Annotated in this window: 102 protein-coding genes and 2 tRNA genes (1 of these 104 running past the window's edge); 67 read left to right on the top strand and 37 right to left on the bottom strand. The window is 72.5% G+C overall.

The window, feature by feature from the left end; genetic code table 11:
* The 5 genes from ACZ7DE_RS01600 to ACZ7DE_RS01580 form a co-directional block, all read left to right on the top strand.
* Window positions 1-1504, top strand: the 3' portion of a protein-coding gene (locus tag ACZ7DE_RS01600) for a hypothetical protein (protein WP_470756755.1). 941 nt of this gene lie to the left of the window's left edge; 1504 of the gene's 2445 nt are visible here — the last part of the coding sequence; its start codon lies beyond the left edge, outside the window; its stop codon occupies window positions 1502-1504.
* A gap of 91 nt (window positions 1505-1595) precedes the next feature.
* A complete protein-coding gene (locus ACZ7DE_RS01595) occupies window positions 1596-2510 on the top strand; it encodes an ABC transporter ATP-binding protein (RefSeq protein WP_470756753.1) in 915 nt (304 codons plus the stop codon).
* Window positions 2507-3247: an ABC transporter permease gene (locus tag ACZ7DE_RS01590; protein ID WP_470756751.1), complete on the top strand. Its 741-nt coding sequence runs from the start codon at window positions 2507-2509 to the stop codon at window positions 3245-3247. Before ACZ7DE_RS01595 ends, ACZ7DE_RS01590 begins: the two co-directional genes overlap by 4 nt.
* A gap of 5 nt (window positions 3248-3252) precedes the next feature.
* Window positions 3253-4452, top strand: a complete 1200-nt coding sequence (locus ACZ7DE_RS01585; RefSeq protein ID WP_470757919.1) for a sensor histidine kinase — start codon at window positions 3253-3255, stop codon at window positions 4450-4452.
* Window positions 4449-5066 (top strand): response regulator, encoded by a 618-nt coding sequence (locus tag ACZ7DE_RS01580; protein WP_470756749.1) that lies wholly within the window; start codon window positions 4449-4451, stop codon window positions 5064-5066. Before ACZ7DE_RS01585 ends, ACZ7DE_RS01580 begins: the two co-directional genes overlap by 4 nt.
* Window positions 5067-5163: 97 nt before the next feature.
* Here the strand turns inward: ACZ7DE_RS01580 and ACZ7DE_RS01575 are convergent, their stop codons facing one another.
* On the bottom strand, window positions 5164-6018 hold the full coding sequence (locus ACZ7DE_RS01575) for a transglutaminase family protein (protein WP_470756747.1): 855 nt from the start codon (window positions 6016-6018) through the stop codon (window positions 5164-5166).
* Window positions 6015-7070: a GNAT family N-acetyltransferase gene (locus tag ACZ7DE_RS01570; protein WP_470756745.1), complete on the bottom strand. Its 1056-nt coding sequence runs from the start codon at window positions 7068-7070 to the stop codon at window positions 6015-6017. The genes ACZ7DE_RS01575 and ACZ7DE_RS01570 overlap by 4 nt, the downstream gene beginning before the upstream one ends.
* Before the next feature lie 140 nt (window positions 7071-7210).
* Between ACZ7DE_RS01570 and fdxA the strand changes: the two genes are divergently transcribed.
* Window positions 7211-7534, top strand: a complete 324-nt coding sequence (gene fdxA / locus ACZ7DE_RS01565; protein ID WP_470756743.1) for a ferredoxin — start codon at window positions 7211-7213, stop codon at window positions 7532-7534.
* Window positions 7535-7646: 112 nt separating this feature from the next.
* Window positions 7647-8741 (top strand): bifunctional succinyldiaminopimelate transaminase/glutamate-prephenate aminotransferase, encoded by a 1095-nt coding sequence (locus tag ACZ7DE_RS01560; RefSeq protein ID WP_470756741.1) that lies wholly within the window; start codon window positions 7647-7649, stop codon window positions 8739-8741.
* An 88-nt stretch (window positions 8742-8829) separates the two neighbouring features.
* On the opposite strand, the gene ACZ7DE_RS01555 is transcribed toward ACZ7DE_RS01560, so the two are convergent.
* Window positions 8830-9279 carry an ATP-binding protein gene (locus ACZ7DE_RS01555; RefSeq protein WP_470756739.1) on the bottom strand — a complete coding sequence of 150 codons (450 nt, stop codon included), beginning with the start codon at window positions 9277-9279 and terminating at the stop codon, window positions 8830-8832.
* A 355-nt stretch (window positions 9280-9634) separates the two neighbouring features.
* Entirely contained in the window at window positions 9635-10648 is a 1014-nt protein-coding gene (locus ACZ7DE_RS01550; RefSeq protein WP_470756737.1) for a heavy metal transporter, read from the bottom strand.
* A gap of 95 nt (window positions 10649-10743) precedes the next feature.
* Between ACZ7DE_RS01550 and dapE the strand changes: the two genes are divergently transcribed.
* Window positions 10744-11823: a succinyl-diaminopimelate desuccinylase gene (dapE, locus tag ACZ7DE_RS01545; RefSeq protein ID WP_470756734.1), complete on the top strand. Its 1080-nt coding sequence runs from the start codon at window positions 10744-10746 to the stop codon at window positions 11821-11823.
* 109 nt (window positions 11824-11932) lie between these two features.
* Window positions 11933-12691, top strand: coding sequence for an LOG family protein (locus tag ACZ7DE_RS01540; RefSeq protein ID WP_470756732.1), 759 nt, complete (start codon window positions 11933-11935; stop codon window positions 12689-12691).
* 144 nt (window positions 12692-12835) lie between these two features.
* Here the strand turns inward: ACZ7DE_RS01540 and folP are convergent, their stop codons facing one another.
* The gene (folP, locus tag ACZ7DE_RS01535; protein ID WP_470756730.1) at window positions 12836-13696 is read right to left on the bottom strand and encodes a dihydropteroate synthase; all 861 of its coding nucleotides are present in this window, start codon (window positions 13694-13696) and stop codon (window positions 12836-12838) included.
* 130 nt (window positions 13697-13826) lie between these two features.
* Between folP and ACZ7DE_RS01530 the strand changes: the two genes are divergently transcribed.
* Both ACZ7DE_RS01530 and ACZ7DE_RS01525 read left to right on the top strand, forming a co-directional pair.
* On the top strand, window positions 13827-14180 hold the full coding sequence (locus tag ACZ7DE_RS01530) for a DivIVA domain-containing protein (protein ID WP_470757917.1): 354 nt from the start codon (window positions 13827-13829) through the stop codon (window positions 14178-14180).
* Window positions 14177-14791, top strand: a complete 615-nt coding sequence (locus tag ACZ7DE_RS01525; protein ID WP_470756728.1) for a DNA-3-methyladenine glycosylase I — start codon at window positions 14177-14179, stop codon at window positions 14789-14791. The genes ACZ7DE_RS01530 and ACZ7DE_RS01525 overlap by 4 nt, the downstream gene beginning before the upstream one ends.
* Window positions 14792-14856: 65 nt before the next feature.
* On the opposite strand, the gene chcB is transcribed toward ACZ7DE_RS01525, so the two are convergent.
* Window positions 14857-15648, bottom strand: a complete 792-nt coding sequence (gene chcB / locus ACZ7DE_RS01520) for a 2-cyclohexenylcarbonyl CoA isomerase (RefSeq protein WP_470756726.1) — start codon at window positions 15646-15648, stop codon at window positions 14857-14859.
* A 376-nt stretch (window positions 15649-16024) separates the two neighbouring features.
* Between chcB and ACZ7DE_RS01515 the strand changes: the two genes are divergently transcribed.
* The gene (locus tag ACZ7DE_RS01515; RefSeq protein ID WP_003966491.1) at window positions 16025-16192 is read left to right on the top strand and encodes a DUF3117 domain-containing protein; all 168 of its coding nucleotides are present in this window, start codon (window positions 16025-16027) and stop codon (window positions 16190-16192) included.
* Window positions 16193-16357: 165 nt separating this feature from the next.
* Here ACZ7DE_RS01515 and ACZ7DE_RS01510 read toward each other — a convergent pair whose 3' ends face one another.
* Window positions 16358-17056, bottom strand: a complete 699-nt coding sequence (locus ACZ7DE_RS01510) for an O-methyltransferase (protein WP_079141667.1) — start codon at window positions 17054-17056, stop codon at window positions 16358-16360.
* Between the two features lie 235 nt (window positions 17057-17291).
* Between ACZ7DE_RS01510 and sigE the strand changes: the two genes are divergently transcribed.
* From sigE to ACZ7DE_RS01485, 5 genes are all read left to right on the top strand, one after another.
* On the top strand, window positions 17292-18005 hold the full coding sequence (gene sigE / locus ACZ7DE_RS01505) for an RNA polymerase sigma factor SigE (RefSeq protein WP_470757914.1): 714 nt from the start codon (window positions 17292-17294) through the stop codon (window positions 18003-18005).
* Entirely contained in the window at window positions 18002-18991 is a 990-nt protein-coding gene (locus ACZ7DE_RS01500; protein WP_470756724.1) for an anti-sigma factor family protein, read from the top strand. The genes sigE and ACZ7DE_RS01500 overlap by 4 nt, the downstream gene beginning before the upstream one ends.
* 774 nt (window positions 18992-19765) lie before the next feature.
* Window positions 19766-21490 (top strand): S1C family serine protease, encoded by a 1725-nt coding sequence (locus ACZ7DE_RS01495; RefSeq protein WP_470757912.1) that lies wholly within the window; start codon window positions 19766-19768, stop codon window positions 21488-21490.
* Window positions 21491-21792: 302 nt separating this feature from the next.
* A complete protein-coding gene (locus ACZ7DE_RS01490) occupies window positions 21793-22239 on the top strand; it encodes a sec-independent translocase (RefSeq protein WP_470756722.1) in 447 nt (148 codons plus the stop codon).
* A 170-nt stretch (window positions 22240-22409) separates the two neighbouring features.
* Window positions 22410-23069, top strand: a complete 660-nt coding sequence (locus ACZ7DE_RS01485; RefSeq protein WP_470756720.1) for a hypothetical protein — start codon at window positions 22410-22412, stop codon at window positions 23067-23069.
* Window positions 23070-23197: 128 nt separating this feature from the next.
* Here ACZ7DE_RS01485 and ACZ7DE_RS01480 read toward each other — a convergent pair whose 3' ends face one another.
* From ACZ7DE_RS01480 to ACZ7DE_RS01470, 3 genes are read right to left on the bottom strand one after another with little or no spacing between them, the layout of a single operon-like run.
* Complete coding sequence (locus tag ACZ7DE_RS01480) at window positions 23198-24331, bottom strand: Mrp/NBP35 family ATP-binding protein (protein ID WP_470756718.1); 1134 nt, start codon at window positions 24329-24331, stop codon at window positions 23198-23200.
* 43 nt (window positions 24332-24374) lie between these two features.
* Entirely contained in the window at window positions 24375-24992 is a 618-nt protein-coding gene (locus ACZ7DE_RS01475) for a DUF1003 domain-containing protein (RefSeq protein WP_470756716.1), read from the bottom strand.
* A complete protein-coding gene (locus tag ACZ7DE_RS01470) occupies window positions 24982-26316 on the bottom strand; it encodes a magnesium transporter MgtE N-terminal domain-containing protein (RefSeq protein WP_470756714.1) in 1335 nt (444 codons plus the stop codon). Before ACZ7DE_RS01470 ends, ACZ7DE_RS01475 begins: the two co-directional genes overlap by 11 nt.
* 211 nt (window positions 26317-26527) lie before the next feature.
* On the opposite strand from ACZ7DE_RS01470, the gene ACZ7DE_RS01465 reads away from it, so the two are divergent.
* Entirely contained in the window at window positions 26528-27277 is a 750-nt protein-coding gene (locus ACZ7DE_RS01465) for a hypothetical protein (protein ID WP_470756712.1), read from the top strand.
* A 42-nt stretch (window positions 27278-27319) separates the two neighbouring features.
* Here ACZ7DE_RS01465 and ACZ7DE_RS01460 read toward each other — a convergent pair whose 3' ends face one another.
* Entirely contained in the window at window positions 27320-27850 is a 531-nt protein-coding gene (locus ACZ7DE_RS01460; RefSeq protein ID WP_470756710.1) for a hypothetical protein, read from the bottom strand.
* Window positions 27851-27874: 24 nt separating this feature from the next.
* Complete coding sequence (locus ACZ7DE_RS01455; RefSeq protein WP_470756708.1) at window positions 27875-29005, bottom strand: magnesium and cobalt transport protein CorA; 1131 nt, start codon at window positions 29003-29005, stop codon at window positions 27875-27877.
* A gap of 480 nt (window positions 29006-29485) precedes the next feature.
* Here ACZ7DE_RS01455 and ACZ7DE_RS01450 point away from each other — a divergent pair, with 480 nt between their 5' ends.
* Window positions 29486-30070: a suppressor of fused domain protein gene (locus tag ACZ7DE_RS01450; protein ID WP_470756706.1), complete on the top strand. Its 585-nt coding sequence runs from the start codon at window positions 29486-29488 to the stop codon at window positions 30068-30070.
* A gap of 66 nt (window positions 30071-30136) precedes the next feature.
* Here the strand turns inward: ACZ7DE_RS01450 and ACZ7DE_RS01445 are convergent, their stop codons facing one another.
* The gene (locus ACZ7DE_RS01445; protein ID WP_470756704.1) at window positions 30137-31360 is read right to left on the bottom strand and encodes an MFS transporter; all 1224 of its coding nucleotides are present in this window, start codon (window positions 31358-31360) and stop codon (window positions 30137-30139) included.
* Window positions 31361-31520: 160 nt separating this feature from the next.
* Here ACZ7DE_RS01445 and ACZ7DE_RS01440 point away from each other — a divergent pair, with 160 nt between their 5' ends.
* The 3 genes from ACZ7DE_RS01440 to ACZ7DE_RS01430 all read left to right on the top strand — a co-directional run bounded on the left by ACZ7DE_RS01440 (window position 31521) and on the right by ACZ7DE_RS01430 (window position 33906).
* Window positions 31521-32162, top strand: coding sequence for a DUF6758 family protein (locus ACZ7DE_RS01440; RefSeq protein WP_470756702.1), 642 nt, complete (start codon window positions 31521-31523; stop codon window positions 32160-32162).
* Between the two features lie 230 nt (window positions 32163-32392).
* Window positions 32393-33250, top strand: a complete 858-nt coding sequence (locus tag ACZ7DE_RS01435) for a PHP domain-containing protein (protein ID WP_470756700.1) — start codon at window positions 32393-32395, stop codon at window positions 33248-33250.
* Window positions 33251-33300: 50 nt separating this feature from the next.
* Window positions 33301-33906 carry a MarC family protein gene (locus tag ACZ7DE_RS01430; protein ID WP_470756698.1) on the top strand — a complete coding sequence of 202 codons (606 nt, stop codon included), beginning with the start codon at window positions 33301-33303 and terminating at the stop codon, window positions 33904-33906.
* Window positions 33907-33978: 72 nt separating this feature from the next.
* On the opposite strand, the gene ACZ7DE_RS01425 is transcribed toward ACZ7DE_RS01430, so the two are convergent.
* Complete coding sequence (locus ACZ7DE_RS01425) at window positions 33979-34131, bottom strand: hypothetical protein (protein ID WP_007384531.1); 153 nt, start codon at window positions 34129-34131, stop codon at window positions 33979-33981.
* A gap of 203 nt (window positions 34132-34334) precedes the next feature.
* On the opposite strand from ACZ7DE_RS01425, the gene ACZ7DE_RS01420 reads away from it, so the two are divergent.
* Window positions 34335-35228, top strand: coding sequence for an NYN domain-containing protein (locus ACZ7DE_RS01420; protein ID WP_470756695.1), 894 nt, complete (start codon window positions 34335-34337; stop codon window positions 35226-35228).
* A gap of 144 nt (window positions 35229-35372) precedes the next feature.
* On the opposite strand, the gene ACZ7DE_RS01415 is transcribed toward ACZ7DE_RS01420, so the two are convergent.
* The gene (locus tag ACZ7DE_RS01415) at window positions 35373-36242 is read right to left on the bottom strand and encodes an alpha/beta fold hydrolase (protein ID WP_470756693.1); all 870 of its coding nucleotides are present in this window, start codon (window positions 36240-36242) and stop codon (window positions 35373-35375) included.
* A gap of 124 nt (window positions 36243-36366) precedes the next feature.
* Window positions 36367-39102 carry a DEAD/DEAH box helicase gene (locus tag ACZ7DE_RS01410; RefSeq protein ID WP_470756691.1) on the bottom strand — a complete coding sequence of 912 codons (2736 nt, stop codon included), beginning with the start codon at window positions 39100-39102 and terminating at the stop codon, window positions 36367-36369.
* A gap of 511 nt (window positions 39103-39613) precedes the next feature.
* Between ACZ7DE_RS01410 and ACZ7DE_RS01405 the strand changes: the two genes are divergently transcribed.
* Entirely contained in the window at window positions 39614-40357 is a 744-nt protein-coding gene (locus ACZ7DE_RS01405) for a ferritin-like fold-containing protein (RefSeq protein WP_470756689.1), read from the top strand.
* A 108-nt stretch (window positions 40358-40465) separates the two neighbouring features.
* Here ACZ7DE_RS01405 and ACZ7DE_RS01400 read toward each other — a convergent pair whose 3' ends face one another.
* The 4 genes from ACZ7DE_RS01400 to ACZ7DE_RS01385 form a co-directional block, all read right to left on the bottom strand.
* The gene (locus tag ACZ7DE_RS01400; RefSeq protein WP_470756687.1) at window positions 40466-40735 is read right to left on the bottom strand and encodes a hypothetical protein; all 270 of its coding nucleotides are present in this window, start codon (window positions 40733-40735) and stop codon (window positions 40466-40468) included.
* 213 nt (window positions 40736-40948) lie between these two features.
* Complete coding sequence (locus ACZ7DE_RS01395) at window positions 40949-41176, bottom strand: DUF3107 domain-containing protein (RefSeq protein ID WP_067248221.1); 228 nt, start codon at window positions 41174-41176, stop codon at window positions 40949-40951.
* A 147-nt stretch (window positions 41177-41323) separates the two neighbouring features.
* Entirely contained in the window at window positions 41324-41965 is a 642-nt protein-coding gene (locus ACZ7DE_RS01390) for a TetR/AcrR family transcriptional regulator (protein ID WP_069771643.1), read from the bottom strand.
* Window positions 41966-42146: 181 nt separating this feature from the next.
* Complete coding sequence (locus ACZ7DE_RS01385; protein ID WP_470756684.1) at window positions 42147-42365, bottom strand: hypothetical protein; 219 nt, start codon at window positions 42363-42365, stop codon at window positions 42147-42149.
* 229 nt (window positions 42366-42594) lie between these two features.
* On the opposite strand from ACZ7DE_RS01385, the gene ACZ7DE_RS01380 reads away from it, so the two are divergent.
* The 12 genes from ACZ7DE_RS01380 to moeZ all read left to right on the top strand — a co-directional run bounded on the left by ACZ7DE_RS01380 (window position 42595) and on the right by moeZ (window position 57496).
* Window positions 42595-43566, top strand: a complete 972-nt coding sequence (locus ACZ7DE_RS01380) for an alpha/beta fold hydrolase (RefSeq protein WP_470756682.1) — start codon at window positions 42595-42597, stop codon at window positions 43564-43566.
* Window positions 43567-43864: 298 nt separating this feature from the next.
* Entirely contained in the window at window positions 43865-44932 is a 1068-nt protein-coding gene (locus ACZ7DE_RS01375; RefSeq protein ID WP_470756680.1) for a DUF3152 domain-containing protein, read from the top strand.
* A 57-nt stretch (window positions 44933-44989) separates the two neighbouring features.
* Window positions 44990-45082: an Ms4533A family Cys-rich leader peptide gene (locus ACZ7DE_RS01370; protein WP_470756678.1), complete on the top strand. Its 93-nt coding sequence runs from the start codon at window positions 44990-44992 to the stop codon at window positions 45080-45082.
* A 147-nt stretch (window positions 45083-45229) separates the two neighbouring features.
* On the top strand, window positions 45230-46948 hold the full coding sequence (locus ACZ7DE_RS01365) for an ABC transporter substrate-binding protein (protein ID WP_470756676.1): 1719 nt from the start codon (window positions 45230-45232) through the stop codon (window positions 46946-46948).
* Window positions 46949-47006: 58 nt separating this feature from the next.
* The gene (locus ACZ7DE_RS01360; protein ID WP_470757910.1) at window positions 47007-48002 is read left to right on the top strand and encodes an ABC transporter permease; all 996 of its coding nucleotides are present in this window, start codon (window positions 47007-47009) and stop codon (window positions 48000-48002) included.
* Window positions 47999-49006: an ABC transporter permease gene (locus ACZ7DE_RS01355; protein ID WP_470756674.1), complete on the top strand. Its 1008-nt coding sequence runs from the start codon at window positions 47999-48001 to the stop codon at window positions 49004-49006. The genes ACZ7DE_RS01360 and ACZ7DE_RS01355 overlap by 4 nt, the downstream gene beginning before the upstream one ends.
* Window positions 49003-50781: a dipeptide ABC transporter ATP-binding protein gene (locus ACZ7DE_RS01350; protein ID WP_470756672.1), complete on the top strand. Its 1779-nt coding sequence runs from the start codon at window positions 49003-49005 to the stop codon at window positions 50779-50781. The genes ACZ7DE_RS01355 and ACZ7DE_RS01350 overlap by 4 nt, the downstream gene beginning before the upstream one ends.
* A gap of 342 nt (window positions 50782-51123) precedes the next feature.
* On the top strand, window positions 51124-53067 hold the full coding sequence (locus ACZ7DE_RS01345; protein ID WP_470757908.1) for a DUF3492 domain-containing protein: 1944 nt from the start codon (window positions 51124-51126) through the stop codon (window positions 53065-53067).
* Window positions 53064-54260 carry a hypothetical protein gene (locus ACZ7DE_RS01340; protein WP_470756670.1) on the top strand — a complete coding sequence of 399 codons (1197 nt, stop codon included), beginning with the start codon at window positions 53064-53066 and terminating at the stop codon, window positions 54258-54260. Before ACZ7DE_RS01345 ends, ACZ7DE_RS01340 begins: the two co-directional genes overlap by 4 nt.
* Before the next feature lie 285 nt (window positions 54261-54545).
* On the top strand, window positions 54546-55508 hold the full coding sequence (locus ACZ7DE_RS01335; RefSeq protein ID WP_470756668.1) for an NAD-dependent epimerase/dehydratase family protein: 963 nt from the start codon (window positions 54546-54548) through the stop codon (window positions 55506-55508).
* Window positions 55496-56254, top strand: coding sequence for a spherulation-specific family 4 protein (locus ACZ7DE_RS01330; protein ID WP_470756666.1), 759 nt, complete (start codon window positions 55496-55498; stop codon window positions 56252-56254). Before ACZ7DE_RS01335 ends, ACZ7DE_RS01330 begins: the two co-directional genes overlap by 13 nt.
* Before the next feature lie 63 nt (window positions 56255-56317).
* Window positions 56318-57496 (top strand): adenylyltransferase/sulfurtransferase MoeZ, encoded by a 1179-nt coding sequence (gene moeZ / locus ACZ7DE_RS01325; RefSeq protein WP_470756664.1) that lies wholly within the window; start codon window positions 56318-56320, stop codon window positions 57494-57496.
* A gap of 86 nt (window positions 57497-57582) precedes the next feature.
* On the opposite strand, the gene ACZ7DE_RS01320 is transcribed toward moeZ, so the two are convergent.
* From ACZ7DE_RS01320 to ACZ7DE_RS01310, 3 genes are all read right to left on the bottom strand, one after another.
* Window positions 57583-59142, bottom strand: a complete 1560-nt coding sequence (locus ACZ7DE_RS01320; protein ID WP_470756661.1) for an alpha/beta hydrolase — start codon at window positions 59140-59142, stop codon at window positions 57583-57585.
* A 137-nt stretch (window positions 59143-59279) separates the two neighbouring features.
* Window positions 59280-60824 carry an alpha/beta hydrolase gene (locus ACZ7DE_RS01315; protein ID WP_470756660.1) on the bottom strand — a complete coding sequence of 515 codons (1545 nt, stop codon included), beginning with the start codon at window positions 60822-60824 and terminating at the stop codon, window positions 59280-59282.
* A gap of 77 nt (window positions 60825-60901) precedes the next feature.
* On the bottom strand, window positions 60902-63589 hold the full coding sequence (locus ACZ7DE_RS01310; RefSeq protein ID WP_470756658.1) for a lysylphosphatidylglycerol synthase transmembrane domain-containing protein: 2688 nt from the start codon (window positions 63587-63589) through the stop codon (window positions 60902-60904).
* 186 nt (window positions 63590-63775) lie between these two features.
* Between ACZ7DE_RS01310 and ACZ7DE_RS01305 the strand changes: the two genes are divergently transcribed.
* The 5 genes from ACZ7DE_RS01305 to nudC all read left to right on the top strand — a co-directional run bounded on the left by ACZ7DE_RS01305 (window position 63776) and on the right by nudC (window position 74370).
* Window positions 63776-64204, top strand: a complete 429-nt coding sequence (locus ACZ7DE_RS01305; RefSeq protein WP_470756656.1) for an MGMT family protein — start codon at window positions 63776-63778, stop codon at window positions 64202-64204.
* Between the two features lie 374 nt (window positions 64205-64578).
* On the top strand, window positions 64579-68058 hold the full coding sequence (locus tag ACZ7DE_RS01300) for an ATP-dependent helicase (protein ID WP_470756654.1): 3480 nt from the start codon (window positions 64579-64581) through the stop codon (window positions 68056-68058).
* Between the two features lie 231 nt (window positions 68059-68289).
* Entirely contained in the window at window positions 68290-71847 is a 3558-nt protein-coding gene (locus ACZ7DE_RS01295) for a UvrD-helicase domain-containing protein (RefSeq protein WP_470756652.1), read from the top strand.
* Window positions 71848-71857: 10 nt separating this feature from the next.
* Window positions 71858-73270: a dipeptidase gene (locus ACZ7DE_RS01290; protein ID WP_470756650.1), complete on the top strand. Its 1413-nt coding sequence runs from the start codon at window positions 71858-71860 to the stop codon at window positions 73268-73270.
* A 155-nt stretch (window positions 73271-73425) separates the two neighbouring features.
* A complete protein-coding gene (gene nudC, locus ACZ7DE_RS01285; RefSeq protein WP_470756648.1) occupies window positions 73426-74370 on the top strand; it encodes an NAD(+) diphosphatase in 945 nt (314 codons plus the stop codon).
* Between the two features lie 71 nt (window positions 74371-74441).
* Here nudC and ACZ7DE_RS01280 read toward each other — a convergent pair whose 3' ends face one another.
* Together ACZ7DE_RS01280 and ACZ7DE_RS01275 are read right to left on the bottom strand one after the other, a co-directional pair.
* Window positions 74442-75254, bottom strand: coding sequence for a phosphotransferase (locus ACZ7DE_RS01280; RefSeq protein ID WP_470756646.1), 813 nt, complete (start codon window positions 75252-75254; stop codon window positions 74442-74444).
* Window positions 75255-75351: 97 nt separating this feature from the next.
* The gene (locus tag ACZ7DE_RS01275) at window positions 75352-75609 is read right to left on the bottom strand and encodes a mycoredoxin (RefSeq protein WP_470756644.1); all 258 of its coding nucleotides are present in this window, start codon (window positions 75607-75609) and stop codon (window positions 75352-75354) included.
* Between the two features lie 193 nt (window positions 75610-75802).
* Between ACZ7DE_RS01275 and ACZ7DE_RS01270 the strand changes: the two genes are divergently transcribed.
* The 5 genes from ACZ7DE_RS01270 (at window position 75803) to ACZ7DE_RS01250 (ending at window position 79733) form a co-directional block, all read left to right on the top strand.
* Complete coding sequence (locus ACZ7DE_RS01270) at window positions 75803-78007, top strand: ATP-dependent DNA helicase UvrD2 (protein WP_470756643.1); 2205 nt, start codon at window positions 75803-75805, stop codon at window positions 78005-78007.
* Window positions 78008-78194: 187 nt separating this feature from the next.
* Window positions 78195-78512, top strand: coding sequence for a hypothetical protein (locus ACZ7DE_RS01265; protein ID WP_470756640.1), 318 nt, complete (start codon window positions 78195-78197; stop codon window positions 78510-78512).
* 179 nt (window positions 78513-78691) lie between these two features.
* Complete coding sequence (locus ACZ7DE_RS01260; RefSeq protein ID WP_470756638.1) at window positions 78692-79060, top strand: WhiB family transcriptional regulator; 369 nt, start codon at window positions 78692-78694, stop codon at window positions 79058-79060.
* Entirely contained in the window at window positions 79057-79380 is a 324-nt protein-coding gene (locus ACZ7DE_RS01255) for a hypothetical protein (protein WP_470756636.1), read from the top strand. Before ACZ7DE_RS01260 ends, ACZ7DE_RS01255 begins: the two co-directional genes overlap by 4 nt.
* Before the next feature lie 140 nt (window positions 79381-79520).
* A complete protein-coding gene (locus tag ACZ7DE_RS01250; protein WP_470756634.1) occupies window positions 79521-79733 on the top strand; it encodes a hypothetical protein in 213 nt (70 codons plus the stop codon).
* Between the two features lie 110 nt (window positions 79734-79843).
* Here the strand turns inward: ACZ7DE_RS01250 and ACZ7DE_RS01245 are convergent, their stop codons facing one another.
* Both ACZ7DE_RS01245 and ACZ7DE_RS01240 read right to left on the bottom strand, forming a co-directional pair.
* A complete protein-coding gene (locus ACZ7DE_RS01245; protein ID WP_470756632.1) occupies window positions 79844-81208 on the bottom strand; it encodes an ABC1 kinase family protein in 1365 nt (454 codons plus the stop codon).
* A complete protein-coding gene (locus tag ACZ7DE_RS01240) occupies window positions 81201-82415 on the bottom strand; it encodes a TOMM precursor leader peptide-binding protein (RefSeq protein ID WP_470756630.1) in 1215 nt (404 codons plus the stop codon). The genes ACZ7DE_RS01245 and ACZ7DE_RS01240 overlap by 8 nt, the downstream gene beginning before the upstream one ends.
* A 241-nt stretch (window positions 82416-82656) precedes the next feature.
* Between ACZ7DE_RS01240 and ACZ7DE_RS01235 the strand changes: the two genes are divergently transcribed.
* From ACZ7DE_RS01235 to ACZ7DE_RS01220, 4 genes are all read left to right on the top strand, one after another.
* On the top strand, window positions 82657-83253 hold the full coding sequence (locus tag ACZ7DE_RS01235) for a M48 metallopeptidase family protein (protein WP_470756628.1): 597 nt from the start codon (window positions 82657-82659) through the stop codon (window positions 83251-83253).
* 144 nt (window positions 83254-83397) lie between these two features.
* Entirely contained in the window at window positions 83398-85062 is a 1665-nt protein-coding gene (locus tag ACZ7DE_RS01230; RefSeq protein ID WP_470756626.1) for a TerD family protein, read from the top strand.
* Between the two features lie 11 nt (window positions 85063-85073).
* Window positions 85074-85754, top strand: coding sequence for an AIM24 family protein (locus tag ACZ7DE_RS01225; RefSeq protein WP_079659796.1), 681 nt, complete (start codon window positions 85074-85076; stop codon window positions 85752-85754).
* Between the two features lie 17 nt (window positions 85755-85771).
* On the top strand, window positions 85772-86527 hold the full coding sequence (locus ACZ7DE_RS01220) for an AIM24 family protein (protein ID WP_470756624.1): 756 nt from the start codon (window positions 85772-85774) through the stop codon (window positions 86525-86527).
* A gap of 61 nt (window positions 86528-86588) precedes the next feature.
* Here the strand turns inward: ACZ7DE_RS01220 and ACZ7DE_RS01215 are convergent, their stop codons facing one another.
* Window positions 86589-87104, bottom strand: a complete 516-nt coding sequence (locus tag ACZ7DE_RS01215; RefSeq protein ID WP_470756622.1) for an NUDIX hydrolase — start codon at window positions 87102-87104, stop codon at window positions 86589-86591.
* The gene (locus ACZ7DE_RS01210) at window positions 87101-88594 is read right to left on the bottom strand and encodes a zinc-dependent metalloprotease (RefSeq protein ID WP_470756620.1); all 1494 of its coding nucleotides are present in this window, start codon (window positions 88592-88594) and stop codon (window positions 87101-87103) included. Before ACZ7DE_RS01210 ends, ACZ7DE_RS01215 begins: the two co-directional genes overlap by 4 nt.
* Before the next feature lie 192 nt (window positions 88595-88786).
* On the opposite strand from ACZ7DE_RS01210, the gene ACZ7DE_RS01205 reads away from it, so the two are divergent.
* The 4 genes from ACZ7DE_RS01205 to ACZ7DE_RS01190 all read left to right on the top strand — a co-directional run bounded on the left by ACZ7DE_RS01205 (window position 88787) and on the right by ACZ7DE_RS01190 (window position 92198).
* Window positions 88787-89896 (top strand): SDR family oxidoreductase, encoded by a 1110-nt coding sequence (locus ACZ7DE_RS01205; RefSeq protein ID WP_470756618.1) that lies wholly within the window; start codon window positions 88787-88789, stop codon window positions 89894-89896.
* Window positions 89897-90254: 358 nt separating this feature from the next.
* On the top strand, window positions 90255-90713 hold the full coding sequence (locus ACZ7DE_RS01200; RefSeq protein WP_470756616.1) for a molybdenum cofactor biosynthesis protein MoaE: 459 nt from the start codon (window positions 90255-90257) through the stop codon (window positions 90711-90713).
* A gap of 174 nt (window positions 90714-90887) precedes the next feature.
* Window positions 90888-91052, top strand: a complete 165-nt coding sequence (locus ACZ7DE_RS01195) for a hypothetical protein (protein WP_470756614.1) — start codon at window positions 90888-90890, stop codon at window positions 91050-91052.
* 54 nt (window positions 91053-91106) lie between these two features.
* Window positions 91107-92198 (top strand): YlbL family protein, encoded by a 1092-nt coding sequence (locus tag ACZ7DE_RS01190; protein WP_470756612.1) that lies wholly within the window; start codon window positions 91107-91109, stop codon window positions 92196-92198.
* 33 nt (window positions 92199-92231) lie between these two features.
* Here the strand turns inward: ACZ7DE_RS01190 and ACZ7DE_RS01185 are convergent, their stop codons facing one another.
* A complete protein-coding gene (locus ACZ7DE_RS01185; RefSeq protein WP_470756610.1) occupies window positions 92232-92774 on the bottom strand; it encodes a PPA1309 family protein in 543 nt (180 codons plus the stop codon).
* A 164-nt stretch (window positions 92775-92938) separates the two neighbouring features.
* Between ACZ7DE_RS01185 and ACZ7DE_RS01180 the strand changes: the two genes are divergently transcribed.
* From ACZ7DE_RS01180 to ACZ7DE_RS01165, 4 genes are all read left to right on the top strand, one after another.
* Window positions 92939-95920, top strand: a complete 2982-nt coding sequence (locus tag ACZ7DE_RS01180; RefSeq protein ID WP_470757906.1) for a UPF0182 family membrane protein — start codon at window positions 92939-92941, stop codon at window positions 95918-95920.
* Window positions 95921-95960: 40 nt separating this feature from the next.
* A tRNA-Met gene (locus ACZ7DE_RS01175) sits at window positions 95961-96034 on the top strand.
* Between the two features lie 207 nt (window positions 96035-96241).
* The gene (locus ACZ7DE_RS01170) at window positions 96242-98122 is read left to right on the top strand and encodes a tetratricopeptide repeat protein (protein WP_470756608.1); all 1881 of its coding nucleotides are present in this window, start codon (window positions 96242-96244) and stop codon (window positions 98120-98122) included.
* A 349-nt stretch (window positions 98123-98471) separates the two neighbouring features.
* Window positions 98472-98545 (top strand) — tRNA-Met (locus ACZ7DE_RS01165).
* Window positions 98546-98701: 156 nt separating this feature from the next.
* Here the strand turns inward: ACZ7DE_RS01165 and ACZ7DE_RS01160 are convergent.
* The 3 genes from ACZ7DE_RS01160 to hisN all read right to left on the bottom strand — a co-directional run bounded on the left by ACZ7DE_RS01160 (window position 98702) and on the right by hisN (window position 100721).
* Window positions 98702-99118: a Fur family transcriptional regulator gene (locus tag ACZ7DE_RS01160; protein WP_470756606.1), complete on the bottom strand. Its 417-nt coding sequence runs from the start codon at window positions 99116-99118 to the stop codon at window positions 98702-98704.
* Between the two features lie 223 nt (window positions 99119-99341).
* Window positions 99342-99734 (bottom strand): CBS domain-containing protein, encoded by a 393-nt coding sequence (locus ACZ7DE_RS01155; protein ID WP_470756604.1) that lies wholly within the window; start codon window positions 99732-99734, stop codon window positions 99342-99344.
* Between the two features lie 189 nt (window positions 99735-99923).
* Window positions 99924-100721, bottom strand: a complete 798-nt coding sequence (hisN, locus tag ACZ7DE_RS01150; protein WP_470756602.1) for a histidinol-phosphatase — start codon at window positions 100719-100721, stop codon at window positions 99924-99926.
* A gap of 186 nt (window positions 100722-100907) precedes the next feature.
* On the opposite strand from hisN, the gene ACZ7DE_RS01145 reads away from it, so the two are divergent.
* A complete protein-coding gene (locus tag ACZ7DE_RS01145) occupies window positions 100908-101519 on the top strand; it encodes a TetR/AcrR family transcriptional regulator (RefSeq protein WP_470756600.1) in 612 nt (203 codons plus the stop codon).
* A gap of 122 nt (window positions 101520-101641) precedes the next feature.
* On the opposite strand, the gene ACZ7DE_RS01140 is transcribed toward ACZ7DE_RS01145, so the two are convergent.
* From ACZ7DE_RS01140 to ACZ7DE_RS01125, 4 genes are all read right to left on the bottom strand, one after another.
* Window positions 101642-101965, bottom strand: coding sequence for a DMT family transporter (locus tag ACZ7DE_RS01140; RefSeq protein WP_470756598.1), 324 nt, complete (start codon window positions 101963-101965; stop codon window positions 101642-101644).
* A gap of 108 nt (window positions 101966-102073) precedes the next feature.
* Window positions 102074-103084: a ribosome small subunit-dependent GTPase A gene (rsgA, locus tag ACZ7DE_RS01135; RefSeq protein ID WP_470756596.1), complete on the bottom strand. Its 1011-nt coding sequence runs from the start codon at window positions 103082-103084 to the stop codon at window positions 102074-102076.
* A gap of 11 nt (window positions 103085-103095) precedes the next feature.
* Complete coding sequence (gene aroA / locus ACZ7DE_RS01130) at window positions 103096-104436, bottom strand: 3-phosphoshikimate 1-carboxyvinyltransferase (protein WP_470756594.1); 1341 nt, start codon at window positions 104434-104436, stop codon at window positions 103096-103098.
* Between the two features lie 128 nt (window positions 104437-104564).
* Window positions 104565-105287 carry a M50 family metallopeptidase gene (locus ACZ7DE_RS01125; RefSeq protein WP_470756592.1) on the bottom strand — a complete coding sequence of 241 codons (723 nt, stop codon included), beginning with the start codon at window positions 105285-105287 and terminating at the stop codon, window positions 104565-104567.
* 318 nt (window positions 105288-105605) lie between these two features.
* On the opposite strand from ACZ7DE_RS01125, the gene ACZ7DE_RS01120 reads away from it, so the two are divergent.
* The 8 genes from ACZ7DE_RS01120 (at window position 105606) to def (ending at window position 112965) form a co-directional block, all read left to right on the top strand.
* Window positions 105606-106421, top strand: coding sequence for an SOS response-associated peptidase (locus tag ACZ7DE_RS01120; RefSeq protein WP_470756590.1), 816 nt, complete (start codon window positions 105606-105608; stop codon window positions 106419-106421).
* A gap of 1 nt (window position 106422) precedes the next feature.
* Window positions 106423-107079: an alpha/beta hydrolase family protein gene (locus ACZ7DE_RS01115; protein WP_470756588.1), complete on the top strand. Its 657-nt coding sequence runs from the start codon at window positions 106423-106425 to the stop codon at window positions 107077-107079.
* Window positions 107080-107390: 311 nt separating this feature from the next.
* A complete protein-coding gene (gene sigR / locus ACZ7DE_RS01110; RefSeq protein ID WP_470756586.1) occupies window positions 107391-108086 on the top strand; it encodes an RNA polymerase sigma factor SigR in 696 nt (231 codons plus the stop codon).
* A complete protein-coding gene (gene rsrA, locus ACZ7DE_RS01105) occupies window positions 108083-108385 on the top strand; it encodes a mycothiol system anti-sigma-R factor (RefSeq protein WP_470756584.1) in 303 nt (100 codons plus the stop codon). The genes sigR and rsrA overlap by 4 nt, the downstream gene beginning before the upstream one ends.
* A gap of 108 nt (window positions 108386-108493) precedes the next feature.
* Window positions 108494-109825, top strand: a complete 1332-nt coding sequence (locus ACZ7DE_RS01100) for an HD-GYP domain-containing protein (RefSeq protein ID WP_470756582.1) — start codon at window positions 108494-108496, stop codon at window positions 109823-109825.
* A complete protein-coding gene (locus ACZ7DE_RS01095) occupies window positions 109822-111096 on the top strand; it encodes an HD-GYP domain-containing protein (protein WP_470756579.1) in 1275 nt (424 codons plus the stop codon). The genes ACZ7DE_RS01100 and ACZ7DE_RS01095 overlap by 4 nt, the downstream gene beginning before the upstream one ends.
* Before the next feature lie 105 nt (window positions 111097-111201).
* Window positions 111202-112182 (top strand): tetratricopeptide repeat protein, encoded by a 981-nt coding sequence (locus ACZ7DE_RS01090; protein WP_470756577.1) that lies wholly within the window; start codon window positions 111202-111204, stop codon window positions 112180-112182.
* 132 nt (window positions 112183-112314) lie between these two features.
* A complete protein-coding gene (gene def, locus ACZ7DE_RS01085; RefSeq protein WP_470756575.1) occupies window positions 112315-112965 on the top strand; it encodes a peptide deformylase in 651 nt (216 codons plus the stop codon).
* The last annotated feature ends 131 nt before the right edge of the window (window positions 112966-113096 follow it).

Below are 113096 nucleotides of genomic sequence, written 5' to 3'. Positions count from 1 at the left end.
GGCCGGCCCGGGCGGCCCCGGAGGTCCCGGCGGCTCCTACGACTTCAACGGCCCCGAGGGCCCCGGCGGCCCCGGCGGCCGAGGCGGCCCGCAGGGCGGCCCCACGGGCCCGACGGGCGGTCCCGTCACCGGCGACGGCCCGATGGTGCCCCCGGTGAACGGCGGCGGCCCCGGCGGGCCCCGCCACGGCGGTCAGGGCGCCCCCGGAGCTCCGGCAGGTCCCGGCGGCCCGCGTTCCGCCGCACCCGGCGTCGGCGCCGGCGCCGGAGCCGGCCGGCTCCCGGGCGGCGGCCTCAGCGACGACACCGCGATCCTCACCCCGCAGAAGCCCGCCCCCGGACCGGGCGCGGGCGGCTACGGCGGCCGTCCCGTCGACAACGTCTCCGGGCACACCGTCACCAGCGGCATCCCCGTCGTGCCGGCCGGCGGCCAGGGCGCACCTGGCGCCCCCTTCACCGGCGGCGCGCCCGCCGAGGGCCCGCTGCCGCACACCCCGCCCAAGGGGCCGGAGCAGGGCGCGCAGAGCACGTCCGCGGGCGGCTCCAAGAAGAAGAAAAAGAAGAAGGGCCGCAGCAAGCTCCCGCTGCTGGGCGGCGTGGTGGTCGTCGCGGGCGTCGGCCTCTACGGCGCCGGCCTGCTGATGAACCACTCCGACGTGCCCAAGGGCACCACCGTCCTCGGCGTCGACATCGGCGGCGGCACCCGCGACGACGCCGTCAAGAAGCTCGACGACGCCTTCGAGAAGCGGGCGGCCGAGCCGCTGAAGCTGTCCGTCGACGGCGGCACCGTCACCCTCAAGCCGGACCAGGCGGGCCTGCAGTTCGACATGCAGGCCACGGTCGACGACGCCGCCGAGAGCGACTACAACCCCGTCTCCGTGATCGGCTCGCTGTTCGGGCAGCACCGCGAGGTCGAGCCCGAGATGCCGGTCGACGAGGAGAAGCTCCAGGCCGCTCTGCAGAGCGCGGCGGGCGGTGCCGGCTCGGCCACCGACGGCACCATCAAGTTCGAGTCCGGCAAGGCCGTCGCCGTCTACGGCAAGGCCGGCAAGGGCATCGACGCGGCGAAGGCCCAGGACGCCGTCGTGGCGGCCTACCGCGCCCAGGTGGAGACCGGCACGGCCGACGGCGTGAAGGTCCCGACGACCCAGAAGCAGCCGACGATCTCCGACGCCGAGGTCGACCGGATGATGAAGGAGTTCGCCGAACCGGCGATGTCCGGCAAGGTCACCGTCATGACCGACGCCGCGCACACCGTCTCCTTCAGCCCGAAGAACTCCCTGTGGAAGTTCCTCCAGGTCAAGGCGGTCAACGGCAAGCTCGTCGAGAGCTACGACCAGGCCGCGCTGACGGAGCTCTACGGAGGCACCTTCAACGGTGTGCTGATCACCCGCGGCACCGGCCAGAAGACGGCCGTCACCGTCCAGGACGTCATCGGCGCGCTGCGTCCCGCCCTGAAGAGCGAGACGAACCGGACCGCGGTCATCGACACCGACCCGAGCTGACCCGCCCGCGGTGCCGCATGACATCTGTCATGCGGCACCGCGGACGTCCGACACTGCCGCCCCAGGGGCCGTCGCGGCGACGATTGCCCCCATGACGACGCAGACAGCACCGGTGGTCGGATTCGACCAGGTGAGCAAGAGCTTCGGGGACGTACGGGCCGTGGACGGCCTGACGCTCTCGCTGCGCCCGGGGGAGACCGTGGCGCTGCTGGGGCCCAACGGGGCGGGCAAGTCCACCACCCTCGACCTGCTCCTCGGCCTCAAGCAGCCCGACAGCGGCACGGTCCGCGTCCTCGGCACAGGCCCGCGCGAGGCGATCGTCGCCGGCCGGGTGGGCGCGATGCTGCAGAGCGGCGGCCTGATGGACGAGGTCACCGTCGCCGAACTCGTCGGCCTCGCCTGCGCCCTGCACCCTGAGCCGTACCGCGCCTCCGACGTGCTGGCCCGCGCGGGCATCACGCAGATCGCCTCCCGCAAGGTGAACAAGCTCTCCGGCGGGCAGGCCCAGCGCGTCCGCTTCGCCCTCGCCACCGCGGGCGACAGCGACCTGATCGTCCTCGACGAGCCCACCACCGGCATGGACGTCACCACCCGCCAGGCCTTCTGGGCCACCATGCGCGAGCAGGCGGACCAGGGCCGCACCGTGCTCTTCGCCACGCACTACCTCGAGGAGGCCGACGCCATGGCCGACCGGGTGCTGGTGCTGCACCGGGGCCGGCTGCTGGCCGACGGCACGGCGGCCGAGATCAAGGCGAAGGCGGGGGCCCGCCGGGTCTCCTTCGACCTGGAGGGCCGGATCGACGAAGAGGCGCTGCGCGGGCTGCCCTTCCTGACGGCCGTCGACGTCTCCGGGCAGACCGTCCGCATCCAGTCCGCCGACGCCGACGCCACCGTCCACGCCCTGTACGGGCTCGGCGTCCACCCCCGCAACCTCGAAGTCGCCGGGCTCGGTCTGGAGCAGGCCTTCGTCGCCATCACCGCCGCCGAGGAGGCGAAGACCAAGTGAACAGCCTGATCAAGCTGGAGCTCACCCGCGCCCTGCGCAACCGCAAGTTCCTGTTCTTCTCGGTGATCTACCCGTCCGTGCTGTTCCTGCTGATCGCGGGCAGCTCCGACGCCACCGAGAAGGTCGGCGGCACCGGCCTCACCCTGCCGACCTACATGATGGTCTCGATGGCCTCCTTCGGCGCCCTCACGGCCGTCCTGATGGGCAACAGCGAACGCATCGCCAAGGAGCGCGAGAGCGGCTGGGTACGGCAGCTGCGGCTGACCGCGCTCCCGGGCCGCGGGTACGTGCTCGCCAAGACCGCCGGCGCGGCCGTGGTCAGCCTTCCGTCCGTCGTCGTGGTCTTCGCCGTCGCCGCGGCCGTGAAGGACGTACGGCTGGAGGCCTGGCAGTGGCTCGCGCTCACCGGGTCCATCTGGGCCGGCAGCCTGGTCTTCGCCGCGCTCGGCGTCGCGATCGGCTACCTCGCGAGCGGGGACGCGGTCCGCCCGATCACGATGATCACCTACTTCGGCCTGTCGATCCTCGGCGGCCTGTGGATGCCGACCACGACGTTCCCGCAGTGGCTGCAGGACATCGCCAGGTGGGTGCCCACCCACGCGTACGCTTCCCTGGGCCAGGCCATCGAACAGAGCCGGGCACCGCACACCGAGGACGTCGTCGTCCTGGCCGTCTTCTTCGCCCTGTTCACGGGCGGCGCGGCCTGGCTGTACCGGAAGGACACCCTGAAGGCGTGAGCGCCATGACGGACGAGTCACAGACCCACGCGGCCGGGCGGGAACCGCGGTTCCTGCCGGGACGGCCGGCCCGCAACCGGCGCGAGCTGTGGCGCCGCAAGCTGCTGTGGATCGGCGTGTGGCTGGTGTTCCTCAGCTCGCCGGTCCACGACCTCGTCTCCGGCGGCCACACCACGGGCGGCACGGCGGCCGGCTGGCTGGGCCTGGCGGTGTTCGTCGCGCTCTACCTCGCGCTCCTGTTCCGGAACATGGGGGACAGGCCCTACCCCCTGAAGGTCGTCGGCGCCCTCATCGGGGCCATGGCGGTCCTGGCCACCGTCCTGAGCCTCACCCTCGGCTCCGCCTGGCTCGGCCTGTACTGCTATGTCTCCGTGGCCTGCGGGAGCGTGCTCGCACCGCGGGCGGCCTTCTGGACGATCCCGGCCACGGGCGCGGTGCTGCTCCTCGTCGGCCTGCGCACCGACGAGGAGGAGGCGCTCAACCTCCTTGTGCTGGTCGTGCTGATCGGCTTCGCGATGACGGGCGTGAGCCAACTGGTCCGCACGACGATCGAGTTGCGCAAGGCGCGGGCGACGGTCGCCCAACTGGCCGCCAACGAGGAGCGGTTGCGGCTGGCCAGGGACCTGCACGACCTTCTCGGCCACTCCCTGTCCCTGATCACGCTCAAGAGCGAGCTGGCCGGGCGGATGCTTCCCGACCACCCCGACAACGCCGCCCGGCAGATCGCCGACATCGAACAGGTCAGCCGTCAGGCCCTGGTGGACGTCCGCGAGGCCGTCACCGGCTACCGGCGTCCACGGCTGGCGGCCGAACTGGCCGGGGCGGAAGTCGCGTTGACGGCGGCCGCGATCACCGCCGCCGTCCCCGCCGAGCCGGACCTGGAAGGCGTTCCCGAGGAGAGCGAGTCCGCCCTCGCCTGGACCCTGCGCGAGGCGATCACCAACGTCGTACGGCACAGCGGCGCCACCCGCTGCACGGTGGACCTCGTGCGACGCCAGACCCTCGACGGCCCGGTCCTCGAACTCTGCGTCGAGGACGACGGCTCCGGCGGCTCGGGCAAGGGCCCCGGCAACGGTCTCAGCGGCCTGAGCGAGCGGCTGCAGAAGGCGGGCGGCGCGCTGGACGCGGGCCGCGTGAAGCAGGGTTTCCGGCTGACGGCCCGGGTCCCGGCCGGCACGGCGCCGGACATAGGATCCCGCTCATGACTGGTGGCGTGATCAAGGTCCTGCTGGCCGAGGACCAGTCGATGGTCCGGGAGGCCCTGGCGGCCCTGCTCGGCCTGGAGGACGACATCGAGGTGGTCGTCCAGGTGGCGCGCGGCGACGAGGTCCTCGCGGCCGCCCGCGCCCACGACGTCGACGTGGCCCTCCTCGACATCGAGATGCCGGGCGCGACGGGCATCGAGGCCGCCGCCCAACTCCACCGCGAGCTGCCGCGGTTGAAGCTGGTCGTCCTCACCACCTTCGGCCGCCCCGGCTATCTGCGCAGCGCGATGGAGGCGGGCGCCGACGCGTTCCTGGTCAAGGACGCCCCTGCCGCCCAGCTGGCCCAGGCGGTCCGCAAGGTCCTGGCGGGCGAGCGGGTCATCGACCCCACGCTCGCGGCGGCGGCCCTGGCGGGGGGCGCCAACCCCCTGACCGACCGCGAGCGGGAGGTCCTGCGAGCGGCGGCCGACGGCTCGACGAACGCGGAACTGGCCGCCGCCCTGCACCTGTCCCAGGGCACGGTCCGCAACTACCTGTCGACCGCGATCCAGAAGCTGGCGGTGCGCAACAGGGCGGAGGCGGTGCGGATCGCGAGGGAGAAGGGCTGGCTGTGACGGCCGCGTCGCGGGGCCGGGCGGCGAGCGCGACGAGCGGCGCCGCCCGTGGGCTTCCGCGGGCCGGCGAGGGCCGGACGTCCGCGGCCCCCGGACGTCAGTTCAGGAGCGCCCGCGCGGCGAACGCCTCCTTCCGCACCCGCTCCGCCGCCACCTCGTCCACGACCTCCACCAGCCCCGCGTACTCCTCCAGCTCGGCGGCCCCGCCGACGAAGTCGCCCCGCTGAACCAGCAGCTGCCCCTTCTCGTACCGCAGCCGCGCCGGATGCGAGGGCACGGCCAGCGCCAGCTCCACGGCCCACAGGGCGACGTCCGACCGCTCCGGCCGGGCCGCCGCCCACGACCGGATGTTGTTCAGGATCCGCATCACGACGTCCAGCGGCTCGGCCGGCGCCAGCATCGACGGTTCCAGCCGCGCCCCCGTCGCCCCGGTGACCAGCCGCTCCGCGTCGCCGCCGGTCAGCACCCGTCCGCCGTCGAAGGGATCGACGAGCACCTGCCGCTCGACGTCCGCGGGCGGGCCGAACCCGACCACGAAGTGACCCGGCAGCGCGACCCCGTACACCGGCGCCCCGGCCCGCCGCGCCACCTCCACCCACACCACCGACAGCAGGATCGGCAGCCCCCGCCGCCGCGCCAGCACCTGATGCAGCAGCGACGACTCCAGCCGGTCGTAGTCCGCGGCCGAACCGGCGAAGCCGTACCGCTCGCCGAGCAGCTCCCGCAGCGCCTCGGCCCAGGCCCGCGGGCCTCCGGGACGGAACGGCAGCTCCCCGGCCAGCCGGTCCAGCTCGATCTGGGCGGCGTCCAGGCCGGCCTCGTCCAGCTGGGGGTCCGCCGCCGCGCCGACGAGCAGACACAGCAGCGCCAGGTCGGGCCGCTCGGCGCGCGTCTCCTCGGCGAACCGCCGCCGCACCTCGCCGCCGTCGAGGCCGCTCCCCGTCCCGCTCACGACAGCTCCGGCGAGGACTCCCGCGACGGCTCCCGGTAGTGGTGGTACGCGTGGTGCGCGGCGAAGCCCAGGCCGGCGTACAGCGTGCGCGCCGCCGCGTTGTCCTCCTCCACCTGCAGCCAGGCCGCCGAGGCCCCCTCCGCCAGCGCCTGCCGGGCCAGCGCGGCCATCACGCTCGTCGCGAGGCCCCTGCGACGCTGGGCCGGGTCCACCTCGACGGCGGCGAACCCTGCCCACCGTCCGTCCACGACACACCGCCCGATGGCGACCGGAGTCCCGCCCCGCGGTCCGGGCACGGACGCGAACCACACCGACGGCGTCCCTCCGCTCCCGGCTTCGCCCGAGCGGGGGGACCCCCCGCCCAGCACCTTCAGGGCCACCTCGCCCAGCCCCTTGCGCCGGTACCGGGCCAGCCAGGCCTCGTCGGCCTCCCGGGCCAGCACCACGCCCTCGGACTCCGCCCGGTCGGCGACCGGCGCCAGTGCTCCGACCCACAGCTCGGCCGTCACCTCGCGCACCCACCCGCGCCGCTCCAGCTGCGCGCTCAGCAGCTCCTCGGTGCCCTCGGCGCCCGTCGCCGTCTGCACGTAGGCGGGCAGCCCGCGCTCGCCGTACCAGTCCCGGACCACGTCCAGGGCCGCGTCCAGCGGGATGCCGGGGTCGCCGAGCGGCAGCACCGAGTTGGCACGCCGCGTGAATCCGGCGGCGGCCCGCAGCTCCCAGTCGCCGAGCCGCTCGCTCTCCACGGGACGCCAGGCCCGCGCGGCCACCCGGGCGAGCTCCTCGTAGGAGGCGGCCGGACCCCGCCGGCGGGCCGGCGCGGCCGGCACGACCTTCCCGGCGACCAGCGAGGACTCGTCAACGCGGACGCTCTCCCCGCTCTTGCGTGTGATCACGAGCACACCTTCGTCCCATGATGTGAGAACACCCACCGTGTCGGTGAATTTCCCCCCGGTGGCTCCAGCATCCCTCGAGCACCTTACGGAGACGCGTTTGCCCACGTCAGCAGCGGTGATGCGGACCTCGAGGCGTCCGGCGGCCGAGATTTCCACAGGTCAGTTCACCCCTCCTGTTCGGATCATGCCCAAGAACGGAGATACTAGGGGCGGGCATCGACGACGCCGCGCTCCCGCGCGCCAGGCGGCGGAGCCTGAGGAGGCCCGCCAGCGCCCTATCGAGGAGGAACGACAGCGTGACCTACGTCATCGCGCAGCCTTGTGTCGACGTGAAGGACAAGGCGTGCATCGAAGAGTGCCCGGTCGACTGTATCTACGAGGGCCAGCGGTCCTTGTACATCCACCCGGACGAATGCGTCGACTGCGGTGCCTGTGAGCCGGTCTGCCCGGTCGAAGCGATCTTCTACGAGGACGACACTCCGGAGGAGTGGAAGGACTACTACAAGGCGAACGTCGAGTTCTTCGACGACCTCGGCTCGCCCGGCGGCGCCAGCAAGCTGGGTCTGATCGAGCGCGACCATCCCTTCATCGCCGCGCTCCCGCCGCAGGCGGCCGAGTAACACGCAGCAGCGGCAGCACTCCGTGCCGCCTCGGTCCCGTACGGCCTGATCCCGCCCGATCGCCGTACGGGGCCGAGGCGTTTGCCGTACGTACGAAAGTGAGCCAGTCACCGTGTCCTCCGTAGTCTCCGACCGCCTTCCCACCTTTCCCTGGGACAAGCTGGAGCCGTACAAGAAGACGGCCGCAGCGCACCCGGACGGCATCGTCGACCTCTCCGTCGGCACTCCGGTCGACCCGGTGCCCGACCTGATCCAGAAGGCGCTGATCGACGCGGCGGACTCGCCGGGCTACCCGACGGTCTGGGGCACCCCGGCCCTGCGGGACGCGATCACCGGCTGGCTGGAGCGACGGCTGGGCGCCCGCGAGGTCACCCACCGCCATGTCCTGCCGATCGTCGGCTCCAAGGAACTGGTGGCCTGGCTGCCGACCCAGCTGGGCCTCGGCCCCGGCGACAAGGTGGCCCACCCGCGGCTGGCCTACCCGACCTACGAGGTGGGCGCGCGGCTGGCCCGCGCACGGTACGAGGTCTACGACGACCCCACGACCCTGGACCCCACGGACCTCAAGCTCCTCTGGCTGAACTCGCCGTCCAACCCGACGGGCCGGGTCCTGTCGAAGGCCGAGCTGACCCGGATCGTCGCCTGGGCCAGGCAGCACGGGGTGCTGGTCTTCTCCGACGAGTGCTACCTGGAACTGGGCTGGGAGGCCGACCCGGTCTCGGTCCTGCACCCGGACGTCAACGGCGGCTCGTACGAGGGCATCGTCGCCGTCCACTCCCTCTCCAAGCGCTCGAACCTGGCCGGCTACCGCGCGGCCTTCCTGGCGGGCGACCCGGCCGTCCTGGGCCCCCTCCTGGAGATCCGCAAGCACGGCGGCATGATGACGGCCGCGCCCACCCAGGCGGCGGTCGTGGCGGCCCTCGGCGACGACGTCCACGTCCGTGAGCAGCGCGAACGCTACGCGGCCCGGCGCACCCTGCTGCGCGAGGCGCTCCTGTCCCACGGCTTCCGCATCGAGCACAGCGAGGCCAGCCTCTACCTCTGGGCCACCCGGGACGAGTCCTGCTGGACCACCGTCGCCCACCTGGCCGACCGGGGCATCCTGGTGGCCCCCGGCGACTTCTACGGCGAGGCGGGCGAGAAGTTCGTACGCGTGGCCCTCACGGCGACGGACGAACGGGTCAGGGCGGCCGTGGCGCGCCTGTGACCCCGGCGCGACGACGGCGAGCACGCGCAGGGACGGGGCCCGGAAAACACCCGGACCCCGTCCCCGGCTCACCGGCTCGAACCGGGCGCTAGCCGAGCGGCAGGCTCTTCACCGGCAGGGTCTGCGCGCCGGGCAGCCCGCCCTTGGCGAGGGAGTCGGTCGGCAGCCCGCCCTTCGTGGCGGTCGACGCGGTGTCCCCGAGGAGGTCCCCGGCGGAGCCCGCCGCCTCGCCGGCCGCCTTCTGCGCCGCCGGCGCGGCCTTCTTGACGGCCTTGCCGCCGGACTTGGCCGCGGTCGGCAGGGCCTGCTCGACGGTCTTGCCGCCGGTCTCACCCGCGAGCCCGGTGACGTTCTGCGCCGCGCCGTCGACCGTGTTGCCGACGCTCGCCCCGTCCAGGGCGGTCAGCCCGCCGAGGTTCGGAGCGGCGGGAAGGCTGGGGGCCGCACTGGCGGAGCCGGCCGCACCGACCCCGGCGGCCGCTCCTGCAGCGACGAGCAGCGCGGCACGGGCGATCCGGCGGGTCAGGGGGAGGGACATGGTGCTCCTTCGACGGGAGAGAACAAGGACTGTCCGTGACTCAGGACTGTCTGCGACTCACTGACTGATCGCCGACCGAACTGATCACCGACTGACTGTCTGTCCGGGCCCGGACGCAGTGACTACCGCTCGAAGCCCGCGAAGGTTGCGCACGCCCGACGTAAAGAGTTGGCAATGCGTCGCATTATCGGCTGCGGATAAATGCGGGCATAGACCACCCGATGTGAAAGTCCGCCAAACCCGTGCAGCCCTTTGTCCTCAAGGGTTTCGCGGCCCACGAGGGTGACGGCGCGAAAACCTGACCACCCGGCCGTCCGCGCGTCCCGCACGTGACCCGGCCGGGTGAAGACCCGTACTACTGCTCGGTGACGATCCGCACGCTGTCGGCGCCCCCGCCGGCCGTGCCCCCGGCGGCCTCCGCGCTGGTCGAACCGGTCGCCCGCCACCTGCTGTCGGTGTTCCCGGCGACCCACTCCCGGCCCGCGTACGAGACGCGCTCGATGCGCAGCGCGGAGGCGTTGGCCACCGCCCAGTGCGCCAGCTGCCAGCCCCGCTCGCCGACGCTGCGCCCGCCGGTCGTGGCGCCCTCGGCCACGGGCAGCGTCACGGTCCGCCCCGAGCTCTCGGCGAGAGGGGCCTCGGCGACGGGCGACGCCGTCCTCCCGGCGCCGGTCCCGGCCTTCGCGTCGGAGTCGGCCACTGCGCCCGCCTGCCGCGGGGTGCCGCGCCCGAAGTCCCGGGCCAGCGCGGCTCGCACCGCCGAGGGGCCGGTGGCCGCCGTGGACTGCGAGCGGCCGGCGCAGGTCAGCGTGGCCGGCGAGGTCCCGGTCAGCGCGGCGGCCAGCAGCGTGGCGTCCGACTCGTGCTTGGCGTACGCCTCCGGATACCCGCTGCGCTGCACGCGCTGCGCGGCGACGGTGAGCGGGAGCTCGGTGTAGTCACGGACCTTGGCGAGGTGCGCGTAGAAGACGTTCGCCGCGTACGCGGGGTCCGTGACCTGCTGCTCGGTGCCCCAGCCCTGCGAGGGCCGCTGCTGGAACAGGCCGAGCGAATCCCGGTCGCCGTGGGCGAGATTGCGCAGCCCGGACTCCTGGATGGCGGTCGCGAGGGCGATGGCGACGGCCCGCTCGGGCATGGCCCGGTCGGTGCCGACGGCGGCGATCGTGGCCGCGTTCACCGCCTGCTCCGGCGTGAACTCGTACGTCGCCCCGTCCGCACCGCCGGAAACGACTCTGCAACCGGGGTCCCCCGCCCCGCCGGAGACGTACTGGACCACGGCGTAACCCGCGACGGCGGACAGGACCACGCAGGCCGCCCCGAAACGGAGGAGGCGGCCGCGGCGCTTGGGAGAAGGGGACGGCTCTGGCACGCGTACAAGGTACTGGAGAGTAGCGAGAAGGAGGAGGTGCATGTGCAGAGGCGGTGAAGAGCAGGGCCGCTGCCAGGCGCGTTAGGGTCGACGCCATGGCCGACACCCCGCTTGACCTCACCCTGGACGCCGCGGCGCTCACCGCGTGGCTCGTCGACTTCCCCTCGGAGAGCGGCACCGAGAAGCCGCTCGCGGACGCGATCGAGACCGCCCTGCGCGCGCTGCCCCACCTGACGGTGGACCGCTACGGGAACAACGTGATCGCCCGCACGAACCTGGGCCGCGCGGAGCGGGTCGTCCTGGCCGGTCACATCGACACCGTCCCGATCGCCGGCAACGTCCCGTCCAGGCTGGACGAGGACGGGGTGCTGTGGGGCTGCGGCACCTGCGACATGAAGTCCGGGGTGGCGGTCCAGCTGCGCATCGCGGCGACGGTCCCGGCGCCCAACCGCGATCTCACCTTCGTCTTCTACGACAACGAGGAGGTCGCCGCCGACCTCAACGGCCTCAAGCACGTCGCCGAGGCCCGTCCGCAGTGGCTGGCGGGTGATTTCGCGGTCCTCCTCGAACCCTCCGACGGCCAGGTCGAGGGCGGCTGCCAGGGCACCCTCCGGGTCCTGCTGAGGACGAAGGGCGAGCGGGCCCACTCGGCGCGCGGCTGGATGGGCTCCAACGCGATCCACGCGGCCGCCCCGATCCTGGCCCGGCTGGCCTCCTACGAGCCCCGTCACCCGGTCATCGACGGCCTGGAGTACCGCGAGGGCCTCAACGCGGTCGGCATCACGGGCGGCGTGGCCGGCAACGTCATCCCCGACGAGTGCGTCGTCACCGTCAACTTCCGCTACGCGCCGGACCGCAGCGAGGAGGAGGCCGTCGCCCACGTGCGCGAGGTCTTCGCCGACTGCGGGGTGGCGGAGTTCGTGGTCGACGACCACAGCCCGGCCGCCCTGCCCGGCCTCTCCCACCCGGCCGCGGCCGCCTTCATCGAGGCGGTCGGCGGGACCCCGCTGCCCAAGTACGGCTGGACGGACGTCAGCCGCTTCTCCTCGCTGGGCGTGCCCGCGGTCAACTACGGCCCCGGCAACCCGCACTTGGCGCACAAGCGGGACGAGCGCGTGGAGACGGCCAGGATCCTGGCGGGCGAGGAGCGGCTGCGGGCCTGGCTCACCGCCTGAGCGGCGGCCGTGACGACGGCGCTTCGCGGCGGACACGCCGACGTCCCCCGCGCGTAACCCGCGTGGATCTACGCTGAGGCGGAACCACTTGCAAGCGGAGGGAGCTCACATGGCTACAGGGAACCCCGAGGGCAAGAAGCAGCCACCGGAGGAACAGCGCCTGGGACCGGTCCTCCGACGGCGGGACCAGGTGCAGGCGAGCACGACGGACCAGCGCCTGCTGGACGAACGGGCCCCCTCCGACTGGGTCCACACCGATCCCTGGCGCGTCCTGCGCATCCAGTCGGAGTTCATCGAGGGCTTCGGCACCCTCGCCGAACTCCCCCCGGCGATCAGCGTGTTCGGCTCGGCCCGGACACCGGTGGACTCGCCCGAGTACGCGGCGGGCGTACGGCTGGGCAGCGCCCTCGTCGAGGCCGGCTGGGCCGTGATCACGGGCGGCGGACCGGGCGCGATGGAGGCGGCCAACAAGGGCGCGAGCGAGGCCGGCGGCACGTCCGTCGGCCTCGGCATCGAGCTGCCCTTCGAGCAGGGACTCAACCCCTACGTCGACATCGGCCTCAACTTCCGCTACTTCTTCGTCCGCAAGATGATGTTCGTGAAGTACGCGCAGGGCTTCGTGGTCCTGCCCGGCGGTCTGGGCACCCTGGACGAGCTCTTCGAGGCGCTCACCCTCGTCCAGACCCAGAAGGTCACCCGCTTCCCGATCGTCCTCTTCGGCACGGAGTACTGGGGCGGCCTGATCGACTGGCTCAGGAACACCCTGATCGCCCAGGGCAAGGCCGCCGAGAAGGACCTCCTCCTGTTCCACGTGACGGACGACGTGGACGAGGCGGTGGCCCTGGTCTCGAAGGAGGCGGCCCGCTGAGGCGTCCCGGCCCGCAGACGTGTTCCGGCCCGGCCGGCGTCTGAGGACGAGGGCCCTTCCGGGGCCGAAGCCGGAGCCCGGGGGCCGCGGCCCCCGGAACGGGAACGGGAAGGGAACGAGAAGGGGCGGCGGGGGCGAGGAGGACTAGGCCAGCCCCCGCCGTGCCACCGCCGGCGCCCGGTGGCCCGCGATGGCGGCGACCATGTCCAGCACCTGCCGCGTCTCCGCCACCTCGTGCACCCGGTACACCTGCGCCCCGAGCCACGCCGACACGGCCGTCGTCGCCAGCGTCCCCACGACCCGCTCCTTCACCGGCCGGTCCAGCGTCTCCCCGACGAAGTCCTTGTTGGACAGGGACACCAGCACCGGCCAGCCCGTCTCCATCATCTCCCCGAGCCGCCTGGTCGCCTCCAGGCTGTGCCGGGTGTTCTTGCCGAAGTCGTGCCCCGGATCGATCATGATCGACTCCCGTGGCACCCCCAGCTCCACGGCCCGCTCCGCAAGTCCCACGGTCACCCGCAGGATGTCGGCCATGACGTCGTCGTACGTCACCCGGTGCGGACGCGTCCGCGGCTCCGCGCCGCCCGCGTGCGTGCACACCAGACCGGCCCCGTACCGCGCCGCCACCTCCGCCAGCCTCGGGTCCACCCCGCCCCACGCGTCGTTCAGCAGGTCGGCGCCGGCCTCGCAGACCGCCTCCCCGACCTCGGCCCGCCAGGTGTCCACGCTGATGACCACGTCCGGGAAGCGCCGGCGCACCTCGGCCACGAAGCCGACGGTCCGGCGGGCCTCCTCCCGTGCGGTGACCTCTTCGCCGGGACCGGCCTTGACCCCGCCGACGTCGATGATCGCCGCCCCCTCCGTCACCGCCTGCTCCACGCGCGCGAGGGCCGGCTCGTCCCGGAAGGTGGCGCCCTGGTCGTAGAAGGAGTCCGGGGTCCGGTTCACGATCGCCATGATCACCGGCTCGTGCGCGCCGAATTCACGCCTGCCCAGTCTGAGCATCCCCTGTGACCTCTCCTAGTACGTCCTGCACAACCACCGCCTGCGACCCTAACCGTCGGACCCGCATGGCACGATCGGACCCACACACATCCACTCCGAGCACACCGAGCGTGGGGACCCACCGATGGTTATGTTCTTGTTCCTGGTCATCGCGCTCGCCGTCGTGGTCGCCGCGGTGACACTCGCCGTGGTGGGCGGCGGCGAGGGCACCGGTCCACTGCCGGAGGCCGCCCCCGAGCGGCTGCACGACCCGCTGCCCCCGGACCGCCCGGTCGACCGCTCCGACGTCGACCGCCTCCGCTTCCCGCTGGCCGCCCGCGGCTACCGCATGGCGGACGTCGACGACGCCCTGAACCGCGTCGCCGCCGAGCTCGCCGAGCGCGACGCCCGCATCGCCGACCTGGAGTCCGCCCTGGCCGGCGCGCAGGCCCCGGCCGCGCCCCACGTGTCGATGGAGAAGCAGGCCCCGGAGGACGAGCGGTGAGCGACGGAACCGCCCGGACCGGCGCGGACGGCGCGCCGCGCTGCCCCTGGGCCCTGTCCACGCCGGACTACGTGACGTACCACGACGAGGAGTGGGGCCGCCCGGTCCACGGCGACGACGCGCTGTTCGAGCGCCTCAGCCTGGAGGCCTTCCAGTCCGGCCTGTCCTGGATCACGATCCTGCGCCGCCGCCCCGGCTTCCGCACCGCCTTCGCCGACTTCAAGATCGCCTCGGTCGCCGTCTTCACCGACGAGGACCGCGAACGCCTCCTCGCCGACCCGGGCATCATCCGCAACCGCGCCAAGATCGACGCGACGCTCGCCAACGCGCGCGTGCTGGCCGGCTGGGCGCCGGGCGACCTGGACGAACTGATCTGGTCCCACGCCCCCGACCCGGCGGGCCGCCCGGTCCCGAAGACGCTGGCGGACGTCCCGGCGGTCACGGACGAGTCGACGGCCCTGTCGAAGGCGCTGAAGAAGCGGGGCCTGCGGTTCGTGGGGCCGACGACGGCGTACGCGCTGATGCAGGCCTGCGGCCTGGTGAACGACCACCTGGAGACGTGCGTGAGCCGTCCCGGCCCGTCGGGCGGAACCCTCTCCGGGGGAGCCTGAGGACCGGACCCGGTCAGGGTCCGAAACGGGGGCCGGGGCAGCGGCCCCCATGCCTCAGCCGGTGCTCACCTGCCGAGATACTTCGGCTTCTCCTTGTTCACGAACGCCCGGACCGCGATCGCGTGGTCCTCGGAGGCCCCGGCCCGGGTCTGCAGCTCGTCCTCCTTCTCCAGGGTCTGCGCCAGCGTGTGGGAGAACCCGTACGCCATCGCCTCCTTGAGCGCCGCGTAGGCGACGGTCGGGCCCTCGGCCAGCGCCCGGGCCACGGTCTCGGCCTCCGCGCGCAGCGCGTCCGCCGGCACGATCCGGTTGGCGATGCCCAGCTCGTACGCCTCCTGGGCCTTGATGCTGCGCGGGAAGAGCAGCAGGTCGGCCGCGCGGCCCGGACCGATCACCCGGGGCAGGGTCCACGAGACGCCGGAGTCGGCGGTGAGCGCGACGCCCGCGAACGAGGTGTTGAAGGACGCGGTGTCGGCCACGACGCGGTAGTCCGCGGCCAGCGCGAAACCGAACCCGGCGCCCGCGGCGACCCCGTTCACGGCGGCGACCACCGGCTTCGGCGCCTCCGTCAGCGCCCGCACGATCGGGTTGTAGTGCTCCTTGACCGTGCTCATGACCTGCTTCGAGCCCTCGGCCAGCAGCCCGATGTGCTCCTTGAGATCCTGGCCCACGCAGAACGCCCGCTCGCCGGCGGCGGTCAGCAGCACGGCCCGTACGGCGTCGTCGGCCGCCGCGGACTCGACCGCCTCCCGGAGGACTTCCTTGGTCGCGATGTTCAGCGCGTTCATCGCCTCGGGACGGTTGAGCGTGATCGTCGCGAGCCCGTCACTCACCTCGTAGAGCACGGTGTCGACCATGGCGTTTCCCCTCCGTGTCGCGGCTGGACGCACTACTGGCCAGTACGTCCGTGTACGAGGACAGCATGGCGGAGATCGCCGTACGGGGCCCGGACCCGACGTGTGACCTGCGTCAAAGAATTCGGGACGGATTCCGGCGGCCAAAGGTGCGTGTGGCCGCGCAGTATCGCAGCCACATCGCCGAATTGAGTGGTTTTGCTCGCGCGCGTTGCCCAAGCGATGCCGACTGATGTTGGTCATCGGGTCCTGAGATGCGGGATAATGGCCTGGAAGCAATGTGTTCGATGCCGGTGCCGCGCGTCCCACGCTGGACCGCGGCTGCCCTCCACGGGCCGTCGGCTATGGCGATGAGCTGGTTTCAGGAAGGGGAACGAGCATGGCGGCCATGAAGCCGCGAACGGGTGATGGCCCGCTCGAGGTGACCAAGGAGGGGCGGGGCATCGTCATGCGCGTTCCGCTCGAAGGCGGCGGGCGGCTCGTCGTCGAGCTGACCCCTGACGAGGCCGACGCGCTCGGCGACGCCCTGAAGAAGGTCGTCGGCTGACGCGCAAGCGACCCTGCACTTACGACCGCTCCGGCGTCCCTCTGGGCGCCGGAGCGGTCGTTTTCCCGGGCCTTTCGAGGTTTGCCGTGGTCGGCGGGCCCGAAAGGCCCAACGGGGGTGTTCCGGCGTTTTCGGCGTCTTCGGCGTCTTCGCGGGCCCTACGGCTCAGCGCTTGACCGCGCACAGCAGGCCGTCGCCCACCGGCAGCAGCGACGTCACCAGCTCCTGGCTCTCGCGCACCGCCCGCAACAGCTCCCGGATCCTTATGACCTCCGTGGGCTGCGGACCCGAGTCGACCGTGCGGCCGTTGGCGAACACGCCCTCGAAGACGACCAGCCCGCCCGGACGCAGCAGGCGCAACGATTCAGCGAGGTACTCCAGCAACTCCAGCCGGTCGCCGTCGCAGAAGACCAGGTCATAGCCGGAGTCGGCGAGGCGGGGCAGGACGTCCAGCGCGCGGCCCGGGATGAACCGGGCCCGGTTGCTGGCGAAGCCGCAGGCACGGAAGGCCTGCCGGGCGAACTGCTGGTGCTCCGGCTCGGGGTCCACGGTGGTCAGGACGCCGTCCGGGCGCATCCCGTGCAGCAGGTGGATCCCGGAGACGCCGGTGCCCGTGCCGATCTCCGCGACCGCCTTCGCGTCCACGGTCGCGGCCAGCATCCGCAGCGCGGCGCCCGTGCTGGGCGACACCGAGCGCAGCCCTGCCTCGCGGGCCCGGTCACGGGCCCAGCGCAGCGCTTCGTCCTCGGCGGCATAGGCGTCGGCGAACGCCCAGCTTGCCTGCCGGTTGCCGGTAATGACCCTCTCCTGTCCCCGTGGTTGCCTGGGCGTGACTGTATCCGTTGCCGCCGGGAACCCGCAGATGGGACCGGGCGTTTGAAGGGGTGTGAACGAGGACGGGGGGACACAGTTGGATCACGATGCGGGACGGGGCGCCGAGCAAGTGCTGACGCAGCCGCATGAGCCGTGTCAGCCCAGATCAATTTCTCGTAAAACCGCTTATCCGGAGCTAACGGGCGAGGTGGCTATGGTAGGGGCTCCACTGGACACCACCAATGCCGACAGGGGAGGTGCGGCCGCGGCTGTGGATCGGGGAGGAGTGCTGCGGCGCTTTCTCGGGTCGGCAGGCAGGCCGAAATCCGTGAACGACACCGCTGCTGACCCCAGCCACTCCGCCGGCACCGCCGTCGGCCCAGCCCAGACCGCGACCTTCACCACCGACGCGGACGGGCAGGCGTGGACTCCGCCCACGTGGGAGGAGATCGTCAGCATGCACAGCGGCCGGGTCTACCGGCTCGCCTACCGTCTGACCGGCAACCAGCACGACGCCGAGGATCTCACCCAGGAGGTCTTCGTCCGCGTCTTCCGCTCCCTGTCGACGTACACGCCCGGCACCTTCGAGGGCTGGCTGCACCGCATCACCACCAACCTCTTCCTGGACATGGTCCGCCGCAAGCAGCGCATCCGCTTCGACGCGCTGGGCGACGACGCGGCCGAGCGGCTGCCCAGCAAGGAGCCCACCCCGCAGCAGGCGTTCAACGACGCCCACTTCGACGCGGACGTTCAGCAGGCCCTCGACACCCTCGCCCCCGAGTTCCGCGCCGCGGTCGTCCTGTGCGACATCGAAGGCCTCTCCTACGAGGAGATCGCCGCGACCCTGGGCGTCAAGCTGGGCACGGTCCGCTCGCGCATCCACCGCGGCCGTTCGCAGCTGCGCAAGGCCCTCGCGCACCGCGCGCCCGAGGCCCGCGCGGGGCGCCGCTCCTTCGTGCCCCGGGTGCCCGCTCTGGGAGGAGGGGGCGCGACCGCGTGACTGGATCCCGACACGACGCAACCGAGAGGCTCCTCGCGGAGCAGCATCTCGGAGACCGGCTCTCGGCCCTGGTGGACGGCGAGCTCGGTCACGACACCCGCGAGCGCGTGCTGGCGCACGTGGCGACCTGCGCGAAGTGCAAGTCCGAGGTCGACGCGCAGCGCCGGCTGAAGAACGTCTTCGCCGAGGTGGCCCCGCCCGCGCCCTCCGAAAGCTTCCTGGCCCGCCTTCAGGGGCTTCCCGCGGGAGGTGACTCCGACGGCGGCACGCCGCTGGGCGGGGGAGGCTTCGGCGGCGGAGTCTTCGGAGTGAGAGACGCAAGACGGGACGAGCCCTTCGAGTTCGGTTACGTGCCCGCCCGCGACCACGGCTCCGTGCTTTCACCGGCATCGGACCGGGGCTTCCGCATCCACCCCGTCGGCCGCGCCGGCGACCGGCACGACGTCGAGCGCTCGCGCGGCATGCGGTTCGCGTTCGTCGCCGCGGGCGCGGTGTCGCTGGCCGCGATCGCCCTGGGCGGCATGACCACCGTCGCCCCGGTCGACACGACCGCGGACAACCGTGGCGGCTCGGGCTCCGGAAGCAATGTGACGCCGGCCCGCACCCCGGGCACGGGCTCCGCGGCGACCCCGGAGAACCAGCGCCGCCGTGCCGCCGGCCCCCTGCTCTCCCAGGGCGGCCAGCTCGGCGACACCTCGACGGCACCGGCCGAGGTGTCGGCGCCGCTGCTGCCCGGCGTGCCCTCCCCGCCCGCCGGGGAACAGGCCGAGCAGGCACTGCACCGGCTGACCACGCCCGTGGTGGCCGGCGCCGCCGCGATGTCCCCGCTGATACGTCCGCTCGGCACGCACTCGCCGGTCTCCCTCACCGCGTGGACCGCCGGCGCGCCGGAACTCTCCGGTCCCGGTCTGCTCGCCGCACCCGACTCCCTCTCCTCCGCTCCCAGCTCCTCTCCTTCCCCGGCCTCCGCGCGCAACACCCGCTGAAAACGGGCCCGACGCCACTTCGCCGCGAACCTGGTTGAATCCTGGGTGGACCGCGTCCGGCCAGGCAGCCGGGCGCGAAGGCGAAGCGGCCGGGCCGGGGCCGGGGGCGCTCCGACCGTTCGGCGTCGCGGTCGGCTCGAGTGTGGGGAGAGCATGGACGAGGGGAAGCCCGCGAAGGCGAAGTGGTGGGGCCGGCCTCGACCGCAGCCGACCTCGGCGAGAAACGGCCCGGCGGACCCGGCCGGCGACGAGGCAGGGGCTGCGAGCCCGGCCGAGAGCCCGGCCGATGGCTTGTCCCAGAGCCCGGTCGAGAGCTCGTCCGAGAGTCCGGCCGGTGGCTCGTCCGCTAGCTCGTCCAAGGGTCCGGTCGAGAGCCTGTCCGACGGCGACTTCGAACTGGCCCGGCCGAACCGGACACCGGCTGCCGGTGACACCGCCGGGGAGCAGTTCGCGACGCCGGGAACGGACACCGCCGCTTCCGACGCCGAGGCCGCTTCCGACGACGCTTCCGACGCCGCTGCTCCCGTCGTCGCCGACAGCGGCGCGGAGTGCAGGGCAGAGGACAGCGCGGGAAGCGGCACAGGACACGGCGGCGACGGCGACTACGAACTGAGCCGCCCGACACCTCCCCCCGCCCCGGTCCCTGCCTTGGCGGCCCAGGGCGATCCGGGTGGCCCAAGCGACCCGAGCGACCCGAGCGGGCCGGGCGGCACGACGGGAGTGGACGGTGTGGAGGACGCGGAGGGCATGGGGCACTCGGCGGGCGGGGTCGCGATGGGCCTGGGCCCGGGGGACTCCGGCGGCGCCTCCGTCGGGGTGGGGCCGGTTGTTGCGGGGCGGGGTGGACCGTTGCACGATCCCGACCCCTACAGCACCCCGCCGTACGGGCAACCGGGACCCTGGGCGCCCGCGCCGCCTGTGCAGCACCCGGCGGTCGCCCCCGCACACGGCACCGTGACCGGCCCGCCCGTCATCCCGGACGCGCCCGGCGCGGCGCTCCCGCCGACGCCCGCCCCTGGCGTCCCCGGTGTGTCTGGGGCACCTGCGGCCCCGGGCGTCCCCGGTGTGTCTGAGGCGCCTCCGGCCCCGGGCGTCCCCGGTGTCTCTGGCGTGTCCGCGGCGCCCCCGGTCGACGTTGCCTTCCCCGCTGTCGTGCAGTCCGTGGTTGCGGGAGGGGAGCCCGGGCCCGCCCCTCTCTCCGCTCCCGCTCCCGCATCCGCCGCCGTTCCTGCCACACCCGCCCCCGCACCCGCACCCGGGCCTTCCTCCGCTTCCTCCGGTGGGCCATGGCAGCGCTACGACCCCTGGGCCGCGGCCCCACTCGGGGGAGCCGGCGGTGGGCCGTTGCAGCAGACCGGGGCCGGGGCCGTCAGCGAGACGCAGCGGCGGCGCCAGGTGCGCCGGAAGCTGGTCGGCGGTGCGCTGGCCGTCGCCCTGGTCTCCGGCGGGCTGGGCGGAGCCGTGGGCACCTATCTGGAGCGCAACGGCGGGCTCCACCCCGTACAGCTGCCGCAGGCCTCCGCCGAGGCCACCGGGCGGGACGCGGACAGCGTGGCCGGGATCGCCGCGCGCGCCCTGCCCAGCGTCGTCACACTGCATGTCAGCGGCCGCGACGAGGCCGGCACCGGGACCGGCTTCGTGCTCGACTCCCTCGGTCACATCCTCACCAACAACCACGTCGTCGAGCCCGCCGGGAGCGACGGCGGGATAACCGTCGTCTTCAACGGGGGCCAGACCGCCGAGGCCGAGGTCGTCGGCCGGGACAGCGGCTACGACCTCGCCGTGGTGCGGGTGACGGGGGTGAAGGGCCTCAAGCCCCTCTCCCTCGGCAACTCCGACAACGTCAGGGTCGGCGACCCCGTCGTCGCCATCGGCGCCCCCTTCGACCTGGAGGGCACGGTCACCTCCGGCATCATCAGCGCCAGGGAGCGGCCCGTCGTCGCCGGCGGCGGGAGCGGGGACGGGAGCGACGTCTCGTACGTCGACGCCCTGCAGACCGACGCGCCGATCAATCCCGGCAACTCCGGCGGCCCGCTCCTCGACGCGCGGGGCCGCGTCGTCGGCATCAACTCCGCCATCCGTTCCGCCACCGACGGCGCCGACTCCGGCGACGCCCAGGCGGGTTCGATCGGCCTCGGTTTCGCCATCCCGATCAACCAGGGCAAGCGGGTGGCCGAGGAGCTGATCAACACCGGCAAGGCGACGCACCCGGTCATAGGCGTCACCCTCGACATGGACTACGCGGGCGACGGTGCGCGCGTCGGCGCGGCGGGCGCCGACGGGAACGCCCCGGTCACCGCGGGCGGCCCCGGCGACCGGGCCGGCATCCGGGCGGGCGACGTCATCACGGAGGTCGACGGGCGGCCCGTCCACTCCGGCGAGGAGCTGATCGTCAAGACGCGTGCGCACCGACCCGGTGACCGTCTGGAGCTGACCATCGAGCGCGACGGCCGGGAGCGCACGCTCACGCTGGTCCTGGGCTCGTCCGACGGCGGGTGAGCCGACGGTCTCCGACGTGCCGTGCGCGCCGGTTCGCGCACGGCCCGACGCCGGGTCCGCGCACGGCCGCTCCCGGGCGCGCTCCGGCGACTGACGGAAACGTCACAGGTCGGACCGCGAAAGGCGTGCGACAAGGCAAACAACGCGGAAAACCGGCCGTGTACACCCACTCGGAGGCTCCGGGACAGTACCGGTCGGACAGGTGCGACAGGTACCGTGGACCCGGCCCGGACCACGGAAGACCCGAACTTGACCACTGAGGGCCGAGGGCCGAGGACCGCGGACATCGCAAGGAGCTTCAGGTGTTCAATGACATAGGACCGCTCGAGCTGGTGACGCTTGTTGTCCTGGCCGTGCTCGTCTTCGGTCCGGACAAGCTCCCGAAGGTCATTCAGGACGTGATGCGCACCGTCCGGAAGATCCGCGAGTTCTCGGAGAGCGCCAAGGCGGACATCCGCAGCGAACTGGGCCCGGAGTTCAAGGACTTCGAGTTCGAGGACCTCAACCCCAAGACGTTCATCCGCAAGCAGCTGGACAACGACGAGCTGGGGCTGAAGGAGATCCGCAACGGCTTCGACCTGAAGAAGGAGATGGCCGAGGTCACGGACGCGGTCCACAGCCGCGACACGGACACCCCCTCCCCCTCGGGTGCGTCGGGTGCGTCGGGCGGCGCGCGCATCGACATGACCAAGAAGCCCGAGGAGCCGGGCAAGGACGACCGTCCGCCCTTCGACGCGGACGCCACCTGAGTCACCCGCGTGCCCTCGGTGTGAGGGGGCGCACGCCCCACGCGCCGGGTGGATTCCCGGCAGCCCGGAGCGGGGTGGCTATGCTGCCTGGTTGTTGTGCGGAGCGGACGAGTACGCCCGAAGGGGGGCGGGCCGGTCGTTCCGTCGAGAACGAGGAGGCGTCCGGGCACATGGAGACGACGAGTCGGGCAGTCGCGCAGACGCCGGCCGCGGAAGGCGGACAGCAGGTCCCCTCCGCGCGGCGTACGGTCGACGGCTACCTGGAGGCACCCTTCCCCTGGTACGGCCTCGACGAGGCCTTCACGGGGCCGCGCTGGCTGATGCAGGTGGGCACGGCGGCCGACGGGGCCGTGGAGCACGGTTCCATCGGACACGGGGACGAGCCCTCCGTCCGGCACGAGACGGCCGGCGAGGACCGCGGGAGGTTCGCGGTCGTCGTGACCGTCGCCGCGAACCCCGTACGGCGCAGCGCGGACGGCACGGGCCTGCTGGAGGCCACCTCGGTGTCCTCGGCGGCCTGGCTCGCGGGCGTGGGGCTGCTGTCCTTCACCTGGCCGGGCCAGATGGACCACAGCCTGCGCGACGACTGGCTGGACCAGCAGACCGAGACGGCGTGGGTCCTCGCCGACGACCTGGCCGGCGCGGACTGGTCGACGCTGTCCCTCCCGGTGGACGGCGTCCCGACGCCCTTCCACTACCGCGAGTCCGAGTTCGGCTGGGTGCTGGCCGGTTCCACCGAGGCGGGCGTGCACCTGGGGGCGTACGGGCGCGGCATGAGCGCGTACGGGCTCGGCTTCTCGGTGATCAAGGACATCGCCGAGTACGCCTAGACACGCCGAGTACGCCCGGACACGCGAGTACGCCCGGACACGACTGGGCCTGGATCCGACGAGCAGGCCCCGACACGACGAAGGGTGCCCCCCGGCGGGTGGGCACCCTCCCTCATGGTGGTGGCGCGCTAGAACTTGTTGCGCGGGGTGATCCCCAGCGACAGGCCCGACAGACCGCGCTGCCGGCCGCCCAGCTTGCCCGCGATCGCGCGCAGGGCGGACCCGGCGGGCGACTCGGGGTCGGTCAGCACGACCGGCTTGCCCTCGTCGCCGCCCTCGCGCAGCCGGACGTCGATCGGGATGGAGCCCAGGACCGGGACGTTCGCGCCGGTGGTGCGGGTCAGACCCTCGGCCACCGTCTGTCCGCCGCCGGTGCCGAAGACGTCGACCATCTCCCCGCAGTGCGGGCAGGGCAGGCCGGACATGTTCTCGACCACGCCGACGATCTTCTGGTGGGTCTGCACGGCGATGGAGCCCGCCCGCTCGGCCACCTCGGCGGCCGCCTGCTGCGGGGTCGTCACGACCAGGATCTCGGCGTTCGGGACCAACTGGGCGACGGAGATCGCGATGTCGCCGGTGCCCGGCGGGAGGTCGAGCAGCAGCACGTCCAGGTCGCCCCAGTAGACGTCCGCCAGGAACTGCTGCAGCGCGCGGTGGAGCATCGGGCCGCGCCAGACGACCGGGGCGTTGCCCGGGGTGAACATGCCGATGGAGATGACCTTCACGCCGTTCGCGGACGGCGGCATGATCATGTTCTCGACCTGGGTCGGACGGCCGTCCGCGCCCAGCATGCGCGGCACGCTGTGACCGTAGATGTCGGCGTCGACCACGCCCACCTTCAGACCGTCGGCCGCCATCGCCGCCGCCAGGTTCACCGTCACCGACGACTTGCCGACGCCGCCCTTGCCGGAGGCGACCGCGTACACGCGGGTGAGCGAGCCGGGCTTGGCGAAGGGCACCTCGCGCTCGGTCTGCCCGCCGCGCAGGGCGTTCGCCAGCTCCTTGCGCTGCTCGTCGCTCATCACGTCGAGGGTGACGTCGACGCGCGTGACGCCGTCCACCCCGGAGACCGCGTCCGTCACGCGCTGCGTGATCGTCTCGCGCATCGGGCAGCCGGAGACCGTCAGGTACACGGTGACCGCGACCGCCCCGTCCGCGCCGATCTCGACCGACTTCACCATCCCGAGTTCGGTGATGGGCCGGTTGATCTCGGGGTCGTTCACCGTCGCCAGTGCCTCGCGCACCGCGTCTTCGCTAGCCATAAGCACGATGGTACGGCGACCGGTGGGGGCGTCGGTAAGCCCGTCACCGGTCGTCTACGTCACGTCCCCGCGACCGTTCTGCCGGGAATACGGCATGTTCGCGGTGACCGTCCCGCCGCTCCTCCAGTTCCTTGACCATGTCCTGCAGCTCCGAGCGGATCCAGTCCCGGGTGGCGACCTCGCCGAGGCCGATGCGCAGGGCGGCGATCTCCCTGGTCAGGTACTCGGTGTCGGCGATGGACCGCTCGTTCTGCTTGCGGTCCTGCTCCAGGTTGACCCGGTCGCGGTCGTCCTGCCGGTTCTGCGCGAGCAGGATCAGCGGGGCCGCGTAGGAGGCCTGCAGCGACAGCATCAGGGTCAGGAAGATGAAGGGGTAGTTGTCGAAGCGCAGGTCGTGCGGGGCGAAGATGTTCCACAGGACCCAGGCGATGATGACGACCGTCATCCAGACGATGAACCGGCCGGTGCCCAGGAAGCGCGCGATGCGCTCCGACAGCCGCCCGAAGGCCTCCGGGTCCCACTCGGGCAGGAGCCGGCGCCGGGGCGGCCGCGGCTGGTCCAGACGGGCCCGGTGACGACTGGTCGCCGTGGCGCCCACCGGGGTGCGTTCACGGGCGGCGCCGGCGTGGGCGCGGCCTGTGCCCTCGCGCTCAGGAACCATGCGGACCAGCCCCCTCGGGCTCGCCCCGGGCCGCGCGCCCGGAGTCCGTCCCGGGCCCGGGCTCGTCCTCCAGGTGGAACTCCGTCTCCCGCCAGTCCTCCGGCAGCATGTGGTCCAGGACGTCGTCCACGGTCACCGCGCCGAGCAGGGACCCCGCCTCGTCCACCACGGGCGCCGCGACCATGTCGTAGGTCGCGAAGAACCCGGCGACGACCGGCAGCGCCGCGTCCGGCGCCAGGGCCTGCAGATCGTCGTCGAGGAGCGAGCTGACCAGCGTGTACGGGGGGTCGCGCAGCAGCCGCTGGAAGTGGACCGTGCCGAGGTACTTGCCGGTCGGGGTCTCGTCCGGCGGGCGGCAGACGTAGACCTGCGCGGCGAGCGCGGGGGACAGGTCGCGGTTGCGCACGCGCGCCAGGGCGTCGGCGACGGTGGCGTCGGGCCGCAGCACGATCGGCTCGGTGGTCATCAGCCCGCCCGCGGTGTGCTCCTCGTACGCCATCAGACGCCGCATGTCCGCCGCGTCGTCGGGCTGCATCAGGCTCAGCAGCCGCTCCTGGTCCTGCTCCGGGAGCTCGGAGAGCAGGTCGGCCGCGTCGTCGGGGTCCATGGCCTCCAGGACGTCCGCCGCGCGCTCCTCCTTCAGCTTGCCGAGGATCTCGATCTGGTCGTCCTCCGGCAGCTCCTCCAGGACGTCGGCCAGGCGGTCGTCGTCGAGGGCCGCGGCCACCTCGGCGCGACGCTTCGGCGACAGGTGGTGCAGGACGTTGGCGAGGTCGGCGGGGCGCAACTGCTCGAAGGTGGCGAGCAGGCTCTCCGCGCCCTGTCCGTGCTCCTCCAGGGAGAACCCGGTGACCGCCGACCACTCCACGGTCAGCGTCTCGCCCTTGGCCCGCCGGAAGGCGCTCGCCTTCCTGCCCTTGCGGACGAAGACCCGGTCGATCTCCCAGTCCCGGCGGGCCGGCAGCTGCTGCACCGAAACGTCGAGGACGGTGACCTCCTCGCCCGTCTCGACGAGCGTGACACGCCGGTCGAGCAGTTCCCCGAACACCAGCCGCTCGGTGGGCCGCTGCTCGAAGCGGCGGACGTTGAGCACGCCCGTGGTGATGACCTGACCGGACTCGATGCCGGTCACCCGCGTCATGGGCAGGAAGATCCGGCGCCGCGTGGCCAGTTCGACGACCAGCCCGAGCACCCTCGGCGGCCGCCGCCGCACGCGCAGCACGACGACCAGCTCGCGCACGCGCCCCACCTGGTCGCCGTTCGGATCGAAGACCGGGATGCCGGAGAGGTGCGAGACGAAGATCCGCGGGACTCCCGCTGCCATGACCACCCCTCCTTTTCGTACTCGTTCGTGGGCCGTGTTGCCGGTGATGCTCTTTTCCCAATTGCCCGCTGCTGCGGGCTTCAGGCTAGCCCGTCCCGATCGGATACGCCCTGGTGGGCAGTCCGGACGGACTGGCTCCGCCCGGGGTCCGCGCCCCCGGTACGCTGCCGTACGCCGCTCAGCACACCCCCGCAGAAAGGCAGCTTTCTCTGTGACTGCGATTCCCCAGGGCCGCACTCGCCGGGCCCCACTGGTGAGCGCGATCTGCGCACTGGTCGTGGGCATGGGACTGGCCGGATGCAGCGAGGATCCGGACGCGGGCACGAACGGGGTGGGCAAGCTGTCCGCCGCGCAGATCCAGGCGAAGACCAAGGCGGCCGCCGCCTCCGTGGACGCGGTGCGGCTCTCGGGCAACGTCACCACCAGCGGCCACACGTACAAGCTCGACATGAGCCTGAAGGCGGACGGCGGCACCGGCTCGGTCACCGCGGAGGGGGCCGCCTTCCACCTGCTGCGGGTGGGCGAGCAGCTGTACCTGAAGGCGGACGCGGCGTTCTGGAAGAAGGAGGACGGCAAGTCCGCCGACGGCTCGGACACGGCGGCCGCCGACAAACTCGGCGGCAAGTACGTGAAGGTGCCGACGGGCGACCCCTCGTACAAGAAGTTCAGCGTCTTCACGGACAAGGACCTCCTCCTCGACGGTCTGCTGTCGCTGCACGGCTCGCTGGCCACCGACGGCCACCACGAGCAGGCCGGAGTGCGCACGATCCGCATCACCGGCGACGGCGGCTCCGGCGGCACGCTGGACGTGTCGCTGGAGGGCACGCCGTACCCGCTCCTGCTGGAACGCGCCGGCGGGGCCGGCACGCTGAGCTTCTCCGCCTGGGGCAAGGACTTCGCCCTGGAGAAGCCGGCGAAGGACGAGACGGTGGACTACGGCAAGCAGCTCCCGACGTCGTGACCGGCTGACACGCTCACCGGCCCGCCCGGCCGGGTACCCGGGCTACCTGCGTTTCCGCTTGCGCAGCAGCAGCTTCGGCAGCCCGGCGGGCGCCGGCTCACGCGTGGTGGCGGGCGAGGGGAGCGGCCGCGCGGCCAGACTCCCGTCCGGAAGCGGCGCGGTGGCCCCCGTCGGCTCCAGGCGGAGCACCCGGCACTCGCGCGCCCAGCGCTCGGTCATGGCCTCGCCGTCGGGCGCGTTCAGCCGCTTGCCCTTGAGCTCGGCGACGGCCGCCTGCCAAGCCTCGGAGCCGGGGGCGAGCTGCGCCACCTTCGCCGTCCAGGTGACCAGCCGGCCGCCCTTGTCCTTGCTGCGGACGGTGACCTCGGCCGAGCCGCCCTCGACGAGTCCCGGCAGCGGCTGCTCGCCGGGCCCGTCGCCGACCAGACAGGCCGCACCCTCGTGCCACACGTGCCACAGCGCACGCGCGGCCGTCCCGCCCTCGCCCCGGACCCAGACGAGGCCGGACTTCTTGGTGGCCTCCTCGACGAGGGCCTGGTCGACGAGAGTCTGGTCGGGCAGCTCGCTTGTCATGTCGCCCAGCCTATCCGGGGGCCCTCACAGCCAGCCGTTGCGCTTCAGCGTGCGGTGGATGCCCACGCAGAGCGCCACCATGGCCGACATGACCACGGGATAGCCGTACTTCCAGTGCAGTTCCGGCATGTAGTCGAAGTTCATGCCGTACACCCCGCACACCATCGTCGGCACGGCGATGATGGCCGCCCAGGACGTGATCTTGCGCATGTCCTCGTTCTGCGCGACGGACGCCTGGGCGAGGTTGGCCTGCAGGATCGAGTTGAGCAGTTCGTCGAAGCCGATGACCTGCTCCTGGACCCGGGCGAGGTGGTCGGCGACGTCCCGGAAGTACTTCTGGATGTCGGGGTCGACCAGCCGCATGGGCCGCTCGCTCAGCAGCTGCATCGGCCGCAGCAGCGGCGACACCGCCCGCTTGAACTCCAGCACCTCACGCTTGAGTTGGTAGATCCGGCTCGCGTCCGTGCCGCGCGGGGTGCCCTTGCGGCCCGGCGAGAACACCTCGGTCTCGACCTCGTCGATGTCGTCCTGGACGGCGTCCGCGACCGCGATGTAGCCGTCGACCACGTGGTCGGCGATGGCGTGCAGCACCGCCGACGGGCCCTTCGCCAGCAGTTCGGGGTCGTCCTGGAGGCGGTGGCGCAGTGCGCGCAGCGAACCCTGGCCGCCGTGCCGGACGGTGATGAAGAAGTCCTTGCCGGTGAAGCACATGACCTCACCGGTCTCGACGACCTCGCTGTTGGCCGTGAGCCGGTCGTGCTCGATGTAGTGGATGGTCTTGAAGACGGTGAACAGGGAGTCGTCGTAGCGCTCCAGCTTGGGCCGCTGGTGCGCCTGCACCGCGTCCTCCACGGCCAGCGGGTGCAGCCCGAACTCGCTGGCGATTCCGGCGAATTCGGCCTCGGTCGGCTCGTGCAGACCGATCCACACGAAGCCCCCGTCGCGCCGCACCTGGCGCATGGCCTCCTGCGGGGTGGGCGCCTGCGGGAACGCGACGCGCGATCCGTCGCGGTAGACGGCGCAGTCGACGACGGCCGACGGGGTCCCCGGGTCGCGGGTGGTGTCGTAGGCGCCGCTGTCCGTGCGCCCGCCCCCCTTGCGCAGGGAGGGGCGGGCGGGGCGGACGACGGCACGGAGGTCGCGGATCATCGACATGGCAGGCTCCTTCGCGACGAGCAAAGAAAGACCGCCACGACGGTTGGAACTGCCCGGAATGGGGACGTCCTGACTGCGGAGGTTTGGCACGTCCACAAAGCGGGGAGCACCGCTCCGTCGCGGTGGCGAGCTTCGCTGTTGATTCAGATCAGAGAGATCTGGGAGATCAGACAGATCAGGCAAAACGAAACGAAGTGCTCTTCCGCATGAAGATGAGCGCGAGAGGCGGCGACCAGCCGGAGGCGAAGAGGCCAGAGCAGCGATATCAGCGGCCGGAAGAGCGAGTGGTACTGCACGGGTGACTTCGATCCATGACAGCCCCACCTCCTCCAGCCGGTCCCTCGTAAGGGAGTCTCGTCTGCGTCGGGGCAAGATAGCGACGCTTCTGCGTGCTGCCCCGAACCACCGGGCAAGAGTATCAGCCGACCGAAGTGTCAAGGCGCTGCTTTGCCCCGCGCTGACGAGTTCTATGCTCGCGCCATGGCTGATGTTCTCCCTCTCGTCGAGGCCCGTTTGCGCACCGCGCTGGGCGAGCCGGACGCCCGCGCCGCGGTCACCTTCCTCGGTACGGACCGCGTCGAAGTGCTCCGCTTCCACGAGGGCGACGTCGTCCGCTACGCCACGCTCGGCATGTCCGCGCAGCCGATGAGCGACCCCACCGCCGTGCTCGCGGACCCCGTCAAGGGGCCGCGCGCCGAACTGCTCCTGTCCGTCCGGCCGGGCGGCGCCGACACGGACAAGGTTCTGCGTCCGCTGGCCGTGCTCGCCGCGTCCCCGCAGGTCGAGGGCGTGGTCGTGGCCCCGGGCGCGTCCCTCGACGTGGGTGAGCCGCTGTGGCCCGGGGCCCCGTTCACCTCGGTCCTGGTCGCCGAGCCGGGCGGGCTGGTCGAGGACCTCGAACTCGACGAGCCCCTCGACCCGGTCCGCTTCCTGCCCCTGCTCCCCATGACGCCCAACGAGGCCGCCTGGAAGCGCGTCCACGGCGCCCAGGCCCTCCAGGAGCGCTGGCTGACCAACGGGACGGACCTCAGGGATCCGTCCCGCAGGTCCGTCCCGCTCGACTGACGCTTCGTGAGGAACGTCACCAACAGGTGTCCGGAAAAGGTCAGTTGACCGTGGAGGTGTGGGCTCTCAGCCGGCGAAGACCGCGACCCCGTCCTCCGTCGCGTGCCGGGGCTGCAGCTCCCGCGCCTCCCCGGTGAGCGCCTCGCGCCGTACGACGACCACGACCGCGCCGAGGACCGCCGTCACCGCCGCGACCACGAACGGCACGTGGACGTCGGTCCATTCCTCGATCTTCGGCGCGAAGTAGGGCGCGGCGGCGGCCGCGAACCAGCGCACGAAGTTGTATCCGGCGCTCGCCACCGGGCGCGGGGCGTCCGACACGCCGAGCGCCAACTCGGTGTAGACGGTGTTGTTCACGCCGATGAACGCGCCGGACAGGATCGTGCAGACGATCGCCGCGGTGTGGCCGCCGTAACCGAGGACGAGAACGTCGGCGGCGAGCAGCAGCAGCGAGCCGCCGAGCACCTTCAGCGAGCCGAACCGCCTCTGCAGACGCGGCGCCACGAGCACCGAGAAGACCGCGAGCAGCACGCCCCACGCGAAGAACACGGCGCCCGACCTGTAGGGGGTCATGTCCAGCACGAACGGGGTGAAGGCCAGCACGGTGAAGAACGTGTAGTTGTAGAAGAAGGCCGAGGCGGCCGCTGAGGCGAGACCGCCGTGGCCGAGCGCCCTGAGCGGGTCCAGCAGCGAGGTCCTGCGGGCCGGCTTCGGCTGCTCCTTCAGGAACGCCGTGATGCACAGGAAGCCGACGGCCATCAGGAACGCGGTGCCGAAGAAGGGGTAGCGCCAGCTCGCGTCGCCGAGCAGCGCGCCCACCAGCGGGCCGCAGGCCATGCCCAGGCCGAGGGCGGACTCGTACAGCAGGATGGCGGCCGCGCTGCCGCCGGCCGCCGCGCCGACGATCACCGCGAGGGCGGTCGAGACGAAGAGGGCGTTGCCGAGTCCCCAGCCTGCGCGGTAGCCGACCAGTTGCGCGACCGAGTCCGAGGTGCCGGCCAGGCCCGCGAAGACGACGACCAGGGCCAGGCCGAGCAGGAGGGTGCGGCGCCCGCCGATGCGGCTGGAGACGAAGCCGGTGACCAGCATCGCGAGCGCGGTGATCAGGAAGTACGAGGTGAAGAGCAGGGAGACCTGGCCGGCCGTGGCGTCCAGCCCCTGGGCGATGGACGGCAGGATCGGGTCGACCAGACCGATGCCCATGAAGGCGACGACGGAGGCGCCGGCCGTCGCCCACACCGCCTTCGGCTGCCGCAGGATGCTTCCGGCTCCGGCGTCGAACGTGTCCATGGTTCCCCTCGCTCCCCGATAGATGGTTGGTGTATACACACACTAAGTTAGGTCGCCTAATTAATGCAAGCTACATCCAATTGGTCCCGGCCGATCGGTTTCCGTCCGGACGGGTGATCGTCCTTGACGTGGGCGGGCTCGGGTAGGACCGTGGGGCCCTATGAGGGGCGAACCCAGTTGCCCGAAGTGTGGTGGCCGGGTCAGGGCTCCCGGACTCTTCGCCGATTCCTGGCAGTGCGACGTGCACGGGACGGTGCATCCGCTGCAGCCCGTGATCCCGCCCAGCGTCGAGGCCCTCAGCGTCGTCGTGCACCGCACGCAGGTGCCGGTGTGGATGCCGTGGCCGCTGCCGGTCGGCTGGCTCTTCACGGGCGTGACCTTCGCGGGCGACGACCGCAGCGGGGGGCGCGCCACCGCGGTGGCCTGCTCCGGCCCCGGTCCGCTCGGCGGCATGGGTGAGCTGATCCTGGTCGCCGAGGAGTTGGGGGTCGGTCTCGGCGCCCGCTACGCCGGCGTGGACGGGCCGGACCCCGGGCCGTACATGAGCGTCGAGAAGCCCCCGCAGGCCAAGGTGCTCGCCGCCGGCCGCCCGACCCCGCTCTGGCATGTCTCCGCCACCCCGGACGACCGCGCGGTCTTCGCCGGGGAGGCCCGGGGGCTGTGGCTGTGGGCGGTCGTCTGGCCCGAGCAGTCCGGGCTGCTGATGTACGACGAACTGGTGCTGACGGATCTGCGGGACGCGGGCGCGGAGCTCGAACTCGTGCCCTGCGGTGCGCTGTCGCCGCGTCTGCTCAAGCCGTAGCCCCCCGCTGGGCTGAGCGGTCGAGGGTTCGTGGGGCTTGCGGTCCTTCTGCCGCGCCGTCGTGGTCGGCCGGGCGGTTCCTCGCGCCCCTGGGGGCGCCGGTTCCGTGCATTGTGCTGCGGGTCGGTGTGTAGGGGGTGCTTTGGTGGTTTGGGTGTGACAGGGGTGGTCTGATTACCGGTTATGCTGGAGCGTCCCCTTCCGCCCCGTCATCGCCTGGAGCCCGCGTCGTGCGCATCGATCTGCACTGCCACTCCACGGCCTCCGACGGAACGGACACCCCGGCCGAGCTGGTGCGCAACGCGGCCGCCGCCGGTCTGGACGTCGTCGCGCTGACCGACCACGACACCACCCGCGGACACGCCGAGGCCGTCGCCGCCCTGCCCCCCGGGCTCACCCTCGTCACCGGCGCCGAGCTGTCCTGCCGAGTCGACGGCGTCAGCATGCACATGCTGGCCTACCTGTTCGATCCCGAGGAGCCCGCACTGTTCGCCGAGCGTGAGCTGGTGCGCGACGACCGGGTGCCGCGGGCGCGCGCGATGGTCGTCAGGCTGAACGAGCTGGGCGTGCCCGTCACCTGGGAGCAGGTCGCGCGGATCGCCGGCGAGGGGTCCGTCGGGCGGCCGCACGTCGCGACCGCCCTGGTGGAGCTCGGTGTCGTCCCGACCGTGAGCGACGCGTTCACCCGGGGCTGGCTCGCCGACGGCGGGCGCGCCTACGTCGAGAAGCACGAGACCGACCCCTTCGAGGCGATCCGGCTGGTCAAGGGCGCGGGCGGGGTCACCGTCTTCGCGCACCCGGGCGCCGACAAGCGGGGCCGCACGGTGCCGGAGTCGACGATCGCCGAGCTGGCCGCCGCCGGGCTCGACGGCATCGAGGTCGACCACATGGACCACGACGCGGACACGCGGGCGCGGCTGCGCGGGCTGGCCGGAGATCTGGGGCTGCTGGTCACCGGCTCCTCGGACTACCACGGCAGCCGCAAGACGTGCACGCTCGGCGAGTACACGACCGACCCCGAGGTGTACGGGGAGATCACCCGGCGCGCCACCGGGGCGTTCCCGGTGCCGGGGACCGGCGGGGCCTGAGGCTCCTCCGCGCGTCCCCCTTCTCTTCCTCTCGCAAGGCTTTCGCACTGATGTTCGACGTCGCCGTCTTCGGCTCCCTCTTCCTGACCCTTTTTGTCATCATGGATCCCCCCGGGATCACCCCGATCTTCCTCGCCCTGACCGCCGGTCGCCCCGGCAAGGTGCAGAAGCGGATGGCCTTCCAGGCGGTCTGCGTGGCGGGCGGCGTGATCGCCGTCTTCGGACTGCTGGGCCACCAGATCCTCGACTACCTGCACGTCTCGGTGCCTGCGCTGATGATCGCGGGCGGGCTGCTGCTCCTGCTGATCGCGCTCGATCTGCTCACCGGCAAGACCGACGAGCCCAAGCAGACGAAGGACGTCAACGTCGCGCTCGTCCCGCTGGGCATGCCCCTGCTGGCCGGACCGGGCGCGATCGTGTCCGTCATCCTCGCCGTGCAGAAGGCCGACAGCGTGGCCACGCAGATGTCCGTCTGGGCGGCGATCCTCGCCATCCATGTGGTGCTGTGGCTGGTGATGCGGTACTCGCTGCTGATCATCCGGGTCATCAAGGACGGCGGTGTGGTCCTGGTGACGCGGCTCGCGGGCATGATGCTCTCCGCGATCGCCGTGCAGCAGATCATCAACGGCGTCACGCAGGTGATCCAGGGGAGCTGAACATGCCCCGTGCACACAGAGCCCCCTACGGCGACGCCGTAGGGGGCTCTGAAACCTGTAGGGGGACCCGTGTCATGAGGCCGAGGTGTCGGCCGGACGGATCCACAGTCGCTGCCCTATGGCGGCGGCCTGCTGAACGATCCGGTTGACGGAGGCGGCGTCCACGACGGTGCTGTCCACGGGCGTGCCGTCGACGTCGTCGAGTCGCATGATTTCGAAGCGCATTGGCTTCTCCCTTCGTCTGGTCATCCTCCTGCGGAGAATTGCTGTGTTCGGTGCTACACGAGTAGTCAACGCGGTGCGTGTTACAAACATTCCCTACGCTAAATAAATTTTTCGAACGGCTAATTACTCACGAGTAAGGGGGTTTGCGGAGACTGAACGGGACCGGTTGTGTTCGCAGCGTGACCACCGGGACAATGGAAGCGATGAACGACGACCTCCCGGCCCTCGCCGCCCGTATCGACCGCACGAACGAGCTGCTGACCCGCATGCTCGCCGAGGTGGCCAAGACGCCCTCGACCCACGCGATCTTCGTCGACGCGGGATACCTCTACGCGGCCGCCGGACGGCTGGTGGCCGGGACGGAGGACCGGCGCGCCTTCGACCTCGACGCCGAGGGACTGATCGAGGCGCTCATCGACCGCGCCCGCTCCATCTTCGCCGACAGCCGGCTGCTGCGCGTCTACTGGTACGACGGCGCCCGGCGCCGCATCCACACCGCCGAGCAGCAGTCCATCGCCGAACTGCCGGACGTGAAGGTGCGACTGGGCAACCTGAACGCCAACAACCAGCAGAAGGGCGTCGACTCACTCATCCGTTCGGACCTGGAGTCCCTGGCCCGCCACCGGGCCATCAGCGACGCGGCCCTGCTCGGCGGCGACGAGGACCTGGTCTCGGCGGTGGAGGCCGCCCAGGGATACGGCGCCCGGGTCCACCTCTGGGGCATCGAGGCGCCGGACGGCCGCAACCAGGCCGAGCCGCTGCTCTGGGAGGTCGACAGCCAGCGCACCCTCGACCTCGACTTCTTCAAGCCGTACGTCTCGCGGCGCACCGCCGGCTACGAGGCGAGCGGCGCGAGCCGGCCCACCCGGGAGGCCGTCCGTTTCGTCGGCGCGCAGATCGCGGCGAAGTGGCTGGTGGCGCGCGGCAGGGAGTCGCTGGCCGAGCTGCTGCCGGGCCACCCCTACCTGCCCGGCTCCGTCGACCAGGACCTCCTCGTGGAGGCCGAGGGCATCCTGCAGTACTCCCTGCGCGGCCAGGCGGACCTCAGGCGCGCGCTGCGGGACGGCTTCTGGGAGCACGTGCAGACGCAGTACTAGCGGGACGGGCGGCAGCGGTGGCGCCGGCGGCAGCGGTGGCGCGGGCGGTGCCGGGGGTGTCGGAGGGCCAGGGGTGTCGGCGGTGTCGGTCGCACGGCGTCTCGGGCGGCACGGCGGCGCCGCCGGAGGCGGGCGTACCGGTGCTCAGCGGTCCCAGAAGTCGGCGAGGGCGTGGGCCGTGGGCAGCGGTCGGTCCAGGTTCGGCGAGTGCTCGGCGCCCGCCACGACCGTCCGGTGCGCACGCAGCTCCACGGCCATCTCGTCCAGGAGGGGCACCGGCCAGGTGTCGTCCCGCGCCCCGGACAGAACGTGCAACGGCAGCGGCACGGCCGCGAGTTCGGCGACACGATCCGGCTCGACGCACAACTGGCGTCCTGTGGCGAGGAGTTGGGCGGGCTTGTGGTTCAGCCAGCGCAGCCGCAGCTGATCCAGCTTGCCGAATCCGCGGGCCGGGCCGCCGACGTCCTCGGGCGGGCCCATCGCGAGGATCGCCGCCCAGACCTGCGGCATGGTCATCACCTCGAGTGCGTCGTGCAGCAGTTTCACGCGCTGCTTCTGCGACTCCGAGATCTCACCCGGGCCCGAGGACACGAGCGTGAACGACACGAAGGGGGAGTGGTCCAGGAGGACCGCGGCGCGGGCGATCTGGCCGCCCAGCGAGTGTCCGACGAGGTGCACGGGGGTGTCGAGGGCGGCCGCCTGTGCGAGCACGTCCCTGGCCAACTCCTGCTGGGCGTACGGTGATTCGTCCTCGGCCGGACCGTCGGACTCGTTCTGCCCGCGCCCGTCCACGGCGATGCTCCGGTAGCCGCGGGCCGCGAGCGGCTCGTGCATCCGGTGGAAGTCCTCCTTGCTCCCCGTGAAGCCGGGCAGCAGCAGCGCGACGCCCCGCGGCTCCACGCCCGCCGCGACCGGCGCGTCGACGACGGCGAACTCGCCACGCCCGGTCCGCAGGGCATACGAACGCGCGCCGGGAGGGGGAGGGAAGGGGGTGGCGATGCTCGGCCTGGTCACGTGCCGAGGCTACCGGCACCGCCCGCGGCGTGCTCTCGCCGGGTTCCTTCCCGGGGAACGCCGACGGCCCGGCTCCTCGTCGAGGAGGAGCCGGGCCGCCGGGTCGTTCAGCCGTGCCGGCCGATCAGCCGTCCGCGGGCTCCGCGGCGGCCGTCGCCTTGCGGGTGCGGCGCACCCGCGGCTTCGCCTCGGCCGCGACCGTGGCGTCGGCCTCGGCGGTGGCCGGGGCGGCGGCGGCCTTGCGGGTGCGGCGCGGCTTGGCGGGCTCCGCTTCCTGGGTGGCCTGGGCCGGGATGTCGGCGGTGGTGGCCGTCGGCTCCGGCTGGGCGGTCTTGCGGGTGGTGCGGCGGCGGGGCTTGGCCTCGGTCGCTTCGGCGGTGTCGACCGCGGCCTCGGCCGGAGCCGCTGCCTTGCGGGTGCGACGCGGCTTGGCCACGACGGCCTCCGCGACCGGCTCCGCCTCTGCCGCCTTGACGGCCGTGGCGGCCGTCTTGCGGGTGCGGCGCGGCTTGGCCTCCGTCCCCTCCGCGGTGTCGACCGCGGCCTCGGCCGGAGCCGCCGCCTTGCGGGTGCGGCGCGGCTTGACCTCGGCCTCGACGGCCTCGGGCGCCTCGGCGGGGGCCGGAGCGGTCGCCGCCGTCTTGCGCGTACGGCGCGGCTTGGCCTCGACGGCCTCGGCCGTGTCCACCACGGCCTCCGCGGTGGCGGCGGTCTTGCGCGTGGTGCGGCGGCGCGGCTTGGCCTCCGCGCCCTCGGCCGTGTCGGCCGCGACCGTGGCGTCGGCCTCGGCGGTGGCCGGGGCGGCGGCGGTCTTGCGGGTGCGGCGCGGCTTGGCGGGCTCCGCTTCCTGGGTGGCCTGGGCCGGGATGCCGGCGGTGGTGGCCGTCGGCTCCGGCTGGGCGGTCTTGCGGGTGGTGCGGCGGCGGGGCTTGGCCTCGGTCGCTTCGGCGGTGTCGACCGCGGCCTCCGCGGCGGCGGCCGTCTTGCGGGTGCGACGCGGCTTGGCCTCGGCCTCGACGGCCGGGGCGGTGTCGAGCACGGCCTCGGCCTCGGTCCCGGCCGGAGCCGTCGCCTTGCGGGTGCGGCGGCGCGGCCTGGCCTCCGTCGTCTCCGCGGCCTGCGCCGTGTCGACGACGGCCTCGGCCGCGGGGGCCTCGGCGGCCGGCAGCTCCGTCACGGTGGCCGGGGCAGCCTCCGCGGTCTTGCGGGTGCGGCGTCGACGCGAGGTCGCCGGGGCGTCCGTCGCGCTGTCCGCGGCGGTTCCCGCGGTGTCGAGCGCCGGGCTCTCCACCGTGGCCACGGCGGCTGCCGCGGCCTCGGCGACCGGCTCCACGACCGCGGCGGTGGCCGTCACGGTCGTCGCGGTCGTCTCCGCCGCGGACCCGTTGCGGGTACGACGGCGGCGGCGCGGGGTGCGCGGGCCGGCGGCCTCCTCCGCGACGGGCGTCCGCTCGGCCACGGGAGCCTGCTCGGCCGCCGTGGTCCCGGCAGGGGCCTGCGTCGCGTCGATGGGGGAGCCGTTGCGGGTACGACGGCGGCGGCGCGGCGTGCGGGCCGAACGCTCGCGCTCGGTGGACCGCTCGCCGGAACGCGACTCGCCCCGGCCGCCACGGTCACTGCGGTCGCCCCGGCCTCCGCGGTCACCGCGACCGCGCGCACCGCGGCCGCCCGTCTCGCCCAGGTCCTCGAGCTCCTCCGCCTCGAGCCCGGCGCGCGTGCGCTCCGAGCGCGGCAGAACGCCCTTGGTGCCCGCGGGGATGCCGAGCTCCTCGTAGAAGTGCGGGGACGTGGAGTACGTCTCCGGCGGGTCGCTGAAGTCGAGCTCCAGCGCCTTGTTGATGAGCTGCCAGCGCGGGATGTCGTCCCAGTCGACGAGCGTGATCGCGATGCCCTTGGCGCCGGCGCGGCCGGTGCGGCCGATGCGGTGCAGGTACGTCTTCTCGTCCTCGGGGGACTGGTAGTTGATGACGTGGGTGACGCCCTCGACGTCGATGCCGCGGGCGGCGACGTCGGTGCAGACGAGGACGTCGACCTTGCCGTTGCGGAAGGCGCGCAGCGCCTGCTCGCGGGCACCCTGGCCGAGGTCGCCGTGGACCGCCCCGGAGGCGAAACCGCGCTGCTGGAGCTGGTCGGCGAGGTCGGCGGCCGTGCGCTTGGTGCGACAGAACACCATGACCAGGCCCCGGCCCTCGGCCTGCAGGATGCGGGCGACCATCTCGGGCTTGTCCATGTTGTGCGCGCGGTACACGTGCTGCTTGGTGTTCGCGACGGTCCGGCCCGCGTCGTCCGGAGAGGTGGCGTTGATGTGCGTCGGCTGCGACATGTAGCGGCGCGCGAGGCTGATGACCGCGCCCGGCATGGTCGCCGAGAACAGCATGGTCTGGCGCCGTGCCGGAAGCATGTTGATGATCTTCTCGACGTCGGGCAGGAAGCCCAGGTCGAGCATCTCGTCGGCCTCGTCGAGCACGAGCGACTTGATGTGCTTGAGGTCGAGCTTCTTCTGGCCGGCGAGGTCCAGCAGTCGGCCCGGGGTGCCGACGACGACGTCGACGCCCTTCTTCAGGGCCTCGACCTGGGGTTCGTAGGCCCGGCCGCCGTAGATGGCGAGGACGCGCACGTTGCGCACCTTGCCCGCGGTCAGCAGGTCGTTGGTGACCTGGGTGCACAGCTCGCGCGTGGGGACGACGACGAGCGCCTGCGGGGCGTCGGTGAGGGCCTCGGGCGCGGCGCGGCCGGCCTCGACGTCGGCGGGGACGGTCACGCGCTCGAGGAGCGGCAGGCCGAAGCCGAGCGTCTTGCCGGTGCCGGTCTTGGCCTGGCCGATGACGTCCGAGCCCGACAGGGCCACGGGGAGCGTCATCTCCTGGATGGGGAAGGCGGTGGTGATGCCGACGGCCTCCAGGGCCTCGGCGGTCTCGGAAAGGATTCCGAGCTCTCGGAACGTCGTAGTCAGGGTGCTGCCTCTTCTGTGTGTGCGGTGCGAGGCGAGCGCGGGGGTCTTGACGGACCGTGCCGGGGGACGTCGGCGGCCTACGGGCGAGCCGTGAAGGGCAAGCCGTTCGGCACGGGACCACTGCCGACGCTCTAGCGCTCGTACCGCTGGAGGGTGTCCCTCCGGTCGTCGTACGCAATGTGCCGTACGGCCGGGGAGGGCGGGCGGGTCGGAGCCGATCGGGCCACCGACCGGGCATCCTCATACGTGCGGCCCGTCGAATACTCGGCAGGCGCATTACCACCATACCCCGGAATCGCGCACACGTGATGGCCGATTCGGTCACGTTGTGGTTGTCACAGTGCCGGACGCGGTCCTGTACGTCTCCGTTGTCACACTGACTGACCAGGGACTTCCACCGCGCGAGGAGCGGGCTATTGTGCGCTTCATGACGACCTCTGACAAGCCTGAGAACACCGCCGCCCCCACCGGAATCGCCGCCCAGGACTGGGCGAAGGCCTCCGCCGACCCGCAGTACCGGGCCGCGGTCGTGGACCTGCTCGGGGCGCTGGCGTACGGCGAGCTGGCGGCGTTCGAGCGACTCGCGGAGGACGCCAAACTGGCCCCCACACTGGACGACAAGGCGGAGCTGGCGAAGATGGCGTCGGCCGAGTTCCACCACTTCGAGCGGCTGCGCGACCGGCTCACGGAGATCGGCGCGGAGCCGACGCCCTCGATGGAGCCGTTCGTCGCCGCGCTGGACGGCTTCCACAAGCAGACGGCCCCGTCGGACTGGCTGGAGGGCCTGGTCAAGGCGTACGTCGGTGACTCGATCGCCAGCGACTTCTACCGGGAGGTCGCGGTGCGCCTGGACAGTGACACGCGGGCCCTGGTGCTGGCGGTGCTCGACGACACCGGCCACGCCGGTTTCGCGGTGGACCGGGTGCGGGCGGCGATCGACGCGGACCCGCGCGTGGGCGGGCGGCTCGCGCTGTGGGCGCGGCGGCTGATGGGTGAGGCCCTGTCGCAGTCCCAGCGAGTGGTCGCGGACCGCGACGCGCTGTCGACGATGCTGGTGGGCGGGGTGGCGGACGGCTTCGACCTCGCCGAGGTGGGGCGGATGTTCTCCCGGATCACCGAGGCGCACACCAAGCGGATGGCCGCGCTGGGCCTGGCGGCCTAGACAGTGCCCTCACGGGGCGAGGCGCTCGGGGACCGGCGCCCGCACGGGGCGAGGCGCTCAGGGACCGGCGCCCGCACGGAGTGGCGGGCTCAGGGACCGGCGTCCGGCCTACGCCGGCGCCGATCGTCGCCGCAGCCGCCCGGCGGGGCGCAGCAGCAGCGAGAGCGAGGCGGCGGAGACGATCGCCGCGCCGAGGAGACTCGGCAGGACGGTGCCGGGGCCCAGTGCGCTGTGGGTGACGAAGTCGCCGAACAGGGCTCCGGCGACGCCCGTCGCGAGGACGAGGGTACGGACCGGCAGGCGGTGGGAGAGGCGGGTGACCGCCGCCCACGCGAGCACGAGACCGAGCACAGCGGAGCCGAGCGCTTCCAAGATCATGTAGGTCCCTCCCAGACGGCGGGGCTGTGCACCGAGGTCGTAGCCGGTCATACCCGTGACCTGCGGAATGCAATCCTCCTCCGTGGACGAGTCGTGCTCCATCCGTGGAGAGAACGCTGAGAGCGAACGAAGGCGCCCGGAAGGGGACGGCGACGGCGAACGAAGGAGGGCCCGGCGACCACTCGGTCGCCGGGCCCTCCTTCGTTCGTTCGCCTACAGAGCGCCGAAGCCGACCTTGCGCGGGGCGGGCTCGCCCAGCTCGACGTAGGCCAGGCGGTCGGCCGGAACCAGGACCTTGCGGCCGTGCTGGTCCACGAGGCTGAGCAGCTGCGACTTCCCGGCCAGTGCGTCGGCCACCACGCGCTCGACCTCCTCGGGAGTCTGACCGCTCTCCAGAACGATCTCGCGGGGCGCGTGCTGCACGCCGATCTTGACCTCCACGGCTATGTCCCTCCGACGGTCACGAGGTGCGCGGGCGTCCGCGCCGTACGCTGCACACATTAGCCCGGTGAGGGGACGTACACGGTCCGGCCGTCCACGCCAGGAGCGAACAGCGGGCGGGAACAAACGGCCGAGCGTCCCCGCGAGTCAGTGCTGATCCGTTCCGTGCAGCGGGAAACCGGCGATGCCCCGCCACGCGAGCGAGGCCAGCAGCTGTACCGCCTGGTCGCGCGGAACGCTGCGGTCGCTGTGCAGCCAGGAACGGGCCACGACCTGTGCGAGACCGCCCAGGCCGGAGGCGAGCAGCATCGACTCCGCGCGCGAGAGGCCGGTGTCCTCCGCGATGACCTCGCAGATCGCCTCGGCGCACTCGGTGGTGACCTTGTCGACGCGCTCGCGCACCGCGGGCTCGTTCGTCAGGTCCGACTCGAAGACCAGGCGGAAGGCGCCGCCGTCGTCCTCCACGTACGCGAAGTACGCGTCCATGGTGGCCCGGACGCGCTGCTTGTTGTCGGTCGTCGAGGCGAGCGCGCCGCGCACGGCCTGGATGAGCGACTCGCAGTGCTGGTCCAGCAGGGCCAGGTAGAGGTCGAGCTTGCCGGGGAAGTGCTGGTAGAGCACCGGCTTGCTGACGCCGGCCCGCTCGGCGATGTCGTCCATCGCGGCCGCGTGATAGCCCTGCGCGACGAAGACTTCCTGGGCGGCGCCCAGCAGCTGGTTCCGTCGGGCACGGCGCGGCAGGCGTGTGCCCCGCGGGCGCGCCGCCTCTGTCTGCTCGATGGCTGTCACGCCGCCTCCCAAAGTCGTCCTCTTGCGGTGAGCGCCGCGCCGCCATCGTACTTTTCGGTAACCGTCGTGCGCGCGGTGCGAACGCAGAATTTCACGGACTGGACGACGACAAAAGCGGTAGAGACGGTTTCGAAACGTAACTTTCCGGGCATACTGGCGTCCCGCTCCAGCTCAGCGCCCGTCAGCGATAGTCTTCCTCGTCGAGCGAGACGACGCGCGCCTGTTCGGCCAGGTCGGCCTCGTTGGCCCGGGCGGGGTCCGCGTCCTCCAGGGAGTCGTCGCGCTCCGGCTTGACGTCCTTGTACTGCTCGGCGGCGTCGTTCTCCGGCGCCTCGACGTCGATCTCGCCGAAGTCGTCGTCCTCTTCGAACGTCCCCGGGTCGGTCGGGTCAACGGACATGGTGGGCTCCCTTCCTACGAAAGTCCCTGCGAGTTGCAGGGGCCACAAGCGGGTGCCCTCGGTACGAGCCTAGGAGACACCCGATCGGGACGCTATGCGATCGCTGTGCAGGGTGCCCCGGAATCGCGTCGGCATGACGCGGGCGCGGCAGCGTCTCGGCGCGCGTTCGAACCCACGTGTGATGGCGAACACACAAAGTCGCACGTGATCGTCTCGTAACATTGCCCGCATGTCTTCGACCGAGCTGCCCTCCGTGCCGCCCACCAGTGTGCTGCCGAAGGCGACCGCCGTACGGGTTGCGGAGGGAGAGCGGCTCCGGTCGGTCGGGCTGCCGGGCGTCACGCTGACGGTGCGTTCCCGGCCGCCCGCGCGCGACGGGCTCCAGCCCGCGCTCTACGTGCACGGCCTGGGCGGTTCCTCGCAGAACTGGTCCGCGCTGATGGCCCTGCTCGACGGGGTCGTGGCGAGCGAGGCCGTCGACCTCCCCGGCTTCGGCGACTCTCCGCCGCCGGACGACGGCGACTACTCGATCACGGCACACGCGCGTGCCGTGATCCGCTACCTCGACGCCTCCGGACGCGGGCCCGTCCATCTCTTCGGCAACTCCCTCGGCGGCGCGGTGTCCACGCGCGTCGCCGCCGTCCGGCCCGACCTGGTGCGCACCCTGACCCTGGTCTCCCCCGCCCTGCCGGAGCTGCGCGTGCAGCGCACCGCGGTGCCCACCGGGCTGGTCGGGCTGCCCGGCATCGCCGCGCTCTTCAGCCGGTTCACCCGGGAGTGGACGGCCGAGCAGCGCGTCCGAGGCGTCATGGCGCTCTGCTACGGCGATCCCGGGCGGGTGAGCCCCGAGGCGTTCCGGCACGCGGTGGAGGAGCTGGAGCGCCGACTGCAACTGCCTTACTTCTGGGACGCGTTGACGCGCTCCACGCGCGGGTTGCTCAGCGCGTACACGCTGGGCGGCCAGCACGGGTTGTGGCGGCAGGCCGAACGGGTCCTCGCCCCGACCCTTCTCGTCTACGGCGGCCGCGACCAGCTCGTCGGCTTCCGCATGGCGCAGCGGTCCGCCCGCGCCTTCCGCGACTCCCGCCTGCTCACCCTGCCGGACGCCGGCCATGTGGCGATGATGGAGTACCCCGAGACGGTGGCGATGGGGTTCCGCGAGCTCCTCGCCGAGACCACGACCGAGAAGTCGGGGGGCTGAGGCCGACGTGGGACGCCACAGCCGGCGCGGGCCCGCGCCCAAGGGCGCCGACAAGGGCTCGTCCAAGGTCGCACCGCAAGGCCCCGCTCAGGGGCCGGCGCAGGGCGACCCGCGGGGTGCCCGCGTCCAGTCCCCGCCCCCGGGCCGGGACGGCACTCCCGCACGCGGAGTACCCCGCTTTCCCGAAGGAACACCCGCCCACGGGTTTGCGCCGGTGCGCGGCGGTCACCCCGAGCAGCGTGAAGCCGGAGGCGGCTGGGGTGAGTTGAAGGGGCGGCAGGCGGGTACCGGGCAGCCCGTGATACCGCGTCAGAGAACCACGCCCCCGGGCAGCCCGCGCCAGGGCGCCCGTCAGGGCCCACGTCAGGACTACCTCGACGCCTTCGAGGAGGACGACGACGTCTTCACGCGCGCGAGGACGCCGTACGCCTCCACCCGCACGCGTGAGGGAGTCCTGCACGCCTCAGCCGCCGACGTGCACACCGTCTCCGGCGCGACCTCCTCGGTCGGCGTCGACGGGCCCGACGAAGCGCCGCCCACCGGCGCGCCCGCCCCGGCCAGGAGCGCCAAGGGGCGGACGTTCACCGGCATCGCGGCGGCCGCCGTCACCACGGCGCTGGCCGTCGTGGTGGCAGGCCAGGTCACCGACGGGCGGGACGAATCCGTCCGGCCGCAGGCCGCGGCCGACCGCGCCCGAGACACCGTCGACGACGCCACCCGCGGGGACGACCGGCCCAGCCCGTCGGCGTCCACCGGCGCGGTTACGCTGACGTACGCGCAGAAGATGGCCGTCAGGTACCCGCTCGGCGCCAAGTTGAAGGGGTCGGGACGGTTCGACGCGGTCGCGGGCGTCGACAAGGCGCCCGGCAAGGGCCGCAAGTACACCTACCGCGTGGACGTGGAACAGGGGCTCGGCCTCGACGGCGAGCTCTTCGCCGAGGCCGTGCAGCAGACGCTGAACGACGACCGCAGCTGGGCCCACAACGGTGCGCGCACCTTCGAACGGATCCACTCGGGAAAGCCCGACTTCGTCATCACGCTCGCCAGCCCCGGCACCACCGCCGTGTGGTGCGCCAAGTCGGGTCTGGACACCACGGTGGACAACGTCTCCTGCGACTCGGCCTCCACCGAGCGCGTGATGATCAACGCCTACCGGTGGGCGCAGGGCTCGAAGACCTTCGGCGACGAGATGTACGCCTACCGGCAGATGCTGATCAACCACGAGGTCGGCCACCGGCTCGGCTTCAGCCACGTCACCTGCGACAAGGACGGCGAACTCGCGCCGGTCATGCAGCAGCAGACGAAGTTCCTCGACCACGACGGGATCCACTGTCTGCCCAACGCCTGGGCCTTCCCCGGGAGTTGACGGACGGCGACGGAGGTCACGTTGACATGCGCAGAAAGTTCGACCATATTTCTGCGCATGTCGCCCCGTCACACCTCCGCGCGCGCCGCCATCGAGCTGGCGCTCATCGGTGTGACCGCAATCTGCGTGGCCGACATTCTCTGTAGCTGACGCCCGCCTCTGGCGTTCGCGTCGCGACTTCTCTCCTCTTCCGTGACTCCGTCACGGGTTTTCCGACGACCTGACGCCGGGCAGACGTCTGCTCCTCTTCGTCTCACCCCTCGTCACTTTGTCTCATCATTTGAGAGGTCGTCTCCGATGCGTCAACCGTCCCCCACTGCGCGCCGCGTGGCCGCGGCGTCCATCAGCCTCCTGGTGGCAGCCGGCGCCTCCGCCTGCGGGCCGGAAGACAACGATGCCAAGGCCGCCGGCGGCGACTCGGCGCCCCACCGGGGCGGCACGCTGACGATCCTGAACCGCAACCCGCAGGAGGACTTCGACCCCGCCCGCCTGTACACCTCCGGCGGTGGCAAGGTCCCCACCCTGGTCTTCCGCACGCTCACCACCCGCAACCGCGAGAACGGCGCGGCCGGCGCCCAGGTCGTCCCCGACCTCGCCACCGACACCGGACGGCCCAACAAGGACGCCACGGTGTGGACGTACACCCTCAAGGAGGGCCTGAAGTACGAGGACGGGACGGCGATCACCTCGGCCGACGTCAAGTACGGCATCGAGCGGTCCTTCGCGCCCGAGCTCTCCGGCGGCGCGCCCTACCTGCGGGACTGGCTGGTCGGCGCGGCCGGCTACCAGGGGCCGTACAAGGACCCGAAGGGCCTCGCCTCCATCGAGACGCCCGACAGCCGCACGATCGTCTTCCATCTGAACAAGCCCGAGGGCGAGTTCCCCTACCTGGCCACCCAGACGCAGTTCGCGCCCGTCCCGAAGGCCAAGGACACCGGTACGAAGTACGAGGAGCACCCGGTCTCGTCCGGCCCCTACAAGGTCGTCAGGAACGAGAACGACGGCGAGCGGCTCACCCTGGAGCGCAACACCTTCTGGTCCGCGAAGACGGACGCCGAGCGCAAGGCCTACCCCGACCGGATCGACGTGCGGTCCGGGCTCGACTCCTCGGTGATCAACCAGCGGCTGTCCGCGTCCCAGGGGGCGGACGCCACGTCCATCACCACGGACACCAACCTCGGCCCGGCCGAGCTGGCCAAGGTCAGCGGCGACAAGGAGCTCGCCGCGCGCGTCGGCACCGGCCGCTTCGGCTACACGAACTACATCGCGTTCAACCCCAAGGTGAAGCCGTTCGACGACATCAGGGTGCGGCAGGCCATCTCGTACGCCGTCGACCGGTCGTCGGTCGTCAACGCGGCGGGCGGCTCCTCGCTCGCCGAGGCCGCCACCACCTACCTGCCGAACCAGAAGTCCTTCGGCTACGAGCCCTACGACCTCTTCCCGGCGGGCCGGACGGGCGACGCGGCGAAGGCCAGGGAACTGCTGAAGCAGGCCGGTCACCCGAACGGGCTGACCGTCACCCTCACCCACTCCAACAGCCAGGACTTCGAGACCAGCCCGGAGATCGCCACCGCGATCCAGGACGCGCTCAAGAAGGCCGGCATCACCGTCAAGCTGCAGGGCCTCGAGGACAACGACTACTCCGACACGATCCACGACGTGAAGACCGAGCCCGGCTTCTTCCTGGCCCACTGGGGTGCCGACTGGCCCTCCGGCGGTCCGTTCCTCGCCCCGATCTTCGACGGCCGGCAGATCGTCGAGGACGGCGCCAACTTCAACACGGGCTTCCTGAACGACAAGTCGGTCAACGCCGAGATCGACGCGATCAACAAGCTGACGGATCTCGACGCCGCCGCCAAGAGGTGGGGCGCTCTGGACAAGAAGATCGGCGCGCAGGCGCTGACCGTGCCGCTGTTCCACCCCGTCTACAAGCGGCTGTACGGGTCGGACGTCCGCAACATCGTCATCAGCGACTGGGACGGCGTCCTGGATCCCTCGCAGGTCGCGGTGAAGTAGCGCCGTGAGCGAGGCAGTCACCGAGGCGGCCGCCGAGGCCGCCCTCGCCGCCCGGGCCATGGGGACGGACTCCGCGTCCGTCCCGGTGGCCTCGGGGGCCCATCAGTTCTGGCGACGGCTGCGTACGCAGCGCGCCGCCCTCGTCGCGGCGTTCGTCGTCGCGCTGCTCGTCCTGGTCGCGCTGGCCGCACCGCTGCTCACCGCCCTCGAGGGCCAGGACCCGACCACCTACCACCCCGCCCTCATCGACTCCGCGCGCGGGGGCGTGCCCGTCGGGTCGCTCGGCGGGATCGGCGCCGACCACTGGCTGGGCGTCGAACCGCAGACCGGCCGCGACCTGTTCGCCCGTCTCGTCCTCGGAGCCCGGGTCTCGCTGGGCGTCGCACTGGCGGCGACCGTGATCCAGGTCGCCATCGGCGTCACCATGGGCATCGCCTCCGCGCTCGGCAGCCGCTGGATCGACCAGCTGTTGAGCAGGATCACCGACGTCTTCGTCGCCCTGCCGCTGATGATCATGTCGTTGGCGCTGCTCGCCGTCGTCCCCGCGAGCTTCCCCCGGCCCGTGCTGGTCACCCTGGTCATCGGCCTGCTGTCCTGGGGCAACATCGCCAAGGTGGTACGCGCGCACACCCTCACCCTCAAGGGACTCGACCATGTGGCCGCGGCACGCCTGAGCGGCTGGGGGTCCTGGCGCGTCGCCCGCCGCGAGCTGCTGCCCGGCCTCGCCGCACCCGTCATCACGTACGCGGCGCTGCTCGTGCCGCAGAACATCACCGTCGAGGCCGCCCTGTCCTTCCTCGGCGTCGGCGTGAAGCCGCCCACGCCGTCCTGGGGACAGATGCTCACCGCCGCCGACGTCTGGTACCAGGCCGCCCCGCAGTACCTGCTGCTGCCCGCCGGCGCGCTCTTCGTGACCGTCCTCGCGCTGACCGTCCTCGGCGACGGCGTGCGCACGGCCCTCGACCCGCGCGCGGCCTCCCGGCTGCGGGTGGGCACGGGGCGCAGGCGCGAGAACGGGGCGGCCGCGGCCGTGCGGAAGGGAACATCCTCATGAGCGGCTTCAGCGGGTTCAGCGGGTTCGTGCTGCGCCGGGCGGTCGGAGTGGTCCTCACCCTGTTCGCCATCTCGGTGATCGTCTACGTCGTCTTCTACGTCACTCCTGGAAACGTCGCCCAGATCACCTGCGGCCCGCGCTGCTCGCCCGAACAGGTGCAGCAGGTCGCCGCCCAACTGCGCCTCGACGACCCCCTGTACCTGCGGTACTGGCACTTCCTGGAGGGACTCGTCACCGGCCGGGACTACTCGACCGGCACCTCCGTGGAGCACTGCCCGGCGCCCTGCCTGGGGCTGTCGTACCAGAGCGACCAGCAGGTCACCCGGCTGATCCTGACCAAGCTGCCGGTGAGCCTGTCGCTCGTCTTCGGCGCGATGGTGGTGTGGCTGATCCTCGGCGTGGGCACCGGCGTGCTCTCGGCCTGGCGGCGCGGCCGGCTCACCGAGCGCGTGCTGACGGCCGTCACCCTCGCCGGCACCGCCACGCCCGTCTTCGTCATCGGTCTGATCCTGATGATCGTCGTCTGCGGGGAACTGCGGCTGCTGCCCTTCCCGCAGTACGTGAACCTCACCGACGACCCCGAGCAGTGGGCCTGGAACCTGCTCCTGCCCTGGCTCTCGCTCGCCCTCATCGAGGCCGCGTCCTTCGCCCGGCTGACCAGGGCGGCGATGCTGGAGACCCTTGCCGAGGACCACATCCGCACCTTCCGCGCGTACGGCGTCGGCGAGCGCTCGGTCATCGGGCGGCACGCGCTGCGCGGGGCGTTCGCACCGGTCATCGCGCTGAACGCGAACAACTTCGGTTCCGCGGTCGGCGGCGCCGTGCTCACCGAGACCCTCTTCGGGCTGCCCGGCATCGGCCAGGAACTGGTGCACGCGGTCAACGTCGTCGACCTGCCGGTGGTGGTCGGCATGGTCCTGGTCATCGGCTTCTTCGTGGTCCTCGCCAACGCCGTCGCGGACGTCCTGTACGCGCTGGCCGACCGACGGGTGGTGCTCGTATGAGCCTGGTGGACGTCACTGATCTGACGGTCGAGTTCGGCGCCCTGCGCGCCGTCGACGGCCTCTCCTTCCGCCTGGCCGAGGGTGCCGCCCTGGGGCTGGTCGGCGAGTCCGGCTCCGGCAAGTCGACGGTCGCCGCGGCCCTGCTGGGGCTGCACCGGGGGACGGGAGCCGTGGTGCACGGCTCCGTGCGGGTCGCCGGGACGGACGTCCGGGCCGCGTCCGACGAGGAGCTGCGGCGGCTGCGCGGGGGCCGGGCGGCGATGGTCTTCCAGGACCCGCTGTCCTCGCTCGACCCGTACTACGCGATCGGCGACCAGATCGCCGAGGTGCACCGGGTGCACACGCGTGTGTCGCGCCGTGCGGCACGCGCGCGTGCCGTGCGGGTCCTGGAGCGCGTGGGAATCCCGGACGCGGCACGGCGCTCCCGGTCACGGCCGCACGAGTTCAGCGGCGGCATGCGCCAGCGCGCTCTCATCGCCATGGCGCTGGCCTGCGAGCCCGACCTGCTGATCGCCGACGAGCCGACGACGGCGCTCGACGTGACCGTCCAGGCGCAGATCCTCGACCTGCTGCACACCCTGCGCGAGGAGACCGGCATGGGGCTGCTCCTGGTGACGCACGACGTGGGCGTGGCCGCCGAGAGCGTCGACGAGGTGCTCGTCATGCGGCACGGGCGGCTCGTCGAACACGGACCCGTGGGGACGGTCCTGGCGGCGCCCGCGCAGGCCTACACACGCGAACTGCTCGGGGCCGTGCCCCGGGTGGACGAGCGCCGCGAGGCAGGGCCTCGTGGAGCATGGATTCGTGAGGCAGGGCTTCGCGAGGCCCAGGTGCAGGAGGCGGGTTCCCGCGAGGGCGCTCCCCACGAGGGCGCTCCCCACGAGGGCGGTCCACGGGAGGGCGGTCCACGGGAGGGCGCCGTCGACGGGGTCGAGGTCCATGACGTCGCGGGTGGGCCGGGGGCGGCGGAGGTCGTCCTGGAGGCGCGCGGGCTGCGCCGCGAGTTCGGGCGCGGGAAGCGGGCGTTCGCGGCCGTGGACGGCGTTTCGCTGACGGTCCGCCGGGGCGAGACCCTCGGCGTCGTCGGGGAGAGCGGCAGCGGCAAGACGACGCTGGGCCGGATGCTGGTCGGACTGCTGGAGCCGACGGCGGGCGAGGTCCGCCACCGGGGACGGGTGTCGGCCGGAGTCGACCCGGCCGTCCAGATGGTCTTCCAGGACCCCGTGTCCTCCCTCAACCCCCGCCGCAGCGTGGGGGAGTCCGTCGCCGACCCGCTCCGCGCGCGGGGCGAGCGGGACGAGGCGCGCGTCAGGGGGCGGGTGAGGGAGCTCCTGGAGCGCGTGGGGCTCGAAGCGGCGCACTACGACCGCTATCCGCACGAGTTCAGCGGGGGTCAGCGCCAGCGCGTGGGCATCGCGCGGGCCCTCGCGGCGGACCCGCGCGTCATCGTCTGCGACGAGCCGGTCTCGGCGCTCGACGTGACCACCCAAGCCCAGGTCGTCGCCCTGCTCGGCGAGTTGCAGCGCGAGCTCGGCCTCGCGCTGGTCTTCGTGGCCCACGATCTGGCCGTGGTACGCCAGGTCAGCGACCGGGTCGCGGTGATGCGACGTGGCCGCGTCGTCGAGGAGGGGCCCGCCGACCAGGTGTACGAGTCGCCGAAGGACCCGTACACCAGGCAGCTGCTGGCCGCCGTGCCGGCGCTCGACCCGGCGGTCGCGGCCCGGCGGCGGGCGGAGCGGCGCAGCGCGCGGCGACGGGAGCCGGCGGTGGCGTGACGCCCGCCGCCGGGCCGGGTGACGCATGCTGCCGGGCGGCGTGGCGCCCGCTGCCGTGGGAGCGGACGTCACAGAGCCGCGGCGGGAGCGCCGACGGCCCGCCGCGGTGGGAACGGCTGGTCGTGGGTGTCAACGCCGCGCAGAGGTGGCGTAACGTTTCGCGGTCGGATGATCTCTTAGCGCGACCGAACGCGGCCCGCACGGGAAAGTTACGTCCGTTCACCCCTTTTGGTGGTGCGATGGACAACCGTCCATCGCACCACCGCCTTGTCCGCATACGTTCTTCCCGCTGCGAGCCGCCGGGTCAACGGCGGCTCCCCAAACGGGAGATCGGGGGTGCGCGTGCGCATCGGACTGGTTACGGAGGGTGGCTATCCGTATGTGAGCGGTGACGCCGGGCTCTGGTGCGACCGGCTCGTGCGCGGGCTCGGGCAGCACCAGTTCGACGTCTACGCGCTCAGCCGCGGCGAGCATCAGGAGGACGCGGGCTGGATCGAGCTTCCGCCGCAGGTCGGTCGCGTGCGCACGGCGACGCTGTGGACGGCCGAGGACGACGGGGTCTCCTACGGACGGCGTGCGCGCCGGCGCTTCGCGGAGTGCTACGACGAGTTGGCGGCCGCCCTGTGCGAAGGGGAGGCCCCCGACTCGACGGATCCTCCTGGGGCCGGTCCGACCGCTCAGGCGGACCGTTTCGCCTACGCGTTGTACGGCCTCGCCGAGCTCGCCCGGGACGAGGGCGGGCTCGTGGGAGCGCTCCGCTCGGAAGGCGCCGTGCGCGCACTGGAACGTGCCTGTCGCGCGCCCGGCGCGAGGCGTGAGGCGCGTGAGGCGCGCGTACCCGAGCTGCTCGCCGTCGCCGCACAGCTCGAACGCGCCCTGCGCCCCCTCTCGTTCGACTGGTACGAGGACCACGGGGGCGACGAGGGGGAGGGGCTCGGCTCCGTCGACCTGTGCCACGCCACGTCGGGCGGCGCGGCCGCCCTGCCCGGGCTGCTCGCACGGCACTTCTTCGACGTACCGATGCTGCTGACCGAGTACGGGGTACGGCTGCGCACCCACTACCTGACCTCGGGCAGTGCTCCGTCGCCCGCGGGTCCCGGGAGCGCGCCCGGCGCCGAAGCCGCGCCGGCCGCCCGCGCCCTGGTCGCCGCCTTCCACGGCCGGCTCGCGGCCGAGGTCTACCGGCAGGCGGCGTGCGTCACGCCCGGCAACACCCACGCCCGCCGCTGGCAGGAGCGCTGCGGCGCGGACCGCGCCAAGCTGCGCACCGTCTACCCGGGCATGGAGGAGTCCCGCTTCGCCGAGGTGGGCGACGCCCCGGACACCGCCGACCCGCACACGCTGGTCTGGGTAGGCCGGGTCGAGCCGGCGAAGGACCTGGTGTCCCTGCTGCACGCCTTCGCGGAGATCCGCAGGGAGGAGCCGCGGGCGCGCCTGCGCATCGTCGGCGCGGCGGCCGGCGGGGAGGCCCGGGCATACCTCGGCCACTGCAGGATGCTCGCCGCCCAGCTCTTCCCCGACGAGGCGGACGGACCGCACTGCGTCGGCCACAACCCCGTGTCCTTCGAAGAGGTCGGCGGCCCGGAGGCGCCCAGCCTGGCCGAGGTGTACGCCTCCGGCGCGGTCGTCGTGCTGTCCAGCGTCGTGGAGGGGTTCCCGGTCGGCCTGGTCGAGGCCATGTTCTGCGGGCGGGCGACCGTGTCGACCGACGTCGGCGCGGTGGTCGAGGTCATCGGCGGCACGGGACTGGTCGTACCGCCGCGCAACCCGCGGGCGCTCGCCGAGACGTGCGTGGCACTCCTGCGGGACCCCGAGCGTCGTGCGCGCTTGGGCGCGGCCGCCCGCGCCCGCGCCCTCGAACTGTTCACCGTCGAGCAGAACGTGGCGGCGTTCCACAGCATCTACCTGGAGCTCGTGTCCCAGGCCCCGGTGAGCCGGTTCGTCTTCGACGACGACGGCGAACCCCGGCCGTTCGCCGTCCCGGCCGAGGCACGTGTGCCGGGCCTCTGGATCGACCTGGGCGCGCGCGGGCCCGCCCGGCACGACCCGGTCCGGCACGACCCGGTCCGGCACGACCCGGTCCCGCACGGCCCGGCCTGGGTGGCGGGAGCGCCAGTACAGGAGGGCGTGTCGGTACGGGAGAACTCGCCGCTATGGGAGGACGTGCAGGTACGGGAGGGCGTGCAGGTACGGGCGGACGTGCAGGTACGGGAGGGCGTGCCGGTACAGGAGGACTCGCCGGTACGGGAGGGCGCGCCGGTCGCCGCTACGGAGGGAGCACGATGAGCGGACTCGACGAACTCGACCGGCCCGGCACGCCGGACGGCGCAGACGCGCCCGCCGACGCCGGTGCGGTACCGGACAGCCGCAGGCCGCCCGCTCCCCGACGCGGGGCGGCGGACCCGGTGAAGGCCCTGATGCACCGTCACCGTGAGCTGTGCGAGCGGGCCGTCGACCCGCTCGAGATCGCGGCCGGCCTGGAGGCCCACGGGGTCACCGACCGCACCGCCGCGCGCTTCCGCCACCGGGACGTCTTCTCCCTGGCCGAGGAGATGTACGCCCGCGTCCCCCGCGACGGCGACGCGCCCCCGCTCCCCACGCCCGGCGAGCTTCCCCGCCCCCGCCTGGACTGGGCGCTGCTCACCCTCCTGCCGGGCGTCCTGTGCGCCGCGACCGTGACCGGCGTGCGCCTCACCGACGGGCGGACCTGCCTCCTCGTCGCCGCCGCCGGCACCCTCGCCGTGGCGTTCGCCGTGCACGCGGCACTGCACCGGGGCCCGTTGAGCGCGCACCGTGGCGCCCACCCCGGTCTGCAGCGGACCGAGGCCTGGACGTGCTGGCTCCTCGGCTACGCCGCCCTCGGCGACGGTCTGCTGCGCGCCGCCGTCGAGGGCGGTCCCGACGTCCTGCCCGACGGCACGGCGGACGGCCCCTGGCCCTTCGCCGCGGTCCCGCTGCTGGCCCTCACCCTGGCCTGCGCCCCGGCCGCCTGGTGCGCCCACCTGCTCGCCGTGCGGGCCCGCCGCCGCCTGAACGCCAGCCGTGGCCTGGAGGAGTTCGCCGCCTCCGTGCGGCCGCTGCTGCTGGGCGTGTTCGCCCTGTTCGGGTGCGCGCTCGCCGCCCTGACCGCCCTGAGCGCCGCGGTCCTGGACGAGCCCGCCGACCACGCCCCCGTCCTCGCCCTGGGCGCCCTCCTCTTCCTCGCCCGTCTTCTCACCCTGCACGGCTTCACTCATGCCCCGGCGGTCGTCATCGGGGCCGTCGGCACGGCTGAACTGCTCGCGCCGGCCACGGTCTTCGCGGGCCGTCTGCCCGGGTGCGGCTTCCTGGCCGCCCCCGTGGAGAACGTCGTGACCGCGTGGGGCCCGGCGGGCGTCCCGTCCCTGGTCTGTGCGAGCGCCGCGCTGATCCTGCTGGTCCACGCGACCCGCACGCTGACCAGGGCCTCCGCCCACGCGCGAACGGACCAGCCGTGCTGACCCAAGCCCGCCACCGCCGCCGCCCGTGCCTTCGGCCGCCGTGCGCAGCGCAGCCCCCACCGTGCCCCGACGGCACGACGCGCGCGTGCCTCCACCCGGCCGCAGCCCACCGCAACACCCCTGAAGGAGAGAACAGATGACCACCTCCCGATCCGGAGCGACCAGAGCCGCCGGGGCACCCGCGGTCGCCGGAGCCCCCGCGGTCACAGGAGCCGGAGCACCCGGGGCGACCGGAGCCCCCGCCGCCCCGGCGACAGCCGCGACGCACACCCCGGGAGCCGCACGATGAGGGTCCTGCTGATCGGAGCCAACGGTTACCTCGGCCGCTTCGTCGCCGACCGTCTGCTCGCCGACCCGGCCGTCCAGCTCACCGCGCTCGGCCGCGGAGACGACGCCGACGTCCGCTTCGACCTCGCGTCCGGCAGCCCCGGCGCACTCACCCGTTTCCTCGACGCGGTCCACCCCCAGGTCGTCGTCAACTGCGCGGGCACCACCCGCGGCGGCGCCCGCGAACTCACCCGGCACAACACGGTCGCGGTCGCCACCGTCTGCGAGGCCCTGCGGCGCAGCGGCTGCGGCGCCCGGCTGGTGCAGATCGGCTGCGGCGCCGAGTACGGCCCGAGCCAGCCCGGCTCCTCCACGGCCGAGGACGCCGTGCCCCGCCCCGGCGGCCCGTACGGCGTCAGCAAACTCGCCGCCACCGAACTCGTCCTCGGCTCCGGACTGGACGCCGTGGTGCTCCGGGTCTTCTCGCCCGCCGGTCCGGGCACACCCGCCGGTTCTCCGCTGGGCCGGCTCGCCGAGGCCATGCGCCGCGCCATGCAGTCCGGCGACGGCGAACTCAAGCTCGGCGGCCTCGGCGTCCAGCGCGACTTCATCGACGTCCGCGACGTCGCCCGCGCCGTGCACGCCGCCTCGCTCTCCGCCGCGCAGGGTGTCATCAACATCGGCTCGGGCCGCGCCGTGCGGTTGCGCGACGCCGCCTCCGTCCTCGCGCGCGTGGCCGGGTACGGCGGTTCCCTCCACGAACTCGACGGCCCGCCCGGCGGCCACCTCAGGAGCGCCATCGGCCATCCCCGCCCCGAGCCCGACCACGCGGGCCCGGTCGCGTACCCGTACCCGGACGGCTGCGGCAGCTGGCAGCAGGCCGACGTGCGCACCGCCCGCGACCGGCTCGGCTGGCGACCCCGGATCAACCTCGAGGAGTCCCTCGCCGACATCTGGATGGAGGCGGCATGTCGTATCTGACCGGAACGCCCGCGGGCACCGCGAGCGCCGGGTCCACCGACGTCCGCACCGGCCTCGGCGTCCCGGGCCTGGCCCACCCCCTCCTCGCGCCGGCCGAGTGGGCCGAACTCACCCGTCCCGGCCGGCCCCTGCACTGGGTCGTCCTCGACGTCGCCGACGGGCCCGGCGTCCGCCCCGATCCGCGCTGCCTGGAATCCGCGGGCCGGCTGCACAACGCGGGCGTCCGGGTCCTCGGGCGTCTCGACGCCTTCCACGGCGCCCGCGCCTTCGCCGAGCTGATCTCCGACGCGCAGCGGTACCTCGACTGGTACCAGGTCGACGGTTTCCTCCTGGACCGCTGCCCGGCCGAGCGCGCCGAACTCGCCGGACTGAGCCGCACGACCGGCGCACTCCGGACGCTCCGTGACGCACTCCACCTCGTCCTCGGACACGGGACCCACCCGTACCCCGGCTACGCCGAGCACGCCGACCAGTTGGTCACCTTCTGCGGCCCGTGGAGCGACTACCGCTGGTCGCAGGTGGCGGAATGGACCGCCGAGCATCCGCCGGAGCGCTTCTGCCACCTCGTGCACGGGGTGCCGCGCGGGCATCTCGACGAGGCGCTGCGCATCGCCCGCTGGCAGGGCGCCGGGACGATCTGGTTCACGGACGGCACCGATCGAGGCGGCCTGACCGACCCCTGGGAGACCATGCCCGGCTACTGGGACGAAATCGTCTCGCGGATCGGAACAGGTGTCTCGGAATGAAGAAGGCCATGGCAGTGTTACGGGGAGAACAACCGTAGTGATCGACCGACCAACGGAGTCCCCGTGTCGCTGCCACCCCTGGTCGAGCCAGCCTCTGAGCTCACCGTAGACGAGGTTCGCCGGTACTCCCGCCACCTGATCATCCCCGATGTCGGGATGGACGGGCAGAAGCGGCTGAAGAACGCCAAGGTGCTCTGTGTGGGCGCCGGCGGCCTGGGCTCGCCGGCGCTGATGTACCTGGCCGCGGCGGGCGTGGGCACGCTCGGCATCGTGGAGTTCGACGAGGTCGACGAGTCGAACCTGCAGCGGCAGATCATCCACAGCCAGGCCGACATCGGCCGCTCCAAGGCCGAGTCCGCCCGTGACTCCGTCCTCGGCATCAACCCGTACGTGAACGTGATCCTCCACGAAGAGCGGCTCGAGGCCGAGAACGTGATGGACATCTTCAGCCAGTACGACCTGATCGTCGACGGCACGGACAACTTCGCGACCCGCTACCTGGTCAACGACGCGTGTGTGCTGCTGAACAAGCCGTACGTGTGGGGCTCGATCTACCGCTTCGACGGACAGGCGTCCGTCTTCTGGTCCGAGCACGGCCCCTGCTACCGCTGCCTCTACCCGGAGCCCCCGCCGCCGGGCATGGTCCCCTCCTGCGCCGAGGGCGGCGTCCTGGGCGTGCTGTGCGCGTCCATCGGCTCCATCCAGGTCAACGAGGCCATCAAGCTCCTCGCGGGCATCGGCGAGCCGCTCGTCGGCCGCCTGATGATCTACGACGCCCTGGAGATGCAGTACCGCCAGGTCAAGGTCCGCAAGGACCCCGACTGCGCGGTCTGCGGCGAGAACCCGACCGTCACCGAGCTCATCGACTACGAGGCCTTCTGCGGCGTCGTCTCCGAGGAGGCCCAGCAGGCGGCGGCCGGCTCCACGATCACTCCCAAGCAGCTCAAGGAGTGGATCGACGACGGCGAGAACATCGAGATCATCGACGTCCGCGAGCTGAACGAGTACGAGATCGTCTCCATCCCGGGCGCCAAGCTGATCCCGAAGAACGAGTTCCTGCTGGGCACCGCCCTGCAGGGGCTGCCGCAGGACAAGAAGATCGTCTTGCACTGCAAGACGGGTGTCCGCAGTGCGGAAGTGCTCGCGGTGCTGAAGTCCGCGGGCTTCTCGGACGCCGTGCACGTCGGCGGCGGCGTGATCGGCTGGGTCAACCAGATCGAGCCGAGCAAGCCGATCTACTGACCCCACAGCTCGCACCGCCCACCGGGCCAACCGGTCGGACCGGCGGGGGCTTCGCGTACCACGAGTGCGCGAAGCCCCCGCCGTCGTCATGAACAGACCGTGCCGTCCTTCGGCACCGTGCCCTTCAACAGGTACGCGTTCACCGCCGAGTCGACGCAGGTGCTCCCGCTCCCGTAGGCGCCGTGACCCTCGCCCTTCCAGGTGAGCAGCACCCCGACGTCCCTGCCGAGTTCGTCCGCCATCTTCCGTGCGCCCTCGTACGGCGTCGCCGGATCCCCGGTGTTGCCCACCAGCAGGATCGGCGCCGCGCCCGCCGCGCTCACCTCCGGGGTGTCGTACTGCCCGGCCACCGGCCAGTCGTGGCACCAGCCGGCCGTGTCCCAGCCCAGGAAGTCCCCGAACACGGGCGAGATCCTCTCGAACTCCGCAAGCCGCTTCTTCGTCTCCTCCGCGGTCGGCCGCTGCTTGTCGTCCAGGCACGATATGACCCGTTGGGAGTGGGTCGTCGTGCCGTAGTGCCCCGAGGGGTCGCGCTCGTTGTAGCCGTCGGCCAGCGTCAGGAGTTCGGTGCCGTCCCCGTCCTTCGCCGCCGCCAGGGCGCTCGTCAGGCTCGGCCAGCTCTGCTCGCTGTACAGCGGCAGCACGATGCCGGTGACCGCGAGCGTCTGCGTCAGCCTGCGCCCGTCCGAGGTGGGCAGCGGCGCGGCGTCGAGCCGGTCCAGCAGGTCCGCGATCTCCTTGCTGCCTTCCGCCGGGTCCCGGCCCGTCGACTCGAGGTAGTCGTCCAGCGCCCGCTGGAAGCCGCGTGCCTGGTTCTGAGCGTGGCCCACCGAGTCGGCGCTCGGGTCGACGACGGCGTCCAGGATCAGCCGCCCCACGTTCTTCGGGAACAGGTGGGCGTACACACCGCCGAGTTCGGTGCCGTACGAGATGCCGAAGTAGTGCGTCTTCCGGTCCCCGAGCACCTGACGCATCAGGTCCATGTCGCGGGCGGTGTCGGTCGTCGACACGTGCGCCATCAGCTCGCCTGCCGCCTTCTCGCAGCCCTTGCCGAAGTCGGTCGCGTCCTGGAAGTACGCCTGTTCCTCCGCCGGGGTGTCGGGGGTGGAGTCCAGGGACTCGGCGGCCTGGATGTCCTTGTCGCTGCGGCAGCGGACGCCCTCGCTGGCGCCGACCCCGCGCGGATCCCAGCTCACCAGGTCGTAGCGCTCGCGGAGCGAGGAGAACGTGGAGCCGTAGGAGGGCAGCGTCGACACGCCCGAGCCGCCGGGGCCGCCGAAGTTGAACAGCAGAGAGCCGGCCCGGTCGCGCCCGTGGGCGCGGGACTTGGCCCGCACCAGGGCGATGCCGATCGTGTCGCCGTCCGGTTTCGACCAGTCCAGGGGCGCCTTCAGGGTGGCGCACTGCCAGTCGTCGCCCGGTGCGGCGGAGTCCGCGGTGGCCTTGCAGCGCCTCCAGGCCGGTTTCTGCCCGGTCAGCGCGGCGGGCAGTGCCTCCGTCGTGCCCGCCGTCGCGGAGGAGCCGGTCGAGGAACGGGCGCCGGCCCTGCTCCCCTTGCCGTCCCCGTCCGACGCGGCGCCGCTGCAGCCCGCCACCAGCAGGGCGGCGGCGGCCCCCAGCGCCGTCCACCGTACGAATCGCACCATGTGAGCTCCCCCCTCCCAGGCCTTCCGCGCTCGGTGGCGGACGGCTTCAGGCCATGTTAGGCGGCGCGGGGCCCGCCCGTCCGGGCCTGTGGATAACCTTTTGACCTGCGGATTCTCCGGGGATTAGGGAGGGGGCGTCAGGAGCAGACCGTCCCGGCGGCCGGGGTTTTCCCGTTCAGCAGGTAGCCGTCCACCGCCCCCTGCACGCACTTGCTCCCGCTGCCGTACGCGCCGTGGCCCTGTCCCTTGTACGTCAGCTCGACCCCGACGCCCGGGCCCAGCGCTTCCACCATCCTGCGCGCCCCCTCGTACGGCGTCGCCGGATCCCCGGTGTTGCCCACGACGAGGATCGGCGCCGACCCCGGCGCGCTCACGTCCGGATGGTCGGCGGCGCCCGGCACGGCCCAGTCGGTGCAGCTCACCATGGACCAGGCCAGGAATTCCCCGAACAGGCCGGACGCGGCCCGGAAGCGCGGCAGCCTCTCCTCCACGTAATCGGTGGAGTAACGCGGCTTGTCGTCGGCGCAGTTGATGGAGACGTTGGCGGCCGTGAGGTTGCTGTACTCGCCGTTCTCGCTGCGGCCGTTCATCAGGTCGGACAGCAGCAGCAGAGTCCTGCCGTCCCCGGAGTAGGCCTGCTCCAGGCCTTCGGTGAGGTAGTCCCAGAAGTCCTTGGAGTACAGGGCCTGCGCGATGCCGTTGGTCGCGGCGCTCTGGGTCAGCTGTCGCGGGAAGACGCCCGGGATCGGCTTGTCGTCGAGGGTCTTCAACAGCTGTGCGATCCGGTCCTTCACGTCCTGCGCGGACTCCCCGACGGGACAGCCCTCCGTCCTGGCCGCGCAGTCCTCGGCGAAGTTGTCGAGTGCGAGCTGGAAACCCTTCGCCTGCCCGAGCGAGCCCTGCTCGGACGTCTGCGTCGGGTCGACGACGGCGTCGAAGACCGCCCGCCCCACGTTCTTCGGGAACAGGTGGGCGTACACGCCGCCCAGCTCGGTGCCGTAGGAGATGCCGAAGTAGTACAGCCGGTCGTCGCCGAGCACCTGGCGCATCAGGTCCATGTCGCGGGCGGCGTCGGTGGTCCGCACATGCGCCAGCGTCTTCCGGGACTTCTTCTCGCAGGCCTCGTTGAACTCCCTCGTGTTCTCCAGCAGCGCGGTGCGCTCGGCGGCGTCGTCGGGTGTGGCGTCCTGCTGGAAGTACGCGTCGAGCTGCTGGTCGTTCTCGCACCGCACGCCGGCGCTGCGGCCGACCCCGCGCGGGTCGAAGCTCACCAGGTCGTACCGGGTGCGCAGGGTCGCGTACTCGTCTCCGAAGGCGGGCAGGGCGGAGACGCCCGAGCCGCCGGGACCGCCGAAGTTGAAGACCAGCGAGCCGATCCGGCGGCTCTCGGCGCCGGCGGCCCGGGCCCTGATCAGGGCGATGCCGATGGTGTCGCCCTCGGGGTCGGCCCAGTCGAGGGGCGCCCTCATGGTGGCGCACTGCCAGGTGTCGCCGTCGGGCAGCGGAGAGGGGGCGCTGCCGCCGCCCTCCGCCCGGGACGGGGCGGGACAGTCCTTCCAGCTCAGCTTCTGCGCCGTCAGGTCCCCGTCCCGCGCGTCGTCGTCGCAGCCGGCCACCAGGGAGAACAGCAACAGGGAGGTGGAGGTCAAGGCAGCGGCGCGCAGGCGGGAGGGGTTCGGCATGATCCCATCCTGCGGTCGCGTGCGGGCACACGCGCGGGGCGCGGTCCGTACGAGCTACGGCCGCAAGGGCTCCCCCCTCACAGGGCGCCCTTGCGGGTCAGGTGGTTGAAGGCGAGCCAGCCCGGCAGCACCGGCAGCCACAGCGTCAGCAGACGGAAGAGCAGGACCGCGGGAGCGGCGACCTCCTTGGGCAGTCCGATCGCGATGAGACCGACCGTCAGGGTCGCCTCGACGGCGCCGACACCGCCCGGCGTCGGTGCGGCGGAGCCGAGTGCGTTGCCGGCGAGGAAGACGACGGCGACGCTGGCGATGCTGAGCGAGGTCGTCTCGTCGCCGAACGCGCGGATCGACGCGTCCAGGCACATCACGAAGCACGCGGTGAGCAGGAGCATGCCGCCGATGCCGGTGACCAGCTTCTGCGGCCGCTGGAGCACGTCGAGCATGCGCGGCACGACGCCGGCGAACAGCGACCTCACGCGCGTGGCGACGAACTTCCGCAGGAACGGCACCGAGGTCACCACGAGTACGAGCACCGCCACCGTGAGCAGACCCGCGATGACCGTGCGGGACGGCGACAGCGACGGCGTCTTCTCGGTGCCGGTGAGGTATCCGAACGACAGCAGCATCAGGATGTGGCAGCCGAGCCCGAACAACTGCGAGGCGCCGACGCTGGCCACCGCGAGCCCCGGCCGCACTCCCGCGCGCTGCAGGAAGCGCGTGTTGAGCGCGACTCCGCCGACCGCGGCCGGGGCGACGATCTTCACGAAGGACCCGGCGACCTGCGCCGCCACGGTCCGCGGGAACGGCACCCGCTCCGGCACGAAGCCCAGCAGGCTCATCGCCGCGGCGACGTAGCTCAGTGCCGAGAACAGCACGGCGGCGGCCACCCAGCCCCACTCGGCGTTCTCGATGAGCGGGCCGAACTCGATGTGCGTGAGCTGCGTCAGCAGGAAGTACGCGCCGATGGCGCCCGCGATGAAGCTCATCAGGGTGCGCGGCCGCACTCGCTCCAGCCGGGCCGGCTCGACCGGCGCCTGGGGGCGGATCAGCAGCACCTCGTGCCGGATCTGAGTCAGCAGGTCCTCTTCGCGCGCCTCCTCCAGCGCCTCGTCGATGGCCCGCTTCTCGGCCCGCGCCTCCGCACGTTCGGCCTTCTTGCCGGACTTCTCCAGGACGACGGTCCCGGTGCCGGCCCCGGTCTCCTCCAGGCGTGCCTGCTTGGCCTGCTGGGAGGCCTCCAGGACCGCCTCGCGCTCCCGCTGCGCACGCTCGCGTGCCAGTCGGCGCAGTGTCGCGCGCGTGGAGCGGGTCAGCGCGATGGGCTGGAGCATCGGCAGGCAGTCCGCGACCGCGTCCGGTCCGAGCACCCCCACCGCGGAGGCCACCGCCCGTTCGGCGCCCACGCGCAGCCCCAGCGTCGTCACCAACTGGGCGACGTCCATGCGCAGCAGCAACTCGCCGGCCGCGATCTCGCCGCCGCGCAGGTCGGTGAGGATCACCGTGCCGGAACGATCCACCAGGATCGCGTCCCCCGCGAGCCTGCGGTGCGCGATGCGCCGCGACTGCAGCGCCTGCACCTGGTGCCAGGCGTTGCGCAGCAGATCGTCGGTGATCTCGTCGTCCGCCAGCGAGTCGAGGGTGCGGCCGCCGGTGTGCTCGTAGACGAGGATCACCGCGTCGGGCCCGAGCTCCGAGGTCGCGATCAGCTTCGGCGCGTTCGCGCCGGCCGCGATGGCCGCGTAGGCGAGCAGCGCCTCCTGCTCCAGCGCCTGGCGCAGCGACTGCAGGCTGCTGCGGGTGGCGAAGCCGCGCAGGGTCAGGTTGCGCCACGCGCGGTAGAAGAAACCCTGGGCCTGCTGCTCCCGGTCGACCACCGTGACGTCCAGCGGCGGGCCGTCCTCCAGGGTGACGAAGTACCGCCGCCCGCGGTCGTGCTCCGCCGCGTCGGGGCCCTCCTCGCGGGCCGCGCTCACCGGCCGGAATCCCACGTGCCGCAGGCCCGCCATCAGCGTCCGTCCCGTGGGGCGCACGTTCGGGGAGCCGACGGCGTACAGCGTTCCGTACGCCACCGTCCAGCCGATCAGCACCGTGAGGATGATCGAGAACGGCGTCGTGTAGCCGGTGACGAGCATCGAGAAGGCGTCCAGCAGCAGCACGATCCACAGCACCGAGCGCCAGCGCGGCCGACGGGACATGCCGACGGCCGTCATGTAGGCGATGACGGGCGCCAGGTAGCCGTGCACCGGGTCGGTGAGGGCGTGGATGTCACCGGGGGACGGCTGGGTGAGCGCTTCCTGGATCGAGTCCGGAGCGCCCTTGGCGACCCACAGGTCGGTGGCGAGGGTCACACCGTGCGCGAGGACCGCGGCGAGCACACCGTCGGCGATGCGCAGCCCGTCCCGCTTGATGAGCCGCTCGATCGCGAACGCGACCGGCACCAGCAGGATCGCGATGCTGGAGGCCAGTCCCGCGATCTTGATGAGGAGGTCGGGCGCCTGTCCGGTGCCCTTGTTGATGTCCTGTTCGAGGCCCGAGGTCGTACCGTGCGCGAAGGCCGCGATGCCCAGGAGCACGACGACGGCGAGCACGCCGACCAGCAGCCGCATCAGATCGGAGGGCCGGTGCACGCGCGCGGGAAGCAGGGGTTCGTCGCCCTCGACCTCGTCGATGTGCACCTCCTCCCGTGCCTCGTCGGCGACGTCCGGGCGCGACGCAGCGTCAGAGGTGCCCTCCGTGTCCTCAGGATGCACGCCCTGCTGCTTCATCGTCTCTTCTTGATCTCGTATCACCGGTCACCGCCCGCACGATGGTGGCATGCCCCACCGACACACGGGGGCATCAGGGTGCAAATGCGGGGGCGGACAGTCTGCCCGAGACGCCGCCCGGGGGCGAGAGGCACACACGGGCGCGGGCCCGTCGCATTGTCGGTGCGGTGGGGCAGGATGGGGCGGATGAGCGAGCAGAGCCTTCCGGACGACGCCCGCCCGGAGTACGACGGCGCCCTCCCGGAGTACACGGACGCCGTCCCCGAGTACACGGACGCGCTGCCGGAGTACGCCGAGCGGGTCCTCGAGGTCGCGGAGCTGGTCCCGCCCGGGCGGGTCATGACGTACGGGGACGTCGCGGAGTGGCTGGAGGAGGGCGGGCCCAGACAGGTCGGCCGGGTGATGGCCCTCTACGGCGGCGCCGCGCCGTGGTGGCGTGTCGTGCGCGCGGACGGGGTGCTGCTCCCCGGCCACGAGCTGCGTGCGCTGAACCACTACCGCGCCGAGGGCACACCGCTGAAGCAGGCGAGCAGGACCGCCGAGGGCCATGTGCCGCGCCTCGATATGAAGCGGGCCAGATGGGACGGCGGCGAAGGCGCGGAAGGTCACACCTGACAGCTTCCGCCATCGGGGGAGACCGGGGGGATCTTGTGGTCCGTACGGGGGAAACCGCGCATGCACGGCACGTCCGCGCCATGGCGTACGTTCGAGGGGCGAGGGACGCGCGTGGCACGCGGGCCCAGAGGGCTGTGAGGGCTGTGAGGGTCTTGCGAGCCGCGAGGGCCCTGAGGTTCGCAAAGGTCGCGCGGGCCGCAAGGGCCGCTGGGGTCGTTCGGGTCGCAGGGGTCGCGCGGGAAGAAGCGGAAGCCATCCTTCCGGGCGGTCCGTCGGCGTAGCGTCGGCTGCACGCGTCCCCCTCATCCCGCGATCACCGTTCTCCCCGAGCGTTGCTCCGTCAACCAGCACACCCACCAGGACCGGCGAACCACGTGAGCTCCTCTTCCTCCACCAGGCGCCTGTCGCACCCCCTGGGGCGACAGGGGAACCGTGGCGCTTACCGACTGGTGCGTACCCCGGCGGCCCGGGTGGTTCCCCCTCGTCTGGACGCCGCACAGCGTTCCGTGGTTGACCACGGCTCCGGCCCGCTGCTCGTCCTCGCAGGTCCGGGCACGGGGAAGACCACCACGCTCGTCGAGTCCGTGGCCGCCCGGATCGCGCGCGGCGGCGACCCCGCGCGCGTCCTGGTGCTCACCTTCAGCCGCAAGGCCGCCGTCGAACTGCGCGACCGGATGGCGCAGCGCATGGGCGCCGCCCGCGCGCCCCAGGCGACCACCTTCCACTCGTACTGCTACGCCCTCGTCCGTGCCCACCAGGACGCGGACCTGTTCGTGGAGCCCCTGCGGCTGCTGTCCGGCCCCGAGCAGGACGTGGCCGTCCGCGAGATGCTCGCCGGTCAGCTCGACCTGCAGCGGCTCGGCCTCGCGCACGTGCGCTGGCCGGACGAGCTGCGCGCCTGTCTCACCACCCGCGGCTTCGCCGACGAGGTCCGCGCGGTGCTGGCCCGCAGCCGCGAGCTGGGCCTCGACCCCGCGTCCCTGGACGACTTCGCCCACCGCATCGGCCGTCCCGACTGGCGGGCCGCCGCCGCGTTCCTCGCCGAATACCTCGACGTGCTCGACCTGCACGGCGTGATCGACTACGCGGAACTCGTCCACCGCGCGGTCCTCCTCGCCCACCGGCCCGAGGTCGCCGAGCGGCTGGCCGCGCAGTACGACGCCGTGTTCGTCGACGAGTACCAGGACACCGACCCGGCCCAGGTAAGGCTGCTGCACGCGCTCGCCGGCGGCGGTCGCACCCTGGTCGCCTTCGGCGACCCCGACCAGTCGATCTACACGTTCCGCGGCGCCGACGTGAACGGCATCCTGGACTTCCCGCAGGCGTTCCCCCGCCCCGACGGCCGCCCGGCCCCCGTCGAGGTCCTGCGCACCTCCCGCCGCTCCGGGGCGGCCCTCCTCGCGGCCACCCGGCTGCTGACCCAGCGGATGCCGCTGACCCGTCTGCCGGCCGAGAAGGTCCGCGCCCACCGTGAACTGGCCGCCGCCCGCGACGGCGGCAGTGTCGAGGTGCACACGTACCCGACCCCGGGCGCCGAGCTGGACAACGTCGCCGACATCCTGCGCCGCGCCCACCTGGAGGACGGCCTGCCCTGGGGCGAGATGGCCGTCCTGGTCCGCGCCGGCTCCCGCACGATCCCGACCGTGCGCCGCGCCCTCACCGCCGCCGGGGTGCCCCTCGACATCGACGGCGACGACCTCCCCCTGCGCCACGAGCCGGCGGTCGCACCCCTGCTGACGGCCCTGCGGGCGGTGGCGACGGCAGTGGCCTCACCGCCGCCGCCGTCGGCGGACGCGGACACAGGGACCGCCGAGAGCGCGGACTCCCCGGACCGTCCGCGGGACGCCGAGGGCGCGGAGGCGGCGCATGCCCCGGAGGGTGCGCGGGACGCGGAGGCAGGGCAGGCCCGGGAGGGTGCGCGGGACGCGGAGGCAGGGCAGGCCCCGGAGGGTGCGCGGGACGCCGACGATGCCGGCGCCTGCTGGCTCGACACCGAAACCGCCCTCACCCTGCTCGCCTCGCCCCTCGCCGGCATGGACGCCGCCGATCTGCGCCGCCTCGGACGGGCCCTGCGCGAGGAGGAGCGCGCCGCCGGCGACCCGTTGCCGCCGCCCTCGGACGTCCTGCTCGCCCGCGCGCTGGCCGAGCCGGAGCGGCTGGTCGCCCATGACCCGGCCTACGCGCGCGGCGCCCAGCGCCTCGGCGCGCTGCTCGCGACGGCCCGTGAGCGCCTGGCGCGGGGCGGCACGGCCGAGGAGGCGCTGTGGGACCTCTGGGACGGCACCCCCTGGCCCGCGCGTCTGGAGCGGGCCGCCCGGCGCGGCGGAGCGGCCGGCCGCAACGCCGACCGCGACCTGGACGCCGTGTGCGCGCTGTTCGCCACCGCCGCGCGCGCGGAGGAGCGCACCGGCGGCCGGGGAGCCCTCAACTTCCTCGCCGAGATCGAGGCCGAGGACATCGCCGCCGACACCCTCGCCCGGCGTGCCGTACGCCCCGACGCGGTCCGCCTGATGACCGCCCACCGGGCCAAGGGCCTGGAGTGGAGCCTGGTCGTCGTGGCCGGCGTCCAGGAAGGACTGTGGCCGGACCTGCGCCGGCGCGGCTCGCTCCTGGAGGCCGACCGCATCGGCCGCGACGGACTCGCCGAGCCGCTCACCCCGGGCGCGCTGCTCGCGGAGGAGCGCCGACTCTTCTACGTGGCGGCGACACGCGCGCGCGAGCGGCTCGTCGTCACCGCGGTGAAGGCGCCCGCGGACGACGGCGACCAGCCCTCCCGCTTCCTGACCGAACTCGGCGTCGAGCCCAGGGACGTCACCAGCCGCCCCCGTCGCCCCCTGTCGGTCGCCGCGCTGGTCGCCGAACTGCGCGCCACGACGGTCGACCCGCGCGCCTCGGCCGCGCTCAGGGAGGCCGCCGCCCGCCGTCTCGCCCGGCTGGCCGCGCTCGCCGACGAGGACGGCAGGCCGCTGGTGCCGTCCGCCCACCCCTACCGCTGGTGGGGCATGTTCGAGCCGACCGAGAGCAAGGTGCCGCTGCGCAACCGCGACCAGCCCGTCGTGCTCTCCGGAAGCGCTCTCGACCAACTCGCCAACACCTGCGCCCTGCAGTGGTTCCTGGGCCGCGAGGTGAAGGCCGACGCCCCCGCGACCGTCGCCCAGGGGTTCGGCAACGTGGTGCACGTTCTCGCCGACGAGGTCGCCTCCGGGCACACCCCGGCCGACCTCGACGTCCTCATGGAACGCCTCGACTCCGTGTGGAACGCCCTCGCCTTCGACGCACCGTGGAAGTCCTCGCAGGAGAAGGCGCACGCGCGCGTGGCGCTCGAACGCTTCCTCCAGTGGCATGTGATGGACCGCACGGGCCGCACGCCCGTCGCCAGCGAGCACGACTTCGACGTCACCCTGGAGGCGGGCGAGTACGAGGTCCGTATCCGCGGACAGATGGACCGCGTCGAGGCGGACGGAGACGGCCGCGCCTATGTCGTCGACTTCAAGACCGGCAAGCAGGCGCCCACCGCCCGCGAGGTGGAACGCCACCCCCAGCTCGCCGTCTACCAGCTCGCCGTGCGCGAAGGAGCCGTCGACGAGGCCTTCGACGGCGTCCGGCCCACGCCGGGCGGCGCCGAACTCGTCCAGTTGCGCCAGGGCGCCGCCAAGCGCGACGGCGGCGACCAGCTGCCCAAGGTGCAGGCGCAGGAGCCGCTGGAGGGGGAGTGGGTCGGCGACCTCCTCGCCACGGCGGCCGGCAAGGTCCTCGACGAGCGGTTCACCCCGACCGCCGGCCAGCAGTGCGCCCACTGCGCGTTCCGGGCCTCGTGCAGCGCCCGGCCCGAGGGCCGGCACGTCGTCGAGTGAGCGGGCGTCGGCGGACCCGGCACATGTCCACGCCGCGGCACCGGCGCGACAGACCGCAGCACCCGGTGTCGCGACGGACCGCGGCACCGGTGTGCTGAACCGCCGCACCCGGTGTGACGGACCACCCCACCGGTGGTGTGACGGACCGCACCACCCGTGCTGACCTGCGCCTCCCCAGGGACGGCGGGCGATTTGTCATCGACTGTCAGTGCCCGCCGCTAGCCTCTCCACATGCCCGCCCGTATCAGCGATCCCGAGCAGCTCAAGGAGCTCCTCGGGATCCCCTTCACCCCGGAGCAGACGGCCTGCATCACCGCGCCGCCCGCCCCGCAGGTGATCGTGGCCGGAGCCGGGTCGGGCAAGACGACGGTGATGGCCGCGCGCGTGGTGTGGCTGGTCGGCACCGGCCAGGTCGCCCCGGAGCAGGTCCTCGGCCTGACCTTCACCAACAAGGCCGCCGGAGAACTCGCCGAACGCGTCCGCAAGGCACTGATCAAGGCCGGCGTCACCGACCCCGACGTCATCGACCCCGACAACCCGCCGGGCGAGCCGGTGATCTCCACCTACCACGCCTTCGCCGGCCGCCTGCTGACCGACCACGGCCTGCGCATCGGCCTGGAGCCGACGGCCCGTCTGCTCGCCGACGCCACCCGCTACCAGCTCGCCGCGCGCGTACTGCGCGAGGCGCCCGGCCCCTACCCGTCGCTCACCCGCTCCTTCGCCGATCTGATCAGCGACCTCCTCGCACTGGACGCCGAACTCGCCGAACACCTCGTGGGGCCCGAGGACCTGCGCCGGTGGGACGCCGAACTGCTGCACACCCTGGACGGCGCCGCACTCACCAACGCCGACCTGCGCAAGGTGCCCGAGACGGCCGCCGCCCGGCGCGAACTGGCCGACCTGGTGGTGCGCTACCGGACCGCCAAGCGCGAGCGCGACCTGCTGGACTTCGGCGACCAGATCGCCCTGGCGGCGCGACTCGCCCAGGTTCCCGAAGTGGGTCCCCTGCTGCGGGACGAATTCCGCGTGGTCCTGCTCGACGAGTACCAGGACACGTCGGTGGCCCAGCGCATCCTCCTCGCCGGTCTCTTCGGCGGCGGCACCGGCCATCCCGTGACCGCCGTCGGCGACCCCTGCCAGGCCATCTACGGCTGGCGCGGCGCGTCCGTCGCCAATCTCGACGACTTCCCCGAGCACTTCGCGCACGCCGACGGAAGCAGGGCCCGACGCCAGTCGCTCAGTCAGAACCGACGCAGCGGCGGCCGTCTGCTGGACCTCGCCAACGGTCTCGCCGAGCCCCTGCGCGCCATGCACGCGGGCGTGGAGGCGCTCAGCCCGGCCCCCGGAGCCGAACGCGACGGGGTGGTGCGATGCGCCCTCCTGGCCACGCACGCCGAGGAGATGGACTGGATCGCCGACTCCGTCGCCCATCTCGTGCGCACCGGCACGGCGCCCGGTGAGATCGCCGTCCTGTGCCGCACGGCAACCGACTTCGCGGAGATCCAGGGAGCCCTGGTCGCCCGGGACGTCCCCGTCGAGGTGGTGGGCCTGTCCGGACTCCTGCACCTGCCGGAGGTCGCCGACCTCGTCGCCGTCTGCGAGGTCCTGCAGGACCCCGGAGCCAATGCGTCCCTGGTCCGGCTGCTCACCGGCCCGCGCTGGCGCATCGGCCCACGCGACCTCGCCCTCCTGGGCCGGCGGGCCCGGCTTCTGGTCACCCACGCGCGCGGGGACGGCGACGACGACCCGGACCGCCGCCTCGCCGAGGCCGTCGAGGGGGTCGACCCGTCCGAGGTGATATCGCTCGCGGACGCCCTCGACACCTTCCTGGAGACGCCCCTGTACGGCGACGACCGCGCCGGGGACGACGACGGGCTGCCCTTCTCGCCGGACGCGCGCGTGCGCTTCGCGCGTCTCGCCACGGAACTGCGCGACCTGCGCCGCTCCCTGGCCGACCCGTTGATGGACGTCCTGCACCGGGTGCTGGCCGTCACCGGGCTGGAGGTCGAACTGTCGGCGTCCCCGCACGCCCTGGCAGCCCGCCGCCGCGAGACCCTGTCCAACTTCCTCGACGTCGCCGCCTCCTTCGCCGCCAACGAGAGCGAGGCGAGCCTGCTGGCCTTCCTCGGTTTCCTGCGCACCGCCGCCCAGTACGAGAAGGGCCTCGACAACGCCCTGCCCGGCGGCGAGAACACCGTCAAGGTGCTCACCGCGCACAAGTCCAAGGGCCTGGAGTGGGACGTCGTGGTCGTCCCTGGCCTGGTCACCGGCACCTTCCCCAGCGGTCAGGGCCGCGAGAAGTGGACGGCCCAGGCCAAGGTGCTGCCGCACGAGCTGCGCGGCGACGCCGACACGCTCCCCGAGGTCGACTCCTGGGACGCGCGGGGCATGAAGGCCTTCCACGAGGCCATGAAGGACCATCAGCACACCGAGGAACTCCGCCTCGGCTACGTCACCTTCACCCGCCCCCGGTCCCTGCTCCTGGGCTCCGGCCACTGGTGGGGTCCCACGCAGAAGAAGCCACGCGGCCCGTCCGGCTTCCTGCTGGCCCTGCACGACCACTGCGCGGCCGGACACGGCGAGATCGAGGCCTGGGCGGACGAACCGCAGGAGGGCGAGGAGAACCCCGGCCTGCACCGGGCGACCGTCGACCAGGTCTGGCCGCTCCCGCTGGACGACGCCGCCCTGGCCCGCCGCCGCGCCGCCGCCGAGACCGTCCTCGCCCACCTGGAGGACCTCGCCGCGCACGCGGACGGCCACCCCGCGGCCACCCACGATCCGGACACCTACGAGGACCCCGACTGGCCTCCACCACCGGACGACGACGAACCGCCCTACGACGAGGCCGACCCCTTCGAGGACGCGCCTTTCGAGGATGCGGCCTTCGAAGACGGGCCCTTCGTAGACGCGCCCATCGAGGACGCGCGCTTCGCGGGCTCCCTCCCCGTGGCCCGCCCCTCCGTGCCCCACCAGGCCACGGCCCCCGAGCTTCCCGCCGCCCGTCCGCGCGGGAACCGCCTCACCCCCGAGGAAGCCCGGGCCGTCGCCTCCTGGGACCGTGACCTCGACGCGCTGGCAGGGGAACTCCTGCGCGCCCGCCGGAGCGTCACCGACGTCCCGCTGCCCGCCACCCTCACCGCCTCCCAGGTGCTGCGCCTGGCCGCGGACCCGGACGGTCTCGCGCAGGAACTCGCGCGCCCCATGCCACGCCCTCCACAACCGGCCGCGCGCCGGGGCACCCGCTTCCACGCCTGGGTGGAGGCCCGCTTCGAGGCCTTGACGCTCCCCCTGCTGGGGCCGGACGAGCTGCCCGGCGACGACGCCGAGATCGCCGACGAACGCGACCTGGAGGCGCTCAAGGACGCCTTCGAGCGCACCGAGTACGCCCACCGCACGCCCTACCGCGTCGAGGCCCCCTTCCAGCTCGCCCTCGCCGGACGCGTCGTACGGGGCCGCATCGACGCCGTCTACAAGGACGGCGACGGGGACACGGCGACCTACGACATCCTCGACTGGAAGACCCACCGCGCCCACACCGCCGACCCCCTGCAGCTCGCGTTGTACCGGCTCGCCTGGGCCGAGCAGCAGGGTGTGCCCGTGGAATCCGTCACAGCGGCGTTCCTCTATGTGCGCACCGGCGACGTCGTCCGACCGGAGGGGCTGCCCGATCGTGCAGCGCTGGAGCGCCTGTTGACGGGGGAAGAGGCCGCCGAGAACGCACGCGACGGACGGGCCGGGCCGGCCGAGCACGCACAGGGACCCGGCGAGGATGCCGGCCCGGGCCGATAGGCTCGTGACCATGAGCCAACCCGTTGACAGTGCCGTCAGCGCCGTCCGCACGTACGTCGAGGAGCACCGCGCCGCGTTCCTCGACGATCTCGCCGAGTGGCTGCGCATTCCGTCGGTGTCCGCCCAGCCCGACCACGCACCCGACGTACGGCGCAGCGCGGACTGGCTCGCCGCCAAGCTGAGGGAGACCGGCTTCCCGACCGTCGAGGTCTGGCCGACGCCGGGCGCGCCGGCCGTCTTCGCCGAGTGGCCCTCCGGGGATCCGCAGGCCCCCACCGTCCTGGTCTACGGCCATCACGACGTGCAGCCCGCCGCCCGCGAGGACGGCTGGGACACCGACCCCTTCGAGCCGGTCGTCCGTGGGAACCGCCTCCACGCGCGCGGGGCGGCAGACGACAAGGGCCAGGTCTTCTTCCACACCCTGGGCGTGCGCGCCCACCTCGCCGCCACCGGACGCCCGGCGCCGGCCGTCACCCTGAAACTGCTCATCGAGGGCGAGGAGGAGTCCAGCTCCCCGAACTTCCGCGCCCTGGTCGAGGAGCAGGCCGGGCGGCTCGCCGCGGACGCCGTGATCGTCTCCGACACCGGCATGTGGTCCGAGGACACCCCCACCGTGTGCACCGGCATGCGCGGCCTCGCCGAGTGCGAGATCCAGCTCTTCGGCCCCGACCAGGACATCCACTCGGGCTCCTTCGGCGGCGCCGTCCCCAATCCGGCGACCGCGGCCGCCCGCCTGGTGGCGGCCCTGCACGACGAGCACGCGCGGGTGGCCGTACCCGGCTTCTACGACGGCATCGTCGAGCTCACCGACCGCGAGCGCGAGCTGTTCGCCGAGCTGCCCTTCGACGAGGCGCAGTGGCTGCGCACCGCCAGGTCGCACGCGGCCCACGGCGAGGCCGGACACACCACCCTGGAGCGCGTCTGGGCCCGCCCCACCGCCGAGGTCAACGGCATCGGCGGCGGCTACCAGGGCCCCGGCAGCAAGACGATCATCCCGTCCTCGGCGTTCGTCAAACTGTCCTTCCGGCTGGTCGCGGGCCAGGACCCCGACCACGTCGAGAAGGCCGTCCGCGCCTGGGCCGCCGAACAGCTGCCCGCCGGGATCCGGCACGAGATCACGTTCAGCCCCGCCACGCGCCCGTGCCTGACTCCGCTGGACCACCCGGCTCTGCAGTCCGTGGTGCGCGCCATGGGCCGCGCCTTCGAGGGACCCGTCCGCTTCACCCGCGAGGGCGGCTCGGGGCCGGCCGCCGACCTGCAGGAGGTCCTCGGCGCCCCGGTGCTGTTCCTGGGCATCTCCGTCCCGTCGGACGGCTGGCACGCGCCGAACGAGAAGGTCGAGCTGGACCTCCTCCTCAAGGGCGTCGAGACCACCGCGTACCTCTGGGCCGACCTCGCCGAGACCTGGCGTCATGCGCCCTGACGTCCCCGCTCGGTGCGGACGGCACGCGCGCGCGGGGCACACTGGAAAGACCGCTCCGCACCGTGACACCGCACCCGCACCGGTCGTCCCCTGCCGTACGTCCCGCTGAACCGCCCGCCGAAACAACCGTTCCACCGGGGGAGTTGGAAGTACCCGTGACCACCTGGACCGACCAGAACGCCGATCGACCCATCTCGCTCACCGCGCCGAGCGGCGTCGACCGGGCCGCCCACCACCGGCTCGACGAGGCCTGGCTGGCCGCGGCGTGGAGCCACCCCACGACGCGGTGCTTCGTCGTCTCCGGCGGCCAGGTCCTCATCGACGAGACGCCCGACGGCCGCACCGAACTCGTCATGACCCCGTCGTTCGAGGCGCCCCTCACCGAGGCGCACCGCTACTTCCTGGGCACCGACGAGGACGGAGTGAGCTACTTCGCCCTGCAGAAGGACGCGCTGCCCGGCCGTATCGACCAGTCCGCGCGCCCGGCCGGACTGCGTGAGGCGGGCCTGCTGCTGTCACCCCGGGACGTGGGCCTGATGGTGCACGCGGTCGGCCTGGAGAACTGGCAGCGCACCCACCGTTTCTGCTCCCGCTGCGGCGAGCGCACGGTCATCGCCGCCGCCGGCCACATCCGCCGCTGCCCCGCCTGCGGCGCCGAGCACTACCCGCGCACCGACCCCGCGGTGATCATGGCCGTCACCGACGAGGAGGACCGCATCCTCCTCGGCCGCCAGGTGCACTGGCCGGAAGGGCGCTTCTCCACCCTCGCCGGATTCGTGGAGCCCGGCGAGTCCATCGAGCAGTCCGTGCGCCGTGAGGTCTTCGAGGAGGCCGGCATCACCGTCGGCCACGTCGAGTACGTCGCCAGCCAGCCCTGGCCCTTCCCGTCCAGCCTCATGCTGGGCTTCATGGCCCGCGCCACGTCCACCGACATCGACGTCGACGGCGACGAGATCCACGAGGCCCGCTGGTTCTCCCGGGACGAGCTCGGCGCCGCCTTCGAGTCGGGCGAGGTCCTGCCGCCCTACGGCATCTCCATCGCGGCCCGTCTGATCGAGCTCTGGTACGGCAAGCCGCTTCCCACTCGCAGCTTCGTCTGACCGTGAGGCGAGAAGGGCGGCCCCGGGACTTCGGGGCCGCCCTTCGCACACCGTCGACGCGGCCGAGCACGTCAGTCCAGCAGCGCGACCGCGAACGTCTCGCGGTGGTCGGTCAACCACGCCTGCACGCGGTCCCAGCGTTCCCATCCGCCACGGTCGGCCAGCGCTTGGAGGTAGACAGGATCACCGTCGGCCACGCGGCGGGCGACGAAGGCCCGACAGGTCTGTGTGGCCTGTTCGATCACGCCGGGCAGTCCGGCGCGCTCTCCCGGCGAGAGGCCGTAGCTGTCGGCGAGGATCCGCAGCCGTGCAGGCGCATCCAATTCGGCGGGATACAGGGCAGCCGCGGATACCGGATCGAGCATGGGCACCCAGTAGCGGGCGGCCATGGCGACGTCCCAGAGAGGACGGCCCGGAGCCGCCAGATCGAAATCGATCAGGGCGGCGGCACGACCGTCGCGGAAGACGACGTTCTCCGGACACACGTCGTTGTGGCACACCATCGTTCCTCCCTGCGGGTCGGCGAGGTCCTGGGGCCACTCGACGTCCGTGTCGACCGCGATGGCCGCGCCGGCCTCATGCAGGCGGCGCAGCAGGATCCCCACCGATGCGAGAGATTTCGTCGTCAGCATCCAGGGCGGGAACGGTGGCAGAGCCACGTCGCCGGGAACGAAGGTCAGCTGCTCACGGCCGTCAGCGGTGAGGCCCACGGGAGTCGGAGCCGCGTCGAAGCCGTGCTCCTTCAGCGCCAGGAGGTGGGCGTGGAGGGCGTGTGCGTTGCGTGGTGCCGGGCGTTCCACCACCGCACCCCGGCGGAAGACCGCCCCCGCGTTCACCATGCCTCCGGCAAGGGCCTCGCAGTCCGCGTCGTCCTCGGTCGTCATCCCGATCACGCTACCGCCGAGCCGCCTCATACGGGCTGCACATACGAAACCCCCGATCCGGCGATAGGCCGGTCGGGGGTCGTGTGCGTCATGCGAGTCAGACGCCGAGCGCCTGCTTCACCTGGGCAAGGCTCGGGTTCGTCATCACGACCTCGGCGCCACCACTGGAGGGCACCACCTGAACCGTGGGCACCGTCTGGTTTCCGCCATTCGCCTTCTCCACGAACGCCGCGGACTGCGGGTCCTGCTCGATGTTGATCTCGGTGTACGCGATGCCCTCGCGGTCCAGCTGCTTCTTCAGCCGCTGGCAGTAGCCGCACCACGTGGTGCTGTACATCGTCACAGTGCCCAGCATGTCTCTTGTGCTCCTTCGGCGGGTCGGGGGAGGGGGCGGTCGTAGGGGGAACGTACGCGGGAGGGCTGCCATTCCCACCACCGCAGGCCGGGCGCGGGTCCACGACGTGACACTCGCCGCATTAGTACGACTGCGGGGGCCCGCCTGTGGACAACCGGCCCGGCCGTCTCGGCGGACCTGGCAGCATGGCCATGTGACAGCAGCAACGCACTCCCCCCTCTTCCCGCAGGCACCGGACTCGGCCGACGCGGTGCTCGACGGGCTCGACCCCGAGCAGCGCGAGGTGGCCACCGCCCTGCGCGGTCCGGTGTGCGTGCTGGCCGGAGCCGGCACCGGCAAGACCCGCGCGATCACCCACCGCATCGCCTACGGGGTCCGCGCCGGGATCCTGCAGCCCTCCAGCGTGCTCGCCGTCACCTTCACCAACCGCGCCGCCGGGGAGATGCGGGGCCGGCTGCGCCAGCTCGGCGCCCAGGGCGTCCAGGCCCGCACCTTCCACTCCGCCGCGCTGCGTCAGCTCCAGTACTTCTGGCCGAAAGCGATCGGTGGCTCCCTGCCCCGGCTCGTCGACCGCAAGATCCAGCTCGTCGCCGACGCGGCCGCCGCCTGCCGCATCCGCCTCGACCGGGGCGAGCTGCGGGACGCCACCGCGGAGATCGAGTGGTCCAAGGTCACCCAGACCGTCCCCGCCGACTACGCCCTCGCCGCCGCCAAGGCCGGCCGTGAGGTCCCCCGCGACCCCGCCGAGATCGCCCAGCTCTACGCCGCCTACGAGGACCTCAAGCGGGCCCGCGCCGTCATCGACTTCGAGGACGTCCTGCTGCTCACCGTCGCCGTGCTGCAGGACCGGCACGACATCGCCGAGCAGGTCCGATCCCAGTACCAGCACTTCGTGGTCGACGAGTACCAGGACGTCAGCCCCCTCCAGCAGCGCCTGCTCGAACTGTGGCTCGGCGAGCGGGACGACCTGTGCGTGGTGGGCGACGCCAGCCAGACGATCTACTCCTTCACCGGGGCGACCCCCGACCACCTCCTCGACTTCCGCACCCGGCACCCCGGGGCCACCGTCGTCAAGCTGGTCCGCGACTACCGCTCCACGCCCCAGGTCGTCCACCTCGCCAACGGTCTGCTCTCCCAGGCTCGCGGCCGCGCCGCGGACCACCGCCTGGAGCTGGTCTCCCAGCGCGCACCCGGACCCGAGCCCGTCTACGCCGAGTACAGCGACGAACCGGCCGAGGCGGAGGGCGCGGCCCGTCGTATCCGTGAGCTCCTCGACGCGGGGGTGCCGGCCGCGGAGATCGCCGTGCTGTTCCGCACCAACGCACAGTCGGAGACCTACGAACAGGCCCTGGCCGACCTCGGCGTCCCCTACCAGCTGCGCGGCGCGGAGCGGTTCTTCGACCGCCCCGAGGTGCGCAAGGCAGGCGTCGCCCTGCGCGGCGCGGCCCGCTTCGGCGGCAACGACACCCTCCTCGAGGACGCCGTCGACCTGCCCTCGCAGGTGCGTGCCGTCCTCTCCGGAGAGGGCTGGACCACGCAGCCGCCGGCCGGCTCCGGAGCCGTCAGGGAGCGCTGGGAGTCGCTGGCCGCGCTGGTCGGCCTCGCCCAGGACTTCGCCGCCGCCCGGTCCGGCGCCACACTCGCCGACCTGGTCGCCGAGCTCGACGAACGCGCGAGCGCCCAGCACGCCCCGACCGTCCAGGGCGTCACCCTGGCCTCCCTGCACTCGGCCAAGGGCCTGGAGTGGGACGTCGTCTTCCTGGTGGGCGTCGCCGAGGGCATGATGCCGATCACCTACGCGAAGACCGACGAGCAGATCGAGGAGGAGCGCCGCCTCCTGTACGTCGGGGTCACCCGGGCGCGCGAACGCCTCCACGTCTCCTGGGCGCTCTCCCGCTCACCGGGCGGCCGACCGACCCGCCGTCCCAGCCGCTTCCTCGACGGCCTGCGTCCCGGCTCGGGCGCCGCCACCGGCCGCGGCGGGGCGGGCGGGGCCGGTGGCATCGAGCGCGGGTTCACCGGAGCCGCGGCCGGCGCACCGGTCGCGCGGCGGCGCACCCAGCGCACCCCGGCCCGCTGCCGGGTCTGCGGGCGGACCCTGACCGACGCCGGCGAGATGAAGCTGATGCGCTGCGAGGACTGCCCCTCCGACATGGACGAGGGACTCTACGAACGGCTGCGGGACTGGCGGGCGGTCCAGGCGAAGCGAGGCGGGCAGCCCGCGTACTGCGTCTTCACCGACAAGACGCTGATGGCGATCGCCGAGGCCGTGCCCGAGGAGGAGGGCGAGCTCGCGCGGATCCCGGGGGTCGGAGTGCGCAAGCTCAATCGCTACGGAGCCGACGTTCTGGCCATCTGCGCTGGCCACGACCTCGCAGGGGACGACGCGGAGGACTGAGGGGCGAGGGGCGGGAGATTGATCGGAACTCGTCGAAAAAATAGTTTGCGCATGCCCCGGCAATCCCCATAGGTTCTTAGACACGGGAACGGCGGCCTTCTCGAAGGCCCTTCTTCCGTGCTGTACTTGCATATCCGTCGGACCGGTTCGCCCCGGTCCCCCGAGACGCCGAGAGGAGGCGATTCCAGTGATCATCATCAACAGCAGCTTCAACGCCAAACTGACCGATCGCTCGGTCGTCTCCACGTGCATGCTCGGCGCCTCGGTCCTGGGCACCGGTCTGTCCGGCATCCGTGCCGCCCGACCGGCGTCCGCCTTCGCCGCCTCCGCGGATCTTCCCGTCCGCGAGCGCAGTGAGCGACCGACCAAGGCACTGGAAGCAGTAGAGGCACAGGCGCATGTCTATGCCTTCACGGCAGCCGGTGCCGGATTCCGGAAGCAGACGACGCAGCACCACCTGATGTGGGCCTTCCGTGGGCCAGAACCCTGGAGTGATCCAGCCTGATCGACGATCAGGCCGGCGCCTTCAGGGCCGCGGAACCCCATCCGGGATCCGCGGCCCTTCTGTTTTCCCCGAACAACGGGGACGACGGAGCGAAGGGGCCTCGGGACAAGAAAAGAACCCGGTACCCAGCCGACACCCGGTCCTACAGGACCGGACCGACCAGACGAGGAAAACAAACCGTGCAACTCGAAGCGCACGCCCCGTCCGTACCGCCTTCCGAAACGATCCCCCCGCCCGGCCTCCCGAAGGACCCCACCTTGACCCCGCTCACGGCGCTCACCGCGCTCGACGACGCCATCGAGAACCTCGGCGTGCCCGTCCCCTGCCGTTCCTACGACCCGGAGGTCTTCTTCGCCGAGTCGCCGGCCGACGTCGAGTACGCCAAGTCCCTCTGCCGCACCTGCCCGCTGGTCGAGGCCTGCCTCGCCGGCGCCAAGGAGCGGCGCGAGCCCTGGGGCGTCTGGGGTGGCGAGCTGTTCGTCCAGGGTGTCGTCGTCGCCCGGAAGCGGCCGCGTGGCCGCCCGCGCAAGAACCCGGTCACGGCATGAACACCGCAGGAACAATCGACCGTCCCCTTACGCAAGACCCCAAGAAGCAGGCCCCGATGAAGCCGTTCACCAGCGAGCCCACCGGCTCCGCGACCGAAGACCTCACCACCACCGGCGCGTACGACTCGCGTCAGAACAGGACACGCGAGATGCAACTCATCCCAGAAGCCCTGGCTCGTGCGCATATGCATGACCGACTGCGCGAGGCCGAGCGGGAACGCCAGGCTGCGCGCCTGGCGGCCGCTCGCCGGATGCAGCGTCGGGCCGAGCGCGCCTCGATGCGCGCCCGTCGGGCGCTCGCCATGGCCGTGATGCAGTAACGACATCCACCTGAAGCGGTGGCCTCCCCGGCAACGGTGAGGCCAAGCTCTCCCCTCGGGGGTCGGGTCCGTCCGAACGGACCCGACCCCCGAGGTGCGTTGTGCGGACTTATCACCGGCGCGGGGCTATCGTCGCGAAGGTGACGCGTCCCCCCGGAGACAGTGACCGAGGCGGTTCCCCGGCCGAGCCCGCCCCCCTCGCCTGCGCCCGCTGCGGCGCCCGAACCCCGCAGCCGCCGCCCGTCACCTGGACCTGCTCGGTGGAGAACGGTGTCCGGCGCTACTTCTGCGAGGCCTGTGCCCGCGACAACCTCAGGGCGATCGAGGGGCGGCTGGACTCGGACTGGTGGTGAGAAGCGTCACAGCCAGATGAGCGGGCCCGCCTCCGAGGACCTCGCCCAGCTCCGAGGAGCAGGACCTGGCCGCCTCCGAAGGCGGGCCCCGCCGCCTCGCCCCGTGCGTGTCACGCCTCCGCCTCCAGTTCCTCGAGCTCCTCCTCCGCAAGGAACCCGGGGAGCCACTCCTCCAGTTCCTCCCGCAGCCGCACGGTCGCACCGAGCTGGCACAGCACCCCGATCGTGCTGAGGGTGACCCGGTGGATCAGCAGGTAGGCCGGCGGAAGGTTGAGCTGCTTGCCCAACTGGTGGGCGGGGGAGCGCGGGTCGGCGACCCTGGCCGCCTGGCTGCGCATCCAGCCGCGGGAGAACGTGAACTCCTCCACCCGGGCCGGCTCGATGATCGGCAGGAGGTAGTCGAGCACCGCGTCGGGATCCAGCTCTATGGAGTCCTTGACGAAGCCCTCCGCGCAGAGGAGTTCGTAGACCGCCTCCGCATCGCCGTCCAGCGTCATGCGCAGGGACTCGCCGATCGGGTCGGGCAGGCCGCCCGGGAGCCGGTCCACCGTGCCGAAGTCCAGGACGCCCAGCCGCCAGTCCTCCTCGCCGTCCGGCCCGCCTGGCAGGAGACGGAAATTGCCCGGGTGCGGGTCGGCGTGCAGCAGGCCGGTGCGCGCCGGCCCGGAGAAGAGGAAGCGGGACAGCAACTGGCCTGCGCGGTCGCGCTGCTCGTCGGTGCCGTCGGCGATCACCTCGGACAGCGGCACACCGTCGATCCACTCGGTGACCAGGACCTGGTCGCACTGGTGGACGACCGCCGGGACCACGACGTCGGGATCGTCGGCGAACTCCTCCGCGTGTGCCTGCTGGGCCTGCGCCTCCAGGCTGTAGTCGAGCTCCTCGGAGACCCGGTCCCTGAGCTCGGAGATCAGGGGCTTGACGTCCATGCCCGGGATGAGCGGGCCCAACAGCCGTGCGAAGCGGCTGAGTTGGTTCAGGTCGGACAGCAGGGCGTCGCCGGCCCCCGGGTACTGGACCTTGACCGCGACCTCCCGGCCGTCGTGCCACACCGCTCGGTGCACCTGGCCGATCGACGCCGCCGCGGCCGGCTTGTCGTCGAACTCCATGAACAGCTCGGACCAGTCCTCGCCGAGCCGCTCCGTGAGCACGGCGTGCACCGTGCGGGTCGGCATCGGCGGCGCCGCGTCCTGCAGCTTGGTGAGGGCCGCGCGGTAGGGGCCGGCCACCTCCTCGGGGAGGGCGGACTCGAAGACGGACAGCGCCTGCCCGAACTTCATCGCACCCCCCTTCAGCTCGCCCAGCACCTTGAACAGCTGCTCGGCGGTGCGCTGCTGCAGCTCGCGGCCGACGATCTCCGCGGACTCGCCCACGATCCGCTTGCCCAGACCCCAGGTCGCCCGCCCGGCGAAGCCGAGCGGGAGCGCGGCGAGTTTGGCGGTCCGGGTGACCGCCTTCCGGGGAAGATCAGACATGCGCCCTCCAAGTCCCAGACAGCCGCGTCGCGTCCGCCGTACGGCGAAGCTCCGTCGAATGCCGTTGCTCCTCCATTGTCGCGTGCGAACCCCGGTCCTCGGAGGGGTGTTCCCGCTCACCTTTGTGCGCGGCCCCGCACGGGCACGCGCTGTGGGGCCACACCGGCCGGGCGTGCCACTGCAGAGTGGGGGCGGACACCTCCCAGCGTGCGCCCTCGCTGGACGGCGTCCGGCCGTCGAGGAAGGCGAGGGCGTGGGCGGCCGCCAGTCCGGCGACCGCCGTGGCCAGGGTCAGGTCGCAGGCGCGCGAAGCCCGTTTTCTGCCGGAGTGCCACTGGGCGACCAGCCGTGGCCAGGCCGGGTCGCCGTCGATGCGGGCCTGCTGCAGACACCCCGCGCAGCCCGTCTCGCCCGGCAGCACCAGGGGACCGACGACGCCGGTCCCCTCGACGACCCCGGCATAGAGGTGCGGTGTGCCCGAGGCGATCAGGGGCTCCGCCGCCGAGGGAGCGGGCGCGTGCACGGACACGTCGTCCCGTGGTGCGAGGATCACCAGGCAGAAGCCGGGGGTGTCCGAACCCGCCGGTGACCCCGGATGCCTGCGCGGCGGGCGGCCCGGTGCGGCCCGGCGTGCGGCGCGGCGGGCCGCCTCGTCCCGGCGCTCGCCGATCGCCTCGGCCGGCAGGCCGCCCGGTGCGACGTCCCCCGGCTCGACCCGGCCGCCGTCCTGCACGTCCACCTCGCCCACGCCCGCGCCGGACAGCAGCGAGGCGAGCACCGCGCCGACCCGCCCGGCGCCCCGCACCTGGACCCGCAGGCGGCGTCGGGCGGTCAGGTGCTCGATCGCCTCGCCCGGTTCCGAGGTGGTGAGGGAGAGGGCCGCGAGGTCGGGGCGCAGCCGGTCGATGACCTCCTTCTTCTCCCGCAGAGCCGTGGCCTCCGGCCCGCCGCCGCGCGCGTCGTCGAGCAGTCCGACGCGGGTCAGCCGCTCCACCAGCCGGTCGACGTGACCGTCGGGCAGATCCATGCGCCGGCCCTCCTCGCGCAGCAGCGCGAGCCCGCGGGTGCCGTCCAGGAGCTCGAGGAAACTGCCCGTCGCCGTGTCCACCGGGCCGAGGGTCAGCGCGTGCGCCGGCGTCATACCGAACTGCACCGTGTTGAGGTCACGCCAGCCGCGCCGCAGCGCGGGCTTCACCATCGGATGCATCAAAAGCCCCCGTATGTCTGGAAACTCCCCGTGACGTCGGCGGAGCGGGGGCGTGGGGGTGTCCTCGCTCCGCCGACGAGTGCCAGCATGCCCGGACCCGCTCGAGCCCGCCGGAAGTTGTCCACAGGCGCGGGAGTTCGTCGTACAAATCCGTCGTACGAGGCAAACGCGGCAGGTGAGATCGGAACCGAACCGTCCCGGAGTCGGGACTTCCCCCGTGTGCAGCGGGTAACGTCGGGGCGTGCCCGCCGACCCACCGCACCGCGCCGGAACGCCACAGCGCAGCACGACGAGCCAGCCGCCGGGCGGCTCCGGGGTGAGCGCGATCGAGGTCCGCAGAAGCGCCCGTCGACGTCGGACGGTCTCCGCGTACCGCGAGGGCGATCGCACCATCGTGCTGATCCCTGCCCGGATGTCCGAGGCCGAGGAGCAACGCTGGGTGAGCGTCATGCTCGACAAACTCGCCGCCCAGGAGAGCCGGCGGGTACCGGGCGACGCCGAGCTGGCCGAGCGCGCCGAGCGGCTGTCGGCCCAGTGCTTCGGCGGCAGGGCCCGGCCGACCTCGGTCCGCTGGGTGACCAACCAGAACACCCGATGGGGCTCGTGCACCCCGGCCGAGGGCAGCATCCGTCTGTCGCACCGGCTCAAGGGCATGCCCGAGTACGTCATCGACTACGTCCTCGCCCATGAACTCGCGCACCTGCTCGTGCCCGGCCACGGCCCCGACTTCTGGCGGCTGCTGGAGGCCTACCCGCGCACCGAGCGCGCCCGTGGCTACCTGGAGGGCGTCGTCGCGGCCGAACGGCTGCCCCATCCGCCCGGCGCACGCGGGGAGTGACCTGCGCCGCGCGCGGAGTGAACGCGCCCGGCGCCGGGTGACGCCGGTTGTGTACCGGGTCTGTACCGACATCGTCCGTTGTCCGACTTTGCCGTTAGCCTGACGCGACGCACTCGCAATCGGGATGGGGGACGGTCGTTACGCATGCCCAGGGAATTCCAACGCGGCCACAAGGCCAAGATCAGTGACCTCACCGGAGGCACCGATCTGTACGTAGGCGTGCAGATCACCGCACCCGGCCTGACCTTCGACATCAGCTGCTTCGGCCTCGACGCCGACGAGCGGCTCTCGGACGACCGGTACTTCGTCTTCTTCAACCAGCCGAAGTCCCCCGAGGAGTCCATCCAGCTCCTGGGCGCCCAGGCCGGCGACACGGAGTCCTTCCGCGTCACCCTGGACCGGATCCCGCCGCAGATCCAGAAGCTCTCCTTCACGGCGACCCTCGACGGCGCCGGGCAGATGTCGCAGATCAACCCCGGCTACATCCGTATTGTCGCGGGCGGCGAGGAAGTCGCCCGCTACGCGTTCAACGGCTCGGAGTTCACCACCGAACGGGCCGTGATGCTGGGCGACTTCTACCTGAAGGACGTCTGGCGGTTCGCGGCCGTCGGACAGGGCTTCGACGGTGGTCTGGACGCGCTGCTGAAGAACTTCGGCGGCGAGGTCGCGGAGGAGGAGGCGCCCGCCGCGCCGCAGCAGCCGCAGACCGGCGGCGCCGCTCCCGGCTTCGCCCCGCCCGCGTTCGGCGCGCCGTCCGCGCCCGTCCCGGCTCCCGCCCCGCAGCAGCCGCAGCCCGCCGCGCAGGGCTTCGCGCCCCCGCCGGGCGCGACTCCGCCGCCCGCCCCGGCGCCCGCGCCCTCGGTGCACGGCGCGCCGACCATCGTCGCGCCCATGGCCCCGCCCGGCGCAGGCCACGTCCCGCCCCCCGCTCCCGCCCCCTACGGCCAGCCGCCCCAGCAGCAGCCGTACGGTCAGGGCCCCGCACCGAGCGCGCCCATGCCCCCCGGCTACGGCCAGCAGCCCCAGGCTCCGCAGGCCCCGGGATACGGACAGCCCACCCCGCCGCCCGGCTACGGTCAGCAGCCGCCGTTCGGGCAGGTCCCGGGACAGCAGGCGTACGGCGTGCCGCAGGGCGCGCCCCAGGGCGGCGCCGGTGTGGCCGCCGCGCTCCAGCAGTTCAAGGAGACGCCCACCGGGCAGCGCTGGACGCAGCAGAACAGGAAGCTGATCCGCGTCGACCTCGGCATCGGAGGCCAGCCCGTGCTGGCCCGCCAGGGCAGCATGGTGCTGTACCAGGGCAAGGTCGACTTCAGCTACAAGGGCGCCGGGTTCGCCGGCCGGATCGTCGGCAACGCCACCGGCCAGGAGATGCAGCTGATGCGCTGCACCGGCCAGGGACAGGTCTTCCTCGCGGAGAACTCGACCCACGTGCACCCCATCGAGCTCCAGGGCGACGCGATCTGCGTCTCCGCCGAGAACGTCCTCGCCTTCGACGAGAGCCTCCAGTACGAGGTCCGCCGCATCGAGGGCCACGGCATTCCCGGCGGCGCGCTGTTCACCATGCAGTTCCAGGGCAGCGGCACCATCGTCGTGAAGACGCACGGCACGCCCGTCGTCCTGCCGGTCACGCCGACCACGTTCGCCGACTGCAACGCCGTCGTCGCCTGGTCGGCCGCCTCCCAGGTCGTCGTCTCCAGCCAGGTGCGGATGCGCCGCAACGCCTACCCGGGCGACACCGGAGAGAGCGTCAACCTCCAGTTCCGGGGAGCTCCCGGCAACTTCATCGTCGTCCAGCCGTACGAGGTCTGAGGGAGCCCGTCATGAACCAGCCGCTCGCGGGCTACGCCCCCGCACCCGTCACCGCCCGCATGGAGAACCACGGCAACCACATGCTGAAGGTCGCCATGCAGACCGGGAACGACCTCTTCGCGCGCGTGGGCTCGATGGTCGCCTACGAGGGCTTCGTCCAGTACGAGCCAAACCCGCCGGCCGTGCGCCAGATCGCGCGCGACTGGATGACCGGCGAGGGCGCGCCCCTGATGAAGTGCACCGGCGACGGGCTGCTCTATCTCGCCGACTACGGCGCGAACGTCGTCGTGATCAACCTCAACGGCGACGGCATCTCCGTCAACGCCACGAACCTGCTCGCCTTCGACGCACACCTCACCTGGGGCGTCGAGCGCGTCAAGGGGCTCGCGAAGTTCGCCGGCCAGGGCCTGTGGAACACCAAGATCAGCGGCCAGGGCTGGGTCGCGCTGACCTCCCGGGGCAAGCCGATCGTCGTCGACTGCGGCGGCGGCGAGGACGAGACGTACGTCGATCCCGACGCGCTCGTCGCCTGGTCGCCGAACCTCAAGGTGAAGGGCAAGCGCAGCTTCAAGGCGCAGTCGCTCATCGGCCGGGGCAGCGGCGAGGCCTACCAGATGGCCTTCTCCGGCCAGGGCATCGTCGTCGTCCAGCCCAGTGAGGACAGCACCGACCGTCTCCGGGTCCGGGGCTGAGGGGGAGCCAGAACGCCATGCAGAGCCCACTTTTCGCGCACAACGACTCGCAGACCCAGGATCGCTGGAGTCTGCAGAACAAGCAGATGCTCCGGGTCACCCTGGAGGGCCACGACGACATCCTCGCCCGCAAGGGCACGATGGTCGCCTACCAGGGCCTGATGGAGTTCGACGCCGAGTACCAGAGCAACCAGCAGGGACGCGCGCGTGCGCACACCGGCGAGGGCCTGGACCTGATGCGCTGCCACGGGCAGGGCACGGTCTACCTCGCCAACCTCGCCCAGCACATCCACGTGATGGAGGTGGAGCAGGACGGTCTGACCGTGGACAGCAGCTACGTGCTCGCCATGGACTCCTCGCTGCACCACGAGGTCATCGCCGTCGACAGCCTCTACGGCATCTCCGGCTCCGGGAAGTACCAGCTCAACATCACCGGCCGCGGCAAGGTCGCCCTGATGACCTCGGGCGCGCCCCTGATGATGCAGGTCACCCCCGACAAGTACGTCAACTGCGACGCCGACGCCATCGTCGCCTGGTCCACCGGACTGCGGGTGCAGATGCAGGCCCAGACGCACTCCTCCGGGGTGTGGCGCCGGCGCGGCAACACCGGTGAGGGCTGGGAGCTCAGCTTCATGGGCTCCGGCTACGCGCTCGTGCAGCCCAGCGAACTGCTGCCGCCGCAGAACGCGGCGATCGGCTCGGGCCTGGCCGCCCAGTACGGCATGGGCCAGCAGGGGGCGCGCGGCCAGAACCAGGGCAACGTCTGGAGCTGACCGGCGGGCACAGCGACGTAAGGGGCGGCCACCTGGTGGGCCGCCCCTTACCCGTTCCGCCTCACAGCCGCGCGAGGGTCGCTTCCAGCAGCCGGACGACCGACTCGTCGGCGACGTCCGCCACCTGCGCGTACGGGAACCAGCGCAGGTCGAGGGACTCGTCGCTGATCGCCTCCACGGACCCGGACGGGGCCAGCGCCGCGTACTGGACGTCGTAGTGCCAGGCGCACGGCGTCAGATGGCGGTCGAGCCGGACCGGGCCGCCGGGCAGCAGAGATAGGCCCGGGACGCCCGACTCCTCCGTGCCCTCCCGCAGGGCGGCGGCCGCCAGCGTCCCGTCGACCGGCTCGCAGTGGCCGCCCATCTGCAGCCACATGCGCAGCTTCTTGTGGAGCGTCAGCAGCACCCGCCCCTGCTCCGGGTCGATCACCAGCGCGCTCGCCGTGATGTGCCCGTCCCGACAGGCCTTCCACAAGCCGTCCGGATGGGCCGCCAGATGGTCCAGGTAGGTCTGGCACAGCTCTTCGTGGCCCTCGTACCCCTTGAGGACGAGGACCGCGTCGTCATGAAGGCTCACTCCGCGCCGTCGCCCCTGGAGCCGTCGCCGGAGCCGTTCTCGCCGTCGCCCTTGTCGGCGTCGTCCGTCCCGCGGCCGGGCTTCTTCAGGTCGGGCTTCTCGCCGAGGCCGCCGCTCGCGGCCTCGCCGAGCATCTTGTCCAGCTCGGAGAAGTCCATGTGCTCGCGGTGCACGAAGCCGTCCGGATCGTCCAGGTCGGAGGCCGTGGGAAGCATGTCCGGGTGGGCCCACAGGGCGTCCCGGCCGTCGACCCCGCGCGCGTCCGTCAGCGATGCCCACAGGCGCGAGGCGTCGCGCAGGCGGCGCGGGCGCAACTCCAGGCCGATCAGCGTCGCGAACGTCTGCTCCGCGGGACCGCCGGTGGCGCGACGACGGCGCAGCGTCTCCCGCAGCGCGTCCGCGGACGACAGGCGCGGCTTCGCGGCCGCGTGCACCACCGCGTCCACCCAGCCCTCGACGAGCGCCAGGGCCGTCTCCAGCCGGGCCAGCGCCGCCTTCTGCTCCGGAGTGTCCTCGGGCTGGAACATGCCCTGCTGGAGCGCGTCCTGCAGCTGCTCGGGGTTCTGCGGGTCGAACTGGCCGACCACGTCCTCCAGCTTGGCGGTGTCGACCTTGATCCCGCGCGCGTAGCCCTCGACCGCGCCGAACAGGTGCGAACGCAGCCACGGCACATGCGTGAACAGGCGCTGGTGGGCCGCCTCGCGCAGCGCGAGGTACAACCGCACGTCGTCCTTGGGCACGCCCAGGTCCTTGCCGAACGCCTCGATGTTCACCGGCAGCAGTGCGGCGCGCCCGGCGGGGCCGAGCGGCAGGCCGATGTCGGTCGAGCCGACCACCTCGCCCGCGAGCACGCCGACGGCCTGCCCGATCTGCGAGCCGAACATCGCGCCGCCCATCGAGCGCATCATGCCGATCAGCGGGCCGGCCATGGCCTGCATCTCCTCCGGCAGGACGTCGCCCATGGCGGCGCCGACCCGCTCGGCGACCGGGTCCACGAGCTCCTTCCACGCGGGCAGGGTCGCCTCGACCCACTCCGCGCGCGACCACGCCACCGCCGAGCCGGCGCCGGACGGCAGGGACGTGGCGTCGTCCAGCCAGAGGTCGGCCAGGCGGACGGCATCCTGGACGGCGGTGCGCTCGGAGGGGCCGACGCTCGCGTCCTTCACGCCGTCGGCGGTGCCCTGGGCGACCGTCTGGCGGGCGATCTGCTTGGCCATGTCCCAGTTCACCGGGCCGCCCTCGTACGAGAGCATCTGGCCGAGCTGCTGGAACGCGGCCCCCAGGTCGTTGGGGTTCAGCGAACCGAACATGGCGGCGAGAGGGTTGTCCGCGCCAGGGGCGCCGAAGCCTCCGGCGCCGGGCAGCCCGCCGAAGCCGAACGGGTTGGCCGGTCCCTGACCACCGCCGCTCTGCGAGTCCTTCTTCTTGCCCTCGTCGCCGTCTTCCGGCTCCTCCGGCGGAAGGCCGAATCCGAATGGGGTGTCACTCACGGGGTTCCTCGGCTGGTAAGGCCACCGGTTCTCGGCCGGCGGCGACTGCCCTGCAACACCACCCAGCGTAGACACCCCCGCCCGATCGGGCCTCGGTGCTTCGCCGACTCCTGCGCTGCGGCAGGATGGATGCCACCTGGTACGTACGCGTCACTCGCGCCCGTATGCCAAGACAACCGCTGGAGACACCTGGTGAGTTCCCCAGATCCGCAGGTTCGCGCAGCGCGAAACCCCTCGACCCCGGGCGGTGCGCGCGGGCCCGTCGTCGCCGTGACCGGCGCGGCGACCGGGGTGGGCGCGCTGCTCACGGAGCGGCTCGCCGCGTCGGAGGAGGTCAAGCAGGTCGTCGCCATCGACGAGCGGCGCGGCGAGTGTGACGCGGCGCAGTGGCACATCCTCGACGTCCGCGATCCGGCGATCGCCGACAAACTGCGCGGGGCCGACGTCGTGGTCCACCTCGCGCTCGACCTCGACCTGGGGAGTGACGCCGCCGCCCGAACGGCGTACAACGTGCGCGGTACGCAGACCGTGCTGACGGCCGCCGCGGCGGCCGGGGTGCACCGGGTCGTGCTGTGCACCTCCGCGATGGTCTACGGAGCGCTGGAGGACAACGAGCTGCCGCTGTCGGAGGACGCCGAGCTGCGGGCGACGGCGGAGGCGACCGGCGTCGGCGACCTCCTGGAGATCGAACGGCTCGCGCGGCGCGCGCCCCGGGCGCATCCGGGGCTCAACGTCACCGTGGTGCGGCCCGCGATCCTGGTCGGCGGCACGGACACCGCGCTGACCCGGTACTTCGAGTCGCCGCGGCTGCTGGTCGTCGCGGGATCGCGGCCGGCCTGGCAGTTCTGCCACGTCGAGGACCTGGTGACCGGCCTGGAGTACGCGGTTCTGGAGAAGGTCGACGGCGAGCTGGCCGTCGGCTGCGACGGGTGGCTGGAGCAGGAGGAGGTCGAGGAGCTCAGCGGGATCCGGCGGATGGAGCTGCCGTCGGCGGTCGCGCTGGGCGCCGCCGCCCGGCTGCACCGGATCGGGCTGACGCCGTCCCCCGCGGGCGACCTCGCCTACACGATGTACCCCTGGGTGGTGAGCGGGAGCCGGCTGCACGACGCGGGGTGGCGGCCGCGGTGGACCAACGAGGAGGTCCTCGCGGAGCTGCTGGCGGAAGTCTCCGGGCGGCACACCGTCGTCGGACGGCGGTTGGGGCGCAAGGACGCGACCGCGGCGGGCGCGGCCGGGGCGACGGTCGCCCTGCTGGGAGCGGCGGCCGTGGTACGGCGGGCCCGCAAGGCCCGGCGGCGCTGAGCGCGGGGGCCCGGCGGCGGTGACCGCGGAGGGCGGGCCCCGGTGAGGCCGGTGACGGCGGCGGCGCCGACGCGAGCGTGCGGGCGGACAGCGGTGGGCGCAGCGCCTGGCGGCGGTGGGCGCGGGGGCCCGACGGCGGCGGGAGCAGGATGACGTTCTGCTCCTCCCGTCCCGCTGCTCCTCCCGCCTCCGCCCCCGTCCCCTGTGGCTGCGCCCCGGAGGTCCGCCGTCGGCCCCTCAGGGGCGCTCTCGAGTGCCTGGGCGGGCCGGCTGTTGTACGTCGCTCCAAAGCCGCACGCGTGTGTGCCGGGTGATCACGCTATTTCGCCTGCTTGTCGGCGTGCGGCACGATGGGGGCATGGCAGCCACCAACGACCATCCCGGCGAGCAGACGGCGCAGGATCCCGTCAAGCTGATCGCCGTTCGTGACACCGCGCTCTCCCTGGACGAGGTCTTCAAGGCCGTCGGGGACGACGCGGCCGGCGGGACGGCGCTGTTCGTGGGCACCGTGCGCAACCACGACGGGGGCGCCGACGTCGACGCCCTCGGGTACTCCTGCCATCCCAGCGCGGAGGCCGAGATGCGGCGGATCGCGGAGAAGGTCGTCGCCGCGTACCCGGTGCGGGCACTCGCGGCCGTCCACCGGGTGGGGGACCTGGCGGTGGGGGACCTCGCGGTCGTCGTCGCCGTGTCCTGTCCGCACCGCGGGGAGGCATTCGAGGCCTGCCGGAAGCTGATCGACGACCTCAAGCACGAAGTGCCCATCTGGAAGCACCAGCGGTTCTCCGACGGAACCGAGGAGTGGGTCGGCGCGTAGCGCCGTCGTCGAGGGGGGGCGGCCGGGCGACGGGAGGGCGGGTGGGGGCCCGCCGAATGCCCCCGGTCACTCGTCCGGTTGCGTAACCGCACCCCTGCCGTGAGCGTTGTCCGTGCGGATGGTTAATCTGCTGATCAGTCAGTTGCGGTGGTTCGTCGGGGTTGGGAGGTCGGCATGGCTGCGCTCGCATGGTTGCTGATTCCGCTTGTGGCAGCGATCGGCGCGGGTCTGTGGGGCAGTTGGGCCAACCGGACCCGCAAGGCCCGCGGCGACGGTCCCGAGCTGGACGGCTACGCCCGCTTCCGCGAGGCCATGGAGAGGCCCCACTCGCGCACGTGACCCGGGTGGCAGCCCTGACGGTGCGCTGACAGACGCGTCCCGTACTGTCGAGGCATGCCACGCCGCACCGCGACGATGCTCGCCTCCACCCTGATGCTGATCGCGCTCCTGTGCGCGGGAGTACTCATCCCCGTGCCGTACGCGGAGATGTCCCCGGGGCCGACGGTGAACACACTCGGCGAGCACGACGGCGAGCCGGTGCTGCAGGTCTCCGGCCACAAGACCTACGCGACCAGCGGCCACCTGAACATGACCACCGTGCGGGTCACCAGCGCCGACTACCGGATGAACCTCGTCGAGGCCGTCTACGGCTGGCTCGCGCACGACAACAAGGTGGTCCCGCACGACACGCTGTACCCGGACGGCAAGACCGAGGAGCAGTCCACCCAGGAGAACGCCGAGGAGTTCAGCCAGTCACAGGAGAGCGCCAAGGTGGCGGCCCTGAAGGAGCTGGACATCCCCGTGACGTCCTGGGTGATCGTCTCGACCGTGGTCAAGGGGTCCCCGGCGGAGGGCGAGCTGCACGCCGGCGACGTGATCAAGGCGGTGGACGAAACCGCGGTCAAGGCGCCGGGCGACGTCGCGAAGCTGGTGACCAAGCACAAGGCGGGCGAGAAGGTCGTCTTCACCGTCGTTCCGGCCAAGGAGCAGGCGGCCGCCGAGAAGGCGCACAGGACGGCCACCAAGACCCAGGACGTCACGATCACCACCGCGGCCTCCGACGACAGCGGCCAGAAGCGGGCCATCGTCGGGATCTCGGCCGGGACCGACCACACCTTCCCCTTCACCGTCGACATCAAGCTCGCCGACGTCGGCGGCCCCAGTGCCGGTCTGATGTTCGCGCTCGGCATCTACGACAAGCTCACCCCCGGCAGCCTCACCGGCGGCAAGTTCGTCGCCGGCACCGGGACCATCGACGACGACGGCAAGGTCGGGCCGATCGGCGGCATCGAGATGAAGACGGTCGGTGCGCGCAGCCAGGGCGCCCAGTACTTCCTGACGCCCGCCGACAACTGCGCGGCCGCCGCCAAGGACACCCCGTCGGGGCTCAGGCTCGTCAAGGTGAACACCATCGACGACGCCCTCGGCGCCCTCAAGGACATCCGCAGCGGCGACACCGCCGACCTGCCGAAGTGCACGAAGTAGCCTGACGGCCGCCTCGCGCAGGTTGCCGGAGCGCTACTCGGCGAACGTCGCGGACAGCGCCTCCGCGAGGCCGGGCACCAGGCCCGCGCCGGTGAGGACCTCCGTCGGAGCGTCCTTCTCGCGCAGCCGGAGCGCGGAGTCGCGGGTGCCGTCGCGCAGGACGCCGACCGTCATCCGCACCTCCTGACGGTCGGGGTGGTCCGCCACCCACTTCGTGAGCTTCGCGTCACTCAGGCCCTGCGGGACCTGCGCCTCGGCGGACGGGGGCAGCATCAGGCGTTCGACGGTGAGGGCGCAGCCGACCACCGCGTCGGGCCACGCGATCGTGGCGAGGAACTCGTCGAGCGGCTTGTCCGTCGGCACCTCGTCCTGCTCGATCGGGGTGAGACCGGTGGTCTCGGGCTCGTCCTGAAGGCCGAGCTGGGTGGCGAGCGAGGGCTCCTGGGCTCGCAGCCGAGCGGTGTCTACGAGGGCGAAAAGGCGGGCAGGCTGGTCCCAGCCGAGGCCGGAGGCGTACTCGTCGATCTCGAGCACGGCCCGGGTGAGCGGGCTCGCCGCCATGGGAGTGTTGGACATGGTCACAATCCTCTCTCGTTCCTGGCCGGAATCGGGAACCGAGTAAACGGTGAGTAAGTTGCATAGGTGTGGGCCCACGATCACGGGGGGCCACGAACGGTCCACGAACACGCGGGCCTGACGGATCAACTGCGACTTTCGAGGTGCGCACCTTGGCTTTCCAGATGCCGGACCGCGGCGGAGGCCCCACGGGGCCGCGGATCAGAGTGGGCCGCCCGTCCCGGCGCGTCCGGACCCTGCTCACGACATTGGGCGTCCTGGCCGTCCTGGGCATGGCGTTCACGATGTTCGCCGGGTTCTGGACGGACTGGCTCTGGTACCGCTCGGTGCATTACTCGTCGGTCTTCACCACCACGCTGTGGACCAAGATCGGGCTGTTCTTCGTCTTCGGCCTGCTGATGGCTCTCGCGGTCGGCTTCAACATCTGGCTGGCCCACCGGCTGCGGCCGCCGCTGAGCGCGATGTCGGTCGAGCAACAGAGCCTCGACCGCTACCGCATGGGCATCGCGCCGTACAAGACGTGGCTGCTGCTCGGCATCACCGCCCTGGTCGGCCTCATCGCCGGCGCCTCGGCGGCGGGCCAGTGGCGGACCTGGCTGATGTGGGTCAACGGGGTCTCCTTCGGTCAGAAGGACCCGCAGTTCCACCTCGACGTGTCCTTCTTCGCCTTCGACCTGCCCTGGTACCGGTTCCTGCTCGGCTTCGGCTTCGCCGCCACGATCCTGTCCCTGATCGCCGCCGCGCTCACCCACTACCTGTACGGCGGGCTGCGCGTCACCAGCCCGGGCGCGCGCGCCACCGCCGCGGCCACCGGACACCTGTCCGTGCTGCTGGGCGTCTTCGTCGCCCTGAAGGCGGTCGCCTACTGGCTCGACCGGTACGGCCTGGCCGTGAAGTCCAGTGACTTCAAGGCCACGGACAACTGGACGGGCCTGCGGTACGTCGACGCCAACGCCTACCTGCCGGCCAAGACGATCCTGTTCTGCATCGCCGTCATCTGCGCCCTGCTGTTCTTCGCCACCCTGTGGCGGCGCACCTGGCAGCTGCCCGTGATCGGTTTCGGCCTGATGGTGCTCTCGGCGATCCTCATCGGCGGGCTGTACCCGGCGATCGTCCAGAAGTTCCAGGTCCAGCCGAACGAGCAGGCCAAGGAAGCCCCGTACGTCGAGAAGAACCTCAAGGCGACGCGCGAGGCGTACGGCATCGAGGGCGCGCAGGTGACCGAGTACTCGGGCACCAGCACCACCAAGGACAAGACGACGCTGCGCGACGACGTCGACGCCACCGCGAGCATCCGCGTCCTGGACCCGAACATCGTCTCGCCGACGTTCCAGCAGCTCCAGCAGATGCGGAAGTACTACGCGTTCCCGACCAACCTGGACGTGGACCGCTACAACGTCAAGGGCGCCGACGAGGACACCGTCATCGGTCTGCGCGAGCTGAACCTCGCGGGCGTCGACAAGCAGAACTGGATCAACAACCACTTCCGCTACACCCACGGCTACGGTGTGGTCGCCGCCAAGGGCACCACCTCCGACTCCGAGGGGCGCCCGGTCTTCACCGAGTCCAACCTGCCCTCCGAGGGCGAACTCGGCACCTACGAGCAGCGGGTCTACTACGGGGAGAAGACGACCACGTACTCGATCGTCGGCGGTCCCCAGAAGGAGATCGACTACTCCGACGACCAGGGCGAGAAGACCACCAGCTACACCGGCAAGAGCGGGGTCAACCTCTCCAACCCGGTCAACCGGGCCGCGTACGCGGTGGCGTTCGGCGAACCGCAGATCCTGTACTCGGGCGCCATCGGCGAGGGTTCGCGGATCCTGTACAACCGCACGCCCAAGGAGCGCGTCGAGGCCGTCGCCCCGTGGCTGACCATCGACGGCGACGCCTATCCGGCCGTGGTCGACGGCCAGATCCAGTGGATCGTCGACGCGTACACCACGACCAACGGCTATCCGTACGCCTCCCGTACGACGCTCGGCGACACGACGGCCGACTCGCTGACGGCGACCAACGACAACCGCGCGGTGGTGGCCCAGCAGAACCAGGTCAACTACATCCGCAACTCGGTGAAGGCGACCGTCGACGCGTACACCGGCGAGGTCAAGCTCTACCAGTGGGACACCAAGGACCCGGTCCTGAAGACCTGGATGAAGGCGTTCCCCGGCACGGTGAAGGCCAAGTCGTCCATCTCGGACGCCCTGATGGCCCATCTCCGTTACCCGCAGGACCTGTTCAAGGTCCAGCGCGAGCTGCTGACCCGCTACCACGTGAAGGACGCGACGACGTTCCTCAGCGGCAGCGAGGTGTGGCAGGTGCCGGACGACCCGTCCAACAAGTCGGGCGACGCGGTGCCGCCGTACTACCTGAGCATGAAGATGCCCGACCAGAAGGCGCAGGCGTTCTCGCTGACGACGACGTTCACGCCCAACGGCCGCGACAACCTCAGCGCGTTCATGGCGGTCGACTCCGAGGCGGGCACTCCCGACTACGGCAAGATCAGAGTGCTGAAACTGCCGACGAGCACGACCGTCGACGGACCCAAACAGGTCCAGAGCCAGTTCAACTCCGAACAGGACATCGCCGAGTCCATCAGACTCCTCAAGGGCGGCGACTCCGACATCGAGTACGGCAACCTGCTGACGGTGCCGCTCGACGGAGGACTGCTCTACGTGGAGCCCGTCTACGTGCGGGGCGGCGGACTCAAGTACCCGCTCCTGAAAAAGGTGTTGGTGACCTACGGAGGCAACACCGCCTTCGAGGACACCCTGGACGAGGCGCTCAACAAGGTCTTCGGGGCGGAGGGCGCGACTCCGCCTCCGACGGACGAGGGCGGGGGCACGACCCCGCCGCCGACGTCGTCCAACCCGACGGTCCGCGAGGCGTTGGCCGATGCCCAGAAGGCCTTCGACGCCGGCCAGGAGGCGCTGAAGAAGCCCGACTGGGACGCGTACGCCAAGGCGCAGAAGGATCTCGAGGCCGCCCTGAAGCGGGCCGAGGACGCGCAGGCGGCGGCGGACAAGGGCGCCAAGGCGAGCAGCAGTCCGAGTCCGGGCGGTTCGGCGAGCCCGAGCGGCGGGTCCGCGAGCGGATCCGGCGGGAAGGCGAGCAGTAGTCCCAGTCCAGCCCCCAGCAGCGGCTGATCATGTCCGCCCCGCGTCGTGGTACGGTTGTGGAACACGACGCGGGGTGGAGCAGCTCGGTAGCTCGCTGGGCTCATAACCCAGAGGTCGCAGGTTCAAATCCTGTCCCCGCTACTGAAGACGAAGGCCCGGATCCGGAAAACGGATCCGGGCCTTCGTGATGTGCGAACGCATGTGCCGGGCGCAGTGATGGCCGCGCCGCGGTGGGGAGTTGAGCGATCTGTGTTTGACTTGTCTCTCTGTGGGCATGTCGACAAAACGCTGAAGTGACCTTACGGGCCGCGGTATACCAGGTGTACCCGGGTTGCGGGTGGTGCGACGATGGACGTTATGGGGGACAAGGCAACTCTGTTCGAGACAGGGCGATTTGTGCAGCCTTCCGGTGAGGAAGCGACCCCGGACGAGAGCCGGGACGAGACGGCGGACGCCGTCGAGACGGGGGAGGCCGTCGAGGAGATGCGCCTGCGACTCGCGGCGGAAGCCGGTGACGTCGAGGCCGTGAGCGTCCTCGGGGCCATGCTGCTGCGCCGCGGCGACCTCGACGGAGCCGAACCCCACCTTCGTGCCGCCACCGCCGCGGGCGACCGGGCCGCCGCCAACAACCTCGGCGTTCTTCTGCATCAGCGCGGCTACCCCGACGAGGCCGCCGGATGGTGGCGGGTCGCCGCCGTAGCCGGCTCCGCCGCGGCCGCGCACGCGCTGGGCCGCCACCGCCGTGAGTGCGGGGACGAGCCGGCCGCCGAGTACTGGTTGCGCCAGTCCGCCGAGCAGGGGCACGCACTGGGCGCGTACGCCCTCGCCGACCTCTTGGAGCACCGCGGTGACGCCGGGGCCGAGCGGTGGATGCGGGCCGCCGCCGAGCGCGGCCACCGGGAGGCGGCGTACCGACTGGCCCGCTCCCTCGACCTGAAGGACCAGGAGCAGGGCGGCGAGCGCAGGGGCTCCCCGGCGGACGGCGCACCGGGCGACCGAGGGCCCGACGGTGGCGCCACGGCACGGTCGGAAGCCGAACAGTGGTACCGCCAGGCCGCAGCGCGCGGACACCGGCGGGCCGCGCTCCACCTCGGGACGATCCTGGAGAAGCGGGGCGACCTCAAGGAAGCCGGGCGCTGGTACCTGACGTCCGCGAAGGACGGCGAGCCGCGGGCGGCCTGCGCGCTCGGCTTCCTGCTGCGCGACGCCGGAGACACCGAGAACGCCGCCATCTGGTGGCTGCGGGCCGCACAGGAGGGCGACGGCAACGCGGCCAACGCACTGGGCGCGCTGCACGCCGAGCGGGGACAGACCCAGACCGCCGAGCGGTGGTACCGGGCCGCCATGGACGCGGGCGACGACAACGGCGCCTACAACCTCGCCCTGCTCTGCGCCGAGCAGGGCCGCACCGCACAGGCCGAGCAGTGGTACCGCCGGGCCGCGTACGCCGGACACCGGGAGGCGGCCAACGCGCTGGCCGTCCTGCTGCTCCAGGGCGGCGACACGGCCGGGGCCGAGCCGTGGTTCTCCAAGGCCGCCGAGGCGGGGAGCGTCGACGCCGCGTTCAACCTCGGGATCCTGCACGCCGGGCGGGGCGAGGAGGCGGTCGCGCTGCGCTGGTACGAGCGGGCCGCCGCCGCCGGGCACACCGAGGCGGCGCTCCAGGTCGGCATCGCGCGCCTGCGGGACGGGGACGAGCAGGAGGCCGAGCGGCATCTGCGGTGCGCCGCCGGCGGGGGGAGCGCGGAGGCGGCCTACCGGCTGGCGGCCGTGCTCGACGCGCGGCGCCCGCCGCAGCCGGCGCACGAGCTCGGGGAGATCGTGCACGAGAAGACCGAGTGCGAGGAGTGGTACGAGCGGGCGGCGTCGCAGGGGCACCGGCGGGCGCAGGTGCGGGTCGGAATGCTCGCCGCCGCCCGGGGCGACGTGGTGGAGGCGGCGCGCTGGTACCGGACGGCCGCGGAGGCCGGGTCGCGCAACGGCGCCTTCAACCTCGGGCTGCTGCTCGCGCGGGAGGGCAGTGAGCCCGAGGCGGCGGTGTGGTGGACGCGGGCGGCCGACGCCGGTCACGGGCGGGCGGCGTTGCGGCTGGCCCTGGTCTACGCGCGTCGCGGTGAGCTGGCGGAGGGGCAGCGGTGGGCTGACCGGGCGGTGGCGCTCGGGCCGGCGGAGGTGGCCGAGCGGGCGGCCCGGCTGCGGGACGCTCTGCGGGAAGAGCTGTCCGCCTGACGCTGCGCTGGGCTTGGCCCGGCACTGAGCCGTGCCCGGTGTTGGGCTGCGCCCGGCGTTGGGCTTGGCCCGGTTGTTGCGGGGAGGGCGGGGCTGCCGTGCCGGACCGCGCGGTCTTCGCCCCCGCCGCCCCTTCCCGTCCCGTCTCTGGGAGCTGCCGCCCCCAGGCCCCCGCTCGGCCCCGAAAGGGCCTCGTCCTCAAACGCCGGACGGGCTGAGCGGGGCGAGCAGGGGCGGGCTGGGTCGGGCTGGGTTGGATGGTGGGGGAGGGCGCTGGCCTGCGGGAATGGGGTGGGGGCTTATTGATTTGCCTTCGTCCTCTCCCTTCACGTAACGTTGCATTCATCGCCGCGGGGTGGAGCAGCTCGGTAGCTCGCTGGGCTCATAACCCAGAGGTCGCAGGTTCAAATCCTGTCCCCGCTACTGATGGCCGAGGGCCGGAATCCGACAAGGATTCCGGCCCTCAGTCGTTTCCCGTCAGGCCGGCGCGCGCCGGCCTGACGGCATGACGAAGCCCCGGCGTCCCTGTCGGTGGATTCCGGGGGCCGGGGCTTTGAATGGGCGGCGGTCTGCGCCGGGTCAGGCCGCCGCGCAGTTCGGGCAGATCCCGCGGTACGTCACCTCGACGTCCGAGACCGTGAAGCCGAAGCGCTCCGTGTCGGGGAGGTCGGAGAGCGGGTCGCCGCTCGGGTGGACGTCCTTGATCGCGCCGCACCGGGCGCACACCAGGTGGTGGTGCGGACGGTGCGCGTTCGGGTCGTACCGCTTGGCGCGCTTGTCCGTGGCGACCTCGAGGACCTCGCCGAGCGAGACCAGTTCGCCGAGGGTGTTGTAGACGGTCGCCCGGGAGATCTCGGGCAGCCGGACCACGGCCCTGGCGTGCACCTCGTCGGCGGTCAGATGGACGTGTTCGCCGTCGAGCACCTCGGCCACGACGCGACGCTGCGCGGTCATCCGCCATCCGCGGCCGCGCAGTCGTTCCAGAAGGTCACTCATGGAAAACAGCCTAACAGTTAGTGGGACCAGGTCACGAACAGGTGTGATTTTAGATGCTGCCTGAAACTGGACAATATCCATTCTAGGGTCGGGTGCCATTCAGGCCAAGAGGGCGGGCCGGGCCCCTGTCGGGGACCCGGCCCGCCCGAGTCGGCAGTCGCAGTCGGTAGTCGGCGGTCGGCGGTCGGCGGTCGGCGGTCGGCGGTCGGCGGTCGGCCCAGGCTCAGGCCGGCACCTCCTGGCGGGCCGGCGCCCAGCAGCGGATGATGTCGCGGACCGAGACGATGCCTGCCGGCCCGGCGTGGTCGAGGACGATCAGGTGGCGGAAGCCGCCGTGGGCCATCGCGCGGGCCGCCTCCTCCAGGGTCCAGGTCGGAGCGGCGAAGACGACGTCCTCGGTGGTGTGGGCGTGGGTGCGTTCCATGTCCGGGTCCTGGCCGAGCCCCAGGGAGTTGAGGATGTCCCGCTCGGTGAGGATGCCGATGCCGCCGGCGTCCGGGTCCAGGACGATGGCCGCGCCGACGCGGCGGGCGGACATCAGGGCGGCGGCCTGACGGAGGGTGTGTGCGGGGCCGATGGTGAGGACCACCGTGCTCATGGCGTCGCGGACGAGCATGGCTGGAGCCACCTCCTAGAAATCCACGGCAAGTTCATGGATTCACAAGTTCACAAGTGGGCGGTGCTGTCAGCGTGACAGGTAAAGCGGGGGTCAACAAGAGGGCGCGCGCGTCCAATTGAGGGCGCGCGCGCTCATATGTGGCGCGTGGACGGGGTTTTCGGCGGCGCTTTGGCGCCCGGTAGGTGACTAGCGCTGGTTGAGACGGTCCAGCAGCTCGTCGTGGAGCAGGCCGTTCGACGCGGCCGCGTTGCCGCTGTGCGGGCCCGGACGCCCGTCGAGGCCGGTGAACGTGCCGCCGGCCTCCGTGACGACGATCGCCGTGGCCGCCATGTCCCACAGCGACAGCTCGGGTTCGGCGCACATGTCGACCGAGCCCTCGGCGACCATCATGTACGGCCAGAAGTCGCCGTACGCGCGCGTGCGCCACACCGCGCGGGTCAGGTCCAGGAAGCCGTTCAGGCGCCCGCGCTCCTCCCAGCCGCCCAGCGAGGAGTAGGCGAAGGAGGCGTCAGAGAGCTCCGAGACACGGGAGACGTGCAGTCGGCTCGCGGAGGACAGGCTGCGGCCGCTGAACGCGCCGTGCCCCTTGGCGGCCCACCAGCGGCGGCCCAGCGCGGGCGCGGAGACGACGCCGACGACGGGCTGGAAGCCGCCCTCGCCCGCCTCCATCAGCGCGATGAGGGTGGCCCACACCGGCACGCCGCGCACGTAGTTTTTCGTGCCGTCGATCGGGTCGATCACCCAGCGGCGGGGGCCGGTCCCCTCGACGCCGTACTCCTCGCCCAGGATCGCGTCCCGGGGCCGGGCCCGCTGCAGCTGGCCGCGGATGAGTTCCTCGGCGGCCTTGTCGGCCTCGCTCACCGGGGTCATGTCCGGTTTGGTCTCGACCTTGAGGTCGAGGGCCTTGAAACGGTCCATGGTCCCGGCGTCGGCGGCGTCCGCGAGAACGTGCGCGAGTCGGAGGTCGTCGAGGTAATCCGGCATGGGACGAACCGTATCCGGCCGGGGCGAGTACGGGCCACCGGGGACCGCGAGGCGGACGGCGCGGGGACGGCGCGGGGGACGGCGGGCGCGGTCCGCCGAACGCCCCGGAACACCCGCGCACCCTTGACAGTGCACCCGTGCGCGTCAAACCTGGGGCGCAGAGCCGCTCGCTCCATGGAGGCGACGATGCCTGCAGCGCGGGAATCCCTACTGGACGCCGCTTTCGACGCGCTTGCGCTGCGACCATGGGCCGCGGTGCGGATGGTGGACGTCGCCGCGGCGGCCGGGGTGTCCCGGCAGACGCTGTACAACGAGTTCGGCAGCAAGGAGGGCCTGGCCAGAGCGCTCGTCCGACGCGAGGCCGACGGGTACCTCGCCGGGGTCGAGCGGGCGCTGGCCGTGCACGGCGACACCCGCGACAGACTCACCGCCACCGCCGAGTGGACCGCCTCGGCCGCCCGCGAGAACGTGCTCGTACGCGCCGTCCTCACCGGCTTCTGGAGCGAGCGTCTGCCCACCCCGACGCTCTCGGCGGTGCCGTCCTCCTCCGCCGTGCCGGCGCAACGGCGGGCGGACGGGCCGCTGCCCTCGCCCGGCGATCTGGTGGGCGCCGTCCGCGACCGGGCGGTGTCCGTGCTCTGCGGCCCCGGCGCGCTCCGGGCCGACGCCGCCGACCTCGCCCGCTCCTGCGAACTCGCCGTCCGCCTCGCCCTGTCCTGTGTGGCCGCGCCGCCGCCCGGCGAGGACGGGGTCGCCGATCTGGTGCGCGGAGCCCTGCACCGGCACCTCAAGACCTAGGGTGCCCGCCGGCGTCAAGACCTGGAGCGGTCCAGGACGCCCGCCTCAGGACCTGGAGCGTCCGCCGTCTCAAGACCGGGGGGCCCTGTATCCCCAGACCCGGGGGTCCGGCGCTCGCGCCCCTAGTGGGCCGACCCCGACAGCTGCAGTCCGATCACCCCTATGATCACCAGGCTGATCGAGACGATCTTCAGGGTGGACACCAGGTCGCCCAGGAAGACCATGCCGTAGATCGCGGTGCCCGCCGCGCCGATGCCCGTCCACACGGCGTAGGCCGGGCCGACGTCGAGCTTCTTCAGGGAGAGGGTCAGCAGGCCGAAGCTGCCCAGGGCGAAGGCGCAGAAGGCGATGGTCGGCCAGAGGCGGGTGAAACCGTGCGACAGCTTGAGGCATACGGCGAAACCGGTCTCGAGCAGTCCGGCCACCACGACCAGCAGCCACGCCATGTGCTGTCCCTCCGTTTGACCGGCCCGGTCCGGCTCGGTGCGATTATGCACTTACCGGGCTCGGGTCGACGCAAACAACGCGGTGGTCACCGGAGCCGTCGACGGTGGTCAGTCGCCGTCCGTGCGCTCCCGTGTGGACAGCAGCCGGCGCAGCGAGTACAGCCGCGCCGGGTCGGCGTGGCCCTCGGCCACCCAGGCGTCCAGCGCGCAGTCCGGCTCGTCGTGACTGCACGCGCGCGGGCAGCCCTCCGTGCCCGGCACCAGGTCGGGGAAGGCGAGGATCACCCGGGACGGGTCGACGTGGTGCAGGCCGAAGGACCGTACGCCCGGGGTGTCGATCACCCAGTCGTCCGTGCCCGCCAGCGGCAGGGCCAGCGCCGAGGTCGTGGTGTGGCGGCCGCGGCCGGTCACCGCGTTCACATGCCCGGTCACCCGCCGCTGGTCCAGCGGGACCAGCGCGTTGACGAGTGTCGTCTTGCCGACGCCCGAGTGGCCGACGAACGCCGTGATCCGCCCGGCCAGCAGCTCGCGCACCCGCTCCGCCGCGTCGCCGTTCTCCAGCTCCTCACGGCTGGTGACGACGTAGGGGATGTCGAGGTCGCCGTACAGCTCCAGCAGTTTGTCCGGGGACGCCAGGTCCGACTTGGTCATGACCAGCAGCGGGGTGAGACCGCCGTCGAACGCCGCGACCAGGCAGCGGTCGATCAGCCGCGGGCGGGGCTCCGGGTCGGCCAGGGCCGTGACGACGGCGAGCTGGTCGGCGTTGGCGACGACGACGCGCTCGAAGGGGTCGTCGTCGTCCGCGGTGCGGCGCAGCACCGAGGTGCGCTCCCCGATGCGGACGATGCGGGCAAGGGTGTCCTTCTTGCCGGACAGGTCGCCCACCAGGGCGACCCGGTCGCCCACGACCGCGGCCTTGCGGCCCAGTTCGCGGGCCTTCATCGCGAGGATGATCCGGTCGTCGACGAGGCAGGTCAGCCGACCCCGGTCGACGGTGAGGACCATGCCCTCGGCGGCGTCCTCGTGCTTGGGCCGGATGTGCGTGCGAGGCCGGTTGCCCTTGCGGTTGGGGCGGCTGCGGATGTCGTCCTCGTCGGTGTGCTTGCCGTAGCGGCGCATGGCGAAAGTCCCTATACCCCGAGCATCCCGGTCCACAGTTCCGGGAAGTCCGGCAAGGTCTTCGCCGTCGTCGCCACGTTCTCGATCTGCACGCCCTCCACGGCCAGGCCGATGATCGCACCGGCCGTCGCCATGCGGTGGTCGTCGTAGGTGTGGAAGATCCCGCCGTGCAGCCGGCGCGGCCGGATGTGCAGGCCGTCGGCGGTCTCCGTCACGTCCCCGCCCAGCTCGTTGATCTCCTTGGTCAGCGCGGCCAGCCGGTCCGTCTCGTGCAGCCGCAGGTGGGACACGCCCCGCAGGGTCGACGGGGAGTCCGCGAGGGCGGCGACCGCGGCGATGCCGGGGGTCAGCTCGCCGACGTCGCCCAGGTCGACGTCGATGCCGTGGATCGAGCCCGAGCCGGTGAAGACCAGGCCGTAGTCGGCCAGCTCGCAGGAACCGCCCATCTCGGTGAAGATCTCGCGCAGCCGGTCACCCGGCTGGGTGGTGCGGGCCGGCCAGTCCGGGATCAGCACCCGGCCGCCCGTCACCAGCGCCGCCGCCAGGAACGGCTGGGCGTTGGACAGGTCCGGCTCGATCGTCAGGTCCCGGCCCAGCAGGGCGCCCGGCGTGACCCGCCAGACGTTCGGCTCGCCGCCCGACTCCGGGGTGTCCACCTGGGCGCCGACCGCGCGCAGCATGTCCACCGTCATCCGGATGTGCGGCATGGAGGGCAGCGAGGAGCCGATGTGCCGGACCTCCACGCCCTGGTTGAAGCGCGGCGCGGACAGCAGCAGGGCCGACACGAACTGGGACGAGGACGAGGCGTCGATCTCCACCGTGCCGCCGTCCAGCCCGCCCGAGCCGTGCACCGTCAGCGGCAGCGCGCCGCGGTCGTCGTCGTCGATGCGCGCGCCGAGGACGCGCAGCGCGTCGATGACGCCGTTCAGGGGACGCTCGTACGAGCGCGGGTCGCCGTCGAAGCGGACGGGACCGTCGGCCAGGGCGGCGACCGGCGGCAGGAAGCGCATCACGGTGCCGGCGTTGCCGACGTCGACCGTGGCCGGTCCGCGCAGCCCCGCGGGCAGCACGCGCCAGGCCTCGCCCGCGCGGTCCGCGCCCGCCGCCACGGAGGAGCTGGACGAGACGGTCTCCTCGATGCCGACGCCCATCTCGCGCAGGGCGGCCGCCATCAGCAGGGTGTCGCGGGAGCGGAGGGGACGGCGCAGCCAGCCGGGCTCGGAGGCGAGCGCCGCGAGGACGAGCGCGCGGTTGGTGACCGACTTCGACCCCGGCACGTGGACCGTCGCGTCGACGGCCTCGCTCGCGTGCGGGGCGGGCCAGAGGGCGGTGTGGGCGGGGTTCACGGGCATGCGCCCACTTTAGTCCGAGGCCGGGATCCGGGTGCGGCGCCGTCGGGGCCGCCCGGGCCCGCGACGGAGCGGCGGACGTCGCCCACGCGCCCCCGGGGCGCGCCCTTCGGCACCGCGACGAGAGCGTGTCACACCCCGAGCAGCCACCTGCCCCCGCCCAGCAGCGCGCACAGGCTCACCGCGTGGAACAGGAACAGCCACAGGCCGGCCGGCACGTGGGTCAGACGGGACAACTGGTCCGCGTCCGAGTCGCCCGCGCCGCCGCGCGAGCGCTTCGCCTGCAGCTCGAAGGCCGGCCGTACGCCGCCCAGCAGCAGGAACCACACCACGGCGTACGCGAAGGCCGCCTGCACCTGGGGGCCGGCCAGCCAGGACACGAGCAGGAAGGCGCCGCCGGTGAGGATCACGGTCAGGGCGCCGTACGCGTTGCGGATCATCACCAGCATCGCCACCAGCAGCGCCGTCGCCACCCACAGCAGCAGGGTGATGCGGCCGGCGCCCAGCAGGGCCGCGCCGCCCAGGCCGAGCAGCGGGGGAGCGGTGTAGCCGGCGGCCGCGGTGAGGATCATGCCGAGGCCGTGCGGCTTGCCCCGGCTGACGGTCAGGCCGCTGGTGTCGGAGTGCAGCCGTATCCCGGTCAGCCGGCGGCCGGTCAGCAGCGCGACCAGACCGTGGCCGCCCTCGTGGGCGATGGTGATGGCGTTGCGGGAGAGCCTCCACAGGCTGTGCGGCACGACGACCGCGAGGGCCGCCACGGCGGTGGCGATCACCACCCACAGGTCGGGGTCGCTCTGGGTGCCGACGATCCGGTCCCACAGGTCGGGCAGCGCGAGGGCGGCGGTGCTGTCCATGCTGGCCATGTTGTGCGGTGGCTCCCTGTCGTCGAGGCCTCGGGGGGCGGCGCGTGGCTCCGTCGCCGGGAGTGGAGGCCGGGGGGTCGGTGGGCCTGGCAGTGTGGCACGTCTGTGCGGACGGAACCTGAGACGCCCGGCGGGCGGCGATCGTTCCTGGCGGCGAGGGCGCGGTTCACGGCGGCGAAGGCCCGGGACGGGGCCGTGGGCGGGTGTGCGGCCCGCTACCGTGGGGGTCGGACCGCGTGCCCCGTTCCAGACGATCGCCGGGACCTTGGAAGACTCTGGGGTACGAGCAGGTCGGAGGGGTGGTTGGAGATGTGCGGACGGTATGCGGCCAGTCGCGGGCCCGAGGATCTCGCAGGAGTCTTCGAGATCGAGAAGTGGGAGCCCGAGGAGACGTTGGAGCCCGACTTCAACGTGGCGCCGACCAAGGAGGTCTACGCCGTCCTCGACCGTCCTCTGAAGGACGCGGACGACAAGCGCCCGGTCCGCCAGCTGCGCAGGCTGAAGTGGGGACTGGTCCCGTCCTGGTCGAAGACGCCCGAGGGCGGCGCGCGGATGATCAACGCGCGCGCCGAGACCGTCCACGAGAAGCCCTCGTACCGCCGTGCCTTCACCGCCCGGCGCTGCATCCTGCCCGCCGACGGCTACTACGAGTGGGTCACCGGTGTCCAGGAGCGGGACCTGGAGGTCGAGGGGAAGAAGAAGCGGCCCCGCAAGCAGCCCTACTTCGTGCTCCCGGCCGACGGCTCGGTCTTCGCGATGGCCGGTCTGTACGAGTTCTGGCGTGACCGGACCCTGCCCGACGACCACCCGCAGGCCTGGTGGGCGACCTGTTCGGTGATCACCACCGAGGCGGAGACCTCCCCCCTCGCCGTGGCCCCCGCCGACGGGCCGCGCGCCCTCGTCGACATCCACCCCCGGATGCCGCTGATGCTCACCCCGGACCGGTGGGACGCCTGGCTCGACCCGGCGCGGACGGACGCCGACGACCTGCGGTCGCTCCTCGAACCCCCGCCGGCCGGGCTGATGCGCGCCTACCCGGTGTCCACGGCCGTCAGCAACGTCCGCAACAACGGACCGGAGCTGCTGAAGGAGCTGGAGGGGCCCGAGGAGGGCACACTCTTCTGATGTGACGAACGAGACCGGCGAGACCGGCGTGACCGCCGAGACGATCGAGACCGACGCGGGCACCGCCCGCATCACCTGGCACCCCGCTCGGGAACCGAGGCTCGTCCTCGCCGTCGGCCACGGGGCGGGCGGCGGCGTGGACGCCCGTGACCTGCGGGCCCTGGCCGCCGAGCTGCCCGGGCACGGCGTCAGCGTCGCGCTCGTCGAGCAGCCCTGGCGGGTGGCCGGCCGCAAGGTCGCGCCGGCCCCGAAGACCCTCGACGTCGGCTGGCGCGGCATCTGGCCCGCCGTCGCCGCGACCGGGCTGCCGGTGATCGCCGGCGGGCGTTCGGCGGGCGCGCGCGTGGCCTGCCGCACCGCGACCGAGCTCGGCGCCCGTGCCGTGCTCGCGCTCAGCTTCCCGCTCCACCCGCCGGGGAGGCCCGAGAAGTCCCGGGCCGCCGAACTGCTCGGCGCCGGGGTGCCCACCCTCGTCGTCCAGGGCGCCAACGACCCCTTCGGCAGGCCGGACGAGTTCCCCGAGGGCGCCTACGAGCTCGTCGAGGTGCCGTACGGCGATCATGGTCTCGCCGTGCCCAAGCGGGCCGACGTCACGCAGGAGCAGGCACTGGAGACCGTCACCGCCGGAGTCGTCCAGTGGGTCGCGTCACTCGGGTAAAGGGCAGGGAATGTGGCGGACGGTCCCGCTGTTGTGCGGGACAGAAGTGCTGAACATCCGGCACCGACGTCAGTGGAGAGGAAGTCCGCCGCATGGGTTCGACCATCTGCCCGCCCGTCACGCGCCACCACCCCGTGGACGGGCTTCGCCCGGCAGAGTCCGATTCGAGCCGCAGCAGCCGCGCCGAGCTGGACTGGACGGTGCTGCATGCGGCCAAGACCACGACTATTCGAGCGGCGGGTGGCACGGGTAGTCGTCTATCCTCCGATTCGAGTGGGATCGGTTTCGGTCCTGCCCACGATCTTGAGGAGGTGGGTCCGGTCACCGGTACCGACGCAGGGACCGACAACGGCCAGGCGGAGCTGCCCGATGGCCAGGGCATGAGTGCGGAGTCGGGCCCGGAGTCCACCGCCGAGCGCAGCGCGCGCTTCGAGCGGGACGCGCTCGAATTCCTGGACCAGATGTATTCGGCCGCCCTGCGCATGACGCGCAACCCGGCGGACGCCGAGGACCTGGTGCAGGAGACGTACGCGAAGGCGTACGCGTCCTTCCACCAGTTCCGGGAGGGCACCAACCTCAAGGCCTGGCTGTACCGGATCCTCACCAACACCTTCATCAACTCGTACCGCAAGAAGCAGCGCGAACCCCAGCGCTCCGCGGCCGAGGAGATCGAGGACTGGCAGCTGGCGCGCGCCGAGTCGCACATGTCCACCGGTCTGCGCTCCGCCGAGTCGCAGGCGCTGGACCACCTCCCCGACTCGGACGTGAAGGCAGCACTTCAGGCCATCCCCGAGGAGTTCCGGATCGCCGTGTATCTCGCGGACGTAGAAGGCTTTGCGTACAAGGAGATCGCGGACATCATGGGGACACCCATCGGCACGGTGATGTCCCGGCTGCACCGGGGCCGCCGTCAACTGCGCGGCATGCTCGAGGACTACGCCCGCGAGCGCGGACTGGTCCCGGCCGGCGCCGGAGAGTCGAACGAAGCGAAAGGTTCGGGCTCATGAGCTGCGGAGATCCGCACGAGACGGACTGCAGTGAGGTCCTCGACCACCTGTACGAGTATCTCGACAGCGAGATGCCTCCTCTGGACCGGGACAAGTTCCAGCACCACTTCGAGGAGTGCTCCCCCTGCCTGGAGAAGTACGGGCTGGAGGAGGCCGTGAAGAAGCTGGTCAAGCGGTGCTGCGGGCATGACGACGTCCCCAGCGACCTGCGTGCCAAGGTCCTGGGGCGACTGGACCTGATCCGCTCCGGCCAGGCCGTCCCCGAGCACGACGTGACCGCATCGCCGCAGGAGTCCTGACACCGCAAGCGTCACCCGAATGTGCTAATCCGCGGGTGATACGCCCGCGCTGCCACCCCCGGCCGCCCTAGGCTCCTGAGCCCGGACAGGCACGGCTGGGGAGGCGTCATGGAGGGGATTCCGGCGCGGGCACGCGGATACGTCGCCTGTGCCGCCCTCGGCGCCCTGCTCTGTCTGCTCCCGCTGCCGGGCGTGCGGACCCCCTGGTGGGCCGTCGCCCTGCTCGCCGCCCTGTACGCCGGGGGCGAGCAGATCGCCCGGCGCAGGTTCGCCGGCACCTTCCACCCGGTGCTGCTCGCCGGGGCCTTCCTGCTCGCGCCGCCCGCGGCCGCTCTGGTCCCGTTGCCCGGGGCGCTGTTCTCGCACGTCGAGCAGCGCCCCTTCCTGCTGCGCCGGATCTGGCGGGCCGCCCAGTCCTCGCTCGCGGTGTCGGCCGCCTCCCGGGTGCACTGGGCGCTCGGCGGCCAGGACGCCGTGGCCGGCTCCGACGTGCCCTGCGCGCTCGTGCCGGCGGGGGCGACCGTGCTGGTGTTCTGCGCCGTGCTCGCCCTGCTCGACGGCGGGATGCTCGCGCTCGCCGAGGGGCTGGCGCCGCGCCGGGTCTGCCGGGGGCTGTTCCTGGGCTCCCTCGCACCCCTCGCCGTGCACGGGCTCGCCGGGCTGATGATGGCGGTGCTGTGGCGCAGTCCCTACGGACCCGTCGCCGCGCTGCTCGTGCTGTTCCCGATGGCCGTGTCGTGGTGGGTGTTCGCGCAGTACCACCGGGAGCGCGCCGCCCACCAGGCGACGATCCGGGCCCTGGTGCAGGCCGTCGACATCAAGGACGGCTACACGCGCGGCCACAGCGAACGCGTCGGACAGGCCTCGATGATGATCGGGCGGGAACTGGGCATGGACGAGAACCGGATCGAAGTGCTCCGCTTCGCCGGGATCCTGCACGACGTCGGCAAACTCGGCGTCCCCACCAGGCTGTTGCGCAAGAACGGGCCGCTGACGCCCGAGGAGCGGCGCGTGATCGAGCTGCACCCCGAGTACGGGCACGAGATCACCCGGGGGATCTCCTTCCTGGGCGAGGCCCGCTCGGCGATCCTCCACCACCACGAACGCATCGACGGCAGCGGCTACCCGTACGGCCTCGTGGGCGCCCAGATCCCGGAGTCCGCGCGCGTGGTCGCCGTCGCGGACGCCTTCGACGCGATGACGTCCACGAGGTCCTACAGCCGGGCCCGGCCGGTCGAGGTGGCGCTGGCGGAGCTGCGGCGCTGCGCGGGGGCCCACTTCGACCCCCGGATGGTCACGGCGCTGACCCGGGTCGTCGAACGGGACGGCTGGCGTCCGGTCGTGACCGCGGAGGAGGACCGGGCCGCCCTCGAGGAGGACCGCGCCGCGTTCCCCCCGCGCGCGCGGCCCTCCGACGACCGGTCCGAGGCGCGCCGATGACCGACCGCCGCCCCCTCGTCGCCCTCCACACCGCAGCCGCGCTCCTGGTCGCCGTCTCCCTCCTCGTCACCTTCATGACCGGCGTCGAGGGTCGGCCCGTGGCGCTCGCCTTCGGGATCCTCGTCGCCGCCGGCGGGCTGACCCTCCCGCACCCACGGCTCCTCCCGGCCGGGGGGACGCCCCCGAGCGGGCCCGGACTGCGCGAGGCCGCGCCCCTCGGCGCGGCCGGCGCGCTGTCGTACGCGCTGGTCGGGGAGCACGCCGGGCACCCCACGCACCACGGGGTCGCGCAGGTCGTGTCGGTCGTGGCCACCGCCTCGCTGCTGGGCAGCGTGCCCAATCTGGCCCGCGGACAGGGACCCGTCCTCGACCACCTGGTCCGGCGCGTGCTGGCCGTCGGGTTCGCCGCGGTCTGCTTCCAGCCCCTCTACAACCACGGGGCGTTCGACGGCTGGAGCGGCCCCGCGTACGCGCTGCTGCTGCTCGCGCTGCTGGTCCTGACCGTCCTGTGCGACGCCGTGGTCGCCGCCGCGCTCGCCGGCTCCCGCACCGGCTGGCCGTTCGCCCCGCTGCTGCGCGACGAGCTGCGGGCGGTGCCCGGCATCGGGTCGGCGGTGTGCGCGACGGGCGCGGTGATGGCGCTCGCGGTCGCCGTGGTCGGACTGTGGGCGCTGCCCGTGTTCTCGGTGCCGCTGCTGCTCACCCAGCTGTCGCTGCGCCGCTACGCGGCCGTGCGGGCCACCTACCGGCAGACCATCGCCTCCCTCGCCCGGGCCACCGAGATCGCCGGGTACACGCCGGCCGGGCACGCCCGCCGGGTCGCCGCGCTCAGCCAGGCCGTGGGCCGGGACCTGGGGCTGCCGGAGCCCGAGCTGACCGTCCTGGAGTACGCGGCCCTGATGCACGACATCGGGCAGCTCAGCCTCGTCGACCCGGTCCCGGCCGGGGCCACCGCGGGCCTGCCGGCGGCGGAGCAGCGCCGGATCGCCCTGCTCGGCGGGGCGGTCGTCCGCCAGACCGGGGCGAGCGCCCAGGTGGCGACGGTCGTCGAGCGGCAGGCCGACCCCTACCCCGAGCAACCCGTGGCCGCCCGCATAGTCCGGGTCGTGAACGCATACGACGAGAAGGTTCGGGGCAGCGGTCCGGACAGGCCCCTCACCGCACTGGAGGAGCTGCGCCTGGGCACCGGCGGGGAGTACGCGCCCGAGGTCGTGGAGGCGCTGGCCAGGGTGCTGTCGAGAGGCCGTCTGACCTTGGCTGCGGGTGGGTAACCCATGGGTAATGAGCGGCCCTCCGGCCACACGTGGTTGGATGCGAGGGAGAGAGTGTCCGGGGGCACAGGCCAGCCCACAGAACGGAACTGGCAGGCGGGAATCGTGAGGATCTTCGGCAAGGGACGGCACCGGCCCTCCGCCTCCTGGCGGCAGGCCACAGACCGCGCGTTCACGCTGATCGGCGACGGGCGGTACGAGGACGCGGGCGCGCTGCTGACACGTGCCGCCGACCTGGAACCCTGGCTGTCCGAGTCCTGGTTCAACCTCGCCCTGCTGCACAAGTTCCGGCACGACTGGGAGCAGGCCCGCACGGCGGGCCTGCGCGCCGTCGCCCTGCTCGACCGCGAGGCCGGGGCCCCCGACTGGTGGAACGTCGGCATCGCCGCCACCGCCCTGCAGGACTGGCCGCTGGCCCGTCGCGCCTGGCAGGCGTACGGGCTGCGGGTCCCCGGCGACGCCACGGGCGCGGGCGAGCCCGTCGGCATGGAGCTGGGCAGTGCGGCCGTACGGCTGTCGCCCGAGGGCGAGGCCGAGGTGGTGTGGGGGCGGCGGCTGGACCCGGCCCGCATCGAGGTGCTGTCGATCCCGCTGCCCTCCTCGGGCCGGCGCTGGGGCGAGGTCGTGCTGCACGACGGCGTCCCGCACGGTGAGCGGACCACCGCCACCGGGCACTCCTACCCGGTCTTCGACGAGATCGAGCTGTGGGCTCCGTCCCCGGTGCCGACCTGGGTCGTCCTCCTGGAGGCGGCGACGGAGGCCGACCGGGACGCGCTGGAGCAGCTGGCGGCCGACGCGGGCTTCGCGGCGGAGGACTGGTCGTCGTCGGTGCGGCTGCTGTGCCGGATGTGCTCGGAGTCGCGGATGCCGTCCGACGAGGGCGACGGCGAGCACCTCGACCCGCACGACCACAGCGAGCCGGGACATCCGGGCCCGCTCGGCCACCGGACCGACGGGCAGCTGTGGGTGCCGGAACGGGAGTGTGGGGTGGCCGCGCCGGCTTCGCTGGTGAGGGGGCTGCTGGACGGGTGGGTCGCGGACAGTCCGGACTCTCGTGACTGGCGGGATCTGGAAGAGGTCTGCTAGGGACGCCGTCGCTCGGCTGCGAGCCGGTTCGTGGGCGGCCGCGCAGTTCCCCGCGCCCCCGACGGGTCGCTGCACGTACCCTGTATCCGCATTACAACCCCCCTGTTTTTCTGAGGAAGGCATACGTCGGTCATGGCGCAGCAGGACACCGATCAGCAGCACGCGGGCGTGCTCCCCGTGGACGACGAGGGCTTCGTCATCGACACCGAGAAGACGGAGGAGCGCGAGCTGGCCTGGCGTGAGGCCGGCGTCTCGCGGCCGATCACCGTCGTCGGGAACCCGGTGCTGCACAGGGAGTGCAAGGACGTCACCGAGTTCGGCGAGGAGCTGCGGCAGCTCGTCGCGGACATGTTCGCCTCGCAGCACACCGCCGAGGGCGTGGGCCTGGCCGCCAACCAGATCGGCGTCGACCTGAAGGTCTTCGTCTACGACTGCCCCGACGACGAGGGCGTCCGGCACACCGGCGTCGTCTGCAACCCCAAGCTGGTCGAACTGCCCGCGGACAGGCGCCGGCTGGACGACAGCAACGAGGGCTGTCTGTCGGTGCCCACCGCGTACGCGCCGCTCGCCCGTCCCGACTACGCCGAGGTGACCGGTCAGGACGAGCAGGGCAACCCGATCAAGGTGCGCGGCACCGGCTACTTCGCACGGTGTTTGCAGCACGAGACGGATCACCTGTACGGCTCTCTCTACATCGACCGTCTGTCCAAGCGTGAACGCAAGGACGCCCTGCGGCAGATGGCCGAGAACGAGCCCCGCTACCCCGTGGTCGCCAACGACTGAGTTCGCCCCACGCCCTCGCGACGCCCGGCCGGGATCCCCGGCCCGGGCGTCGTTCGTGTGTCCGACGGACGTTCGATCGTTTACGTACTTCTACTGCACCTCTGCTGATCCATAACCAGTCACGTGGGGGT

The organism is Streptomyces sp. NPDC037083 (genome assembly GCF_055606485.1).
The sequence above is the reverse complement of the archived record's forward strand: the minus strand, read 5'-3'. Positions and strand labels throughout refer to the sequence as shown.

What these genes read in the sequence shown, in the direction of transcription:
- ACZ7DE_RS01595 (WP_470756753.1), top strand. Translation starts at nt 1,596, where the DNA reads ATGACGACGCAGACAGCACCGGTGGTCGGATTCGACCAGGTGAGCAAG.
- ACZ7DE_RS01585 (WP_470757919.1), top strand. Translation starts at nt 3,253, where the DNA reads ATGACGGACGAGTCACAGACCCACGCGGCCGGGCGGGAACCGCGGTTC.
- ACZ7DE_RS01580 (WP_470756749.1), top strand. Translation starts at nt 4,449, where the DNA reads ATGACTGGTGGCGTGATCAAGGTCCTGCTGGCCGAGGACCAGTCGATG.
- ACZ7DE_RS01555 (WP_470756739.1), bottom strand. Translation starts at nt 9,279, where the DNA reads ATGTCCCTCCCCCTGACCCGCCGGATCGCCCGTGCCGCGCTGCTCGTC.
- dapE (WP_470756734.1), top strand. Translation starts at nt 10,744, where the DNA reads ATGGCCGACACCCCGCTTGACCTCACCCTGGACGCCGCGGCGCTCACC.
- ACZ7DE_RS01540 (WP_470756732.1), top strand. Translation starts at nt 11,933, where the DNA reads ATGGCTACAGGGAACCCCGAGGGCAAGAAGCAGCCACCGGAGGAACAG.
- folP (WP_470756730.1), bottom strand. Translation starts at nt 13,696, where the DNA reads ATGCTCAGACTGGGCAGGCGTGAATTCGGCGCGCACGAGCCGGTGATC.
- ACZ7DE_RS01530 (WP_470757917.1), top strand. Translation starts at nt 13,827, where the DNA reads ATGTTCTTGTTCCTGGTCATCGCGCTCGCCGTCGTGGTCGCCGCGGTG.
- chcB (WP_470756726.1), bottom strand. Translation starts at nt 15,648, where the DNA reads ATGGTCGACACCGTGCTCTACGAGGTGAGTGACGGGCTCGCGACGATC.
- ACZ7DE_RS01515 (WP_003966491.1), top strand. Translation starts at nt 16,025, where the DNA reads ATGGCGGCCATGAAGCCGCGAACGGGTGATGGCCCGCTCGAGGTGACC.
- ACZ7DE_RS01495 (WP_470757912.1), top strand. Translation starts at nt 19,766, where the DNA reads ATGGGCCTGGGCCCGGGGGACTCCGGCGGCGCCTCCGTCGGGGTGGGG.
- ACZ7DE_RS01485 (WP_470756720.1), top strand. Translation starts at nt 22,410, where the DNA reads ATGGAGACGACGAGTCGGGCAGTCGCGCAGACGCCGGCCGCGGAAGGC.
- ACZ7DE_RS01480 (WP_470756718.1), bottom strand. Translation starts at nt 24,331, where the DNA reads ATGGCTAGCGAAGACGCGGTGCGCGAGGCACTGGCGACGGTGAACGAC.
- ACZ7DE_RS01475 (WP_470756716.1), bottom strand. Translation starts at nt 24,992, where the DNA reads ATGGTTCCTGAGCGCGAGGGCACAGGCCGCGCCCACGCCGGCGCCGCC.
- ACZ7DE_RS01470 (WP_470756714.1), bottom strand. Translation starts at nt 26,316, where the DNA reads ATGGCAGCGGGAGTCCCGCGGATCTTCGTCTCGCACCTCTCCGGCATC.
- ACZ7DE_RS01460 (WP_470756710.1), bottom strand. Translation starts at nt 27,850, where the DNA reads ATGACAAGCGAGCTGCCCGACCAGACTCTCGTCGACCAGGCCCTCGTC.
- ACZ7DE_RS01455 (WP_470756708.1), bottom strand. Translation starts at nt 29,005, where the DNA reads ATGTCGATGATCCGCGACCTCCGTGCCGTCGTCCGCCCCGCCCGCCCC.
- ACZ7DE_RS01450 (WP_470756706.1), top strand. Translation starts at nt 29,486, where the DNA reads ATGGCTGATGTTCTCCCTCTCGTCGAGGCCCGTTTGCGCACCGCGCTG.
- ACZ7DE_RS01445 (WP_470756704.1), bottom strand. Translation starts at nt 31,360, where the DNA reads ATGGACACGTTCGACGCCGGAGCCGGAAGCATCCTGCGGCAGCCGAAG.
- ACZ7DE_RS01440 (WP_470756702.1), top strand. Translation starts at nt 31,521, where the DNA reads ATGAGGGGCGAACCCAGTTGCCCGAAGTGTGGTGGCCGGGTCAGGGCT.
- ACZ7DE_RS01430 (WP_470756698.1), top strand. Translation starts at nt 33,301, where the DNA reads ATGTTCGACGTCGCCGTCTTCGGCTCCCTCTTCCTGACCCTTTTTGTC.
- ACZ7DE_RS01425 (WP_007384531.1), bottom strand. Translation starts at nt 34,131, where the DNA reads ATGCGCTTCGAAATCATGCGACTCGACGACGTCGACGGCACGCCCGTG.
- ACZ7DE_RS01420 (WP_470756695.1), top strand. Translation starts at nt 34,335, where the DNA reads ATGAACGACGACCTCCCGGCCCTCGCCGCCCGTATCGACCGCACGAAC.
- ACZ7DE_RS01410 (WP_470756691.1), bottom strand. Translation starts at nt 39,102, where the DNA reads ATGACGCTCCCCGTGGCCCTGTCGGGCTCGGACGTCATCGGCCAGGCC.
- ACZ7DE_RS01400 (WP_470756687.1), bottom strand. Translation starts at nt 40,735, where the DNA reads ATGATCTTGGAAGCGCTCGGCTCCGCTGTGCTCGGTCTCGTGCTCGCG.
- ACZ7DE_RS01385 (WP_470756684.1), bottom strand. Translation starts at nt 42,365, where the DNA reads ATGTCCGTTGACCCGACCGACCCGGGGACGTTCGAAGAGGACGACGAC.
- ACZ7DE_RS01380 (WP_470756682.1), top strand. Translation starts at nt 42,595, where the DNA reads ATGTCTTCGACCGAGCTGCCCTCCGTGCCGCCCACCAGTGTGCTGCCG.
- ACZ7DE_RS01370 (WP_470756678.1), top strand. Translation starts at nt 44,990, where the DNA reads ATGTCGCCCCGTCACACCTCCGCGCGCGCCGCCATCGAGCTGGCGCTC.
- ACZ7DE_RS01365 (WP_470756676.1), top strand. Translation starts at nt 45,230, where the DNA reads ATGCGTCAACCGTCCCCCACTGCGCGCCGCGTGGCCGCGGCGTCCATC.
- ACZ7DE_RS01360 (WP_470757910.1), top strand. Translation starts at nt 47,007, where the DNA reads ATGGGGACGGACTCCGCGTCCGTCCCGGTGGCCTCGGGGGCCCATCAG.
- ACZ7DE_RS01355 (WP_470756674.1), top strand. Translation starts at nt 47,999, where the DNA reads ATGAGCGGCTTCAGCGGGTTCAGCGGGTTCGTGCTGCGCCGGGCGGTC.
- ACZ7DE_RS01350 (WP_470756672.1), top strand. Translation starts at nt 49,003, where the DNA reads ATGAGCCTGGTGGACGTCACTGATCTGACGGTCGAGTTCGGCGCCCTG.
- ACZ7DE_RS01340 (WP_470756670.1), top strand. Translation starts at nt 53,064, where the DNA reads ATGAGCGGACTCGACGAACTCGACCGGCCCGGCACGCCGGACGGCGCA.
- ACZ7DE_RS01335 (WP_470756668.1), top strand. Translation starts at nt 54,546, where the DNA reads ATGAGGGTCCTGCTGATCGGAGCCAACGGTTACCTCGGCCGCTTCGTC.
- ACZ7DE_RS01330 (WP_470756666.1), top strand. Translation starts at nt 55,496, where the DNA reads ATGTCGTATCTGACCGGAACGCCCGCGGGCACCGCGAGCGCCGGGTCC.
- ACZ7DE_RS01320 (WP_470756661.1), bottom strand. Translation starts at nt 59,142, where the DNA reads ATGGTGCGATTCGTACGGTGGACGGCGCTGGGGGCCGCCGCCGCCCTG.
- ACZ7DE_RS01315 (WP_470756660.1), bottom strand. Translation starts at nt 60,824, where the DNA reads ATGCCGAACCCCTCCCGCCTGCGCGCCGCTGCCTTGACCTCCACCTCC.
- ACZ7DE_RS01310 (WP_470756658.1), bottom strand. Translation starts at nt 63,589, where the DNA reads ATGAAGCAGCAGGGCGTGCATCCTGAGGACACGGAGGGCACCTCTGAC.
- ACZ7DE_RS01305 (WP_470756656.1), top strand. Translation starts at nt 63,776, where the DNA reads ATGAGCGAGCAGAGCCTTCCGGACGACGCCCGCCCGGAGTACGACGGC.
- ACZ7DE_RS01295 (WP_470756652.1), top strand. Translation starts at nt 68,290, where the DNA reads ATGCCCGCCCGTATCAGCGATCCCGAGCAGCTCAAGGAGCTCCTCGGG.
- ACZ7DE_RS01290 (WP_470756650.1), top strand. Translation starts at nt 71,858, where the DNA reads ATGAGCCAACCCGTTGACAGTGCCGTCAGCGCCGTCCGCACGTACGTC.
- ACZ7DE_RS01280 (WP_470756646.1), bottom strand. Translation starts at nt 75,254, where the DNA reads ATGACGACCGAGGACGACGCGGACTGCGAGGCCCTTGCCGGAGGCATG.
- ACZ7DE_RS01275 (WP_470756644.1), bottom strand. Translation starts at nt 75,609, where the DNA reads ATGCTGGGCACTGTGACGATGTACAGCACCACGTGGTGCGGCTACTGC.
- ACZ7DE_RS01255 (WP_470756636.1), top strand. Translation starts at nt 79,057, where the DNA reads ATGAACACCGCAGGAACAATCGACCGTCCCCTTACGCAAGACCCCAAG.
- ACZ7DE_RS01245 (WP_470756632.1), bottom strand. Translation starts at nt 81,208, where the DNA reads ATGTCTGATCTTCCCCGGAAGGCGGTCACCCGGACCGCCAAACTCGCC.
- ACZ7DE_RS01240 (WP_470756630.1), bottom strand. Translation starts at nt 82,415, where the DNA reads ATGCATCCGATGGTGAAGCCCGCGCTGCGGCGCGGCTGGCGTGACCTC.
- ACZ7DE_RS01230 (WP_470756626.1), top strand. Translation starts at nt 83,398, where the DNA reads ATGCCCAGGGAATTCCAACGCGGCCACAAGGCCAAGATCAGTGACCTC.
- ACZ7DE_RS01225 (WP_079659796.1), top strand. Translation starts at nt 85,074, where the DNA reads ATGAACCAGCCGCTCGCGGGCTACGCCCCCGCACCCGTCACCGCCCGC.
- ACZ7DE_RS01220 (WP_470756624.1), top strand. Translation starts at nt 85,772, where the DNA reads ATGCAGAGCCCACTTTTCGCGCACAACGACTCGCAGACCCAGGATCGC.
- ACZ7DE_RS01200 (WP_470756616.1), top strand. Translation starts at nt 90,255, where the DNA reads ATGGCAGCCACCAACGACCATCCCGGCGAGCAGACGGCGCAGGATCCC.
- ACZ7DE_RS01195 (WP_470756614.1), top strand. Translation starts at nt 90,888, where the DNA reads ATGGCTGCGCTCGCATGGTTGCTGATTCCGCTTGTGGCAGCGATCGGC.
- ACZ7DE_RS01190 (WP_470756612.1), top strand. Translation starts at nt 91,107, where the DNA reads ATGCCACGCCGCACCGCGACGATGCTCGCCTCCACCCTGATGCTGATC.
- ACZ7DE_RS01185 (WP_470756610.1), bottom strand. Translation starts at nt 92,774, where the DNA reads ATGTCCAACACTCCCATGGCGGCGAGCCCGCTCACCCGGGCCGTGCTC.
- ACZ7DE_RS01180 (WP_470757906.1), top strand. Translation starts at nt 92,939, where the DNA reads ATGCCGGACCGCGGCGGAGGCCCCACGGGGCCGCGGATCAGAGTGGGC.
- ACZ7DE_RS01170 (WP_470756608.1), top strand. Translation starts at nt 96,242, where the DNA reads ATGGACGTTATGGGGGACAAGGCAACTCTGTTCGAGACAGGGCGATTT.
- ACZ7DE_RS01160 (WP_470756606.1), bottom strand. Translation starts at nt 99,118, where the DNA reads ATGAGTGACCTTCTGGAACGACTGCGCGGCCGCGGATGGCGGATGACC.
- ACZ7DE_RS01155 (WP_470756604.1), bottom strand. Translation starts at nt 99,734, where the DNA reads ATGCTCGTCCGCGACGCCATGAGCACGGTGGTCCTCACCATCGGCCCC.
- hisN (WP_470756602.1), bottom strand. Translation starts at nt 100,721, where the DNA reads ATGCCGGATTACCTCGACGACCTCCGACTCGCGCACGTTCTCGCGGAC.
- ACZ7DE_RS01145 (WP_470756600.1), top strand. Translation starts at nt 100,908, where the DNA reads ATGCCTGCAGCGCGGGAATCCCTACTGGACGCCGCTTTCGACGCGCTT.
- ACZ7DE_RS01140 (WP_470756598.1), bottom strand. Translation starts at nt 101,965, where the DNA reads ATGGCGTGGCTGCTGGTCGTGGTGGCCGGACTGCTCGAGACCGGTTTC.
- rsgA (WP_470756596.1), bottom strand. Translation starts at nt 103,084, where the DNA reads ATGCGCCGCTACGGCAAGCACACCGACGAGGACGACATCCGCAGCCGC.
- aroA (WP_470756594.1), bottom strand. Translation starts at nt 104,436, where the DNA reads ATGCCCGTGAACCCCGCCCACACCGCCCTCTGGCCCGCCCCGCACGCG.
- ACZ7DE_RS01125 (WP_470756592.1), bottom strand. Translation starts at nt 105,287, where the DNA reads ATGGACAGCACCGCCGCCCTCGCGCTGCCCGACCTGTGGGACCGGATC.
- ACZ7DE_RS01120 (WP_470756590.1), top strand. Translation starts at nt 105,606, where the DNA reads ATGTGCGGACGGTATGCGGCCAGTCGCGGGCCCGAGGATCTCGCAGGA.
- rsrA (WP_470756584.1), top strand. Translation starts at nt 108,083, where the DNA reads ATGAGCTGCGGAGATCCGCACGAGACGGACTGCAGTGAGGTCCTCGAC.
- ACZ7DE_RS01100 (WP_470756582.1), top strand. Translation starts at nt 108,494, where the DNA reads ATGGAGGGGATTCCGGCGCGGGCACGCGGATACGTCGCCTGTGCCGCC.
- ACZ7DE_RS01095 (WP_470756579.1), top strand. Translation starts at nt 109,822, where the DNA reads ATGACCGACCGCCGCCCCCTCGTCGCCCTCCACACCGCAGCCGCGCTC.
- def (WP_470756575.1), top strand. Translation starts at nt 112,315, where the DNA reads ATGGCGCAGCAGGACACCGATCAGCAGCACGCGGGCGTGCTCCCCGTG.